Raw genomic sequence first — 112,038 nt, 5'->3', positions numbered from 1 at the left:
AGCGGCTTCACCGATGCCGGTAAGGATTGGCGCGGGCGCATCTATGATCCGCGCAACGGCAAGACGTATAAGTCGATCGTGTCGAAGAATGGCGACGGCACGCTGAAGGTGCAGGGGTGTATCGCGTTTCTGTGCCAGACGCAGACGTGGAAGCCGGTAGGGTAGGGGTTCGGTTACAGCGTGGCCAACATGAAAAGGCCGGGAAGGGGTGTCCCTTCCCGGCCTTTTTCTTGCGTCTGGATCTGGCGACGGCGAAGCCGCCGCCCGTCGGTCGGGTGCAGGCACCCGCCGGCCGGATCGACGTGCGTCCTGCGCGAGCCAGTGCTCGCGCAGGCCACGTTCGATCAGAAGTCCATGCCGCCCATGCCGCCCATGCCGCCGCCGGCGGGCATGGCCGGGGCCTTGTCCTCGGGCAGTTCCGAAACGGTCGCTTCGGTGGTGATGAGCAGGCCGGCGACCGAGGCCGCGTTCTGCAGCGCGGTGCGGACGACCTTGGTCGGGTCGATCACGCCGGCGGCGACGAGGTTCTCATACTGGTCGGTCGAGGCGTTGAAGCCGAACGACGTGTCGCTCTGGTCGAGCAGCTTGCCCGAGACGACCGCACCATCATGGCCGGCATTCTGCGCAATCTGACGCACCAGCGCGGTCAGCGACTTGCGGACGATGTCGACGCCGCGGGTCTGGTCGTCGTTCACGCCGGTCACGCCTTCGAGCGCCTTGGTCGCGTACAGCAGCGCGGTGCCGCCGCCCGGGACGATGCCTTCTTCGACGGCTGCGCGGGTCGCGTGCAGCGCGTCGTCGACGCGGTCCTTGCGCTCCTTCACCTCGACCTCGGTCGCACCGCCGACCTTGATGACCGCGACGCCACCGGCGAGCTTCGCCAGACGCTCCTGCAGCTTCTCACGGTCATAGTCCGACGAGGTGACTTCGATCTGCTGACGGATCGCGTCGGTGCGGCCCTTGATCGCATCGGCTTCACCCGCACCGTCGACGATGGTGGTGTTGTCCTTGTCGATCGTGACGCGCTTGGCGGTGCCGAGCATGCCGAGGGTGACGGTCTCGAGCTTGATGCCCAGGTCCTCGCTGATGACTTCGCCCTTGGTCAGGATCGCGATGTCTTCCAGCATCGCCTTGCGACGATCGCCGAAGCCCGGCGCCTTGACCGCTGCGACCTTCAGGCCGCCGCGCAGCTTGTTGACGACGAGGGTCGCCAGCGCTTCGCCTTCGATGTCCTCGGCGATGATCAGCAGCGGACGGCCCGACTGCACCACCGCTTCGAGGATCGGCAGCATCGCCTGCAGCGACGACAGCTTCTTCTCGTGGATCAGGATGTACGGGTCGTTGAGTTCGACCTGCATCTTTTCCGGGTTGGTGATGAAGTAGGGCGACAGATAGCCGCGGTCGAACTGCATGCCTTCGACGACGTCGAGTTCGAATTCGAGACCCTTGGCCTCCTCGACGGTGATGACACCTTCCTTGCCGACCTTTTCCATGGCTTCGGCGATCTTTTCGCCGACTTCACGGTCGCCGTTCGCCGAGATGATGCCGACCTGCGCGACTTCCGACGAACCCGAGACGGGCTTCGAACGGCTCTTCACGTCCTCGACCACCTTGGTCACGGCGATGTCGATGCCGCGCTTCAGGTCCATCGGGTTCATGCCGGCGGCGACCGACTTCATGCCTTCGCGCACGATCGCCTGCGCCAGCACGGTGGCGGTGGTGGTGCCGTCGCCTGCGATGTCGTTGGTCTTCGAGGCCACTTCGCGCACCATCTGCGCGCCCATGTTCTCGAACTTGTCCTTCAGTTCGATTTCCTTGGCGACCGACACACCGTCCTTGGTGATGCGGGGCGCGCCGAACGACTTGTCGATGACGACGTTGCGGCCCTTCGGCCCGAGCGTCACCTTCACCGCGTCGGCGAGGATGTCGACGCCGCGCAGGATGCGTTCGCGGGCGTCACGACCGAATTTTACGTCCTTGGCTGCCATGGTGGCTACCCTTTCCAGATGTCAAAGTTCACTAAGTTCACACTCGCGACGCAAGTGTGACGGGATCAGAACCGGTCGCTCAGCCAACGATGCCGAGAATGTCCGATTCCTTCATGATGAGCAGGTCTTCGCCGTTGACCTTGACCTCGGTGCCCGACCACTTGCCGAACAGGATGCGGTCGCCGGCCTTGACGTCGAGGGGAGCGACTTCGCCCTTGTCGTTCTTGGCACCGGCGCCGGCGGCGACGACTTCGCCTTCCTGCGGCTTTTCCTTGGCGGTGTCGGGGATGATGATCCCGCCGAGCGTCTTTTCCTCAGCCTCGACGCGGCGGACGAGCACGCGGTCGTGCAGCGGACGGAAGTTCATGCGCGGTTCCCTTTAGTATGTTGAACGGTCTTGGCACTCGCCGACCGGGAGTGCCAGCGCGCCGGATATGTGAAGCCGTTCATCCACCGTCAAGCGGGGCGGGAACAATTTTGATGGTGATACGTGGCCCCGATCAGACGGGCCGAACGAGGCCGAGCCGATCGCGCCGCCGCCACCGGTCGACCAGCAGCAGCGCGACGGCGAGCAACCCTAGCGCCAAGCCGATCCATACCCCGACCCCGGCCAGGTCGGTCCAGAAGCCGAGCGCGACCGAGGCGGTGAAGCCGATCCCCCAATAGCCGACAAAGGCGATCACCATCGGCACCCGCGTATCCTGGACGCCACGCAGGACGCCCGCTGCAACCGCCTGTGCGCCATCGGCCAGCTGGAAGATGGCGGCGATGGCAAGATATTGCAGCGCCAGCGCGACCATCGACGCATTGGCAGGCGCACTGGCGTCGATATAGACCGACAGGAAGGCGCGCGGTGCGATCCACAGCAGCAGCGCAGTGAACCCCATGAAGCCGGTGCCGACCGCCAGCGCCGCCCAGCCGGCCCGCCCGATCCACATCCGGTCGCGCGCGCCATAGGCGAGCCCCACACGGATCGTCGCCGCCTGCGCGATGCCGAACGGCACCTGGAACAGGAAGGCGGCGATCTGGAGCGCGATGGCGTGGGCCGCGACCTCGGTCACGCCGATCCGGCCCATCAGGAAACCGGCGGCGGAGAACAGCGCGCCCTCGAACGTCATAGTGGCCGCGATCGGCACGCCAAGGACGACGATCTGGCGCAGGCGCGCCCATTCGCCGCGCCACCAGTTGCCGAACAGACGGAAGCGCCGCAGCCGGCGATCGGCAACGAGGACGATCGCATAGGCAAGCATCATCGCGATCGCGGTGGAGAGGCTGGCGATCGCCGACCCTTCCAGCCCCAGCGCGGGTAAGCCGAGATTGCCGAACACCAGCAGCCAGTTGGCGAGGATCGAGACGACAAGGCCGAGCGCGGTGATCGCCATCGCCCAGCCCGCGCGTCCCAGTGCCGACGCGGTGATCCGCATCACATTGCCCGCCAGCGCCGGGATCATCGCCCAGAGCAGGATGTCGAGGAATGCATCGGCCCGCACCGCGACGCGCGGGTCCTGTCCAGCGAGCAGCAACAGGCTTTCACCATGCGCAAGGAGTGCCATGAACGGCAGGCTGCCCAGCACCGCGATCCATGCGCCCATCCGGAACGAGCGCCGCACTTCGCGCACCGCATGGCGGCTACGGCCGAGTTCGGCGGCGATGATCGGCGCGGCGGCCCCGACCAGCCCCGACATGGCGAACAGAATGACGCTGTAGATATAGACGCCGAGGGTGGCGGCGGCGAGCTCGACCTCGCCGAGCCGCGCGACGAACACGACGTCGACGGCATACACCGCCATCTGCAACAGGTTCGCGCCGACGAGCGGTGCCGCCAGCCGCAGCGTCGCAGCCAGTTCGGCGCGGGCGCTGGCAGGTGCGGAGGGGGCGGCGGCGTTGGTCATGGGCGCGCGTGTAACGGCTTCGGCGGGGGGAGGCCAGTTGAGGGGATTGGGTTAGCGCGCTCGTCATTCCTGCAAAGGCATGACCTCCGCAAACGTCCACCACACCGCGTCCCCGCGAAGGCGGGGACCCAGGGCCAAACTCGCCAACCTTTGTTCTGCTCGGCTCTGGACCCCCGCCTTCGCGGGGGTACGGTTGGGTTTCAGGAAGGCGGAAGACTTTTGCGGAGGTCTCGCGAGGGTGAGAGCCCTGACACGCTGATATCTTGGAAGGCTTCGCACCAGTAGCGTTTATGGACTCCCGCCTTCGCCGGAGCGACGAACGGAAGGTCCGATGACGACGCCTGCAAATCCCGGTAGGACAAGGCGATGAACGACAATGCCGGGCCACGGCCGAACCGCGCGCCGCGGCGCGATGCCGCGCTTCGGCGCGATGCGCTGATCGATGCGGCGGCGGCCTGTTTCGCCGAACAGGGTTACGGCGTGCCGCTGGAAACCGTGGCCGCAACGGCCGGGGTCGGGCGGGCGACGCTGTATCGCAATTTCGACGATCGCGAGGCGCTGGCGCTGGCGATCTTCTCGCGTGAGGTCGACCGGCTGGCGGCGATACTCGACCCCGATGCGCCGATCGCGCAGACGATCGCGACGATGGTCCGGACCGGGGCGGGGGCATTTTCGCTGTTCGCGCGGATTTCGGCCGAGCTGCATCTGGACGATGCCAACCGCGCCGCATTTCAGGCGCTGGGCGTCCGGATGGAAGCGATTTTGGCACCGGCGCTCGACGCGGCGCAACGGCGGGGCGAGGTGCGGGCCGACGCAACGTCGCGCGATCTGGTGATCGCGCTGCGCATGGCCGGCAGTCTCGTGCTGCCGGTGATGAACGATGACGAGGTCAGCGTGCAGATTGAGACGGGTCTGCGGCTGTTGTTCGCGGGCTTGCGGCCGCGCTGACCGCGTCGGTCCAGCCGAGGCCCAGCGCCTTGTTCACCGCGATATAGCTTTGCGTCAGCCCGGCGCGCGCCTGGGCGACGGCGCTGGCGGCCGAGACCTGCTGGCGTTCGACGTCGAGCTGGTCGATCAGCGTTGCGGTGCCGGCGGCGACCCGCTGGCGATTGAGCGCGGCGGCGCGGGCGGCGGTCGCCTCTACCTGGACCAGCTGGCCCAGTTGCCGGCGGCGGTTGCCGAACCGCGACAGCGCCGTTTCGGCATCCTGCAACGCGTCGAGCACGGTGCGGCGATAGGTCGCCTCCGCCTGATCGCGTTGCGCCTCCGACACGCGGGTCGCGGCCTTTGCACGGCCGAAATCGAGGAACGACCAGTTGAGCGACGGCACGGCGAGCGCCGCGAGATTGCCGAGGTCGAATATCTTTTCGGGCGAGCTGCCGCCGAGGCCTAGCAGCCCGAGGAAGCGGATGCCGGGCAGTTCGCGCGCCTTGGCCGTACCGATCGCGGCGGTGCCGGCGGCGAGCTGGCGTTCGGCGGCGCGGATGTCGGGGCGGCGGGCGATGAGCGCGGCGGGATCGCCGACCGCGACGCTTTGCGGCGGCAGGGGCACCGGGGCGGGCGGGGTCAGCGTCGCGTCGAGCGTGCCGGGGGTGCGGCCGGTCAGGACCGCCAGCTGGTTCAGATATTCGTCGCGTTGTGCGGCGAGCGGGATCGCCTCCGCCTGCGTATTCTCCAGCTGGGTCTGGAGCCGCTCGATCGCCAGTTTGGAGGCTGTGCCGGCGGCGAAGCGCTGACGGGTCAGGTCGAGCTGGCGCTGTTGCAGGCGGGCGTTGGTGTCGCTGAGCGCAATGCGCGCCTGGACGTCGCGCAGCGCGACATAGGCCTGCGCGACCGCGGCGGACAGCGATACCTGTGCATCGGCAAGGTCGGCGCGGCGAGCGCCGGCGGTGGCCTGCGCCTGTTCGACCGTGCGGCGGCCGCCGCCGAACAGATCGGCCTCCCACGACGCATTGAGGCCGAGATTGTAGAAGCTGGCGGTGGTGCTGCCCGATCCCGGTTCGAGCGGGGGGAGTTCGGCGAAGATGGCAGTGCCGTTGGCGCTGGCAGAGGGAAGCTGTCCGGCGCGTTGCTGGCCGAGGCGCGCCTCGGCTTCGCGTAGCCGGGCGGTGGCGAGGTCGATGGTCGGGCTATGGGTCAGCGCGTCGTCGACGAGGCGGGTGAGCAGTGGGTCGCTCAATCCTTCCCACCAGCGGGCGAGGCCGGGGGCGGGGGTGAGCGCCGCATCGGTCGCACGGACGAAGCGGGTCGCATCCGACGCGGTCGCGGGCGGGCCGGCATAGTTCGGGCCGACAGTGCAGGCACCGAGCAGCAACAGGGCGAGCAGGGGGGAAGATCGCGTCATCAATGCACCATTGCCGGTTCGGCGCCCGTGGGCAGCGGCCGCAGAAACAGGACCAAAGGCAGGACGGCGAAGGCGCCGACGCCCATGATCCAGAAGATGTCGTTATACGTCATGGTCAGCGCCTGCTGCGCGATCTGTTGCGACAGGAGGCGTAAACCGGCGCTCTGGTCGCCGACCGACTGGCCGAGACCGGTCACATAGGATTGGACCGACGGGCTGTTGGCGCTCAGCGTTTCCTCGATCCGGCGCGAATGGAAATACATGCGCTGGTCCTGCAGGATCGAGATGCCGGCGAGCGCGAAGCTGCCGCCGAGATTGCGCACCGCGTTGAACAGGCCCGATGCATCGCCGGCATCCTCGGGCGGGACCGAGCGGACGCAGGCCTGGCTGAGGAACAGCATCGCCAATATCTGGCCGACGCCGCGCAGCAGCTGCGACGCGGTGAAGTCGGGGCCCGACGACTGCGCGGTCAGATTCGCGTCGAGCAGCGCGGCGCTGCCCATGATGAGCAGCCCGGCCGATACGGCGATGCGGATGTCGACGCGTTTGAGCAGGATCGGAACCATCGTCATCAGGATCAGGCTGGGGATGCCCGACAGCAGCACGACCTTGCCCGCCTGCAACGCATTGTAATTGGCGAGCGCGGCGAGGAATTGCGGGATGGCGTAGCTGGTGCCGTAGAGGACGATGCCGAGGACGACGCCCATCAGCGCGACCGATCCAAATTGCCGGTCGAGCAGCAGTTTCAGCTTGATGATCGGGCGCGGCGACGTCGCCTGTCCATAGAAAAGCAGGCCGAAGCCGACGGCGCTGACGAACGCCATCCAGCGGATCAGTTCGGAATCGAACCATTGTTCGCGCTGCCCGTCCTCAAGCAACACGGTCAGGCCGCCGAGGCCGAGCGTGAGGCCGGCTATGCCGAACCAGTCGGCCTCGCGGAACAGTTCCAGCTTCGCCTTCTCATGCGGCAGACCGACCAGGAGCAGCGTGACGAGGATCGCGCAGATCGGGATGTTGAGGAAGAAGGCATAGTGCCAGCTGATATTCTCGGTCAGCCAGCCGCCGACCAGCGGCCCCAGCACCGGCCCCAGGATCGCGGTGACGCCGAACACGGCGATGCCGATCGGCTGCTGCGACCGCGGCAGGCGCTGGGCGATGATCGTCTGCGCGGTCGGGATCATCGCCCCGCCGGTGAACCCCTGTCCGACGCGGCCGATAATCATCATTGGCAGGGTGGTGGCGATGCCGCAGACGACCGAGAAGATCGTGAACAGCCCGGCGGCGATCAGCAGGAAGGTGCGCAGGCCCAGCATCCGCTGCAACCAGCCGGCCATCGGGATGATGACGATTTCGGCGACCAGATAGGCGGTGGCGATCCACGTCCCCTCGGTCCCGCTGGCGCCGATCTCGCCCTGGATAGTTGGCAGCGCCGAATTGACGATCGAGATATCGAGCGTCGCCATCAGCGCGCCGAGATTGCCGGCGATCACCGCCAGCCACGCGCCGAGATCGGCGCGCTGTGGCGGGGCGGCCGTCATCGCCGCGCTGGCCATGTCAGCGGCCCGCCTGCTCGCGGAGCTGTTCGATCTCTTGCCTAGCCGATCTGGTGTCGACGGTGACGGTCACCGACAGGCCGGGGACCAGCAGGCGGCGGGCGGCGGGCGTCGCCTCGATCGAGACGCGGACGGGAACACGTTGCGTGATCTTGGTGAAGTTGCCGGTCGCGTTCTGCGGCGGCAGCAGCGAGAATTGGGCACCGGTGCCCGGCGCAATGCTTTCGACCCGACCATTGACCGGCACATCGTCGAGCGCGTCGACATGGATGTCGACCGGCTGGCCCGGCCGCATCAGCGCGAGCTGCGTTTCCTTGAAATTGGCGGTGATATAAAGCCGGTCGAGCGGTACGATCGACATCAGCCGCGTGCCGGCCTGGACATATTGGCCGATCGTCACCGTCCGGTCGCCGACCCGCCCGCCGATCGGCGCGGTCAGTTGCGTCGCGCCGACATCGACGCTGGCGGCGGCAAGCTGGGCACGGGCGGCCTGTCCCTGTGCACGGCCCTGCGCGACCTGGGCGTCGAGCGAGCCGACGCGGCGCTGCTGCGCGGCGAGCGCGGCTTGCGCCGCGCGGACATTGTCGGCCGACTGGCGCGCGGTGACTTCGAGTTGGGCGAGCGTCTGGCGGGTTTCGGCGCCCGAGGCGGCGAGCGGGCGATAGCGGGCGACCTCGGCCGCGTCATAGGCGGCCTTGCTGCGCGCGGCGGCGAGTTGCGCGCGCGCCTGCTCGATCGCGGCATATTGTTCGGCGATCTGGGCGCGGGCGGCATCGGCCTGCGCGCCGGCGACGGCGATCTGCGCCTCGGCCTGCGCCGCCTGTGCGCGCGCGTCGCGCGGGTCGATGCGGACCAAAGGCTGGCCGGGGCGCACGTCCTGATTCTCGCGGACCAGCACCTCGGCGACATAGCCCGACACGCGCGGGGCGATCGTCACCATATCGGCCTGGACGGTCGCGTCATTGGTCTCCTGCATATATTTGCCGTGGTTCTGGTAGTTTACGTACCACCAGATGCCCGCGACCAGCGCGACGACGAGCAGGAGCAGCAGGATGACCTTTGCCCGGCCGTTCTTGCGGGTCCGGACGGGTTCGTCCTGCACGGTGGCAGACGCTTCAACGGGCTGCTGGTCGGTCATGGGTCGTCGTTCCGGAGAGTCGCGGAACGCCCTGTCGCCCGCTGCACCGCACAATAAGCGGACAAAGTGTCCGGTTCAAGGGCGAGCCCTTAGATTCTTTACGTCAGGATCGACGGGTCGGCGGTGCGCAGCGTCGCGAGGATCGTCGCGATCAGCAGCTGGTCGTCGTTGCGCAGGAAATGGCCGCCGGGGAGCCCCACGACCTGCGCACCGCTGCCGCGCAGGGTCGGGCACAGGCTGTCGGATTCATCCTTGCCATAGATGCAGATGACCGGCGCCCAGTGCAGCGCGCGCATCGCCGCCTCCGGATGCGCGTCGGGCGTGCCGTGATAGAGGATGCCGGTCGGGTCGGAGCGGAAGAAGACCGTCTGTGCCGGCACGACGACGTTGATCGCCGCGACCTTCGCGCGCAGGTCGGCGGGCAGGTCGGGGGCGATTGCCGAGACGATATCGGCGCCGAACGACTGGCCCATCAGGATCACCCGGCGCGCGCCGGTCTGCGCCAGCGCGGTGCGGATCGCGCCGGTGACGATGGCATCGGCCTGTTCCCGGCTGCGGGTCGTGCCGAAATTGACCGGCGAGCTGACCCCGATCACCGGTATGCCGTGCGCGGCGAGCGCGGGCACGACCTTGCTGCCCATGCCGAAGCGCAGCCCCATGTCGCCCGAGAAATAGACGGCGACGACGTCGGGATGCTTGCGCCCCTGAAAGAAGCGGATCGACTGGGTATCGATCAGGTGGAGCGCGGGCGCGGCCAAGGCGAGCAGCATCAGCAGCCCGGCAAGCAACGCGCCGATGCCGATCCGGCGGCGCAGGCGGTGGCGGCGGCGGGCGCGTGGCGACAGGGTCATGGATGGACTTTCGCTTCGTCCGAGGGGGCGCCGGACGCGGGGGCGGGGGGCAGATATTGGGCGGGCTGCGGCCGGCCGATCAGGCGGGACAGGTCGCGCAGCGCCTGCAACAACCCGATGCCGCCGGGGCCGGCGATGTAGCGCGGTTCCCAGCCCGGTGCGAACTTCTCCTTGTAGGTGCGCAGGCCCCGGAAGCCGTAGAAACGCTCGCCATGGCGGAAGATGAACGCCGCTGCCTTGGCCCAGGCGGGGGCGAGCCGGCGATCCTCGATCCCCGACAGCGGCGCCATGCCGAGCGAGAAGCGGGCATAGCCCTGTGCCTGCGCCCACAGCATCAGGTCGACGAGCAGGAAGTCCATCGTGCCCGGCGGCGCGTCGCTGCGATGGCGCATCAGGTCGACCGAGGCCTCGTTCTTCGACGCGGTCAGCCACAGATTGGCGAAGGCGACGATGCGGTCGTCGATCGTCACCACCGCGACGTCGAAATGGCTGAGATAGGCGCGGTCGAAATGGCCGAGGCTGAAGCCCTTTTCGCGCTGCGCCTTGGCCGCCAACCATTCGTCGGACACGCTTTCAAGTTCGTCGATGATGGTGCCGAGTTCGCTGGCGGCGACGATGTGCAGCGTCGCGCCCTTGCGTGCGACGGCGCGTTCGGACTTGCGCAGCGCGCGCAGCCGCGGGGTGTCGAGGGTGAAGGTCGTGAGGTCGACCACCGCATCCTCACCATATTTGACGATGTTGAGGCCCATGCCGATGGCGATGTCGAGGACCGGCGAGGAGACTTCGTAAAGCAGCAGCCGGCCCTGTTCGCGGTCGGCAAGGTCGCGCAGGTTCCAGAGCAGTTCGCCCCATGCCGCGCGGGGGCCGACCGGATCGCCCATCGCGATCCAGCTGGCACCGTGCACCTGATACATGACGAAGGCGTCGCCCGCCTGCGACAGCAGGAAGCGTTTGTCGCCGGTCAGCGCCAGCATCGCATCGGTGCGGTTGGCGGCGTTCAGGATGCGGCGGACGCTGGCGGCGTCGATGGCGGAGGGCGCGGCTCGCAGCGGGGCGGCGGTCGGTGCCATCAGCCGCCAGATACAGGCCCCGCCCAGCATGACGATCACGCCCAGCGACGCACGCAGGAAGCGGGGCGCATCGCTGTGCAGCGCGAATTTCCACCACAGATTTTCGGAATAGGGCACGTGGCGATAGGCGAAGAAGCCCGCCCAGATGGTCAGCGCGATGACCGCCGCGACCGACGCGATCCAGCCGGGGCCGATCGGCTGGCTGGTCAGCGTCGTGCGGCGGTAGAAGGCGCTGCGCGTCCATTGCAACAACGCGGCGACGGTCAGGCAGATCGTCGCTTCCTCATAATCCAGCCCCTTGCCGATCGAGAAGATCGCGCCGACGATCAGCAATCCACGGGCGGCGACGAACGCCCCGTCGAGCCGGCGATACAGAGCCGGGGCCAGCAGCAGCAGGCCGGTGCCGGTCAGGCTGGCGGCGATGCTGCTCGCCTCGATCATCGGCAGCGGCAGGATCGCGGCGAGGTCGCCCATGCGCGCGCGGACCGACGGAAGCGATCCCGACAGCAGCAGCATCGCGCCGGTGGTGAAGGTCGCGGCACTCAAGGCGAGCGGGGCGACGCCGGTGGCGACCGCGCGCACGCCCGACAGGAAACGGACCGAGCGCCGCCGCTGCCGTGCGCCCTCATGCCATGCCAGCACGAGGATGCCGAGCGCGAGCGGCAACAGGTAATAGAGCACGCGGTACGCGATCAACGCGGCGAACAGCGTCGCGCGACCGGCGGGGACGACCGCCAGCACCACCGCCTCGAACACGCCGATGCCGCCCGGGACATGGGTGACGACCGCCGCGACGATGCCGAGCGCATAGGCGAGGATGAAGGCGGGGAGCAGCGCCGGGGTCGCGCCGGGGATCAGCACGAACAGCGCGGCGCTGGCGCAGCTGATGTCGATCAGCGCAATGGCGATCTGTAAAAACAGTTGCGTCGGCGTCGGCAGCGGGATGGTGAAGCCGAACAGGCGGATCGGGCTGCGGACCAGTGCGCAGGCGGCGAGCGAGGCAATGGCGAGGATGGCGATCGTCCAGCCGGCGAGCGCGACCTGCATGGCGCTCAGCTTCAGTCCGACCAGATCGAGCGGGCCGTGGTGGAGCAACAGCGCCGCGCCGGTGACGCTGACGACCCCGGCCCAGAAGGTGCCGCTGGCGATGGCGACGACGCGCGCGACATCGGGGCCGTCGAGCCCGGCGCTGGTGTAGATGCGGTAGCGGGCCGATCCGCCGGTCAGGAGGGCAAGGCCGAGATTGTGGCTGAGCGTATAGCTGGTGAAGGAGGCGAGCGCGGCGGTGCGCCACGGCAGCGGGCGGCCGATGACGCGCAGCGCCAGCAGGTCGTAGAAGGTCAGCGCCAGGTAGCTGCCCGCCGTCGCGACCAGCGCCAGCACGATCCGGTGCGGCGACAGCGCGTGCATCGCCGCACGGACATCGGCGAAGCGCACCTCCTGCGTCAGATGTTCGAGCGCGGCGAAACCGAGCCCGATCAGCGCGAGGACGACCAGCACCCCGAGCGGGGTGCGATAGCGTTCGATCCAGCGGCGGAGCTCAGCCATGCGGCACCTGGGCGATGCGGGTCCAGCGCTGGGTCCGGCACAGCATGTCGCCGATCAGGCAGCCGCGGATCTGCAGGCGATCGGCGGTGGCGAGTTCGATGCGCGAGGAAAAGCGCCGGCCCATGTCGGGGACGAACACCGTGCCCGACCAGGTACCGCGCCCGTCGGCACGATAGTCTTCGAGCAGTTCGGTGCCGATCAGCCGGTCGGTGCCGCCAGCGCGGGCATCGGCCTCAGCAGTGGCGCTGGCCCACACGACCCAGCCGCACAACCGGTCTCCGCACGGCGCGGTGCGGACCGCCACGTCGTGATGCGGGCTGATCCACAGGCCGGCGGGTGCCTCCGCCGCCGAGGCCGGCACCGCCAGTGCCGCCGCCAGTATCGCCAACCACCGGCACGTCGCTCGTATCCCGTTCATGCTACGCCGTGTAGCCGCCGCATTCTTGCCGGGCGTTCAGCGCGCGCTGAACAATCGGTAATCTATTGGTTGAGCGAATAGGTGATGAGGAAACAGGCGGCGGTCAGCAGCAGCATCGCCGAGATGAACGTCGCATCGGCGATCCGCTCCAGCCAGTGCAGGCGGCGCACGCCCTGGACGCGCAACGCGAAATAGGAACTGAGCGTCGCGATCAGGAAGATCAGCGCGTCGATCGACAACAGGTCGTCGGCGATGGTCTGGCGCGCGCGGAAGGTGATGGTGACATGCAGCAGGCCGATGCCGGTCAGGCAGACGCCGACCATCGCCGCGGCGATCGGGCAGATCATCTGGCAGGTTCGCTCGTCGAGCGTGTCGCGACGGTTGCGCCGTCCGGCGCGCGGCGGATCGATGCGGTTGGTCATGACGGTGCTGCGGTGCGGCGAACCGGACAGCCACGTCAAGCAAAGAAAAGGGCGTGGCCGAGGGATCGGCCACGCCCGTCAGTTGGGGGAAGGGTAGGCGCGATCAGAAGCGACCGCGCACGCCGACCAGCAAGGTGCGGCCGGGATTGTATTCGTTGAAGGTCGCGTTCGGGAACTGGAAGTAGCTCGACTGCGCTTCCTTGGTGATGTTGATGACGTTGACGACGACGGTCGGCAGGTAATCGTTGCCGAGGATCTTGCCGAGGTCGAGATTGCCGGAGAAGTCGAGCTGCCCATAGCTGCGCCCGAAGATCGCGGCGGCGGGCAGGCCGTTCTGGTTCAGGCCCGAGCCCTGCGATCCTTCGTTATAGGTATAGGTTAGCCGCGCCGACAGGCCGTTGCCTTCATAATAGCCAGTCAGGGTATAGGTGGTCGGCGCGACGCCCAGCGCGATCGCCGGTGCGCCCTGACCCTCGCCGCGCTGGTCGATCAGCGTCAGATTGCCCTGCACGCCGAAGCCTTCGACGCCGATATAGCGGGTCAGGAAGTCGAGCGGTTGGGTGACCTGGAATTCCAGGCCATTGACCTTCAGCTTGCCGTCGGCGTTCACCTGCTGCTGGATCTGCACCGGCACCGCTTCGGGCGCGATCCCCGCCGGACGGGCGCGGTCGAGCAGCGCCTGTTGCTGTGCCTGGGTCAGCGAGGCGAAGGTGATGCCGAACGGTTCGAGCGTCGAGAAGGGCACGGTGGTGATGCCGTTGACGGTGAAGCCGGTGATCGATTTGCGGAACGCCGCGAACGCGATGACCCCTTCACCGCCGGTATAATATTCGAAGCCGAGATCGATATTGTCCGAGATGTACGGGCTGAGCGCATTGTTGCCGAGCGTACCGACATCGGCCGAGGGCGATGTGAACGACGCGCCGGGCAGCAGCTGGTTCGGATCGGGCCGGGTCATCGTCCGCGAGATCGAGCCGCGCGCCACCGCCTTGCGCCCAAAGCTGTAGGCGACGCTCGCCGAGGGCAGGAAGTTCGAATAGAGCCGGTTCGTCTCGGTGAAGTTGATGATCGCCGGATAGCACGACCCGTCGAGCGCGAAGTTGTTGGCGCTGCTGCCCGGGCAGGTCACGCCGCCCCGCGTATTGAGCGGGTTGGGGATGGTGGTGCGCCCGCCGACGATTTGTTCGGTACGGACATAGCGCACGCCGCCGTTGAGCCGCAGCGTGTCGTTGTCACCGATATCGATGACGTCGTTCATCTCGATGAAGGTGCCGGTGACCTTTTCGCGGATGAGGCCGCCATTCGCGCCGCTGCTGCCGGACCCGATTTCGGTCGCGCCGGCGAGCAGCTGGTCATAGCCGGTCGCCGCCTTCACCTTGGCCCAGTCGACGGTGATGAAGCCGTTGTCGCCGGGCAGCAGGAACGAGGGCACGGCAGCGGTCGGGATCAGCGACCCGCCATAGACCAGCGGCTGGCCGCCGGCGGTAAAGCCGGTGCCATAGCCCGGATAGGTCGGATAGCCGCTGGGCGCGACCGTTCCTGGCTGGTTTGCGCCGTCGCACAGCGGCTGGCGGTTCGGACCCGGCAGGATGACGTTCGGATTGTTGCCGCAGATCGCGGCCTGCCACGGATTGGTATTGTCGAACGGGGTGATACGACGCTGCGTATCGTCATAGGCGCCGCCGACGCGGACGCTGAAGCGCTGGTCGTCGCCGAACAACAGGCTCCCGCGCACGCCGCGCGTCTCGGTCCGGCGTTCCTCGCCATTCAGGTTGACACGACCGCCGCCGGCCCAGCCGAAGTTGCGCGGGTCGTTCAGGTCGATGTTGCTGGTGATCGAGGGGATGCCGCCATCATTCTGGTAGGTGACGGTCGTGCCGCTGCTGGCGGGGGTGATCACGAGGAAGGTCGGGCTTTCGCGGCGAAAATTGCTCTGCGTGTAGTTCGCCTGCAGGTCGCCCTTGATGAAATCATTGACGACGAATTCCACGCCGGGGTTCACGCCCCAATAGTCCTGCGTGTCCTTGTACGGGCGATATTCGAGGAAGAACTGGGCATTGGCATAGGTGCCGCCGGTGACGGTGCAGCCGGCCGCGCAGTCGGTCTTGTCATAGGTGGTGTTGAGCGGGATCGCGGCGCCGTTGCGCACTGCCCAGTTCATCGCGTTGCGCGTGAACTCCGTATCGCGCTTGGCATACATGCCGTCGACATAGAAATGCAGCGCGTCGCTCGGCCGCCATTCGAGGCTGACAAGACCGTTATAGCGGGTGCGCTCGCCGATTTCGGTGCGCGGGCGGCCAAGGCGCGGGAGCAGGCCGTTGTCGATCTGCTGGATCGTCGCACCCGGATTGTTGCGCAGCAAAAACGCTTCGTCGATGACGGTGCCGGGGATCAGCCCGTTGCCGGCATTGGCAGGCACCGTGCCGGGAATGGTGAAGTTGCCGCCGCCGGTCGCGTTGCGCGTCGCGCTGCTGCTCTGCGCCGCGGTCAGGTTCGGGTTGGTCCAGCCGATCGTCTCGAACCCGTCGACGCGGAACTGGTTGTGGACCGCCGCACCGCCGACGAGGATGCCGAAATCACCGAAGGTGGCGCTGGCCAGCACATGGCCGCGATAGCCCCATTTGTCGGCGCTGCTGACCTTCGACCCCTGCAGACCGTAGCTGATATAGGGCTTGGGATTGTCGAAGGGGCGCGCCGAGCGCAGGTTGACGGTGCCGGCCGCACCTCCTTCGATCTGGCTGGCGGTCGGCGACTTGCTGACGGTCAGCTGGGTGAACAGCTCGGTCGGGATCAGGTCGAGATCGACCTCGCGATTGGTGCTCTGCGCATCGAAGCGGACCGAGGCGATCGCGACCGGCGCGCCGTTCAGAAGCACGCGGGTGAAGTTGGTGCCGAGGCCGCGGATCGCGACGTTGGCGCCTTCGCCGGTGACTTCGCGGCTGATCGTCACGCCGGGGATGCGGTTGACCGATTCGGCGATGTTGGTGTCGGGGAACTTGCCGATATCCTCGGCAAAGATCGTGTCGGTGAAGCCGATCGAGTTGCGCTTGGCATTGGTCTGGCTGGCGAGCGACGCGCGATAGCCGGTGACGACGATTTCGTCGTTGCCGGTCAGCGACGGATCGGCCGGGGCCTGATCAGTCGAATCGATCGCGGTCGGCTGGGTCGCGCCGGCGCCGTCCTGCGTCTGCGTGGTCGGGGCCTCGTTGACGGTGGTGGTCGCGGTCTGGGCGAGCGCGGGCCAGGCGGTGCCGGCGAGCAAGAGCGCCGACACGGTACCGGCACGGCGCAACAGGGTGTTCGTCAACATCTCAACTCTCCCACACCAACGCCCCGAATTCGGGGTCGCGTCCATTCGATGCGAATGACTTGTTATGACTGGTAGCGCTATCACCATCAGTCCGTCAAGCCAGTCAGCTTAAATTGGTCGGGCCGGTCGGGCGGGTGCTATTGGCGTTGATTGGCTGGCTTCAGAATATTGGCTGGCAGAAGCGACCCCCCGGTCAAGGTCCGGGGTTTTGTCGAAGGTCGGCATGTCCGAAAAGGCATTCCGGTCAGGACACTGCGATAGATTGGAATGGCAAAATCGGTCCGGCATGGTTGACGAGGGGCGATCGGCCAAGGATGATACCGGTAACGAAAAGCGGCGGCCGGAGCAGTTTCGTCGCGAACCAGCGATCCCGGAGAGGCGATGCGGCATCTATTCAGCCCTGCGAACTGGCCCGTCGCGACCCTGTCGATCGGCATGGTCGTCGCCATGGTCGCGCCGGCCGTGGCACAGGCGCCGCGCGAACGCATCCGCATCGACAGCGACTGGCGGTTCCAGCGGGGTGATCCGGCGGGCAACCGCGTCGATCTGCGCTACGACGTGCGGCCGACGGTCGAACGCAGCGCCGATGGCAAGGTCGCGGACGCCGAACCCGAGGCGGCGGCGGCGGTCGCGGCCGGCGGCGCGCAGGTGCTCAAACCCTGGATCCTGCCGAGCGCCAACGCCTTCATCGCCGATCCGGCCAAGCGCCATGTCCGCCCGGCAGGCGACCCCGGCAGCGACGTCGCCTATGTCCGCGGCGATTATGACGACAGGGATTGGACGCGCGTCACGCTGCCGCATGACTGGGCGATCGCCGGGCCGTTCCTGAAGGATGGACCCTATGGCGGCATGGGGCGGCTGAAGAGTTGGGGGATCGGCTGGTATCGACGGACGCTCGACATTCCGGCGAAGGACAAGGGCAAGTCGATCTTCCTCGATGTCGATGGCGCCATGTCCTATGCGACGGTATGGCTGAACGGAAAGCTGATCGGCGGCTGGCCTTATGGCTATAATAGCTGGCGGCTCGACCTGACGCCGCATGTCGTGCCCGGCGGGCGCAACCAGTTGGCGATCCGGCTCGACAATCCGGGGGAATCGGCGCGCTGGTATCCGGGCGGGGGGCTGTACCGCGACCTGTGGCTGGTGAAGACCGCGCCGGTCCATGTCAGCCAATGGGGCAGCATCGTCCGAACGCCGACCGTCAGCGCAGAGCGCGCCGAGGTGACGCTGGCGCTGACCATCGACAATGACGGGACGACGCCGGCGCAGGTCGAAGTGGCGAGCGAGCTGTTCGCGCTCGATGCGGCGGGCAAGCGCACCGGCGGCGTCGTGGCGCGCGTCGCGCCGCTGCGGCAGACGGTCGCCGCGAAGGGTAGCGTGCGCTTCGATGGCAGCACAATGCTGACCAATCCCCGGCTGTGGGGACCGCCGCCGACCCAGACCCCCAACCGCTATGTCGCGTTGTCGACCGTGCGGGTGAACGGACGGGTGGTCGATCGCTACGAAACGCCGTTCGGGGTGCGCGACATCCGTTTTGCGGGGGCGCAGGGGGTGTTGGTGAATGGTCAGCCGGTGCGGCTGAACGGGGTCAACAACCATCATGACCTCGGCGCGATCGGCGCGGCGTTCAATGTCCGCGCCGCCGAGCGGCAGTTGGAGATATTGCGCGAGATGGGGGTGAATGCGATCCGCATGAGCCATAATCCGCCCGCGCCCGAACTGCTCGACCTGACCGATCGCATGGGTTTCCTGGTGATCGACGAGGTGTTCGATTCGTGGGAGCGCAAGAAGACGCCGCTCGATTTCCACCTGATCTTTCCCGACTGGCACGAGGCCGATCTGCGCGCGATGCTGCGCCGCGACCGCAATCACCCCTCGATCATGCTCTGGAGCGTCGGTAACGAGGTCGGCGAGCAATATACCGGCGAAGCAGGCGCGAAGATCGCGCGCGAACTGGTGTCGATCGTGCGGCAGGAGGATACGCGTCCGGCGACCAGCGCGATGAACTATGCCAAGCCGGACATGCCGTTGCCTGCCGAAATGGACGTCATCAACATCAACTATCAGGGCGGTGGCATCCGCACCCTGCCGGGGCAATATCCGGCGTTCCGCGCGAAATTCCCGACCAAGGTGTTGTTCCAGAGCGAGAGCGCGTCGGCGCTGAGCAGCCGCGGCGAATATCTGTTCCCGGTGTCGGGCAGCATCAGCGGGCCGGTCCGCCCCGGTTCGGGCGGCGATCCCGATACGCATCAGGTGAGCGCCTACGAACTGCACGCCGCCGATTTCGGATCGTCGCCCGACCGCGAATTTTCGGCGATCGACCAGAATCCGGGGGTGGCGGGCGAATTCGTGTGGACCGGCTTCGACTATATCGGCGAACCGACGCCCTATTATACCTCGCGCAGCAGCTATTCGGGGATCGTCGACCTAGCCGGTTTCCCGAAGGACCGGTTCTGGCTGTATCAGGCGCGCTGGCGGCCCGAGCTGAAATTCGCGCACATCCTGCCGCATTGGAGCTGGCCGGGGCGCGAGGGACAGGTGACGCCGGTGCATGTGTTCAGTTCGGCCGATGAGGCGGAGCTGTTCGTCAACGGCGTGTCGCAGGGGCGGCTGACCCGCGCGCCCTATGCCTATCGCTTCCGCTGGGATTTCGTCACCTATCAGCCGGGCGAGGTGAAGGTGGTGACGTACAAGGGCGGCCAGCCATGGGCGACCGAGCGCGTCGTCACGACCGGTCCGGCGAGCGCGCTGAAGGCGAGCGTCGATCGCGCACGGATCGCCGGCGACGGGCGCGACCTGGCCTATGTCACGGTCGATGTGGTCGATGCACAGGGGCGGATCGCTCCGCGCGCGAAAAACTCGGTGCGCTTCCGGATCGAGGGGGCGGGCGAACTGGTCGCGACCGACAATGGCGACCCGACCGACCTGACTGCGTTCCCTTCGGCTGTCCGCAACGCCTTTAACGGCAAGGCGCTGGCGATCGTGCGGGCGCGCTCGAGCGGGCCGATCACGCTGATTGCCGAGGCCGACGGCCTTGCCCCGACGCGCGTCGCGATCACCGCGCTGCGCTGAATTCATACGAAGGAACTGTCGATGCGTACCTGCCTGCTGGCCGCGACGATCGCGCTGCTTATCTCCACTCCCGCGCTGGCGTGCACCGGCAGCGTGGCGGTGTGCGAAACGGCGTCGAACGGCGCGCTGACGCTGATCGAGGGCGGGGTGCCGGCATGGGTCGTGACCGAGCCGATGGCCGATGCCGGGGTGCGCGATGCCGCCGAGGATCTGGCGCACGACCTGACCGGCCTTGCCGGCCGCAGCGGCTGGGCACAGGATCGGGCGGTGCTGATCGGCGTGCTGGGACAAAGCCCGGCGATCGATGCGCTGGTGGCAGCGGGCAAGCTGGACGTATCGACGCTGAAGGGGCGCTGGGAGGGTTATGTCCAGCAGGTGGTCGAGGCGCCGCTGCCGGGGGTCAAGCGGGCGCTGGTGATCGTCGGCGCCGACAAGCGCGGCGCGATCTTCGGCACCTATGACCTGTCGCGCCGCGCCGGCGTGTCGCCCTGGAGCTGGTGGGCCGATGTGCCGGTGCCGGTGCGCCCGAACCTGTATGTGACGGCGGGCCGGCGGATCGATGCGCCGCAAGTGCGCTATCGCGGCATTTTCCTGAACGACGAGGAACCGGCGCTGGGCGAATGGGCGCGCAGCAGTTTCGGCGGGGTCAATGCGCGCTTCTACCAGCGGGTGTTCGAACTGACGCTCAGGCTGAAGGGCAATTATCTGTGGCCGGCGATGTGGGGCAAGTCGCTGTGGCAGGACGATCCCGCGAGCGCAGCGCTGGCCCAGCGGATGGGGATCGTGCTCGGCACCTCGCACCACGAACCGATGCAGCGCGCGCATGTCGAATGGGCGCGGGGCAAGGGCGGGGCGTGGGATTACACGACCAATGCCGAGAAGCTGCGCGGTTTCTGGCGCGAAGGGATCGTGCGCAATGCCGGGCGCGACGCTGTGGTTACGGTCGGCATGCGCGGCGACGGCGACGAACCGATGACCAGTGGTACCGCGACCAAGCTGCTCGAACGCATCGTCGCCGACCAGCGCGGCATCATCGCCGAAGTGACGGGCAAGCCGGCCGCGCAGACGCCGCAGGTCTGGGCGCTCTACAAGGAAGTGCAGGATTATTACGATCAGGGCATGCGCGCACCCGACGACGTGACCCTGCTGTTCGCCGACGACAATTGGGGCAATATCCGTCGTTTGCCGAAGGCCGGGGAAACGCGGCCGGGCGGATACGGCGTCTATTATCATTTCGATTATGTCGGGGGCCCTCGCAATTACAAGTGGCTCAACACCAACCAGATTTCTCGAACCTGGGAACAGATGGCGCTGGCCGACGCGCATGGCGTCGAGCGGATGTGGATCGTCAATGTCGGCGACCTGAAGCCGATGGAGCTGCCGACCAGCTTCTTCCTCGACATGGCGTGGAATCCCAAGGCGATGACGATGGACGCGATGGCCTACTATCATCGCCGCTGGGCCGCCGAACAGTTCGGGGCGGGGCAGGCGGCGGCGATCGCATCGATCCTCGACCGCACGACCCGCTATCTGGCGCGGCAGAAGCCCGAACTATGGTCGCCCGACAGCTGGAGCCTGACCGACGGCACCGCCGATCGGGTGCTCGCCGAATGGGCGGCGCTCGATTGCGATGTCGCAGCGGTGCGGCCGAAGGTCGCCGCGCAGGATGCCTTTTACCAACTGGTCGCGCATCCGGTCGAGGCGGCGGGCAATCTCGCCCGGCTGTATGTGACGGTCGCGCGCAACCGCGCGGCGGCGGCGGCGGGCGATCCGGCAGCCAACCGCCTTGCGGATGAGGCAGAGCGGCTGTTCGCCAACGATCGTGCGATCCGTGTGCGCTATGAAGGGCTGAACGGCGGCAAGTGGCGGCACATGATGGCGCAGACGCATATCGGCTATACCAGCTGGCAACAGCCCGACACCGATGGGATGCCCGAGGTCCGCCGCGTGGCGCCCGGCACGCCGCGCACACCGGTCGCGGTCCAGCCCCCGGCGAAGGCGAAGGCGACCGAGATCGACGCGGCGGCGTTCACCGCCACCCGCCCCGCTGGGGCGGTGCGCTGGGTGACGGTCCCCGGCCTCGGCATTGCCGGTCGCGCGGTGATGCCCTGGCCGCAGACCGCGGCGGCGCAATCGCCCGGCAAGGGACCGGCGCTCGACTATCAGGTCACGCTCCCCGCCGGCACCGCGACGATCGAGGTGCTGGCGGCGCCGTCGCTCGACGTCACCGGCAGCGGGCGACGCTATGCCATCGCCATCGACGATGCCGCGCCGCAGGTGATCGACCTGTGGCAGGGGACCGGCGAGAAGGAATGGGCGGAGGCGGTCAGCAACGCGGTGCGCGCGACCCGGTCGCGCCATCCCGTGGCGAAGGCCGGGCGGCACCGCATCAGGTTGTGGATGATCGATCCGGGCGTGGTGATCGAACGGCTGCGCATCCTGCCCTGACCGGCATTTGGCGCGCATAGTGTGGCGGGCCGGTGACGCAGGCGTTCCGGAATCGTACGCATATGCGCGGCATATCGCCAAAGCATCTTCCATCCGCTATGGGCGCCTCGCCGATCGCGATGCCGACGCGGGGGCGGTGTGGAACTGTCACACTTCGCCAGTAGGGCGATTCGTCCATTCGGCAGGGGAATTTCGATGACGAGCGCAGCGCTGGAGCGGGATGGACGCCCCGGCCCGAAACTGGACGACGGCTTCGGCCGCGCCGGTACGTTTGGATTCGCCACGGCGATCGTCGCCGCACTGGGCTATGTCGTCTACAACGTATATCATGATGCGGCGGCGGCCAGTGTCGATCCGCTGACGCTGATGCCGTTCGCGCTGCTGGTGCTCGCGCTCATCATCGCGCTGGGCTTCGAATTCGTGAACGGCTTCCACGACACGGCCAATGCGGTCGCGACCGTGATCTACACCAATTCGATGCCTGCCCATGTCGCGGTGGTGTGGTCGGGTTTCTTCAATTTCCTAGGCGTGCTGCTGTCGACCGGCGCGGTCGCGTTCGGCATCATCTCGCTGCTGCCGATCGAACTGATCCTGCAGGTCGGGTCGTCGTCGGGCTTTGCGATGGTGTTCGCGCTGCTGATCGCGGCGATCGTGTGGAACCTCGCCACCTGGGCGCTGGGCATCCCGTCGTCGTCGTCGCACACGCTGATCGGATCGATCATCGGCGTCGGTGTCGCCAACGCGATCCTGCAGGGGCGCAACGGATCGGCCGGCGTTGATTGGGACAAGGCGACCGAGATCGGCAAGGCGCTGCTGATCTCGCCGCTGATCGGGTTCGGCGTCGCCGCTTTGCTGTTCCTCGCGATGAAGACGCTGGTGCGCAACCGCAAGCTGTACGAGGCTCCGGTCGGCGACACGCCGCCGCCGCTGTGGATCCGCGCGCTGCTGATCTTCACCTGCACCGGCGTCAGCTTCGCCCACGGGTCGAACGACGGGCAGAAGGGCATGGGCCTCATCATGCTGATCCTGATCGGCACCGTGCCGACCGCCTATGCACTCAACCGCGCGGTTCCTGCCGAATATGAGGCGCAGTTCGCGGCGCACAGCGCGGCGGCGGTACAGGTCCTCGCCCCGCGCGGCCCGCGCGTCGCGCTCGACGACACCGCCGCGCGCAACCAGACCCAGCGCTACATCACCGAGCGCAAGCTGGACGCCGGCACCGTGCCCGCCGTCACCGCACTGGTCGGCACGATCGACCGGCAGGTGCGCGAGTACGGCTCGCTGGCCAAGGTACCGGCGGCGGTCAGCGGCAATATGCGCAACGACATGTATCTCGCCTCCGAAGCGGTGAAGCGCATGGCGAAGGAAAAATCGCTGGGCCTGAACGATCGCGATCAGCAGGTGCTGACCGACTATCGCGGTTCGCTCGACGCCGGCACGCGCTTCATCCCGCTATGGGTCAAGGTCGCGGTCGCCTTCGCCCTCGGCCTCGGCACCATGGTCGGGTGGAAGCGGATCGTGGTCACCGTCGGTGAAAAGATCGGCAAGACCCATTTGACCTATGCGCAGGGCGCGTCGGCCGAGCTGGTGGCGATGGGCACGATCTTCGGCGCTGACAGCTTGGGGCTTCCGGTATCGACCACCCATGTCCTGTCGTCGGGCGTCGCCGGCACGATGGCGGCGAACCGGTCGGGGTTGCAGATGGGGACGGTGCGCAACCTGCTGATGGCATGGGTGCTGACGCTGCCGGTGTCGGTGCTGCTGTCCGGGTCGCTCTACCTGCTGCTCAACCGGGTCTTCTGATCGGATGACGGCGGTGCCGGTCGTACCGCTCCGCCGCGATCCCGTCGCGTGGCTGATCGCGCTGCTGGTCTGGTTTTCGTGCGCCTGGTTCGGATCATGGGAGTTCAATCCGAACAACGCCGTGCGCATGTTCGCCACCCTCTCGCTGGTCGAACAGGGGGACGCGACGATCGACGAATTCGCAGCCCTGACGATCGACAAGGCGCAGTTCGGCAACCATTATTATTCGGATAAGGCGCCGGGGATGACCGTGCTCGGCATCCCCGCCGTCGCCATTGCCGACCGGTTGTCGGGGCAGCGCGCTGACGACTTCGTCCCCGGCTTCGAGAATCGCGAGTTCAACCGGTTCCTGAAGATCCGCATCCGGCTGGTCGCGGTGACGATCTGCGCGGTGCTGAGCGCGCTGGCGGCGATGCTGCTCTACGATCTGGTCCGGCGGGCGACCGGCGATGGCGAGGCGGGCGCGGTCGCTGCGCTGGCCTATGGCCTTGGCACCACCATCTGGGGCTGGTCGACGACGATCTTCGGTCATGCTCCGGTCGCGGCGTTGCTGCTGATCGCCGCCTGGGCGGTGTGGCGGGGCACCGGGGCGGAGCGGTCGCCCGGTCATGCAGTCGTTGCCGGGCTGGCGCTCGGCTGGGCGGTGCTGATCGAGCATTCCGCGCTCATCGCCGGCTTGCCGGTCGCGGGCTTCGCCCTGTGGCGGCTGCGGACGGTCGCGCGGGGGGAAGCGGTGCGGACCGTCGCCATCGCGCTGGCGGCGGGGGCCAGCGCGCTGGTCGTGCTGCTCGCCTATAACCTGATCGCGTTCGGGACGGTGTTCCGGCTCGGCTATTCGGGGGTCACCGATTTCGCGGGGATGCAGGAGGGGCTGTTCGGGCTGACCTATCCCAAGCCCTATGTGCTCTACGAACTGATCCTCGGCGAGCGGCGCGGCATGTTGTGGGTGGCGCCGATCCTGGTCGTCGCGCCGTTCGGCCTGGCGATGCTGGTGCGCAATCCCGCGACCCGCGACCTCTGCTGGTTGGCGGTCGCGGGGGCGGTGGTGCCGTTCCTCATCAACGCCTCCTATTATTACTGGGACGGCGGCAATGCGACCGGACCGCGCCATGCGCTGCCGGCGGTCGGGTTCCTGTGCATCGGCATCGGCGCGTTCTGGGCACGCGCGACGCGCTGGTCGCGCCTTGCCGTCGCCGCGTTGCTGGCCGGATCGGTCACGCTCAATATGGCGATTGCGAGCGCCGAGATCACCGCGCCCCAGAACGAACCGCGCGCGCTGGCCGTGGCGGTGTTCGAGGCGCGGTTCGATCCGGGCTATCTGCGCACTGTTGCCGATGAATGGTTCGGCTATACGCCGTGGCAGGGGCTGGCGATATGGGCGGTCGTCGCCGGGGTGTTGACGGTTCTGCTGGCGGTATCGGTGCGGCGGGCGAAGGGTAGATAGGGTTTACGCGGAGGCGAGGAGGGGCTTAACCGCGAACGCAACCCCTCCGCGTCTCCGCGTCTCCGCGTGAACCTACTCCGCCGCCTGCGCCTGCGGTTCGGGGATCATGAAGCCGTAGCGCGCCTCGACCGCCGGATCGAGCCATGCATGGATATGGGCGAGATCGGCGTCGGATACGGGCGCATAGGCGGTCGGGGTAAAGGCGCGCCGGCCCTGGCCCTTATACGTATCCTGCGCGACGAACGGTTCGGCCATTGCCAGACCCGTGGCGGCGGCGAGATCGGCGATTACCCCCGCCGGATCGGCACAGAATGCTTCGTGGCTCAGCAGCGCCACATGGTGCGCCCGGTCGTGCAGTCCCGCCCAGTGGCGCAGCTTGGCAGTGCGCTTGGCGAGCGGGTTGGCGAAGCGCTCGCCGGTATCGGGGCAGCGTTCGTGCAGCATCTCACGCCCCAGCACCGGGTGATCGTCCTCGACCCCCCAGAATTCGCTGTCCCAATAGCTGTGCCACGGCGCGCGAATGAAGTCGGAGAAGCCTAGTTTCTTGAGTTCGGGATGGGCGTGCCATGGCTGGCGATGCAGGCTGCGCACCCAGTCGACGGGATCGCGCGCGACCGCCAGCACCATAACGTCGCGCGGGAACAGGACCTGTTCAGGCACGAACCAGTGTTTAAAACCATGTTGTTCGGTAAAGGCGGCGCGGCCGAGATTGGCCTCGATCGAACGGATCAGGACGTTGGTGCCCGAACAACGCTGGCCATAGACCTGGATCGCACGGATCGGCGCGTCGCCGCGGCGCAGGATCGTCAGGCCGGGGCGCGGATTGGACCAGCCGTCATGCGTCGTCATGCAGTGCATATTCCCATCTGAATCATCGGAAATCGTTGTGATTCCGAAATAATTTTCGTCATGCCGGTTACGCGGGGAGCCGGCAACGGTTCCCCTGCGTTGCTGCGCTTGCAGAAAATCGGGTTTCTCCGGGGGGGCAAATGACGACGACGCGGCCGATCACCTTCTTCATCCATCATCAGGGCCGCGGCCATGCCAATCGGGCGATGGCGATCATTCGCGAACTTCCCGCCGACCGGCCGGTTACGATCCTGTGCGCGCGGCCCGAATTGTTCGACGGCTTCGACCGACCGAGCGAGATCGTGGCGCTGCCCAACATGATCGGTGCGCCGGTGCCGACCCGGGCGCTGTTCGAGCAGCCGACGCCCGAGGTGCTGCACTGCGTACCGTTGGGCGTCGAGGCGACGCGGCGTACGATGCGGACGATCCTCGATCATCTCGACGATGCAGCACCCGCACTGTTCGTGGTCGACGTGTCGGCGGAGATCGCGCTGCTGTCGCGCATCGCCAGCGTGCCAGCGATCAAGATCCGCATGCATGGCGACCGCACCGATCCGGGGCATATGGGCGCCTATCAGGCGTGCGTCGGGCTGCTGGCACCGTTCGATCAGCGAATCGAGCAGGACGATTTCCCCGACTGGGGCCGGGCCAAGACCTGTTACACCGGCGGGCTGTGCACGACGACCGATGCCGTGCCGTCCAAGGCCGAGGCACGCGCGAAACTGGGCATCGATCCCGACAAGGAAGTCGTGCTGGTGCTGACCGGTGGCGGCGGGGCGGGGACGCCCTATGCCCCGTTGACCATGGCGGCGCGGGCGGTGCCGGACGCGCTGTGGCTGGTGATCGGGCCGGTCCACCGCGAAGGGCATGAGACCGATTTCGGCAATCTTGTCGAGCGCGGCTGGGTCGATGGGGTTACTGACCATATCGCCGCCGCCGACGTCGTCATCGCCTCGGCCGGCGACAATACGGTGCACGAGATCGCCCGCGTTGGCCGTCCCTATATCTGCGCGCCCGAATGGCGTTACTTCGCCGAACAGACGCGCAAGGCCGACCGGCTGGCCGAGGTCGGCGCGGCGGTGGCGCTGCACCAGTGGCCGGGGTCGCTCGGGCCGTGGCGTGGCTTGCTCGATCAGGCGAAGGCGCTCGACCCGGCGGCACTGGCGGCGCTGTACGACGGACAGGCGGCGGCGCGGGCGGCGGATTATATCGAAGGGCTGGCGGTGCGGCTCTGGGCCGATTGACGCGCGGCGCGGGCGAACAGCCAGGCGCTGGTCAGCCATAGCGTGCAGAAGATGCCGGTGCCCAACGTCACCTCATAGACCCCGGCCCTGCCCGGTGATGCCCAGCCGAGGCTGTAGCCGATGACCCCGGCGAGCGCCTGTGCGGCGGCGGCGACGGTCATCGCCTGCGCCATGCCGCATGCGGCGAAGCGGGCCAGCACCGCGCCGCCCAGCGCCACCAGCAGGACGATGCCGAACACCGCGTTGGCCGGATTGGCCTCGTTCCTCAGAAACCCGACCGCGGCGTTGACCCAGATCAGCAGGAAGGAGGTGACGACCGCGACCATCGTGCCGAGGCGATAGGCGATGTTCGATGATGCGAGCAGCCCGAGTTCGATCGCGCCCCCGGCGAGCGCGAACAGGATCGCCGCAAAACCGTAATCGGACAGCGTCCAAGGGGCGCCGAGCAGCGCGGGTAAGGTCAGCAACAACAGCACCCCGCCCCAGCCGAGCAGGTGCGGATTGATCGATCGGGGCATGGCGGTCCTTTCGCAGTCGTGTCGCCCGACCTTGTGCCGGCCCGATGTCGTCCGCGAATGGATGGCCTGTGCAGATCCGGTGAAGAATGATCCGCGCCTGCGGGGAAGTGGGGCGGCCGATGCCGCCCCACGACCTCATTTGATGTCGAGCATCACCACCGACTTCGCCGGCAGCGTCACCGTCAGCGTGCCGTTCGCGACCTGTGCGCCGGTGAAGGCGGTCGGGGTCACGGCGTTCGGATTGTCGAACGTGTTGTGCGCGGTGATCGTCGGCGCGGTCAGCACGCGGCCGGTGACGGTCGCGCCGTTGATCCCGGTCAGCGCCGCCGACACGGTGGTCGGACGGTTCGGATCGGCGTTCGACATCGCGACATGGACCACGCCGTCCTTGCCGCGCACGGCCGAAGCCGACACCGCCGGCATCACCCATTTGTCCCGCGAATAGTACGGGCTGTTGATCGTGATCGGCAGCACCGTGCCGTCCATGAACGGCTTGTACATTTCGAACACGTGATAGGTCGGCGTCAGGACCATCTTCGGCCCGTCGGTCAGGATCATCGCCTGCAGCACGTTCACCATCTGGGCGATGGCGGTCATCTTCACCCGGTCGGCATGCTTGGCGAAGATGTCGAGGTTGATCGCGGCGACCAGCGCGTCGCGCAGCGTGTTCTGCTGCCGCAGGAAGCCCGGCGTCGTGCCCGGATCCTGTGCATACCAGGTGCCCCATTCGTCGACGGCCAGCCAGACGCGCTTTTGCGGGTCGTACTTGTCCATCATCGCGGTGTGCTTGGTGATGTATTCGTCCATCCGCCACGTCAGCGCGAGCGTTTCGGCCCAGCCCGCTTCATCGAACTGCGTCGGCGACGCGCGCGGCGGCCAGCTGCCCGGCACCGTGTAATAATGGAGCGACACGGCATCGATCTGGCCGATCGCTTCGCGCATCATGACGTCGGTCCAGTTGTAATCGTCGTTGTTGGCGCCCGACGCGATCTTCAGAATGCGGCTGCCGGCCGGCGACTTGATGAAGGTCGCGAAACGGCGCGTCTCGTCGGCGGCATATTGCGGCCGCATGTTGCCGCCACAGCCCCACAGCTCGTTGCCGATGCCGAAATAGGGGACCTTCCAGGGCGCCTTGCGGCCGTTCTTCGCGCGTTCGTCGGCAAGGGTGCCCGCCTCCTGCGTCATATATTCGACCCATTCGGCCATTTCGCGCGGGGATCCGTTGCCGACATTGCCCGAGATATAGGCTTCGGCACCGACCTGTTCGGTCAGGTCCATGAATTCATGGGTGCCGACCGCATTGTCCTCGGTCACGCCGCCCCAATGGTTGTTGATCTTGACCGGGCGCTTGTTGCGGGGGCCGATCCCTTCGCGCCAGTGATATTCGTCAGCGAAGCAGCCGCCGGGCCAGCGGATGACCGGCACACCGAGGCGCTTCAGCGCGGCGACGACGTCGTTGCGGAAGCCGCGGGTGTTGGGGATGCGGCGATCGTTGCCAACCCACAGCCCGCCATAGATGCCGTTGCCGAGATGCTCGGCGAACTGGGTGAAGATGCGTCGGTCATAGGTCGGACCCTGCTGGTCGCCGCGGATTGCGATCTGTGCCGGCTCGCCTGGCTGTGGCGTCGGGGCTGGGGTCTGTGCCGATGCGGTCGCCGCGATCAGCAGCGAAGCGGTGCCGAGCACGAAATTGCGCGCGCGGGTCCGCATCGTGCAGCGCATAGTGGATTGATTACGCATGGGTTATCGCCCCCTCCTCTGTTCTTGTCGGACTATTGGGTAGCGGTCATGGACAGGGGGATCAAGCGCTGATCGACATGCGCAGCCGCTTTGCTTGCGTGGCGGCGGCGGGTAAGAGGGAGGCCATCCAATCATCCGTGAGGTTAGCTTTTGACGTCTTCCCCCCAGTCGTGCGGCCTTGTCGCGATCCTTGGCGCCCCCAATGCGGGCAAGTCGACGCTGGTCAATGCGCTGGTCGGACAGAAGGTCGCGATCACCAGTCCCAAGGCGCAGACGACGCGCACCCGGTTGATGGGCATCGCGATCGAAGGCGATACGCAGCTGCTGCTAGTCGATACGCCCGGCATTTTCGAACCCAAGCGGCGGCTCGACCGGGCGATGGTGTCGGCGGCATGGGAAGGGACGGCGGGCGCGGACGCGATCGCGGTGGTGGTCGACGGCAAGGGCGGGATCGGGCCGAAGGTCCGGGCGATCGTCGAGCCGCTCGCCGCGCGCAAGGAACCCAAGCTGCTGATCCTCAACAAGGTCGACATCGCCGACAAGCCGCGCCTGCTCGACCATGCCGCGCGGCTGCACGAGATGGCGGCGTTCGAGGAGACGTTCTTCGTCAGCGCGACGACCGGCGATGGCCTGGCCGAGATGAAGGCGGCGCTGGCCAAGCGGATGCCCGAGGGACCGTGGCATTTCCCCGAGGATCAGGTGAGCGACGCCACCGACCGCATGCTGGCGGCAGAGGTGACGCGCGAGCAGCTCTACCATCAGCTGCATGAGGAACTGCCCTATGCCAGCGCGGTCGACACCGAACGCTATCTCGAGCGCGAGGACGGGTCGGTCGAAATCCACCAGCAAATTTATGTCGCGCGCGACACGCAACGCGCGATCGTGCTGGGCAAGGGCGGGCAGCGCATCAAGGAAATCGGCGCGACCGCGCGCAAGGAATTGCAGGAACTGCTGGGCGTGCGCGTGCACCTCTACCTGCATGTGAAGGTCAAGCCGAACTGGGAAGAGGACCGGATGCTGTACCGCGATATCGGGCTGGACTGGGTGGAGTAGGAGGCTTTCCCCTGAAGGGGGGAAGCTTCAGAACAGCTTGCGCACCGACAGCTTCACGATCCGGCCATAGGCGTCGAGGAACGCCGGCTGGAAACGGAACGGCACCGCGCCGTTCCGGTCGCGGACGTCGGGGCGGTCGTTGAGCAGGTTCCGGACCTCGAACTGGAAGGTCATGCCCTTGGCCCAGGCGGCCTTGGGCGCCAGCTGCTGCCCCTCCAGCTGCGAATAGATGCCCATGGTCGTCGCCGGCGTGAAGCGCAGGTCGGATTCGGCGATGCTGCTGCGGATGCGGGTGGGTGCCCGCCAGAACAGATAGGTGCCGAGCCGCAACGGGCCGTAGGAGCCGCCGATATTGGCCTGCACTTCGTAACGCGACCGCCCGCTATTGCCGTCGAGCGATGCGCCGTCCAGCAGGTCGAGTTGCGGCTGGCCGGGGCGGAGCACGAGTTGGTCGTCGAGCCGCGCGGTGAAGGTCGTGAAGCTCCACAGCATCGGCCGTTGTCTGGGCGGTGGCGGCGGCGGGGCGTCCTTGGCCGGGGGCGTCGGCGCGGGTGGCTTGGGGCCGATCTGGCCGAAGAACGACCAGCTGGTCGTGATCTTGCGCTCGCGTTCCTGGAAGGCGTTGATCGGGCGCAGGTCGGCACGCAGCAACTGTCCGAGCGCATCGCGTTCAAACCGGTCGGGAAAGGCGGCCTGCAATTCGGCAGTGGCGCTGCCCGGATAGACCAGCTGATCGGTGATGCGCGTGTCGACATAGGCGAGGTTCAGGCGCAGTTCGCGGCCCTTGATCGGTTGCCAGTCGAGACCGAGCGTGCGGATTTGCCGTTCCTCGGGCGCAAGGTCGGTGTTGCCGCCGCTGGTCACCGCGATCAGCGCGCTGGCGCCGGTCACGAAGTCGAAGAACGGCGTGTTGGGAACGGTGACGATCGGGTTGGTCAGCGCGGCGATAGCCGGCGGAGTCTGAGCGGTGTTGATCGACGCGGTGATCTGGATCGGGCGCCACGGATTCCAGCGCAGCGCCAAGTTGCTGCTGGTCAGGTTGCCATAGTCCGACACGCCGGTCACGCCGAAGGTCGCGTTGGCCGAAACCGTCCCGATCGTGTCCAGCACGCCGCGATCGGCCGAGGCGATCGGCAGGTCGAGACTGGCGCTGCCGCCGGCGATCGTGCGGGTCAGCGCCGTCGCCGCTCCGGCATTGTCGGCTAGCCGGCCGTTGCTGTCGGAATAGGCGTAATCGGCGTTGAGGGTCAGCAATGCCTGACCGGCGGGCAGGCTTAGCAACGGCCCGTTGGCGGTCGCCTTGGCCTTGGCGGTGTTGGTCAGCGTGCGGCTGCGGACGATGGTTCGATCCGCGGTGGCGATCCGGTCGGACAGGTCGTACGGATCGGCACCGGCATCGACCGCCGCCTGCAACACCGCGGGATCGACGCCGCGATCGACCGCAGCACGCGCGCGGACGCGGTCATATTCGCCGCTCACCGTCCATATCCAGCGGCCGATCCCGCCCTGTACGGTCGATCCGGCATGCAGCGTCAGATTGTCGGTGCGCTGGATCAACGTGCCGGCTTCGTCGACATAGCGGTAGAGCAGCACGTCGTCGTCGAACGGGCTGGCCGGATTGGCGGCGGGCAGGCGCAGCGCGGCGCCCTGCAGCCCATTCCATTCATAGCCGCGCTGGGCGTCCATGATTAGGTTCAGCGACCCGGTCATGGTCTTGCCGATCGGGACGGCGTGAGTCAGGTCGACCTTCAACTGGTCGCGCGACGGCAGCGACAGGAAGGGCGACAGGTCGGTCGCACGGGTCGTGTCGGCGGCATATGCGCGCACGTCCGCGCGTACGGCCGGATCGGTCGGCACGGCAGCGGCGGTGACCGGCCGGCCGGCGAGCCGGTCGAGCGCCGGATCGATGCTGCCGCCATTCAACCCGCGCAGATTGCCGGTCCGATCGAACAGCGTGTCGTTGTCGACCTGATAGGGGCGTTCGGTGGCGAACAACTGGTTCTGCCGGTCGTAGGTGATCGCCAGCGTGGTGCGGCGATCGCCCTCGATCCGCGTCGCGCCGACTTCGGCGGCGAGCGTGCCGCCGCCGCCATCGGTCGTGGTGCCCGCCCCCTGTTCGATCGTCAGTGCGCGGAAGCGTTTCTTGGTCACGAAATTGACGACGCGCACCGTGGAGGGAAAGCCGAAGCGCGCCGAATCCTGTTCGTTCAGGATCTCGGTCCGCTCCAGCGCCTCGGGCGGGAGCGTCTGGATTTCGCGATAGCCCGAGATGCGCCGGCCGTTCAGCAGGAATACCGGTTCGCCGCCGCTGTTCGACGTGGTCAGCGGTTTGAGCAGATTGAGCAGTTCGTCGATGCTGGTCACGCCCATCGCGCGGATCGCCTCGGCATCGAGCACCGCGACCGGGGCGGCGTCGCCCAGCGCCGATCCCGGCGGACGCTTGCCGATGACGACGATCTCTTCCTTGGGCGTTTCCTCGCCCGGCTGCTCGGTGTCGTCCTGTGCCGGTGCCGCGACCGGGCTGACAAGGAGTGCCGCACCGGCCAGCGTCCGCCAGCCGTACCGCCCGTATCGCGCCATGCAAGCTACTCCGTCACCGTTGCGATGGCGGAATAAGCGCGGTTTCCGGCCGGATCGTGGCAGAAGGAGGCGATGGCGCGGCAGGCCGATTTACCGCGGTACCGCGTTAATATGTAGCGGTAGCGACAGCGCAGTACGGCGATAGGCCGCGCGCATATCGTCGAGCGCTGCCTCGACCGAAAGCGCGTTCAGTCTGTCGACAGCCGGGTCATAGGCGGCGGGCCAGATTTCCTGCCCGGTCAGCACCGCCGCCCAACTCGGCATCGCAAAGATATCGCCCGGCTGCGGGATCAGCCGGCCCTGCGCGCGCCATAGTTCGATGCGGTGCGCCAGGCTGTCGGGGACGGTCATCGCCTGCATCGCGCGCCAGAAGTCGCTGTCGTCGCGGGTCGTCGCCTTGTAATGCAGCACCACGAAATCGCGCACCGCTTCGAACGCGCGCGCCATGTCGGCATTATAGGCGCCGCGCTCGGCCGGATGGACCGCGGCCCCCGGAAACAGCGCGATCAGCCGTTGGATGCCATGCTGGATCAGGTGGATGCTGGTCGATTCGAGCGGCTCGACAAACCCTGCGGCCAGGCCCAGCGCGACGACATTGTGCGACCACGCTTGCCGCCGCATGCCGGTGGTGAAGGACAGCTGTCGGACATCGCCCAGCGGCTCGCCCGACGCATCGGCGCGCAACAAGCGTTCGGCATCGTCGGCGGTGGTGAAGCTGCTGGCGAAGACATGCCCGTTGCCGGTGCGATGCTGCAACGGAATCCGCCACTGCCACCCGGCGGCATGGGCGGTGGCGCGGGTATAGGGCGGCAGCGGGTCGAGCGCGGCGGTCGGCATGGCGAGCGCGCGGTCCATCGGCAACCAGTGGCGCCAGTCGTGATAGCCGGTCGCCAGCGCGCCCTCGATCAGCAGCCCGGCAAAACCGGAGCAATCGACGAACAGGTCGCCGGTGATGGTCCGGCCGTCCGCCAGCCGGACCGCGGTCAGGTCGCCGCCGGTGCCGTCGCGGTCGACGCGGACCACGCGTCCTTCGTGGCGGACGACGCCCTGTCCCTCGGCGACGCGGCGCAGCAGCGCGGCATAGAGCGTCGCGTCAAAGTGATAGGCATGGGCGATATGGGCGAGCGGGGTGCGGTCGCCATTGCCCGCGATGCCGAACCGCCCTTCGCGTGCCGCCACGGTGCACATCGAATAATCGGTCAGCCGCGTGGTGCCGCCCCGTGCGCGGTGGCGCAGCCAGAGCTGGTGGAACGGCACGCCGTGGAAATCCTGCCCCGCCGCGCCGAAGGGGTGGAAATAGCGCTGGCCGATCCGGCTCCAGTCGACGAATTCGATGCCGAGCTTGTAGCTGCCCATCGTCGCGCGCAGGAAATCGGCCTCGGCGATGTCGAGCATGGCGTTGAACGCGCGGATCGGCGGGATCGTCGCCTCGCCGACGCCGACTGTGCCGATCGCCTCTGATTCGATCAGCGTGACGGTGCGGCCGATGGGTGCGAGGAAGCGCGAGAGGGCGGCGGCGGCCATCCAGCCGGCGGTACCACCGCCGACGATAACGACTTGCCGTACTAATGGTTCTTCCGTCGTTATTCCGCTCACTGGCGCCTATTCCGCGATGTGCCGCTCAAATCCTACCCCCTTAGCAATATTCTTGCGTGCAATGCGATTATGGCGACTGGCTAGGCGCATCCGTATCAGCCATAGTCGTATACGAACAGGCGGTGCGCGCGGTTGATAGCGATATCAGCAATGCTCTAGCAACAAATACCCCTTGAAAGTACGACAAATACCGAATAGCAATTTGTCATACAGAACATAGAATACCAAATAAGGGGGGGTATCAATGCGTCGTTTCACGCTGCTGGCGTCGGTCGCCGTCGTGCCGTTCATGCTGGCTGCAACGCCGGGCCTTGCGCAGACATCGCCGATCGATAAACCCGCCGGCGCCGATGCCGGCGAAACGGTCGAGGTGCCGGACGCCACCAAGAAGGACGAGGAACAGTCCGAAATCCTGGTGCGCGGCCTACGCCGCAGCCTTGCCAGTTCGCAGGCGATCAAGCGCAATTCGGATTCGATCATCGACGTGATCGTCGCCGACGATATCGGCAAGCTGCCCGACTACACCGCCGCCGAAAGCCTTGCGCGCATTGCCGGTGTACAGGTGACCCGCTTCAGCGACGAAGTGAATGGCGTGCTCATCCGTGGTTTGCCCGATGTCGCCACCGCCTATAACGGCCGCGAACTGTTCACCGCCGAATTGCGCCGCGTGCAGCTACAGGATTTCCCGGCACAGGCGATCGCCAGCATGGAAGTCTATAAGTCGGGTACCGCCGATCTCGTCGAACCCGGCCTGGCCGGCCTTATCAACGTGCGGACCCGTCGTCCGCTCGACTTCAACGGGCGCGTCATTGCCGGGGGTTTCCGTGGCACCTACAACGACCAGAGCCGCAAATATGATCCGGGCGGCAACGTGCTGGTGTCGGACCGCTGGAAGGTCGGCGACGGTGAAATGGGCCTGCTGGTCAACGCGACCTTTGCGCAATCGCAATATTATAACGGCGTCCGTTACAATGCGAGTTACGTTCGTGACTCCTATTATTCCGATTACCTGACCCAGGGGCGCAAGGTTCGCGAGAATCTGCCGGGTGGACTGTTCTTCTTCCCGAACAATGTCGGCCTGTACAATGACGGCGGCAAGCGGTTCCGCCCATCGGGCAATTTCTCGCTGCAATACAAGCCGAACCCCGACACCGAACTCTATGTCGAGGGTATTTACCAGGGTTATCGCGGCCGCGGCTATGCCGACAATTTCGACGTGCCGCTGGAACAATGGGGTCCGAATTCGACTCCGCCGGTATTCACCAACGTCGTGCTGGAGGACGGCAAGTCGTACAGCGATATCAAGCTGCGAGCCGGTCAGAATCCGGCTTACGACGTGACCACCGTGCCACAGGCGGTGTCGCTGTCGAAGACGTCGGGTTCGGAGCCGCAAGGCTATCGCAACACGACCCAGGATCAGACCAACACCTATCAGATCGCAACGGGTGGCCGCTGGCAGACCGATCGTGCGGTGCTGTCGACCGACTTCGCCTATAGCTGGAGCCGGTACAACCGCGACAATTACAGCCTCGACTTCCGCACGGTCGGCGCCAAGACCGTCGACGTCGCGTTCAATCGCGACGGCGGCGTGGCGTTCAATTTCCCGAGCTGGGACCCGTTCAATCCGGCCAACTACATGTTCCGCGGCTATTACGAAGCTACGTACGACGTGAAGGGGGATGGCTGGCAGTGGCGCGGCGATCTTGCGCTCGACACCGACATCAGCTTCCTGCCCAAGCTGCAATTCGGGTTGCGGGCGACCGGGCATCACAGTGAAAAGACGACAGACGGGGCGCGCTATGCCGAATTGTCGGCGGCGATGATCCCCTATTCGTCGCTTCCGGTCGGCGAGTTGTCGAAGACGATCGATCCGTTCCGCGGCAGTGCACAGGGGTTCGTGTCGTATCTGCAGCCGCCGCGCGCCGGCATCTATGACAATCGTGCAGCGCTGCGCAAATTTACCTACGACACGCTCGTCCGGCTGGTGGCGCAATTCCCGAATGATCAGGGGTATAAGGACCGGCTGGCGGAATGGAGCACGGATAACGTGCGGCCGCCGACGACGTCGGGCTGGCAGGCCGACGAAAGCACCTACGCGGCCTATCTGCAAGGCAAGTATAATTTCGCGTTGGGACCGATCGAGGTCGATGGCGTCGCCGGCATCCGTGCAGTGATGACCAACGGCACCAGCTTCGGCGTTTCGAGCATCTGTACGCTGAACAATGGCGGTACGCCCAACGATCCGCGCGACGATACCTGTACCCGGTCGCTCACCGAACGGACCGAAAAACAGGACTATCTCGACCTGCTGCCCAACATCAGCGCGCGGATCAAATTCACGCCCGAATTGCAACTGCGCTTCGGCTATACCAAGACGCGGACGAAGCCGGATTTCGGTCTGCTCAATCCGGCGCTGAATATCCAGCCGATCATCTATCAACCCTGTCTCGAACCGACGGCGCCGAACTACAACCCGACCGATACGACGAGCTGCCGGATCCCGGGTCGGGTCTATGCCAATTACGCGGGCTCGCAGGGCAACCCGTCGCTGAAGCCGTTCACGTCGACGAACTACGACATCAGCCTCGAATGGTATTTTTCGAAGACTGGGTTCATCAGCGCGGCGGTGTTCCAGCGGGACATTTTCGGTTTCACCACCTGGGTCACGCGGTTCCGCAACGATCCGCAATTCGGCATCCTGTCACTGTCCAGCCCGATCAACGCGGGTGACGCCAACATCAAGGGCGCGGAAGTCAATTTCCAGACCTTCTTCGACTTCCTGCCCGGTGCGCTCAGTGGGTTCGGCGTGTCGGCGAATGCGAGCTATCTAACGGGAAAGAACCGGTATCCGAACGGCTATAATCCGCAGACCGATCAGTTCGAGGGGGAGGGCGAGTATCTGACCATCCCCGGCCTGTCGAAATGGACGTACAATGCGGCACTGTTCTACGAAAAGTCGGGTCTGATCGCACGTATCTCGTATAATCGCCGCTCCGATTGGGTGAACCGGTACAATACCGATCCGCTGAACGGTTTCCAATATTCGGGCGAATCGACCTATGCTCGCGATCGTCTCGACGCCGGCATCAGTTATGACCTCAACAAGAACCTGACCGTCAGTGCCGATATCGGCAACATCCTGGCTCGGCCGTTCCGCAACTATGTGAACTTCCAGCCGGGCCGGTCGTCGCCGATCGATGTCCGCGACGAGGGCCGCTATTACGGCGTCGGCCTGCGCTTCCGCTTCGGCGACTGAGCGCACTCAAAAGGCCGGCCCTTCCTGTCGGAAGGACCGGCCATTCCCGTAACCCCGTTACGCCACTGGGGGTCGGGAAAGCGTTAGCGGCGGCAGTAGCGCGGCGCGTCCGCCTTATCGATCGCGCGGCCGGCCAAGGCACCGACACCGCCACCCAGGATGGTGCCGAGCAGGCGGTTGCCGTTTCCGCCGACCTGGTTGCCGAGCAAGCCGCCGGCGATCGCGCCGATCACCGTGCCACCGTCGCCATTCTCGCAGCGCTCGCCGCGACGGTTGACGTAGCGGTTGTTGTAATAGCCGCGGTCGCCGCGATATTCGCGGTAGCTGCGGCCGTCGCGATAGTCCCGCTCATAGCGGTCCCCGCGCCAGCTCTGTGCCGAAGCGGCGGTAGGGGCGGCGGCAGTGGCGACCGTGGCAAGCGCGGCGGCAGCGAGCGTCAGCTTCTTGAACATCGTTCTTCTCCCTCAAATCTGGTGACGGTTCCCGTCGGGGAAGTCCGTCTGTGATTTGGGGTATGCCCTGATTCGCTTGAGCCGATACTGAATGCGCCTGTTAGCTGCCGTTCATTATCGGGCCGGAACGGTCGCGCCGCCGGTGCGGGTTTTGCTTTAGTTCCCGCCCGCAAAACCCTATATGCTCGCTATGGCAACGAACCCTAACCAGAACGACTACGGCGCAGATTCGATCAAGGTGCTCAAGGGGCTGGACGCCGTCCGCAAACGCCCCGGCATGTATATCGGCGATACCGACGACGGCTCGGGCCTGCACCATATGGTGTTCGAGGTCAGCGACAATGCGATCGACGAGGCGCTGGCCGGACATTGCGACCGCATCCTCATCACGCTGAACGCCGATGGTTCGGTCTCGGTCGAGGATAATGGCCGCGGCATCCCGACCGGCATCCACAGCGAGGAAGGCGTATCGGCGGCCGAGGTCATCATGACCCAGCTCCACGCGGGCGGCAAGTTCGAGAACACCAACGACGACAATGCGTACAAGGTGTCGGGCGGCCTGCACGGCGTCGGCGTGTCGGTGGTGAATGCGCTTTCCGACTTCCTCGACCTCACGATCTGGCGCGACGGGCAGGAGCATTACATGCGCTTCCGTCGCGGTGATGCCGAAGCGCCGCTCAAGGTAATGGGGCCGTCGGACAAGCGGGGCACGCGCGTCACCTTCCTGCCGTCGCCCGAGACGTTCAAGATCGTCGAATTCGATTTCGACAAGCTCGAACATCGCTTCCGCGAGCTGGCGTTCCTCAATTCTGGCGTGCGGCTGGTGCTGGTCGATGCCCGGCACGAGGAGCCGCGCGAGGTCGAATTGTTCTACGAAGGCGGGATCGCCGCGTTCGTGAAATATCTCGACCGGACCAAGACGCCGTTGATGCCTGATCCGATTGCGATCCACGGGTTCCGCGACGATGTAGGCATCGACGTCGCGCTGGAATGGAACGACAGCTATTACGAAAACGTCCTCGCCTTCACCAACAACATCCCGCAGCGCGACGGCGGCACGCATATGGCGGCGTTCCGCGCGGCGCTGACGCGGACGCTTAACAGCTATGCCGACAAATCGGGCATGCTGAAGAAGGAGAAGGTCAGCCTGACCGGCGATGACATGCGCGAAGGCCTGACCGCGATCGTCTCCGTCAAGCTGCCCGACCCGAAATTTAGCAGCCAGACCAAGGACAAGCTGGTGTCGTCGGAAGTGCGCCAGCCATTGGAAGCGCTGATGGCCGATAAGCTGGCCGATTATCTGGAGGAAAATCCGGGCAATGCGAAGGCGATCATCCAGAAGGTGATCGACGCCGCCGCCGCGCGCGAGGCCGCTAAGAAGGCACGCGAGCTGACCCGGCGCAAGGGCGCGATGGACATCGCCTCGCTGCCCGGCAAGCTCGCCGACTGCCAGGAACGCGACCCCGCCAAGTCCGAACTCTTCTTCGTCGAGGGTGACTCGGCCGGCGGTTCCGCCAAGCAGGGCCGCGACCGGCACTTCCAGGCGATCCTGCCCTTGCGCGGCAAGATCCTGAACGTCGAGCGTGCCCGCTTCGACCGCATGCTCGCCAGCCGCGAGATCGGCACGATCATCACCGCGCTCGGCACCGGCATCCGCGACGATTTCAACCTCGACAAGCTGCGCTATCACAAGATCGTCATCATGACCGACGCCGATGTCGACGGCGCGCATATCCGTACGCTGCTGCTGACCTTCTTCTACCGCCAGATGCCCGAGATCATCGAGGCGGGGCATCTCTATATCGCGCAGCCGCCATTGTATAAGGCCACCAAGGGCCGGTCCGAAGTGTATCTTAAGGACGACAACGCCCTCGACGAATATCTGGTCGAAGGCGGCGTCAGTGCGCAGGTGCTGGAAACGCCGGCGGGCGCGCGTAGCGGCGACGATCTGAAGGCGCTGCTCAGCCATGCGCGGCGGATGCGCACGCTGATGCGCTATGTCCCGCGCCGCTATGACATGGGCATCGTCGAGGTGCTGGCGCTGGCCGGCGTGCTCGATCCGGCGATCAACGACGCGGATCGCCAGACGCGGTTGCAGGATGCGGTGTCGCGGATCGGCCGGACCGATGTCGAGGCCGAATGGACCGCGCGCGTGACCGAAGACCATGGCCTGCAGTTCCAGCGGCGCTGGCGCGGGGTGACCGACACCCATAATATCGAACCGGCGTTCTTGCTGTCGGCGGAGGGGCGCAAGCTCCACAGCCTCGCCGCCGAGGAAGCGGCCAGCTATGCCGGCGTGTCGAAGCTGGTCAGCGCGCGCAGCGCCGCCGATCCGGTCGCCGAGAGCGAGGAAGAGGCACCGGCGGTCGCAGGCAAGGGCGAGACGCTGGTCGCGCGGCCCAGCCAGTTGCTCGACGCGATCCTCGCCGCCGGGCGCAAGGGGCTGTCGATCCAGCGTTACAAGGGGCTGGGTGAGATGAATGCCGAACAGCTGTGGGAAACCACGCTCGACCCGTCGAACCGGTCGATGCTGCGCGTGGCGATCGATCAGGCCGATGTGGCGGATGAGATCTTCACGCGGTTGATGGGCGATGTGGTGGAGCCGCGGCGGGACTTCATTCAGGAGAACGCGCTGAACGTGGCGAATTTGGACGTTTGAGGCGGGCCGTATCCCCGCGCAAGCGGGGATCCAGAGCCGCAGACGCTGTGCCACGTAACCCTGGACCCCCGCCTGCGCGGGGGCACGCGCGCCTGGGCCTCGGGGACGGTCAGAGATGAGCCTGGACCCCCGCCTGCGCGGGGGTACGCCTCTCATGATCCCGTTCGGTTCGAGCAGCTTCGAGCTTGCCGAGAAGCGTCTGTCGAGAACGCCCGCTTAGGGTAACTGCTTCTCGATTAAGGTTCTCGTCAGGTTCGAAGCGGACAGGAAAGGAAGAGCGGGCGGTAGGCCCCCCTCAATCCAGCGCCATCGCCTGCGCCGCCAACGCCTCTGCCTCGACCAACAGCGCATCGTCGGCCGACCCTTGCGTCACGCGCTCCCGCCCGATCAGCACCAGCACCGGCACCGCGAGCGGACTGACGCGCTCCAGCGTCACATGCCGCATCCGCGCCTGTGCCGTTTCCAGCAAGGTCGCCAGTCGTCCGACATCGGTCATCCGCGCGCGGGCATCTTCCCACGCCGCCTGCAACAGCAGATGGCCGGGTTCATATTTGCGCAGTACGTCGTAGATGAGATCGGTCGAGAAGGTGACCTGCTTGCCGGTCTTGCGCTTGCCCGGATGCTGGCGTTCGACAAGGCCGCCGATCACCGCCACCTCGCGAAAGGCGCGCTTGAGCAGCGCAGACCCCTGTACCCAGTCGACGAATTCATGTTCGAGAATGTCGGGCGAGAACAGCGCATGCGGGTCAGTGATCGGTTCGAGCGCGTAGCAGGCGAGCGCATAGTCGTTCGATACGAAACCGATCGGGTTCAGCCCCAGCGCCTCCATCCGCCGCGTGACGAGCATGCCGAGCGACTGGTGCGCGTTCCACCCTTCGAAGCTGTAGGCGACCATGTAATGCCGTCCGTCATGCGGGAAGGTTTCGACCAGCAGCTCGCCCGCGCGCGGCAGCACCGATCGCCGCGCCTGTATCTCCAGCCATTCGCGAACGTCGTCGGGAAAGCGGTGCCATTCGCCCGCATCGGCAAGGAAGCCGCGCACCCGGTCGGCGAGGTTGGTCGACAGTGCCATGCGCGTGCCGCCATATTTCGGGATGCGCGCCGGCTTGCTGGTCGCGCGGACGACCAGATCGGTCAGCTCGATCTTCTCGACCTCGAGGCTCAGCCCCGAGAAGAAGAAGGTATCGCCCGGCGACAGCGTCGAGGCGAAATATTCCTCGACCGTGCCCAGCCGCCGCCCGTTCTTGAACCGGACGTCGAGCGTCGGCGCATCGACGATGATCCCGGCGTTCAGCCGGTGCTGCGCGATGAAGCCCGGTTTGGTGACGGTCCAAAATCCGTCGGTGCCCAGGCGTAAACGTTTGAATTTATCGTACGCTTTCAGGGCATAGCCGCCCTCGGCGATGTAATGCAGGACGCGGTCGAACGTATCGCTGTCGAGCGCGGAATAGGGCAGGGCGCCGCGCACTTCGTCCAGCATCTCGGCGGCGTCGAACGGTTCGGCACAGGCGCAGCCCATCAAATGCTGGGCCAGCACGTCGAGCGTGCCGGGACGGAAGATGTCGCGGTCGAGTTCGCCCGCATCAACCGCGTCGAGGGCTGCCTGCGCCTCCAGAAATTCGAAGCGGTTGCCGGGCACCAGCAGCGCCTTCGACGACTCGTCCAGTCGGTGATTTGCCCGGCCGATCCGCTGGAGCAGGCGCGACGACCCCTTGGGCGCGCCCATCTGGATCACGCAATCGACATCGCCCCAGTCGACGCCCAGATCGAGGCTGGCAGTGGCGACCAGCGCGCGTAAGCGGCCATTGGCCATTGCCTGTTCGACCTTACGCCGCGCCTCGCGGTCGAGGCTGCCGTGATGGACGCCGATCGGCAGCTGGTCGTCATTCGCCTTCCACAAATCCTGAAAGATCAGCTCGGCCAAGCTGCGAGTGTTGCAGAAGACGATGGTGGTGCGGTGGGCACGAATTTCGCGCATCACCTGTTCGGCGGCATAGCGCCCCGAATGGCCCGACCATGGGATGCGTTCCTGCGGCAACAGGATGCGGATGTCCGGTTCGGCGCCGGGCTCGCCCTGTACCGCCGCCACGGCATCGATATCGCCGTCGGGCGCCAGCCACGCACGATAGCCATCGGGATCGGCGACCGTCGCCGACAGTGCGACGCGACGCAGGTCGGGTGCGAATTTCTGCAACCGGGTCAGGCATAGCGACAACAGGTCGCCACGCTTGTCGGTGGCAAAGGCGTGGACTTCATCGATGACGATCGTCGACAGCGATGCGAACAATTTGTCGCTGTCCGGATAGGACAGCAGCAGACTGAGCGATTCGGGCGTGGTCAGCAGGATGTGCGGCGGCTTGGCGCGCTGGCGGGCCTTGCGATCGGATGGCGTGTCGCCGGTGCGCGTCTCGACCCGGATCGGCAGACCCATTTCGGCGATCGGGGTAAGCAGGTTGCGCTGCACGTCGACCGCCAGCGCTTTGAGCGGCGAGATGTAGAGAGTGTGCAACCCGTCGCGGGGAGTTTCGATCAGGTCGACCAGCGTCGGCAGAAAACCCGACAGCGTCTTGCCTGCCCCGGTTGCAGCGACCAGCAGCGCGTGGCGTCCTGCACGCGCCTGTTCGAGCATGTCGAGCTGGTGACGGCGGGGCGTCCAGCCGCGTGCGGCGAACCAGTCGGACAGGGGAGCGGGAAGGTCGCGCACGAGGGGCGATGTAGGATCGCGGTGGCGCGACTGCAAAGAGGGGCGGGGCTACCCGAGCAGCCCCGTCCCGTTTCAAGCCGGACTTACTTCTTGTCCTGGCCCGATGCGCCTTCGATCGCCGATCCGGCCGACTTCAGATCCTTGCCGGCGCCGTTCACCGTGTTGCACGCACCCAGCGTAACGGTGGCGGCGAGGGCGACGATAAGACCGATCTTGCGGGTCATGATGTTTCTCCTTCCTAATGAAACGGGCCTGATGAAACGGGGTTGTGGCGGGCCGAGATACGCCGACCCGCCACCTACACTCAGCGCAACTTACGACGTGCCGCCGTGGTTGCACCGAAACCTGCCGCAGCCGCACCGATCAGCAGCGCGAGCACGAGGACGAACGAGGTGCCGGCTGCTGCGCCGGCGGCCTTGTCGGTGGCCGACTTGGCGGTCGCGACCGCTTCGTTCTTGGTCTGGACGAATTGCTGCTTGGCGCGCGTGACCTGTGCCTGCGCCTCGGGACGGCTGATCTTGCGCTGCGCGGCGACGATGTCGACGATGCGGCTCTCGCCACGCTGGCCGTCGGCGCCGCCGCGGGCGAGCGCGGGCAGCTGACGGGCGATTTCGGCCTGTGCCTGTTCGGGCGTCATCTGCGCCGGGTCGTTGGGCGCATCCGACAGATAGGCGGCGGCTTCGCTGCGCACGTCCTGCGCGGCGTCCTTCACGTCATTGGCATCGACGCCGGCGACCGCCGCTGCGGCCGGCGCTGCCGACGCGACCGTACCGACCGCGCTGCCCGCCGTACCGGCGACCGCACCGACCGTGCGGAACGCGCCGCCGATGATGCCGCCGACCGCCGAGGTCAGCAGATACAGCGTCAGGATCAGCGTGACGCCCCACACCACCAGCCCATGGACCAGCGCATCGAACCGTTCGGTCACGCCCGACACGCGCGCTGCGGCATAGCCGCCGGCCCCCAATGCGACGACGGTGGTGATGAGCCAGAACAGGCCCGCGCCGATGCCGAAGCCGGCGGCGCCGGGCGTCGTACCGTCGACCGGATCGACCATCGACAGGCCGATGCCGGCGCCGAGAATGCCGAGCACCAGTTGTACCGCGACCGCGATCACCACCCCGGCAAAGATCGCGCCCCACGAAATGCGGGTCGGCGTCTTGTCGACATAAGCGGGGTCGACCGGCCGGTAGCCGGTGTTCAGATTGGTCGCCATAGTTACTCCTGTTGTTACGGATCGCTTGCGGTTCAGGACCGCGAGGATTTGTCTTTGTCGGCCGCCTCACCCGCCGCCTTTTCGGCCGAACCGCGGGCACAGGCGGCGTCGTCGCCGATCAGCTTGCCGATCGCTTCATGGACCGATCCTTTGGCCGCGCGCACCGACGGCTTGTCGGCGGCGTCCCCGACATCGGCGTTGCGGTCGGGGTGATCGGACCTGCGATCGGCGGGTTTCCTGTCGTTCATTCGGCTGCCTCCCGATCGCCGGTTTTTAGCCTGGTGCCGTCGTCGAAGCCGCGGCTGCGCGCCCATGCCACGGCCGCGATCCGGCGATTGACGCCGATCTTGGAATAGATGCGGGCGACATGGTTGCGCACCGTATTAGCCGACACGTCCAAGGTCCGGGCGATCGTCTTGTCGTCCTGGCCCCGACAGATCAGTGCCAGCACGTCGCGTTCGCGCGCGGTCAGGTCGTTCAGCCCCGGACCGGTCTTGTCACCCTGCGGCGTGCGCAGCCGGGCCAGCTTGTCCATCACGGTCCGGCTGAACCAGCTGGTGTCCTTCATGACCGCTTCGATCGCCTCGACCAGTTCGACCTCGGTCGCCTTGCGCTGGGTGATGTCCTGCATCGCCCACAGGATGCAGGCACCGTCGCCCAGACGGATCGCCTCGGTCGATACGATGCAGTCGAGGATCGCGCCGTCCTTGGCATGGATGCGCACCTCCTCGTCGCGCAGGTCCTGCCCAGCATCGATCGCCGCTTCGACCCGGCGCCGGACCGCGGCGCTTTCCCACAGGCCGACGTCACCGAGGGGGCGGCCGATGATCTCGTCGGGGGCATAGCCGGTCATCTGCGTGAAGCTGGCATTGACCTCGCACAGCAGATGCCCGTCGCGCGCACCGATCGCCATCGGTACCGGCGCCATCTGGAACGTCCGGGTGAAGCGTTCCTCGCTGTGGCGCAGCGCCTCCTGCGCGCGGCGGCGGGGTTCGAGATCGGCGAAGGTGAACAGCAGGCACGGTTCGTCGGCCATCTCGATCGGTTGCCCGGCGACGATCACCAGCTTGGTCTCGCCGCCGGGCAAGTCGAGTTCGGCCTCCATCTGCGGAATGGTGCGCCCCTCGGCCAGCCGTTCCTTGGCCAGATCGCGGCGTTCGGCACGGCGCAGCACGTCGATATCGTACACCGTCCGGTCGAGCACCTGGTCCCTGGCGTATCCGGTCATGTCGAGAAATCCCTGATTGACCTTCACGAACCGCAGATCGCGCAGGCGACAGATGATCGCGGGCGCCGGGTTGGCGTTGAACGACTGTTCGAACCGGTCCTCGGCCTCGTACTGCGCGGTCACGTCCTGCACGATCAGCACCAGACAGGTCGGTTCGCCATCATCGGCATCGTTCAGCACCAGGCTGCGCACCTGATGCGTCCAGCGTGGCTTGTCCTCGCCGGCCACGGTCACCTCGACCACCACTTCCGAAAAGCTGTCGCCCGACACGACCCGGTCGATCGGATAGTCGTCGGCCGACAGCCGGTGGTTGTTGCGATAGTGGAGCTGGAAGCGCGACCGATATTCGTCGACGGTCGCGCCCAGTTCGGCAAGCTCGCGCACCCCGTGCATCGCGAGCGCGGCGTCGTTCGCCCATAACAGGCTCTGATCGGGATCGATCAGGATCACGCCTTCATCGAGACCGACGATGATCTGCCGCAAATGCCGCAGATCGGCCGTCTCGCGCAGCGATTTGAACGACGCCTTCGTCATGATGCGATCAGTCGTGCCGCCCGTGGATCAGCCAGCCCAAACCATAGCCGAGCGCGATCGCGCCCAGCGCCCAGACCAGCGGCTGTTCCTTCGCGGCGCGCGCGGTCGTCCTGCCGCCGCGTTGTGCGGCATCGGCGACCTGCCTGCCGGTCACCTCCAGCCGGTCGCGCGCGTCCTTGATGAGGCCGGGGGCGCTGTCGATCGCGTCGTTCAGGATCGACTTGGCGCGGCCATAGCTGTGCTGCGCACCGCCCGCGACCTGATCGATCACGCCATCGGCCTGCCAGTCGCGGCGGCCGGCGACATCGCCCACGGCCTTTTCGACCTTGCCGGTCGCATAGCGGACACCGCCTTCGAATTCATCGCTGTTCATCGAATTGCTCCTCTGGTTGCGAATGGGGACCGGTGCGTCACGGCAGGACGTTGCAGCCCGCCGCAGCCTTGCCGACCGCCAGCGGGATCGCCGGATCCTTCAGCTCGCCCGCGACCCGGATGAGGTCGCCGACGGTCAGGACGCCGGGATTGGGATCGTTCTTGCCATAGGCGGCGGCGGCGCGGCCGAGCTGCTGCAACTGCCCGAGCGACAAATCGCTCTGCAGGCGCGTGCCGACGCAATCGGCGCGTTGCGCATCGAGACCATAGCGCTGCAACCCGGTAGAAATACGGGTGGCGGGTGCAGCACAGGCCGATAGCGTGGCCGCACCGATCAAGATCAGCGCCAATGGTTTCATGGTCGGTTCCTCCGACCGGTGCGCGGGGGACGCGTCCGGTTCGGGCGCATCAACCGTCCGAAAGGACGAGCGTTCCTGGTATTTCTGCCAGAGGATATAGTGGTAAAGTACCAATAGTATCGGCATGCTTCGCGACGAGTCGTGACAATTTCGACGTCAGGCGAATTGCAAAACGATGATTACGCAATACTATCAGCCATTTGCCGTGCGCCGCCGACCGTTGCGCCGGCGGGTGGCCGGCCGGCTGGTGCTGCGGCGATCGTTGCGCACCCGGTCCGGGCGTACGGTATCGCACGCTCGGCCCCTACCACAGATCGGCGATCAGTTCGTCCAGACGCGCCTTGCATTCGCGGGTGAGCGCGATCCAGCTGCGGCGGCCGTCGGTCGGATCGGGCCGGCGGACGACCAGCCCGGCCTCCTCCATCAACGCCACCCAGCGCAGCCAAGTGGTTGAAGGAACCCGGATCATCGGCGCCACCGCCGATACCGACATCGGCCGCCCTTCCTCCTCGGCGATATAGAGGTGGAACAGCGCGTCATAGACCGGGTCGGTGACCTTTACCGGATAAAGACCGGCAATCCGGTCCTTCATCGCGATCAGGCGGCGGGCGCGGGCGGCGTTTTCCGGCGTCGCGTCCTCGACCAGGCCGGATCGTACCCGTCGCGGCGCAGCCGGTGCCGATGGCGCAGCGTCCCCGCCAGGATCAGCATCAGCGTCGGATAGGCGCTCATTGCGTGCAGGATCAGATAGACTTCCCGGTACGAGCGCGGAGCGTACCAGATCGCCAGTTGCAGCATCACGCCGACGATCAATATTGCGCTTAGCCATAACGGCCAGAACCTTTCCGCCAGCATCGCCAGCGTACAAATCACCAGGGTCAGGACGAGGTCGACCGCGAAGATGCCGATCTCGCGGCTGGTGAACACCTGGCTCGACGCGGCGGCGATGGTCGCGGCCACCGCGAACAGGATCGCGAGCATCGCGATCCGTTCGGGTGCGCCGCCCCGCCACAGCGTCCAGACCGAAACGGTCAGCAGCAGTGCCAGATAGAGCCAGGCGTTCACGCGGTCGCCCGATCGGTCAGGCCGCGAGCGGCAGCGGCGAGCGCGTCGTCTCGCCGGCGCCCGTCGTCGGAAAGACGTCGCCATGCGCATTCGGCGCGAACAGCGCGTGGTCGACGCCGATCTCGTGCATGCGCTTGTGGCAGCGGCCGAGATGGGCTCGCGCCTCGACCGCTAGCATCATCGCCTTGGCCGCATCGGTCAGCGGCGCCTGGATCGTGCCATATTGAAGTTGCAGCTGACCGCGATCGGCGACCAGCGCCTGGATCATCGCCGCCGCCGACACGATCGCATCGTCGTTCGATCGTTCGGCGGTCAGCAGCCCATGGGTAATGTCGGTGACCACCGGATGCAGTGGTGTGTGCATGGAATGCCCCCTTCGTCGCTCAAGGACGCAGGCTCGCAAAGATCGATACGAGGCCCACGGCGGCAACGACCGACATGGCAAGCGCGGTGCATAGCGCCACGACCAGCCCGACGATCATCAACGTGCGACCCCCCACCCCGAAACGATGCGGTTCGGTCGCCCGTTCGAGATGGAGCAGCCGGGACAACCATCCCCCCGGGCCCTTCTCGACCTGCGAGGCGGATGGTGGCGGGGCAGGCGGGGTCGGCTCAACCCGTTCGAACATACCCCTATCTTCGATGGGGGTGGCGGAAACCGCCGTTTCGGCGGGGGAAACCGGCGCGGCGCCCAGCATCCGCGCCGCTTCCTTGCGGTTGCGCGCCCCCAGTTTCTGACGGGCATCGGCCAGGTATCCGTTGACCGTCGCGACCGAAATGCCGAGCTCGGCGGCGATCTGTCCGGTGTCGTAATGCCGCGCCACCAGTTCGAGGCAGCGGCGTTCGCGCGGTGTCAGGCGGGCAAGGGCTTCCGATTCGGTCACAATCGGACCTTTACCGCCATGGCCGACCTTTCCAACGCCCCGGCATATCGATTGCTGGAAAAAGCCGGGGTCCGGTCCGTGCCGTGCCGGCGGCCGGGCACGATCCGGGGTCAGCCGCAGTACGCGGCGATCACCCTGCCGTCGTCATCGACCACGATCGTCAGCCGCCCGGGACGCAGGTCCATGGTCATCGCCTGCCCGCGCCGCACGATGCGGACCTGCCCGGGATGCGCCTGCGCCCGCGCCAGCAGCGCGTCGGGCACCGGCCGTCCGCGTTCGACCTGTTCCGCCCCGCATTTCATGGGGGCGATCGAGTTCGGCCGGGGATCGAAACGGGTCATGGTCGCTGCTCCATCGCGAGGGAGAGGCGCGACCGGTCGGCCCGGTCGTGCGCGCGCATCAGCCGTCGATATCCGCGACGTTCAGGACATAGACGTAGAAGCCACCCTCCATGCCGGCGAACTTGACGCCGACCGCGGGGTCGATGCCGTCTAGCACGACTTTGTCGCCACTGCTCGACCGGTCGAGGTTGAGCACCCCGTCCTTGCCGAAGGTGATGGTGCCATCGCCATTGCGGTCACGTAGCGCCGCGGTCAGCATCAGCTTGTCGCCCTTGCCAAAATCGGTGATGCGGTCGACGCCCGACCTGCTCCGGTTGTCGAAGAAGAAGACGTCGGCGCCGGCACCGCCGGTCAGGATGTCGTTGCCCTTGCCGCCATCGATCCAGTCATCGCCGGTGCCGCCATTGAGCAGATCGTTGCCTCCCAGCCCGAACAGCTTGTCGTCGCCGCGCATGCCGTACAGCTTGTTGGCGACGCTGCTGCCGGTCACGCGGTCGTCTCCGTCGCCGGTCACCGCATTCTCGATCACCGTGCCGCGCTGGATCATGAAGGCGCGGATACCGCCGAAGCTCGCACTGCCCGAGGTGCCGAGGTCGAGCACGACATCGTTCGCGACCGCTGCGGCATTGATCCAGTCGATGCCGCCATTCCTGTCGGTCAGCACCGCCCGGTCGGCTTCTCCGGCGATCGCCGCCATGGTGAAGAATTCGTTGGTGTAGCTATAGACGTCGTCGGCACTCGGCGCCGCGCCGTACAGGTCCATCTTCAGATCGTCGACGGTCAGGTCGCTGACCGCGATCGCGGCCTTCCCGTCGCGATTGATCGACTGGGCATAGGTCGCGACCTCGATGGTCCACGTCCCCTTGCTTTCGACCCCCTGGAAACTGGCGAAGCCGAAGGTGAATTCCTGCATGCCGTCCGCGCCCGCGCGGGTGCCGGGCTGGGCGGTGAAGGCGACGGTGCCGTCGGGCGCGATCAGCCGGATCTGCGCGCCGGTCATCGACGCGTCATAGGTTACGGGGTTGCCGCCATCGGCGTCGGTGACGGTCACCCTGTTGCGGAATCGCAGCGTCAGGTCGACATGCTCGAGATCGATCTGATCCCCGACCTCGAAGGTGTAGCGCACCGGAGTGCCGATGAAGCCGCCCTGCGCCTGACGGCTGACGCTGGCCGCGGCGGGATCGCCGAGTGCGGTGATGCCGACATCGGTTTCGACCGCGGCATGGACTTCGTTCGCCGAGGTCCTGGCCGCGCCGAACAGCGACCACACTTCGGCCATGCGCGCCGCGGCATAGGCATCGACCGCGCCATAGCCATAGTCGTTGCTGTAGTGCAGCGCCCCGCCATTGACGTTCGCCGCCTGGCCCGTCAGCGCGAACCGGCTTTCGTTCATCATGATCGTGCTGCCGTCGTCGCCACGGGTATAGGATACCGGACCGGTCTCGTACACGGTCGGCATTTTCGCCGACTGGGCGAGGATCGTGCGCACGTCGCGCCAGCCCAGCCCCGCATTGGCGTCGAGCATCAGCGACACGACGCCGGTTACCAGCGGCCCCGACGCCGACGTCCCGCCGAACCAGTTGGTATAGTCCGACTTGGCGGCATTGGGATTCTCGTCGTCGAGGCTGTCCCACCAGTTGAAGCCGTCATTGCCGGCGCCGAGAATGTCGGTGGTCACGAGCCCGGTGCCGCCGAGCAAGAAACGGTCGCTGGACGGGGCCGACACCAACAGATTGGGACCGGCGTTGCTGTAGCTGGTCGTGACGCCGTCGATCTGGCGATAGGCGCCGACGATGATGGTGTAACGCGTCGTATCCTCACCAGTATTCTGGTTGTCCTCCGCGGAGTTGCCTGCCGATTTGACGGTAACCGTGCCGAGTCCGTCGCGGCCCAGCTCGGCGAGCGCGGCCCAGCCCAGTGTGAAGCGCGACGCCCGGCTATCCGCAAACGAACGGGAATTCTCGGTCGAAATCGACGCGTTCTCGCCGCCCCAGCTGTTGTTGATGACGTCATACTGGTTGCCGGCCGCCTTCAGCGCCTTCCAGAAATCCCAGCCATTGACATAGGCGGGCGACCAGTCGCTGTAGATCGATCCGACCGCCGTGATCTTTGCGTCATAGGCGATACCGACGCCGCCCCGGTCGTTGCGTGCCGCCGCGATCAGGCCCGCGCCCGCCGTGCCGTGATACGGGCCCCACCAGCTGCCATCGACGGTATAGCCATCGACATTGAGATTGTTGGACGAGTCGTAGTTGGGGGCGAGGTCCCAATGCCAGCCCTGAATGCCGTCGTCGAACACGCCGACCCGCACGCCCTTGCCGGTATAATCGTCCCACACCGATGCGATGTCGCCGAAATATTCGAGATGCCATTGCGGACCATATTCGGCGTCGACGTTGCCGGGATCGTAGAGCGGCATGGCGAGCGCGACCGCCGCGCCGGTCTTCGTATCGAACGACGCGTCGATCGGTGTGGTGATCGCGGTCGGTTCGGCAGCAGCGGTCGGCGGCGCAGCCGGACCGGTGAACAGGGGTTCGATGTCAAACGTATCGAGGCTGATCGTGCGAATGCCATTGCGGTGCGGTACCACGTTGAACAGTCTCCCAAGGTCATTGGGCAGGAAGCATGGATGCAGGGTCGCCCGGTCGTGATCGCCCGCAATGCCGCCGGCGTCGTCGCGGCATCACCGACCGCAGCTGGTCGAGAAACGGGCCCGAATCGCTCCGGGCCCGCCGCCCTCAGCCGTGCACGTCGTTCAGGACATAGACGTAATAGCCGTCTTCCATGCCGGCGAACTTCAGGCCGGTCGCCGGATCGACGCCGTCCAGCGTCACCCGGTCGCCCCTGCCCGACGCATCGAGGTGCAGGATCCCGTTCGACGCGAAGGTGATGATGCCGTCGCGGTTGCCGTCGCGTAGCGCCGCGGTCAGCATCAGCTTATCGCCCTTGCCGAAGTCGGTGATGCGATCGACGCCCGACGTACCCTTGTTGTCGAAGAAGAAGACGTCGTCGCCGGCACCGCCGGTCAGGATGTCGTTGTTCTTGCCGCCGTCGAGCCAGTCGTTGCCGGCACCGCCGTCGAGCGTGTCGTTGCCGCCCAGCCCGAACAGCTTGTCGTCGCCGCGCATGCCGTACAGCTTGTTGGCGACGCTGCTGCCGGTGAGCATGTCCTTGCCATCGCCGGTGACCGCGTTCTCGACCGTGCTTCCGGCCTGCAGCGTGAACGCCTTCTTCCCGCCGAAGCTGGTGTCGGTGCCGGCCGTCAGGTTCAGCACGACGTCCTTCGACACGGCAGCGGCGTTGATCCAGTCGTTGCCGCCATTCTTGTCGACCAGCACCGCGCGGTCCGATTCACCCGCGATCGCCAGCATATTGAAAAATTCGTCGGTATAGGTGTGAACGTCGTTGGTGCTGGTCTTCGCGCCGAACAGGTCCATCTTCAGGTCGTGGATGGTCAGCTTGTTGATCGCTTCCCACGCACCATTCTCGTCGGCGCCGGTGTGGCCGAAGGTCGAGAACTGGAGCGTCCACGTACCCTTGCTATCGACACCGTGGAAACCGGCGAGCCCGAAGGTGAATTCTTCCTTTTCGTCCCCCCCGGCATAGCTACGGTTCGACGCCCAGAATGCTTCGGTGCCATCGGGTGCGATCAGCTTGATCTGCACGTTGCTCAGTGCGATGAAAAATTCATTGCTCGTGGTGCCCTGGGTGGCTTTCATGATCTCGGTGAACATTAGCGACAGGTCGACATGTTCGACATCGATCGATTCCTTGACGTCGAACTGGAAGCTGACCGGCGCCGCCTGGAAGCTGTTATAGACCTGGAGATGGCTGAGATCGCTGTTGCCGGTGCTGATCGCGGTAACACCGACCGCGGTCTCGACCGTGATATGCTCCTCGTTCGCCGACGTCTTTGGCCCACCGAACAGCGACCAGACTTCGGCCATGCGCGTTGCCGCATAGGCATCGACCGCACCATAGCCATAGTCGTTGCTGTAATGCATCGTGCCGCCGTTCCAGTTGGCGTTGGCACCGCCCAGCTTGAACTGGCTCTCGTTCAACGGAACGGTGATCTGGCGTCCATCGTTCGAGAGGGTGAACACGACCGGGCCGGTTTCGAAGGCGATCGGCATCTTTGCCGATGCGGCCAGAATGTCGCGGACGTCGCGCCAGCCAAGATTCTCGTTGGCATCGAGCATCAGCGCAACCACGCCGGATACCACCGGCGTCGCGGCAGAGGTCCCGCCGAAATCATCGGTATAGGCGGCAGGGTTGGCCGGATCGACGACTTGGTTGTAGCCACGCCAGCCGAGCAGGTCGGTGGTCGTCATCCCCGATCCGCCGATCGTCAGGTAATCGTTGGACGGTGCCGACACCAGTAGATAGGGGCCGAGGTTGCTGTAGAAGGATGCCGCGCCATCGGCCTGACGATAGGCGGCGACCGCAACGGCGTGGCGCGTCGTGTTCAGCCCATCGGTGGCATTGTCGACGCTGTCGTTGCCGACGGCCTTGACAAAGATCGAGCCGAGTCCGTCGCGCCCGGTTTCGGCAAGATCGGCGAGGACGTCCATGGCGGATTTGAAGCTATATTCGCTGGAGCGCGAGAAGCCCGAGGTCGCAGGCAAGAACGCCGGATAGCCCCAGCTGTTGCTCAGGACGTCGAAATGACCGCCCTTGGAGATTGCCCAATCGATATTGGCCGCCGGCGATTGATGGTCGAAGATATTTACGCCGGTCAGCCCGGCTTCATAGGCTATGCCGATGCCGCCCTGGCCGTTGCGCGCCGCGCCGATGAGGCCGGCGGCCGCCGTACCATGCGCACCGTCCGTCCGTTTTTCCGAAGAGTAATAGACTGGTTCGCCGCTCAGGACGTTGCCGTTATCATCCACCAGTTGCTTCGACGTGTCGATATTGGCGGCAAGATCCCAATGGGCGCTTTCGGTCCCCTCATCGTAAACGCCGACGCTCACGCCCTTGCCGGTATAATCTTTCCACACCTTGGCGATGTCGCCCAGATAGCGCAGATGCCACTGGCCATAGGCCTCGAAATTGCCGTTGCCGGGCGAATACAGATTCATGCTGAGCGTGATCGGCTTGCCGGTCGTCACATCGAATGCCATGCCGACCGGTGCGTTGGCGATATTCTGCTGGATTTCGGACAATGCCATGCCGCCGATGTCCATCGGTTCGGCGAAGGTCGAGACATAGGCGGTCTGCGGCTTCGCCGCGCCCATTTCCTTGGCCGCGACCATGGAGGTGAACGGCGTGGCGGTGATCGTTGGTTTCTGCAATGATGCCCCCTGTAGTCGGCGTTGAAACATTTCCGCGCCCGCTCGTCGTGAACAGGACGCATTCCCCCGGCCGATGCAGTCGCCCGCATCGGAAGATCCGTCCGAACTTTCCAGTCCCCGACCGCGCTACGAACCGATGCGCAAATATTGGCGCATCCATGCCTGACGTCCATTCTTCGCAATCAGGCTGAGAAAGCGGACGAGGCGAGCTTTCCCGACGCGCGGGAATTATGGTTCTGGCAGAAGGGGTTGCTAAATTATCCTTGCTTGGTTGCGAAAGGATTAAGTCACTAACGAAATCTTGTGTCAACGGATACGATTGTCGGATTTTGGAACAATGTGAACCGCATCACCATAAATTGGTGGGCGGAATCGAAAATTGTCGAAGGTTTCCAATGCTCGATAAACATTTAGTACGACATGTTTCTTCTTGCTCTAGCCGTTGCGGGGTTTGATCGGGACCGGCCCGTGGAACGTCGTTGCTGCTTGTGCACGAAATAATTAGCACAATTTTCAACGGTCGCGTTGCGCCATGGCCGTCCAGTTCGAACGGCGACGTCGCCCGCCGGCTGCCTCGATCGCGGTTGACCCGGTGCGTGCCGTGCCTAGTCTGTCGGAGTAGACGCGGTTCGGATCGGGCGCGGACGGGGGGAGGGCGCGATGATCGAACCGTGGCGAACGTTACTGATCGTCGTCCTGTCGATCGCTGCCGTGGTCGGGCTGGTCTTGCGGGTAAAGCTGCCTGCCTTCCTCGCGCTGCTGATCGTGGCGCTCGCCACCGGCCTCGCCTTCGGCGCCGAACCGGCCAAGGTGCTGGAGGCGGTGCGCAAGGGATCGGGCGAGGCGCTGGGTTTCGTCGCGGTGGTGATCGGGCTGGGGGCAATGCTCGGTGGACTGCTCGAGGCGTCGGGCGGGGTGGCGACGATCGCCAACCGCCTGCTCGACCGGTTCGGTGAGCGCCGCGCACCCTGGGCGCTGACCGCGATCGGCATCCTCGTCGGCATCCCGCTGTTCTTCGACGTGGCGTTCATCATCCTCGTGCCGCTGCTCGCCACGCTTTCCCAACGCGCCGGGCGGCGTGTGATCTATTTCGCGCTGCCGGTGCTGGCCGGACTGATGACGATGCATGCGCTGCTGCCGCCGCATCCCGGGCCGGTCGCGGTCGCCGAACTGCTCGGGGCCGATTACGGGTTACTCGCCGCCTACGGACTGGTGTGCGGCATCCCGGCCGCCATCCTTGCCGGGCCGGTCTTCGCCAAGGTGGCGCATGGCGCACCGGGCTTCGGTGCGTTCGCCGCGCCGCCCGCCTTCGACGAGGATGCGCCGCGCCTGTCGCCGCTCGGCTTCGGCTGGGCGTTGGTCGGCATGCTGGTGCCGCTGCTGCTGATCCTGACCGCAGCGGTCGCGGGTGTCGTGCTGCCCGACGGCACGGCGCGCGACGTCAGCGGTTTCATCGGCCATCCGTTCGTGGCGCTGGTTCTCGCCTGCCTGCTCGTCACCGCGGTGCTGGTGCGTGGAGGGACGGCGATGGTGGTCGCGTCCGACGTAATGACCCGCGCACTCGCGCCGGCCGGACTGATGGTGCTCGTGGTCGGGGCGGGGGCGGCGTACAAGGAGGTGCTGATCCAGTCGGGCGCGGGGCAGCAGGTGTCCGACGTCGTCGCCAGCGCGCAGTTGCCGGTGCTGTTCTTCGCTTTCCTGATCGCCGGCTTCGTGCGGCTGGCGCAGGGGTCGGCGACGGTGGCGATGGTGACTGCCGCCGGGCTGTGCGGGCCGATCGTGACCGCCGCCGCACTTTCCCCCGGTCGCATCGCGCTGGTGACGATCGCTGTCGGCGCGGGCGCGTCGATCGCCAGCCATGTCAACGACACCGGCTTCTGGCTGGTAAAGCAATATCTGGGGCTGACCGAGGCGCAGACCTTCCGCAGCTGGACCATCGCCTCGACCATCGCCGGCGTCACGATCTTCGCGGTCGCCGCCGGGCTGTGGCAGTTCGTCTGATCGGCGTCGCCCGAACTGCTAATAGGAATTTATCGCAACAAGATTGACACTGCGAGTAAGTCGCAATAGCTGGCCTCCGCACAAGGGGGACCAGAATGAACGATAAGATGCGTTTTCTCGCGATGGGCTGTGTCGGCTTCATCGCCACGGCACCAGCAATCGCTGCGCCCAAGACGAAACAGGACCGCGTCGACGACCGCGACGTGATCGTCGTCAACGGGCAGAAGCCAGCGGAAGCGAAGCTCGAAAGTCCGAAGGCGACTGCGCCGCTCGCCGATGTGCCGCAGACGATCATCGTTCTGAACGACCAGACGATCCGCAAACAGAACCTGCAGACGCTGCGCGATGCATTGCAGACCATCCCCGGCATCACCTTTGGCGCGGGCGAGGGTGGCGGCGGCTATGGCGATTCGATCAACCTGCGCGGCTATGCGGCGGCGAACGACATCACCGTCGATGGCGTGCGCGATTCGGCGCAATATAGCCGCACCGATCCGTTCAACCTGCAACAGATCGAGGTCTATAACGGCGCCAACACCGTCTTCAACGGATCGGGATCGGTCGGCGGCACCATCAATCTGGTGTCGAAGGTGCCGGGCATCCAGGACCTGTCGATCGCGCAACTCTCGGTCGGCACCGACGACTATCGCCGCGCCTCGATCGATGCCAACCGGCGCGTGTCCGATCTGGTCGCGGTGCGGCTGACCGGTGCCTATCACCATAACCGCGTGCCCGGACGCGATGTCGAGAAGTTCGAACGCTGGGGCATCGCCCCGTCGGTGACGATCGGCATCGGTGGCCCGACCAGCCTGACGCTCGCCTATGTTCATCAGGAGGACCGCAACGTCCCGCTTTATGGCGTGCCCTATTTCCAGAGCCCGATCGGCGGCGGCGTGCTGCCCGGTGTCGACCGCTCCGATTACTACGGCATCGCCAATCTCGACCGACAGGACCAGACGGTCGACCGGCTGACCGCCACCTTCCGCCATGCCGTCGACGATCGTCTGTCGGTGCGTAACCTGACCCGCTGGCAACGCGTCGCGCAGGACAGCATCACCAGCGCGCCGCAGGGCACCTATTGCCTCGCCACCACCGGGCTGCAACCGGTCGGCGCCAATGCCGCGGCAACGGTCGGCCTCGCCTGCCCGACCGGTCTCGCGCGCGGCAATTGGCGGCCGTCGGGGCCGCGCGGGCTGTCGCGCGATCAGGTAAACGACCTGCTCTACAACCAGGTCGATCTGCGCCACGAAGCGGGCAGCAAGGGCGGCCTGCACAATGTCGCCAATATCGGTGTGTCGGGCACGATCGAGACGTATCATATCACCAGCGGCAGCTTGTTGCGCACCCCGGCCGGGGTTGCGGTGACCGCGCCCGACCTGCCGATCGCGCAGCCCGACACGCGCTGGACCGGGCCGGTCAACCTGACCGTCACCGCCCAGGCGCGTTCGGAAACGCACAATGTCGCGATCTACGCCTTCGACACGTTGGAGATCGGCCGCTGGTTCGAACTGAACGGCGGGGTGCGCTGGGAGGTGCAGGACGCGCGCTTCCGCAACCTGCCGCTGGCGGTAGTGCCGCCGGGCACGACCGCGCTGACCGCGCTGCAACAGCAGGTGCAGCGGTCGAACGAACGGCTGTTTTCCTATCGTGGCGGCGTGGTGTTCCATCCGGTCGAAGCGGTCAGCCTCTATGCCGGCTATGGCAAGGCGAAGACGCCGTCGTCGCAGACGGTGCGGCTGGGCTGTGGCGTGCCGAGCGTCGTCGGCGGCGCCGACCCCTGCGCCGTCGCCCCCGAAACCGCGCAGAATATCGAGGCGGGGGTAAAGGCCGCGCTGTTCGGCCGCCGGCTGGAGGCGACCGCAGCGATCTTCCGCAACGAACGCACCAATTACCGCGTGCCCTCGAACGATCCGGCCCTGCCCGCCGGATTGCAGGTGCTCGACGGCCGGGCGCGGGTCGACGGCATCGCCCTCGGCCTTTCGGGATCGATCGTGCCGGCGTGGACGATCTTCGCCAACTACACCTATCTCGACGGACGGGTGCGGCAGTCGATCTCGAACCGCGACCAGGCGGCGGGCGTCCTCGATCCGCAGGCCGATGCGTGGCTGGTGCAGACGCCCGAACATTCGGGGTCGCTGTTCACCACCTACAAGCTGCCCTTCGGCCTGGAGGTCGGCTATGGCCTCACCTATCAGGGCAGCATCGCACTCAACGTGCCGACCGCGCTGCAACCGGTGCAGTTCCGCGCGGACGATTATCTGATCCACCGCGCCTATCTGGCCTATACCATCGCCGAACGGGCAACGGTGCAATTGAACGTGCAGAACTTTACCGACGAACGCTATCTGACCGGCGTGCGCAGCAACGTCAACGCCACGACCGGGGCGGTTTCCGGTGGCTGGGCGATGCCGGGCGACCGGCGGCAGGCGGTGCTCAGCCTGTTCTATAACTTCTGACCTGGGGGCGGCGGCGATGCTGATTGCGATACCGGAGGTTCTCGACGCCGCCGCCCTCGACCGGGTGCGCGCGCTGATGGCGGGCGGCGACTGGACCGACGGCAACGCGACGTCGGGGCCGCAGGCGGCGCTCGCCAAGCGCAACCGGCAATTGCCCGAGGATGGCGATGCGGCGCGCGCGGCGGGGGCGATCGTGCTCGACGCGCTCGGCCGGGCGCCGCTGTTCATCGCCGCCGCGCTGCCGCTGAAGGTCTTTCCGCCGCTGTTCAATCGCTATGCCGGCGGGGAGGCGTTCGGGCTGCACGTCGACAATGCCATCCGCATCAAGCGCGGCACCGATTTCCGCATCCGCTCCGACCTGTCGGCCACCCTGTTCCTCGAAGACCCGGCCAGTTACGATGGTGGCGAACTGGTGATCGAGGACCGGTTCGGGCCGCAGACGGTGAAGCTGCCCGCCGGGCATATGGTGCTCTATCCCGCGTCTAGCCTGCACCGGGTGACCCCGGTCACGCGCGGCGTGCGCACCGCCGCCTTCTTCTGGTTGCAGTCGATGGTCCGCGACGATGGCGCGCGCCGGATGCTGTTCGACCTCGACCAGTCGGTGCAGACGCTGGCCGCCGAGCGTGGGCAGGACGATGCGGTCGTCGTGCAGCTGACCGGCCTGTATCACAATCTGTTGCGGCGCTGGGCCGACGCCTGATCCCGATGAGTCAAAACCATGTCGGCGCGCGCTAAACCGAATGGCGGACATTGCGGGGCGGCGCGGGCGGTGCGACACAGTCGCCCTCCCTGTATCCCTGGAGCCGTCATGCGCCTGTTTCCCGTTACCGCCGCCGCCACGATCCTGATGCTGTCGACCACCGCCATCGCCGCGCCGCTGCCCGCGACCAACCCGTTCGCGCGCGCCAGCACCCTGCCGTTCCAGGCGCCGCCGTTCGACCGGATCAAGAGCAGCGATTACGGCCCGGCGATCCGTGCCGGCATGGCCGAACAGCGCGCCGAGATCGCCGCGATCACCCGCACCCGCAGCGCGCCGACCTTCGACAACACGATCGCGGCGATGGAGCGCTCGGGCCGGCTGCTCGAACGCGCCAGCCTCGCCTTTTACGGGGTGGTCGGCGCCAATACCGACGACACGCTGCAACGCACCCAGGCCGAACTCGCCCCCGAATTCGCCGCGCACCAGGACGCGATCAACCTCGACCCCGTCCTGTTCGCGCGGGTCCGGACGCTGTACGACCAGCGCCAGTCGCTGGGCCTTACCGCCGAACAGTTGCAGGTGCTGACGCTCACCTATCAGAACATGGTCCGCGCCGGGGCCTTGCTGTCGCCCGCCGACAAGAAGACGCTGAGCGGATATAATGCGCGGCTCTCGACGCTGGAGACCGCGTTCCAGCAGAAGCTGCTCGCTGCGGCGAAGGCCGGCGCGCTGGTGGTCGACGACCGCGCGAAGCTGGAAGGCCTGTCGGAGGGCGAGATCGCCGCCGCCGCCGATGCCGCGAAGGCGCGCGGGCTCGCCGGCAAATATGTCCTGACGTTGCAGAACACGACGCAGCAGCCCGAACTGGCGACGCTCAGGAACCGGGCGACGCGCGAGGCGCTGTTCAACGCCAGCTGGACCCGCGCGGCAAAGGGCGATGCCAACGACACCCGCGCGACGATCGTGCAGATCGCGGCACTGCGCGCGCAAAAGGCGAAGCTGCTCGGCTTCAAGACCTGGGCCGATTACGTGTTGCAGGACCAGATGGCGGAAAATCCGCAGACCGCGCTCGCCTTCATGCGGCAACTGGGCACGCCGGTCGCTGCCGAACAACGGCGCGAGGCGGCGGAATTGCAGGCGCGGATCGCCGCGACCGGCGGGGATTTCAAGCTGAAGCCGTGGGACTGGGACTTTTATTCCGAACAGGTCCGCAAGGCGCGCTACGACCTCAACCAGGACGAGCTGAAGCCCTATTTCGAAATCGACAAGGTGCTGACTGACGGCGTGTTCTATGCCGCCAACCAGCTCTACGGCGTGACGTTCAAACGGCGGACCGACATCCCGGTCTATCAGCCCGACGTCAGCGTCTACGAGGTGCTGGAGGCGGACGGCACGCCTGTCGGGCTGATGTATTTCGACCTGTGGAAGCGCGACAACAAGAATGGCGGCGCATGGATGTCGAACTTCGTCAACCAGTCGAAGCTGCTCGGCACGAAGCCGGTCATCTACAATGTCAGCAACTTCACCAAACCCGCCGCCGGCCAGCCCGCACTCATCAGCTTCGATGACGTGACGACCATGTTCCACGAATTCGGCCATGCGCTGCACGGCCTGTTCGCGAACCAGACCTATCCGAGCATTTCAGGCACCAACACCGCGCGCGATTTCGTCGAGTTTCCGTCGCAGTTCAACGAACATTGGGCGCTCGATCCCAAGATCCTGCCGCATTATGCCGTCCATTACCGCACCGGACAGGTCATTCCGCAGACGCTGATCGACAAGATCAAGCGCGCCGGCACGTTCAATTCGGGCTATTCGTTCGGCGAGGCGCTGGCCGCCGCCGAGATGGACATGAGCTGGCATTCGCTGACCGCGGCGCAAGGGGGGCAGGACGCCGATGCGTTCGAGGCGAAGGCACTGGCCGAGACCGGTCTCGACATCGCCGACGTGCCGCCGCGCTACCGCTCAACCTATTTCCTGCACATCTGGGGCAATGGCTATGCGGCAGGCTATTACGCCTATAGCTGGACCAAGATGCTGAGCGCGAACGCGTTCCAATGGTTCGAACGGCATGGCGGCCTGACCCGCGCCAACGGCCAGCGCTTCCGCAACCTGATCCTGTCCAAGGGCCATACCGAGGAGTATGCGACGATGTTCCGCAACTTCAACGGCGCCGACCCGCAGGTCGGCCCGCTGCTGCGCGACCTTGGCCTCAACGCCGACGGATCGCGCATCGCAGCCGACGGGGCGGCGGCGAAGTAGCCGCCCTGTGCCCGATCCGGTGCAGCTTCGCCGGATCGGGTGCCGATACCGGAGGGTGCCGGCGCGCAATCTCTATGGTCGGGAGGGTGATCCCTGCGGCCGGTATTCCGCGCGAAGTCCGCGGTGGTGGGCGCTGACGGGCTCGAACCGCCGACCCTCTCGGTGTAAACGAGATGCTCTACCAACTGAGCTAAGCGCCCCCGGGTGGGGAAGGCGGCGGAATACCGTGCTTTTTGCCAGATGCAATAGGGATTTCAGCGGCGACCATGTGAACGGAGGGGAAACGCGGTGACAACAGAGTCCCGAACTATCCCCGAACCGGCCATTGACCGAGTATGCAATCCCCTCCCGCGAAGGAGCCGAAATAATGAAACTGCAACCAATCGAGACCGCGCCGAAGGATGGGACGTGGGTGCTGCTTTTTGGCGGACGGACGAACGAGGAAGAAGGCGAGGTAGCGGACGCTGATATTACGCGCCCCGTCGTTGGTGCTTGGAACGAGGATGTATGGACCTTCGCTCATTGGGATAGCGGATGGGGCGGCTCGTATTACGACGATCCTACGCACTGGCTGTCGCTTGACGCGTTGCTTCCCCCGCCGATCACAAACCGGAATGAGGCAAACGAACAGGCCGCGCGGGATGCTTGGAAAATGCAAGGCATGTTCGGCAAAGAGGATGAGCCGGGCCTCGAAAGCGATCCTATTACCGAAGAGGAGGCCGAGCAGCTGCGCAAGGCGCGCGACTGGACCCCGCCGCGCACTGCTGACGACAAGATTCATTAACTTGCCCGCTTTTGCTCGCGAAGAGGCCAAGCCGTTGACCGGTTGGCACAATCGGGCACAGTGCCGGCCGCAACGGAGCACTGACCCATGACCGACCCCCATGCCGAAATCGCCCTGAACACCGCCATCGCGCGGCTACAGGACTTCATCGACACCTACCCGGACGGCGAGCAGATCGACGGCGACATGCCGCTGACGGTCGACGACGTGCGGATGGTGATCGAGGCGGCGAAGCGTGGGGCGGGCGTTGTTGAGGTTCCCGGAATCGATCTGACGAAGCCGGCCGTGGACGCCGCCGATCGCTGACGAAGCGCTGCGATGTCAACGAAACGCTGTAGCGCCATAACCACGCTTTTCCGTTGTTTCTGACCTCGCAAGGCAGCGAACGCGGTAGGCACAATCGGCCGGGAACGACAAGTTTTACCGCAATCTTACCGCACCTATTCCCGCCACGCGCCGGACTGGCGAAGCTGGTGCACGATCCCATTGAAGGCGGCTGTCACAGTCTGGGCGCGACCCAGTTCATGGTCGCCGCCAGCGCCTTCCCAATATGAAACCAGCGGCCATCGCTCCCGACAATGTGGCAGCAGGCAGCGCAGCGCGAGGCGGATTGCAGGCGTGTTAATCCGCTCTTCCCCGCATCGAGTGACCCCGTGACGAAGCACGGCGACTGCCAATTCGATGATGACTCGCTCGTGCCGCCCCATTCGCCTATGGAACGAAAAAGGAACATCAACGCAAGGATTCGATATGGCGTGCCGGCTTTGTACGACGAACGATCGCGAGGCGCTGGTCGAGCGCGTTGCGGAGAAGATGTGGTACAGCCGAATGGGAGAGTTCGAGGTTGCAACGCCGTGGGCGCAGGCGGGCGCTACATGGCAATCGAAGTTCCGTGAGATGGCTGTCGTGGCAATGATGGCGCTCGAACGTTAGATCATGTCGCGGCGTTGGATCCGGCCAGCAACCGCCGGCATTACTTCCGGTATCGAAGCGTCAGCGCTCCGATAAGACCGCTCGACATTCGTCAACAAATTCGGCAACCATCTGAGGTTACCTTCAAGGCGCGCTCACTCTGAAAAGTTAGTGTGCCGCACATTCGGATGGTCACTTGCGCGTAAGCGCTTTGAGTAAGGAGATTGGATGATTAGCTTGGTAGGTATAGCGCTCGTTGTCGGCAACCTGCTTATCAGTGTTGGCTTAGTTCTCGTAATGCGTGCCACGGATCCGGAGTTTGGAGGATCGAATGAACAGGCAGCATCGCGACGCGTTCCCGGCGCCGCAATTGCTTTAGCCGGAACAGTTTTGACTCTATCGCCTGTATTTTTCGCGTCACCGCTATGACGGACGTGACTCGGCACCGTCGTCAGTTGCCGCTAGAGCAGAAACTGATCAACGTTATAGCGAAGGTTAAGCTCCCATCTGCTGGCGCGGCAATGGACTTTGACGACGCGGTAGAGGTGGCGCGCTCAATCATGAGCCAATTGCAGTCGCTATCTTTAGATGACGACGATGCTCGCGACATTTTGCGGGACCAAATAAAACAATTTGGCGGACTGGTTAAGTGGGCGAACCTGAACGACATACCGATCAGTCGGGTGAGTGAATTTAATACTGGGCGTCGCTCCGCATCGCCGGCAATTTTGGTCGCGCTCGGATTGCAAAGAGTAATTGCTCCGTTAATCCATGGCTCTACGGATTCGGAAACTAATCCCGCAGCCTAACCCGTTCGTCGAGCCCTTGCGGGCGACCAAATTCCGCCCAAAGCGCGCGAATTTGGCGGTCATTTGCGCCATCCCAATTATTATGCACGAGCCCGCTTTCCTGGCTGCCTTCGGTGTACAGCAAATTGGTCGTGTTCTCACCGACTTTGACGTGTGTCGTGCCGGCGAGGCGAGCCATCCAGTAGAACCACGCATCGTCCGCGGTCGGCGCTAGCCGTTTAGCGGTGTCGATATCAATTGCCTGACTGTCCAGCGATCGCGGCGGATACAGCACTCCGCCGACGCCTGTCGGCATAAGGTCAGTGGAAGGCTGACACGCGTATTGGTCTAGTGCGTTAAATTTCCAAGACAAATACGGCAGCAAGTAGCCGTCATGGGAAAACGTAACCCTGTGGCCGCGCAGACAAGAGATTGAGTTGGGGTTGGCAAGTCGCCCTTTTACCAGTTGCTCCACCAAAGTCGCCGAATAGACGATATCGTCATCGACCGTGATAATGTAGGCATCCGGAAAGTCCGTTAAGGCATGTATGAGCTTATCGTACGAACGATTATCATCCCGCCACTCAATCAGGAACCTGTCCGACGCTAGTCTTTTTACCGCGTCCGGTAGTAAATGTTCTTCACCCTTTTTTAAGTATAAAACGACGCGATCAGCCTGAACCGACTGCCAGAGTAGGCTTTGGACAACCTGATGTAGCGTGCCAAAGCGCGGCGCAAACGACGTGAAGCTGATAACAATCTCGGCAGCTAACGGGTTTTGTTGCTGACCAGCGGTTTCCTTGGACGCCTCCAACATATGTCGGATGTTGAGACGTTTCTGAATCTTACGCTTTTGATCAATTAGCCACATCACGTACGATTCCATATGTTCGGCTGGCAGCGCATAGGCCTGCCGAAGCGGAATCGCTATAGGATTTTTATATTCAAGCGTGCCTGCTAGGTGGGGCGGTGAAATGGGTATGCGGGACTAAAAGGGGCCTCGATGATCGGTATACCAGGTAAAGGCGGTCAAGCAGGGCGGTCCGGTTCAAAGCCGATAATAGCTGGCGTAAGGTTGGTGCGTCACACCGTACTTATTCCACCTGATACCAAAATGGCTATGGTTACTGCCGGTCCGGAACAGGTCCGTAGTGTGTTGATGAAATCTTTTCAGCAACCTGAGGAATGATTCCGTAAATCGGAACCGGACCAACTGAGCGCGGATGCCGGCCGCGACGTCCAGAACGTCAAGCTGCGACCCTACCGCCGCTGCGCCGTCTTGCCCGCCGTCAGTGCTGCGCCGGGGCAGGGTCGCCAGTCGCGATAGCAGGCTCGACGGGTTCGAGGTTGCGACGCCGTGGGCCTAGGCGGGCGCGACCTGGCACAGAAGAATCTGCGAGATGGTCGTCGTGGCATCTACGGTGGTCGAGAGGGACTAGAAGGGCCGACGGGAGTACGCCGGCCCTTGGTTCAGCGCAGGCCGATATCGATCTGCACTGTAGCCGTAGCACCCGGCGGGAGGTCGCCAAGCGCGATCGTCACGTTGCTTGTTACGTCGCTCGTCTTTGCTGAGCCGACCGGCTGGGGCGCGTCATACGCCGCAGCGGCGAACGGATCGAGGTTCACGAACCCGTAGAAGGTCGCCACTGCGCCAGCCGTCGGCGAGGACAGGAGCGCCGTCGTACCGGCGCCCATGCCGCGCAGCCCAGCCAGCACAATACCACGCGACGGGATCGCGTTGTCCGTCGAGAAGCTGTTCGCCGCCGTGTAGCGGTTGTCGAGACTGTTCGTGTCGAAGTCCGCGGTGCGCATGTAGCGCAGACCAGTCATCGTTTTGGAGGTCGTGTTCGTCAGCGTCACGTTGAAGCGCAAATGGCTGTCGACCAGTTCGACATCCTGAACGATCGCAAGTCCAGTCGGCGTTGCGCCGGTCCAGCGCGCTCCGTCGTCGAACTTGCCGGGCATCTGATAATATCCGGTCAGCAGTTGGTTGCTGTACAACACCCGCGATCCGCCGATCGAATATCCGATGTTGAAACCCTCGATCGAGCGACCATTCAGGTTCGCTTCGATGTTGCTCGACGGCCGGTAAATGCCAGCGCGTAGGAAACCATAGGATTTCGCGGTCGATACGCCCGGCGGCGCATTGTACAGCGTGCCGATGCCACCGAAGTCGTTGAGGCCGAATACGATGTCCTTGCCGACGACGTAACGCTCGGTGCCCATCCGTACGACCTTGAAGATCGGATTGGGAGCGGGCGCCACGACGACAGGCGGTTGCACGACGACCGGTGGCGTCACCACCACGGGCGCGGTGTCCTCGGCGCACGCCTGCCGCACGCGATAGCTGAAGTCCGGCAGGCCGGGGCACGGACCATAGATGGTCGTTTTGCGCGGCAGCTTGGGGCTGACCTTCAGCGCCCATCCGTCGAGCTTGAGTATCCCGTCCTTGTTGCTGTCGGGGATCAGGATGGGACTGGTGACGATGCTGCCCGTGGTGGGCTGGGCATCAGCGACGGCCGGCATGATGTAGGTGCACAAAATTAGCAGCGCGGCCGAAAGCCGCGCCGGGAAGGCGATCTTCAACATTCGATTATCTCCGGGACAGGGGATCGCGACGCCGCACATGCGACGCCGATGGACCGCTATTCGCCATCATTGGGGGCGTTACGGTCGCATTGGTGGGACAGGCTTAGCGCGGTCGTTCCCCTTCAGGGCCGGCCGCGCAATTACCCTAGAGGTGGTATTTCCACTCCGTCTTCATATCGGCGCGGAATTGCGTGATCTCCGCATCCGACTGGGCGGCGGCAGACAGCAAGTCCTGCGCAATCTCGCCTGCATGGCCGGTCGATGGATAGCGGCTTGCAGAGTTGGTGGCGCCTTGCGCGTTACCGATCGAATACCGCGCGGTACCAGTCCATGCCGACACAGACGTATGAGCGGCGGCCGTGACTACGCGAGTATCGTCAACCCAGACATCGCTGGTCCCATCGCTGTTGTGTCGGGCTACGATCAAGTGCCAGACGCCTTCGGTCAGCCGACCGATATTAACGTCTGCGGTGCTGGCGGTGTTCGCGCCATAACGGAACGAGGAGTCGGACGTTGCGGGATCGCGCTTGACGATTGTCATGTTGCGCGTAGCCGTGCTGCTGACCTGTTCGGACAGGCCGCCGATGATACAGGTTCCTGACCCGACATCGAACCGGACCAGCCACGCTTTTGTGAAGGCGGTATTGCTTCCCGACAGGACCGCTGCTGCCGGCACAACGGCGCCGGGTGCGTTCTGGGCGGATTCCAACACAGTGGTGCCAGCACCATCGACGCCGTTCTTGGTGAAGCGAGCGACAGACTTGCCGTTGAGCGCGTTTGGCACCCGCGACGGGCTTGGCGTGACAGTTGGAGCTTTGGCGAGATCGCCACCGCCGGAAACTGCGTTCCCAAGCGCCGTAAAGTCGCCCGATGCCACCGCATACGAGGCGTCCCGGCTCATGTCGAAGTTCGCGACAAGTGCCGGCCACGACTCGAAGGCGTATTTCCCAGCGGGTGCTGGCGCGACAACCCGCAACGTACATTCTTTGGTGGCGCTCTGACCGACGCTGTTCGTGCCGGTGATCGTCAGTGTACGGTTGCCGGCCGCGCTGGGGGTCCCGTCGATCAGATAGGAGGTTCCACTATAGGGGAGATCAGACGGTAGCCCGGACACCGATACCTGCTTAGCCCGCTTGCCGTCATTCCCCGTTACCAGCACGCCGCAGTTCACCAGCGGGTACAGGTCCAGCTTGTACGGCTTTCCCTGCTCGATCGTGATTATGGAGGGGATGTTGATGACCGGCCCGACCTCGATCGCGATCCGATACGTCTTAAAGGCGCACCCCGACTTGATCCCGTACAGGCCAAGGTTCAGTCGGCCCGGTGTCGTGAGGTTGACCGTCAGTTCGCGCGTTGTTGCATTATAAGTCACGCCCGGTGGCAAATCGAGATAGAATTGCCCCGTCGTCGTGCCGCCCGGTTCGTTCGGCTCCACCATGCAGGCTTCGAACTTTTCGGTAAGGCCGGTTTCACCCCAAAGAGCCATTTGGCTCGGCAGGGCGACAGTCTTGCTTTCGCCGGACGCAACTTGGATCAGAGTCGGTAAAACCAGCGGCCGATAGAACTTACCGGGAATGTAATACTGAAAAAATTCATATTCCAACCGACTGACACCAGCGGGACGCGAAACATTGTACATGTGATGGCTGGCGACAGGATGCTTCGGCTGAGCGAGCACGTCGGCCGATCTCTTGCTGTACTGATACGACAGCACGCCTTCGAGGTAGAAGTTTACGACGCCCTGCGCATCAATGTGCATGGTATGGGTTTTCGGCGTCGACCAATCGACGGTAATGGGATCACTACCTGCCGAGTCCGTTTCGGACCGCTCCACGCCGTTCCACGCGTTTATGTTATGCTCAAGCTGGCGACCGTCGCCCGTACCGTTCTTTTTCGACGCAGCTTCGTAGTCAATTTCGATATCGCCGCGCGTGAAGCCCATGAAGGCCATCCACCACCACGTCGCATGGTCGCGATAATTGCAGAACCTTTGCTCGCGAGCCTTGGCTACAAACGGTGGGGTAATCATCACGTCGAACGCGCCATGGATCATGCTGCTCATGACGTTCTGGTTGTTGATGCCAACATGCGCGGCCTCGCCCGCCACCATGTCGCGCTGGCGTAGTGAAATCTTGCCGTTCTCTTGGACAATGATGTCCGACAGCGACGCGATTGGCTCGCCTCGATTACTGTCGAAATGCCCAGTCCAATAGGGGTCGGCATCCCATCCGCCGAGACCGGTCGACCCACGCGGCTGTTGGCCGGGGTCATAGATCAAATAATTGCCACGCGTGGTGGCGTAGCGACCGAACCGCTGCGACGGGGCCGGCCCCATGATGTCGAGCGGTCCGTCGAAGTCATCGCCATAGACCAGCGTCATGCCCGCTTCAGGGCCGGACGTGGCAACCGTGCCGATCGCTACGCCGCCGATCGTCGTCGGAAAAGGCGCCGGGGTCGGGGTGCCGCTAGACGCCCCCTTTGAGACCCCCTTGGCAACCGATGGTGCCACAGCGAGCGGCACGCCGACCGGCGCACCGGGAAGGTTCGGTAGAGAAACCATGATTTTCCTTTCAGGACGGAAGGGTCAGCGCGGCCACGCGTCAATCGCGAGGCGGCGTTTGTCGTCGCAGGCGGCCAGATCGAACCGGCCGTCGCGGATGGTGGCGTCGTCGTCGGCGGCCGTGGCGCTACCGTCCGCTTGCCGGTGCTGCGGCGTCGGCCGGCACGGCTCGGTCGCGGCGACCGGGGGCGGCGGCAGCTTCGGCAAGGCGGGCGTCGAGCAGATCGATTGCTTGCACCCGGTCAGCAGCGCGACAGCGCACGCGACCAGCATCAGTCTGGGCATATTCCCTCACGGTGTTCGTGCTTTCGAGTATGACCGGCGCGCGGTTGGCGAGCCGATCGGCGTAGGACATCGCCGCCGCAGCGACCCGATCGGCGGCGTCCCGCTCCGCCTTCAGCTTCGCCTGCTCGGCATCGGCCCGGTCCTGCGTCCAGACCTGCCGTTCGCGGGCGAGGGTCAACCGCACGTCGGCAAGCTGGCGATCGGTCCACCACCATCCGGCCGCCAGCGCCGCGATCGGCACCAGCCACCAGACGCGGCGGAACAGCGCGAGCGCGGCGGCCATCAGCGACACCCCACGCGGTGCCACAGCGCGATCAGCAGCGAGGCGACGACCATCATCACGATCAGCGCCAGCGCCGGCAGCCAGCCCAGCGCGATCATGAGCACGGTGCTGGTCGGCGTATCCGCAGAGCGGTCGTTGCGCAGCCATGCGAAGGCCGCGACCGCGACCAGCAGGTACAGGGCGGCCCAGACCATCACCGGTCGAGCTCGAAATGCGGGCTGTCGGTCTCGCCCCGCTCGCGCGGCTTGCCGTCGCGATCCCAATCCGCGCCCCAACGGATCGCCACGCCCTCGACCTTGGCCGCTTCCAGCATCAGCGCGGCGACCCGGTCGAACCGGGCGAGGTCGTTCCAGTCGATCGGGAACGGCGCGAGGTCGACGGCGTGGCTGTAACCGTCCGGGCGGGGATAATGCTTCGACGCCAGCGGGTTGCCGAGCCACGTCACCTTGGCCGTGCGCGGCGCGGCATAGTTCGCCGGCACCTTCGCCGCCTTGCACTCCGCCTCGGTCCGCCCCTTGCCGAAATTGGTGAAGCACTGTTCCTTCGTGCGGACGCCTTCCAGCACCGTGAAGTCGTCACGCGCGTCCGCCATGGCCGCCGCGCGCTCCACGACGCGCATCAGATCGGGATGCACGCGTTCGAGCCGCGACCGCGAACGCGGCCCCAGTACAATTGCCATTGCCTTACCTTTCAGGAATGCCGCGCGCGGCGGCGGAAGATCAGTTTTCCGGCGGGGTCGGCCCGCTCGACTGGCGCAGCCAAGCCTTGGCGATCGTCGTCAGCCCCGCGCCGATCGCGCCCGGCCGCTGCAACCACGACAGCGCGACCGAGATGATGCCGGCGCCCAGCGCTCCGATCCCCGTCCCGGTCATCAGCGCCCCCAATGGTTCCGGCCGCTGCGAGATGACCATGCCGGCGGTGAACAGCAGCGTCAGCGCCGATACTGGCACGTCGACCGTCCAGCGGTGCGCCTTGCGGTCGGTCTGAACGACGTAGAACCGCACAGCGAGGCACGCGCAGACGCCTGCGATCATGCTGCCCGCCTCGAACGGATAGCCGAGAAAATGCCAGACGGTCGGAACCGAAACAGCCACCGTCGCCCCCTTGTCTTGCCCCATCGCAGCCGCGACTGGCGCCAGCGCCGCAAGTGGCGCCACCACCTTGCCCATCATCGCGTCGCCACCACGCCCAGCGCCGCGAACAGGCTCAATCCGACGATCCAAGCCGGGCGCTTCAGCAGCGGCAAAGCGGTCCAGAAATCGACCGGGTGCGGCTTGCGACGAAGCTGCATCACCATGCCCGGCGCGGCCATGTAGGCGAGCGCCAGGCCGGAAAGGCCGAAGGCGACCGCGATCGGGTCCATCAGCCGCTGCAACAGCAGCAGCGTCCCCGTGCCGGCCGGGTTGAGCGGGTTCCAGCCCCACAGCACCATCGCCGCGCCACCGGATCGGATCGCGATACCGGTGGCAAAGCACAGCACCATGCCGCGCCATACCGTCACCGGGTGGCACAGCTTGTCGAGCGCCCGCCGTCGCCAGATATGACGGATCAGGTCGACCGCCATCATCGTCGCGAGCACCAGCGCGGCGGTCATCACCGCAAGGTTGACGACGACCAGCCAGCCTTGCCCGTCGAAGCTGGGCGGCGCGACCGTCGCCGGCCCGTCCGCCACGGCACGCGCGGCATAGCTTTTGGCGGAAGCGGCCGAAATCATGCGGACGCGCTCCAGCGCGCCCGTGCGAGCGTCATCATACGATCAGTCCTTTCGATGTCAGTTCAGACGCGGGGCGCTATTGCCACTTCACCGCCGCGTAGATCGCGCGCATCTCGGCAACGGTCTTTGCCGCGTTCAGCTTGTCGACGGTGAACTGCTCGATCGCCTCGATCCGGGCAGCTTCGGCGTTCGAGGCGTCCGCACCAACGGTGAACCGCTCGATCGCCTTGGAAATATCTGGTTCGCCACGAATGGCAGCGTCCGCAATGGCATACCGGAACTTGCGGGCGCGAACCGCCGATTCCAAACCCAGCAGCGCCGCCAACCGCCCGGTCAGCGAGGAGCCGAGCGCCCGGAACGCCTCGACCTCCGACTGCTTGTTCGAATAGACGGTTTTTTTCGATCCGCCAGGTGACATGACCCGCATCCGCCACCCCTCCGCCGCTGATTTGACACTGGCGACCAGATCAGCCCGCAGGTCGGCGGGTAGCGGTTCGGGGATTGGCAGCTTCGAAAACCCACCGCTTTTCCATTGCCAATCGTCCGGCACGACTGCTGGATCGGGGCAGGGAACCGGATCACACCCGGCCGGGCAGTTCATCATCAACGTGCTGATATCTTCAGCGCTGACGATGCTACGCACCAGCGCGTCGGACTGGCGGACGATGGCGTACCGCTTCACTTCTTGAACTCCGAAATCGCCATCAGGATCGAGGACAGGCGGAAGATGCGGTTGCCCGAGTCCGTGGAGATGACCAGATCGTAGACCAGCGGCCCGGAAGGCGGGGTGTCGAGGAAAAAGAACGACACAGGTTCGCCGGTCGACGCCTGCGGCTGCACGCCCAGAAAGCGACCAACGGTAACGTCGCCTCGACGGACGAAAACGCGAGCGGTCCCGGTGGTGCCCTGTGGGTTGACGCCCTGATCATATTGCAGGTCGACACGAACATATCCCAACCCCGACGGGTTGAATGCCACGCTACACGCGACCTTCGTTTCGCCGTTTGTCGCGGTCGTCAGGCCGGCGGTAACGGCCACGTTCGACGTGACCGCTTGGTTGGCGATCTTGATTGTCTCGACCTCAAGGTCACCGATCTTGGCGGAGACGACGGCGAGGTTGGCGATCTTTGCCGACCCGATCGCAGCATCAGCGATGTACGCTGTGTCGATAATATCGACCGCGGATACGGCGCCAAGGATCTGCTCCCAGAAACTGCCGTTCCATTTCTTCCAGATGCGCGGCGGGGTGCGGGTGACCCAAGTGTCGCCGACAACCTGTCCCGTAGGTTCCGCGTCCTGCTGGAAGACGATCGCGTCGCGGCCGGCAGCGCCGGGCGAACCGGCATCGCCCTTGTCGCCCTTGTCCCCTTTATCGCCGGTATTGCCCTTGTCGCCTTTGTCGCCCTTCTCACCGTCCGTACCGGCTTGTCCGGCTGCGGCGAAGCCGATCGAGTTCAGACGGACACCGGGGCCACCGGCAACGGCCGCGTCGAAATACATCAGCAGGTTATCGGCGACTGCGACCCTGTGATATTCAACGCCATTGTATAGCCATGCGACCGATTTATTGTCGTAGATGACTTGAAAGGTTCCGGTCCCAAAGCCGGGAATGTCCGCCGCGATATGTGACCCGTTCGAATAAATGTACGCGTGGCCGTTGGATGCCATGAACCAAGCGTAATCTATCGAGACGTAGTGGTTATCTGCTGACGGGTCGGTATTCAGCCCCGCCATAATATCGGTGCCCGCGACATCGCCGGAGACGAACGTGCATTGCGCGCCACCTCGAAAGCCTTCGGTCGAATAGCCCCCGCCGCTGCCCCAGCCACCAGCACCTTGCTTAACCAGCGAGTTGCCCGCGACGTAGGTATCACCACCGCCCGTCAGACCGAAAGCCGGCGGCCCCTTGTAGGGTACCCACGTATATTTCCTGTAATCGCCACTGTCGGCTTCTTCGAAGTCGGTATAGCTGCCCTGCCATGCCCGACCGCCGGGCACGCGGCCGGCATTGAAGTTGACTGACCCGTCCGGGCTGTCGGCATAGGCGAAATGGACATAGGACGTTTTACCGTCCGCGCCGTTCTGGCCCGGCGCACCGTCAGTCCCATCCTGCCCCGGCGCACCGTCACGCAGCCGGACAATGGAGACCGTGTCCCTGACCTCGGTCCCGTCGATCCGCACCAGATAGGTTAGGCTTTCGCCGCCGTGCGTGGCGAGGATATCGTGATACTTAGTCGCCTCGATCTCGACTGTGAAATCGTCGATGCGGCGCGTGGCAGCGCCGACGGCAGCAAGCGTCGCTGCATCCAGCCAGTTGGTCAGCGATCGGCCGTCACCAGCGTTCAAGCCCCATACCACGCCGGCAGCGCTGTTCTGAACCCGCGCAGTCAGGCGGATGGTCTTAGCGCGCGCCGCGCCGTTGGTGTCGAGGCTGAACGACTGATCGGACGCGGTCAGCGTCACCAAGGGCGGGCTGGTGCCGTCCGTACCCGCCTTCGATCGGGTCGCGGACAGCTGCTTGGCGATCGCCCGACCCTGAAACACGGCGATGATGAACGCGTAGCCGCTGTCGTTGCCGAGATACGTGGCGGAATAGTTGCCGGCGGCGTCGACCGTCAGGTCCAACCAAAACGGAATCTGCTTGGTGAACGTGCAAAGCGCGGTAACATCGCGGCTGCCAAGAAAGACCCGCATCTGCCCATCGCCGACGCCGCTGGTGATCGCGGTCGGCGCGCCGTTCGCGTCAGTTGGATGCGAGAAGGTTTCGTTGGTCAGATAGGCGGAAAGCGCTTCCTGACCATCCTGCCCGCTGATCCGAACCGGTGCCGACCACGCACCGGCAAGGCTGTCGTCGGCGTTCCGCTTCGCTCGCGACACAAAGAGCGGCGGCAGATTGTCGATCCGGTAATGGTAATCGATCTGGCCGAAGCCTTCCCCGGCGTCGATCTGCGCCCACGGCCGCATATAGGTCGCATAGGATGGAACGACGATGTAGCCGTCGATCGCGCCAGCTTGGCCCGCCGGGATCGATCCGGCTGCGTTCCACCCATAAGTCGCCCCATCGGCGGGATTGCCAGCGAAATTCAGGCCTAGGGCGCCAGCGGCGTTCGCCTGCGTTGCATTGAGGCCACCGACGATCCGATAGACCTCACCCGGCTGTACGCGGAGCCACTGATCGCCACTGATATAATCGTCGCGACTGGTCGACACCCGGCCGGCGATCTGCGTCACGGCGGGCGCATCATACCATTCAACGGGCGCCACACCGGCAGGCGTTGCGGGTACCGTCGAGCTATAGCGGAACCGACTGTCCTCATACCCGCCATCGGCACCGCGCACGCCGTCCTCGCCAACGCCGAGGATTGCCGGCCCCCACGTCGCACCGCCGTCGTTGGACTGCCGATAGTAGCGGTCGGCACCGAAGAAATAGTCGTGCCAGTTCGTCGCCCCGTCGATCGACCACTGCGTGCGGACAAGCGGTGCCGACAAACCGTCCCTTCCATCGCGACCGTCCTTGCCGTCCTTGCCGGGCTGGCCAGCGCCGAACGGCTCCACCTTGGCCGCTTTGGCCAACCCCTCGATTTGCAGCGACAGCTTGCTTGTGGTCTCTCCGACTTCGATCGAGAAATCCTTGAAATAGCCATAAGCGATCAGCGCATCAGTGCCATCGTCGCCAATCCACAGCGACGGCAAGGCACGGACCATAGCGATCCGCTCGAACACGAGGTCGAGCGCGTCGGTGCGGAACAGCGTTCGAGCCGACATGCGCTTCGCCCACGCCCGCTCGACGATCGTCACATCGCCGAAATCGTCGGTATCCTTGCGGCTATAGTCGGTGATCGCGGCGGTCGGGCTGGTCTCGGTCACGCCCAGTGCGACGATCCGGCCGAACAGCAGCGTGCCAACCGCGACCGTGCCGGTCCCGCCGATCGACACGACGATGTCGCCAGCGGGCAGACCATCAAAGAGCATGGTGCCGTCGACGGCCCGCTCTTGGTCATAGCCAGCGCCCTGAACCCGCACGGTCGCGCCAGTCACGTCGAGCAGCGCCAACGCGCTCGCACCGACCAACGACACGATCACGACGATTCCGTCCGCCGCCGTGGTCGCGCTACCAAGCGCCTGATCGAACATCGCGAACCGGTTGGTCGGCGCAACGTCCAGCCACTGCGTCGACGGCGGGGTGTTGCCGACATTGCCGTCGATCAGGCTTTCATAGACCCGGTGGTCGTCGACGACCCGTGCGCCCTTGGCATAGGTCGCACCGACCGCCCAAGCCGGCGCATCATCTTCCTCTACCGAACTGGCGCGCAGGACGGCATCGGTCACGGTGACGGGCTGCAACAGGCGGAAGGTCGACACTCCGCCGACGGCGGGGTCGGACCCATCGTCGGGATAGTCGAGCGTTTCAGCGAACCCGTCGATCGTCAGCGTGCAGAAGCTGCACGGCTGCGACACGACATCGATCGAGAAATCCTTGTAGAGTCCGGCGACCGACAGCGCCCGGAACCGGTCGTCGGCAATCCACGTCGCCTTCGTCGCGCGCAGGTCCGCCAGTCGCGATTGCAAGGCGTCGACCGCTTCGAAGGGCACCGCAAAGCGCAGCGACAGGCGGCGGGCAAACCCACGCTTCACGACGGTCGTGACGCCGAAATCATCGGTGACCCGCCGGCTATAGTCGGTGATGCTGACCGTGGGCGTCGTCTCGGTAATGCCAAGGTCGACGATCGGCAGGTTCGGGACGGCGACCCTCATGCGGCGTTCGCCACGTTGATCGCGTCACCGCCGCTGGCCGACGATACGTCTTCCAACACGCGTGCGGCCCGCGCGGCATGGCCCGCCGTGGCGGCATGACCGGCGGCATTCTCACTGCGCAACCCTGCAACCTCCTGTCGAAGCCGCTCGACCTGTTCGGCCAGCATGGTGGTAGTATCGTTCGCCGCCGGCTGACTGGCCGCCGCCGCCGTCCCCGACGCGGCGAAGATTGCGGCGTTGGTCGCGGCGGTGGAGCGGCCGGCAATCGCCGCCTGCACCTGTTCGAGGCTGCTCGCGGTCTGCGCTTCGATCCGCGCCAGTTCCTGCCGCGAGGTCGCCTGTTCGGCCGCTGCCTTCAGCAACGCCTGCGACAGCCCCGGCAGCGTCATCGCCCCTGCTCCTTGGCGAGAGCGGCGGCGCGGCCACGTAAGCGGCGTGCCTTGCGTTTGCTGATAGGATCGGGCGTCACGATGTGCGTGACCTCACCACGCAACACGTTGAACGCGGGCTTTCCGCTGCGCTTCGCTTTGCGCGAGCCGAGCCATGGTGAGCGGATGTGGTCGAGCAAGGGATCGATCATCACCATGCGAGCGACAAGCATTGGCTCGTCAGCACCGTGGTAGATTGTCAATCCATGGTCCCGTTCTGCGAACAGCCGCTCCATGACAGCAGCGTCCATAAGATGGTCGCTACCGATCACCACAACGTCCGCCTCGCTCAGCACCTGCGATACGGGCGCGGTCATGCGGGCGTCAGTTTCCATCACGGTTCTCCCGTTCGATCATCGCCCAGATGCGTTCGCGGCAATGCGCGTCACGCTGGGTCAGTCGGTCGTTGAGTTCGGCTTGGCTGACCGTGCGTTCAGCTTCGTAGGGAGCCGGATCGCGCCAGTAGGCTTGCAGGTTGGGGATCATGATTGCCGAGCCATCAATGAAAGTTACTTGCATTTCGCGGCTCCCCTTTTCCGGCGTTGATAGTTCCGAGCCGACACACGGCCGCACTCGCGGCAAATCCTGTTTCCACGGAGCATGTACAAATTGTCGCCAGAGAACGGATGCCCGGCGTTGCAATGAGTTTTCCGTGCGTTGACTGCGGACGCTCCGTCGCTGCGAAGTATGTTTTCGCGTGAAGTTACCGGCTCAAGATGATCTGGATTGACGCACGCCTTATTCTTGCAGAGATGATCAATCGTCAAATTGTCCGGTATCGGGCCCTTGAATGTTTCCCAGGAAAACCGGTGCGCTTTATAATCCCGGCCACGAACCTTCACGCGCCCATAACCTTGTCGACTGATGCCGCCCGTCCAAACCCAGCAGCGTGACGCAACATCAATTGCGATCGTGCACATCACTCGGTAATCGTCAGGCCATTCCCGCATTGTTTTGCGGCGGCCTCGGATCGAATACATTCCGATCAAGTTCGGATTGCCTCGGACGTGAATGTGGTTGCGGCCGCTCATCTCATTCCTCCGTCGTGCGGTCGGTGAGGGGGCGGGCAAGGACGGCTTTGACAGCGCGGTCCCATTCCTCGCGGGCGGTGATGCCGTCGAACATGCGGGTCGCTTCAAGATACCGCGCCTCGTTCGACAGGCCGCTGTAGCTATGGCTGACCGGCACCCGGACGATCGGACGCGGGCCACGCTCGGCTGCGACGATCATCGCGGCTTCGGCGTAGGTCAGCCGGTCGTTGGCGGCTTCGATGCGGGTGTGGATGCTCATGGCCGCACAACCGAAAACGGCTTTGTGACCTGCATCGCGATCTCGTCGACAAGCTCGTCGAGCCGATTGAGGACCGGTTCGAAATCGTCCTGATCCATGGTGCCGACGTTCCATGCCGACCACACACGGGTGCAGTCGTAGACATCGCCCAGCGACGCGAGCAACGCGTCTTGGATGCGGCAGCGGAGTTCGGATACGTCGACTGCGATCGGGACCGCGCCGGCATCAGTCGCCTCACTAAACCCGCGCCGCGACAGGATCGCCAGCACGTCGTCAATTGCAGCGACATAGCCGCGTTCGTGATCGGTGTTTGCCGTCCCACCCAGCGCATCGATTTCGCGGTACAGGGTCACCCCCGCCGCCCCGCCATCCGCCGGGGTCATGCGGAATGCTCCTCAAACCAAGCGTCGATCGCAGCAATCACGTCGTCGCGAGTGCGGCCATGAACGATGCGGTTGTCGTTTGCGTCGTCGGCACCGTCGTAATCGGGATGCGTCGCGGACCAGTCGAAGTCCCGGCACGGGATCGGCGGATAATCGAAGCTGATCGCCCAATCACGATAGCGATCGGCGACCGTCGCGGAATGGATGTGCGCCGACAGAATGCCGGCAAACACGGGATGCAGCGCGCTCATGCTGCCACCAGCGTGCCGTTGACAGCGCGGAACAGGTGCTCTGTGCCATCTTCTTGAATGATGTGGCCAAGTGCGGCCTGCTGGCCACGCGATGCACACCGGAAAGCGGCGCTGATCGCCTTGGCATAGTAGGTGTCGCCAACGAGGGTGCGGCCGGTCCGAGCGTTGCGGACGGTTACTTCGTTGGTTTTGCTAAGCTGTGCCATCTGCCTATCTCCCATCCCGCCGAAGCGGCGCCCTGCGTCGGTGCGGGGCCTGATGAAAGGAATATGCGCTTGATGCATAATGCAGTCAACGCATAAAATGCGCCTAGTGCATATTATTTTTGGCGCGACGAATCAGCGCCGGGCAAGCTGCCCGCTTACCCGGCTGTAGGAAACTGGTTTTCTTGCGAGCCTATTCGTTGGCGAGGAGGTAGCGGACGCCTCGGCCGATCACGAAGCAGATTAGCCCAAAAGCTAGCACCAAGAACGTGCCAGCAAAAGAAAACGTGTGGAGGTAAGGGGGGTACTCGGGCTGCCCCTCCATGATCAGAGCACCCGGCCATTCTCCGTCCTGTGCGTCGCCGATCGCTGCAAAAATCTGAGCATAGCTAGCCCCTTCTGGGCCGATGACCTCACGAACCTTGCCCTTGACCGTTACCTTGTAAAGCCTCTTGCCATCAGTGGTCGCTACGGAGGGCGCACGCTGTTCGTGCCACTCATTATATTCCCGCATGGAACGCTTGGTGGTATCGAACTCATCGACCAAACTGTAGGCGGCACCCGCAATTGATAGCGCGCCGACCGCAGCAAACAGCCAGTTCGCGACACGACCGAGCCGAACGGTGAACCGCGACCCATCAGCGGAGTTGGGCGGCACAAGGCGATGACGCAAGCTCATCCGTCAGTCCCGGTCCGTACCAGCGTTTTGGCGACTTCAACGATCTGTCGGCGCTGCCCCGGCTTAGCTTGGTCCCAGATAGACCAGATCGCATCCGGTTCAGTCGGGTTTCTCATCAATAGGTCAGCGACGGTGCAGCCGTACAAATCGGCCAAAGCTTCCAATAGGTCTTGATTGTAGGGCTGCTGGCCCTTTTCGATCCTCCCAAGCTGCGGTTGGCTGATGTGCAACTCAGCCGCGACCATTTCGAGCGTCCGACCCGGTTTCATCTTTCGCCATTCGCGAAGAAACGTTTTGTGTCGCGTAGGTGTAGCCATGACCGGAATATGCGCCGGTATACGAATGCGTTCGATGTGCGCAGACGCATAATTATGCTTGACGCGCATATGCATGTGGCACATATTCTGTGTCATGACGCTAGACAGCTACCTCGTCTCGAAGGGCATCACTGAACCCGCTTTCGCGGCGATGGTGGGGCTCAACCAGTCCACCGTGAACCGATTGCGGAAAGGATCGGTGCCATCACCGAACGTGATGCGCCGCATCCTCGACGCTACGAGCGGCGCGGTTACGCCAAACGACTTCTTCGGGCTTCAGCCGCAGCCTCGTCGTCGTGCGCAGGTGTCGGCATGACTCATTACGTCTACGGCCTGCGCAACGTCGGCAGCGCAGAAATCCGGTACGTCGGTCAGACCTCGAAGACCGGCGATTTCCGTCTTCAGTACGAACAAGCCCTCGCTCGCAAGCGTAGCGCGAAAAGTGGCTGGGACGTGTGGCTTCTCGGCGGCGATGGCGCGGTCGAGGCGGTGCCCATCGTCATTTGCGCTGATGAGGCCGAGGCGAGGAAACACGAACGCGCCGTCATTGGCGTTCTGACTGCGATCGGTCACAGGTTGTTCAACGTGCAGTGGCGTCCGAAGGCTATCGAGCCGTACCAGCCCCGCACCCCCGCCACTTCCCCTCGACGCGACCGCGGGGATGCGCGGCAGTGACGGACTTCGTCGACAAGCTGCGCCCGCTGCAACCCCAGCGCCCGCCCGTCATCACCCCAAGCGAGGTACAGTAGATGGACCCGTTCCTTATCGTCGCGGTCGCCGTCGGCACGATGCTGCTCGGCTTGCAGATTCTGTGCGACACGGCACCCGAGGGTTACGAAGATCAAGACGGCTTCCACCTTGGCACCCCCGTTTCCCGCAATTTGCGTAATATCCATGGCGACCGGGGTACGTCGCTGTGAGTGGCCCTGTCGTTCCCGCCGTATACGATGTGTCGGAAGCCGAGTTCCACGCGCGTGTCGTTCTGGGACTGGAACGCGCGGCCCGCAAGCTGGGTGGCGATCGTCCGGTAGCTGCTGCGATGGACCTCTCGACCAAGCAGATCGGCAACATCAAGCGCGGCGCTTCGACCGATCCCAAGCGTCTGTTCGACCTGAACCAGAAGTGCCCCGGCGTACTCGACGATGTGGCAGACGCCTATGGCGTCCGCATCGTGCCCAAGGATGCCGTCTGCACGTCGGACGTACGCACTTCGTCGGCGCTAGTCACTCTGCTGGCCAAGGTCATCGATGCCGAAGCTGACGGATCGATTGATCACGTCGAGCTGCTGGCCATGGAGCCGGAGCTTCGCACCGTCCGCGCCATTCTCGATCGCAAGCTGTCCCGCATCGGCGGACTGAAGGCGGTGGCGTGATGTCCGACCTCAACAACACCCTAGCCGAACGTGGCGACCGCTACGGTAGCTTTGCCGATCACGCAGCAATTGCGCAGAACCTGCAACTGGTCATGCGCGGCACCGACGATGCTCCAACCAAGTGGGCATACCTCGCGCCGGACATGGCGCAGGCTCTGACGACCATCGCCGACAAGATTGCGCGCATTCTCAACGGCGACCCGACCTATCTCGACAACTGGCACGACATCCAAGGGTACGCGCGCTTGGTCGAAAAGCGTTTGGAGGACGAGGCGTAATGGACCTCCGCTGCTCCGTCATCATGACCCGCAATCGCGGCAAGGAAACCGTCGCTGCCGATCCGTCTGCGATCGTCGTCGTTGGATCGCGTCGCTTCACCTATCACCCGGTGCTACCGTGCGAGCGGCCCGCTTTTCATCTGGTGCTGGCGTGAGCCGCGCCTTCGCACCCCGCGAATGGACCGAGGCCGAAGATGCCTTGCTGGCTGAGCTGTTCGCTGCCGGCACGCCGCTGTGGAAGATCGGGCAGAAGCTGCATGTCGCGCCGACGACCGCATCCATGCGTCTGCGGTCGCTGGGGCTCAAGAACGCCACCATAGAGCCCATCCGCACCGAGCGCTTCACCTGCGGCCACTGCGGCACGCGCTCCGACGCCGCGCTCGACTTCGGATGTGGGCATTGCCTGCCTTTGCGGAGGGCCGTGGCGTGAAGTCAGACCGCTACGCCCGCGTCCCGAAAGCGCGCACCCGCGAGGATAAGCGTCTCGATGTCGTGCGCTTTCTCGGGATGGCGCAGCCGCACATGATCGCTGCGGAAACGCCGGAGACGCTGGCGAAGCGCTATGACGTGACCGTCGACACCGCCCGCGCTGAGATGCGCAAGGCCGGCCTGCTGTGACCGCCTGGGCCGCCCTTGCGTGCGACGCATCGCCGGTGCCGCTGTTCCCGGTCGAACCAAAGGACAAGGCGCGTGAAAGCGAGGCAGCGCGCCAATCCGGTTTCCGCAAACTCCTGCGCTACCAGGGGCCTTCGGTCACTTCATGGGGCGTGCCGAACGCTGGCAAGCGCGGGCTGAAGGCGCAGGCGCAGTCGAAGCGCGAGGGTCTGACCGCCGGCGTGTTCGACGAGCACTACGCTTGGAACCACGGCATCGCCTTCCTCGAATGGAAGGACGGTAAGGGTGACCTGAGCGAAAACCAGATCGAATGGGGCAACGCCATGCTTGCCCGCGGATTCCGCGTCGCTTGCGTGCGGACGCCCGAGTTCGCGCTGTCGCTGTTCCTCGAATGGGGCGCGCCCGTCCGGGGGCTGCAATGAAGATCGTCCCGCCCGCCTTCACGATCCCCGAGCATCTGACCGCGCTGCAATCGCTGGTCGATCGCTGCCGGGATGCCGAAGCCCGCAAGGCGCTGATCGTGGCGGCGGGTGCTGCCGAGTGCATCTCGCGCGACGATGCCTGCCTGATGATAACCGCTAACCAGTTGGAAACGGCGTGAGCATGGCGATAGATTTCGATGCGATCCGCCGCGACTATCCGCTGGAAACGGTGGTCGCCAAGGTTGTGCAATTGCGTCGGTCGGGCGCGAACAAGGTGGCGTGCTGCCCGTTCCACGCGGACAAGACGCCTTCGCTGGTTCTGTACAAGGATCAGACCTACCATTGCTTCGGATGCAGCGCGCACGGCGACGTGCTTGACTTCGTGGCCGGCACCCAACGCACCAGCATTTCGTGCGCGATCCGTTATCTGACCGGTGGCAATGCCCCGGTGCTCGACGAGATCGACCAGCAACGCCGGGCGCAGGAGATGCGTCAGCGCGAAGCCGCCCAGGCCAAGCACGCGCAGGACGCGGTGCAGGGTGCCCGCAGCCGCTGGCAGCGTGCCTTGCCCGTCGACGGCACCGAGAACGGCTATCTGACGCGCAAGAACGTCGCGCCCTATGGCTGCCGTCGTGAAGGCGACAATCTTCTGGTCCCGATCTTCGACGAACAGGGGTTGATCGCTTCCGTTCAGTCGATCCCGCCAGAGGCTGGCGGCAAGAAGCTGTTCCATGCCGGCGCTCCGGTAAAGGGTGGCACCTTCACGATCGGCGATGCCAAGGACGGCCCGATCGTCATCGCCGAAGGCTTCGCGACAGGTGCTACCGTGCAAATGGCAACCGGGCATCTGGTCGTCATCGGGTTCAGCAAGGGTGCGCTCGTTCGTACCGCCGAACTGGCGGCGAAGCGCTATCCGGGGCGCGCGATCATCATTGCAGCCGATGTGAACGGGGTGGACGAGGCACAGGCCGCTTCCGATGCCGTGGGCGGGCGCGTCGCGCTGCCGGATCTGCAAGGTGCGGACGGCACCGACTTCAACGATCAAGCCGGCCATTACGGGTTGGACGACGTGGCGGCGGTGTTTGTCGATCGCGCGCCATTGCCGCTTGCCGTCCTTTCGCCGGCGGACTGGCAGGGCATTAAGCCGCCTGTCCGTGAGTGGAAGGTGGAGGGGCTGGTCCCGAACCATCAAGCCACGCTGCTGACCGGCGCAGGGGCCGCAGGGAAGTCGCTTCTGTCGCAGCTGCTATGCACTTGTGCTGGTATGGGCATGCCGTTCCTTGGCGTGAACGTCGATCGCTGCCCAACCCTTTACATCACCTGCGAGGACGACAACGATGAGTTGCATCGTCGTCAGCAAGCGATCTGCGACGGCCTCGAAATGCCGTTGGGCGCTACCCGGGGCCACGTCCATCTGCTCAGCCTCTACGGCGAGATGGGCAACGAGCTTTGCACATTCGACGACAAGCGCACGCTGGTGACGGCGAAGCGCTATCGAGAAATCGTTCAGACCGCCCAGGCATTGGGCGTCCGTCTGATCGTGCTGGATAACACCAGCCACATGTTCACCGGCAACGAGAACGCCCGTTCCGAGGTCGCCGCCTTCGTCAATCTCGCCAACGCCATGGCGCGCGATATCGACGGTGCGGTCATTCTCGTGGGCTTCCCGAACAAAGCCGGCGACTCCTACTCGGGTTCGACCGCGTGGGAAAATCAGGTGCGATCGCGCCTGTTCCTTGAAACCCCGAAGAACGAAGACGGTATCGTTATCGACCCCGACTATCGTGTGCTTCGCAACGAGAAAGCCAACTACGCCCGCAAGGGATCGGAGATCGGCTTCATGTGGCAAAACGGCACGTTCGTGCTCCCGCCAAAAGCGGAGGACGGCGCTCCCGCAGGTCCACAATTTACCGACGCCCATGCTTGGGCAGCGCTCCAGGAGATCGACGCACGGTGGCGGGCAAGCAACCCGTTCAGTGCCGCGTATAACTCGCCCGAGCGCTACCTCGGCAACTGGCTGCAATACCGTTTCAAACTGTCGGGCAAGGCCGCATCCGCGCAGATCAAGCGCTGGGGCGCGGCCGGAATTATCCAGACCGAGACGTACGATACGCGCAACGGAAAGCAGGGTCTTCGGGTCGTAAACTGGCCGGATCGCCCTTGCGGAAGTGCGGGAGAAGGCCTTTGAGCACTTCCGCAAAATCGCGCTATGTCATTGAAATTGCTTGCGGAAGTGCTCGCGGAAGTGATTTGCGGAAGTGCTGCGGAAGTGATTTTTGCGAAACAGCTAAACCATTGAAAAACCTTGCGGAAGTGCATGCGGAAGTGCGCGGAAGTGCTGCGGGGGTGTGTGTAGGTACTACGTACCATACCGGGGGCCGCCTTACGGCTGCCTCCCCCGGTAGGTCCGAGTACCGTTCTGCACCCGCGCTCAACCAGATTGGAGATTGAGTGTGGCGGGATCGATGAACCGGGTGACGTTGGTCGGCAACGTGGGGAAGGACCCCGAAAGCCGCAGCTTCGGCAATGGCGGCAAGGTCGTGAACCTTTCCATCGCCACGTCAGAAAGCTGGAAGGACAAGCAGTCCGGCGAGCGCAAGGAAAAGACCGAATGGCACACGGTGGCTGTGTTCACCGAGGGGCTAGTCGGTATCGTCGAGCGGTACGTGTCGAAGGGTTCGAAACTGCTGATCGAAGGCAAGCTGCAAACCCGCAAGTGGCAGGACCAGCAGGGCAACGATCGGTACTCGACCGAAGTCGTGTTGCAGGGACCGGATGCCCGGATCCTGCTGCTGGATGGCGGCAAGGGCAGCGATACCGGTCAGCAGCGTGGCTCAACGCAGCGTGACGCCGGCACTCGCCAGTCGTCGCCCAAATCCAATCAGGGCGGCGGGTTCAACTACGGTGATGACTTGAACGACGAGGTCCCGTTCTGATGGCACGCGCGCCGCTGACCGATTTCCTCATCGCGTTGATGAAGACGCCGCCAGCGGCGCTCGCCAAGGCCGATCCTGAGAAGCTGGCTGCCAAATATTCGATCCGGGCCGATTGGGCGCGGGATTACATCAACATGCGGAAAGGACTGTGATGTTCTCGGAAAAGCGACAGGCGTTGTTTTGGGAGAAGGTCGATCGGCGTGGTCCGGATGATTGCTGGATGTGGACTGCGTTCCGGAACTCGCAAGGTTATGGCCGCTTCTGGGCGCTTGGTCAGAACATCCAAGCGCATCGCTACAGCTTGGCGTTGAAGCTCGGGCGCACCATCCCACACCCGATGATGGCCTGCCATACCTGCGACAATCCTGGATGCGTAAATCCCAACCACCTCTGGGAGGGTACGCGATCTGAGAATGTACGTGACGCGATGCAGAAGGGGCGGATGGTTCCCGTGCCGCCAACGCCTGACACCTACGCTCGCGGTGTCCGCCACCACAGCGCAAAGCTCAACCCGGATATCGTTCGCATCATCCGGTCATCTACCGAAAGCGGGCCGATTTTGGCGAAGCGCTACGGAGTGACCAGGGAACTGATCAGCAGCGTCCGACGCCGGGAAATTTGGAAGGAAGTCGCATGACCGCCCGCGGCTACATCGACATGGCGAGGGGGTGGTGATGACCTCCACACGATTTTTGCGAAAGGGGTAGGCGTCGAGATCGTCAACTTGCCCAACCTGTTCATGACCATCCCCGATGCCGAGAAATGGTGGCTGACGGCGGACAGCGCCCGGCCTGAGACGATCAGCCATCTGCGAGGGCATGGCTTCCCGCGCATCCGGCCAGCTGCGAAGGGCGCGCGTTCGGTCGAGGAAGGCGTCGAATGGCTCAAGAGCTACGACATCGTGGTCCATCCGCGCTGCCAGCACCTGATCGATGAGTTGACCCATTACAGCTACAAGACCGATAGCCTGACGGGTCAGGTGCTGCCGATCCTCGAAGACAAGAACAACCACATGATCGACGCGCTGCGCTATGCCTGCGAAGGTGCCAGGCGGGCGCTCTCGGCCAAGCCAGCGGTGACCAGCATCGCTATCCCCTCCATGGCGACCGCATGGCGACGCTAGGCACCGCAACCCCCTAACAGCGTACCGCATCCGTAATCGCTACCGTGCGCCGCGATGGACACGGATACGGCGCTGGATCAGGACGCTGCACCCGCCAGCGACAAGCTGCGCGAGGTCCATAGCCGTGCCATCGCCCGGTTCGACGATACGGTCCTGCCGCAGCTTGAGATGCGCGCTGAAGCATTGATGGCCCGTCGCTTCGTCAGCATCCCCGGCGCGATGTGGGAAGGGCCGTGGGGCGAGCAGTTCGAGAACAGCATCAAGGTCGAGATTCCGAAGGTCAAGAATGGCATTCGCAAGATCGAGAACGACTATCGCCAAAACCGCATCGTGCCCGATTTCCGGCCGAGCGGTGGCGCCAGCGATCAGGACACCGGCGGTGGTAAGGCCATGCGCCAAGGCGACGCTGACAAGCTCGAAAAGCAGGTCAGCACCGTTACCGCGCTGCGCTCGGCGCTGTCCGGGTTCAAGGACGACTTCGGCGGCAATACGCTGACCGGTGAGACGGAAAACTGGCTGCAAGTCCTGACCGGGCTGGGGACCACTGGACAGCGGGATTGGTGGTCGAACTTCCGCGCGACGGACAACCTGATCCGGAATGAGTTGTTTGGCGCGTCGCTAACTGACGGCGAGAAGAAGGCGTACGACGCGACAACCGTCACTCCCCGGATGGCGCCAAGCGAAATTCGTCGCAACCTTCAACGCCGTGTGAGGATCGCGGAAACCGCTTTAGCGCGTCGGGTCGCCCGGCTGAAAGCCGCTGGCTTCAATTCAGATGAGATCGACGCAGCAACCGGCGGCGTTGCTGCTGGCGGCATTGCGACCGTTCGGACCAAGCAGGAGGCAATGCGCCTGGCTCCGGGCACGTTGTACCGTGCACCCGATGGGAAGGTCCGCCGCCGATGAGTGATTGGCCCGGCACCGTCATTGACGACGAAGCGGTTTTCGCTGCCCCGAAAGCCAAGGATGCCGCGCCAGCGCGTGCGCAAACCGCCGATGTATTCCCCGGTGAAGAACTGCCTACCGACGATCCGCGTCTTGTCGACGGCGGGTATGAGACGATCGGCGGGTTCGCCGACGAGCTGCCGCGTGAAGCGGTCAGCCGCATGTCGCCCGAGGACGAGGCGAAGGTGCGCGAGATGCTTTTGAGCGGCGCGGATGCCAGCGCAGTTCGCGAATTCGTTGCGTCGAAGGGGTTCCAGATGAACAATCTGGATTCTGTCTTAGCGGCACGGGACCAGACCGGGCAGGTTAATAAAAACTCGGTCTATGAGCTGAAGCCGGTCGCCTTACCCGAGGAAGATGGCACGGGCGCCGCCCTTCGTGGCTTCGGTGATACCGTGACGTTCGGCACATTGCCGAAGCTTGGCGCATTGGCGGGAGCGACGGCGGACTGGCTGAGCAGCGATACCGCCTTTGCGGATGCTTTTGCCCGCCATCTCGACGAGAATAACGGCATCATACAGGGCGACGAACGCGATAGTCCGTACCTGCGTATGGGGGGGCAGCTAGCTGGCGGCCTTGTGTTGCCGGCGGGCATCGAGGGCGTTGGTTTCCGCGCGGGTCAGCAAGCGCTCCGCGCCGGCGCCACGATCGGCGAGGCGCGCGCCGCTGCATCGATTGCGGTTCGCAACCGCCTCGCTGGTGTAGGCGGCGGGTACGGCGTTGCCCACGGCGCCGGTTCGGCAGACTCTTTTGGCGAAGCCGCTACTGGCGCGCTGACGGAGGGCGCAGTCGGTGCAGCGGGTGGCTTTTTGGCTGGCGCTGCTGGTCAGGTGCTCGCACCTCGATCAGCGGCTCGCGCCGCTACCGCGCGCGCGGCACCAATCCCGGATTCGACAAAGTTCGCGCAAGCAGCAGAGCGGCAGGGTATCGAATATCTGCCCGCCGACGTGCAGGGCAACCAGGGCAAGCAGATCGCCGCACGCATGGCGTCTGGCATTGCAAACGTCACGCTCGGCGGCATCCCGTTGTCCGAAGCGGCGCAGCGTATCGTCGGCACCGCGAAGGCGGCTCGCGATCGGATTGCGCAGGCGGTCGGCGTGGTGACAGATGGTGCAGGCGTGGGGCAGGCGGTCCAGCGTGGCGCTCGCCAGTTCATGACGGAATCGGAACGGCGTGGCGCGGCGCTATACGACGCGATCCCGATCCCGCCGGAACAGGATGCGGTTCTCAGCAGCACCCGGTCGGCGCTCACGGAACTGACCGCAGGTATGAAAAGCAACCCGCAGCTTTCAAAGCTGGTGGCCGAGAACCCACGACTGAAGGCGATGCTTGATGCCCTTACGCCGAAGGAGAAGGTTCAGCCGGCGACGCCGGAACAGCCGGGTGGCATGGGCTTTGGTGTTGATATCGAACCGATCCCCGGCACTCCCGCTCGTTCGACGGGCGTCATGGAAGGCGGCAAACTGTCGTGGCAGGACCTGAAGCGGTTCCGCACGATCATCGGCGAAATTACCGGACAGCCCACGCTAAGCCCCAGCCTGAGCAACAAAGCGCTACGACGCCTGTATTCGGCATTGTCCGACGACATGCGAGCGACTGCGCAGAAGTCCGGCGACCGCGCTCTGACCGCGTTTGACCGGGCGAACCAGTATTGGCGCGGGCGGCAGGGGCGTATCGACAACGTGCTGTCCGATGTTCTGGGCGACGATCTCCAAAAGGGCGCGGAAAACGCGGCGAAGCAGATCAACACGTGGGCAACACGCACAACCGCCGACAGCAACCGCCTCGGTCGCTTGATCCGCAGTCTGCCCACGGACGAAGCCGACACAGTGCGTGCGTCCATCATCAGCCGGTTGGGACGCGCCTCGTCAGGTCGGCAGGATCAGGGCGGCGAGGTGTTTTCCCCAGCTGAGTTCGCGACGCAATGGGACAAGCTGGACCCGCGCGCTAAGAACATCCTGTTCCAGGGCGAGCACCGCAAGGCGCTGGACGACGTAGCTCGCGTGATGAGCGGTATGAAGGCGTCGTCGCAGTTCGCCAACTCGTCGAAAACGTCGATAGGCACAAATGCCATTGCGTTGATCACGTGGGCCTTTGCGAACCCGCTTGCCGCAGGCGTTGCGGCCGGAACGCAGATCGGCTTTGGCAAGGTCTTGTCTTCAACGCGCTTCGCGAAGTGGCTCGCCGCTGCGCCGAAGAAGCCCAACGGGGCGGCGTTCGTCGATCACGTCGGGCGACTGTCTGGCATCGCCAAGGCGGAGCCCGCGCTCGCCAACGACATATTTGGCCTTCAGGCACGCCTTGGAGAAGCGTTCAGCGCCAACGCACCGGCACGTCTCGCAGCGCAGGAAGGTGGTGATGAAGCCGCTGTAGCTAACGGGCAGGACGGACACCGCCAGACCCCACCGGAAGGCACGCAGCCATGATCGCATCCACGGAAGCTACCCGCCATGACTAGGCTTGCCAACCCCACGCCGCTGTTCCTCGACCGCCGCGGCACGCTGCTGGACGCTGGCCAGATCTATGTCGGCGTGGCTGGCTCCGATCCTGAACTGTCGCCGATCGCGGTGTTCTGGGACAAGGAGCGCACGATCGAGGCGTTGCAGCCGCTGCGCACGCTGGGCGGGGTGATCGTCAATGGTCGCTCGCCGGCTTTCGTCTACACCGCCGCTGCCGACTATTCGATGCGGGTCCGCGATGCCGACAGCAATGAGGTGTCGTACGTCCCATCCTCGGTCGATGCCGCGGGCGACGACTTGTACCAGCCCAAGGACAGCGATCTGACGGCGATTGCCGCGCTGACGACGACCGAGTTCGGGCGGCAGTTGCTGACGCTCGCGAACGCCGCGGCGCTTCGGGACGCGACCGGCATACCGAACAGCCTGCCAATCGCTGGCGGCACGATGACGGGCAACGTCGGGCGGCAGGGCGCCGGCACGCACCTCTATCACATGAACCCGGCCTACACCTCGGGCCGCGTTTTCGGGCCGGAATACACCACCGACCCGACGACGCAGCCGGGCGATATCTGGTTCAAGCCCAATGGCTGAGTTCCGCACCGCCTCTGGCCTGACCAGCGCCACGCCGTTCCTGCGCACCGCGTCGGGACTAGTGAAGGCGACGGCGATCTTCTTCGGTACTGCCGGCCCGGTCGAAGGTGGCGGAGGTGAGGCGCCGGACGTGACGGCAGCGGCCAACCCGGCATCGGTGTTCGGCACTGGCCGCTTCCCGACGATCACCACTGCCTCGACGACGGTCAGCGCATCGGGCGGTAAGGCGCCCTTCGCGTTCGCATGGGCTTTGGTTGACGCCATCGGGTCGTGGGAAGCCACAAGCCCGGCAGCAGCAACCACGGCGTTCCGCTGCACGACGGCGATCGAAGACGAGCCGCAGGACGCGACCTTCCGCTGCACCGTGACCGACGCGAACGGCAAGACCGCTACCGTCGATGTGACCGCGCAAGCCTACCGATATGGATCGAACGATGGCACCATTCAGCGATAGCGTCCGCGACCAGTACAATCGCCCGGTGCTGGGGGCGACGATCCACGTCTTCACGCAAGCGGGTGCGCTGGCGGCACTGTACACGGAGTCGGGTGGTTCGCTGGACAATCCGGTGCTGGTCGATGCGCTCGGCAATTACAGCTTCTACGCCGACGACGCCAAGTATCGCCGCGAGATCCGGCTTGGCTCGCTGCTGCTGGAAGCGTCGGACATCATCGTCGGCAGCCCGCCAGAGTTCCGGGGCGATCCCGGCGCGGCGGACAACACCTATTCCAGTTATGCCGACATGCAGGCGTCGGACCCGACGCGCCTTTCCGCCCGACTGGTCGGGGACACCGATAACCCGCCACACCCCGACGGCCCCTACAGCAACCCGACGCAGACGATCGGTGGCTGGGTGCCGCAGCCCGCGTCCGGTATCGTATTCGATGACCGCACCGTGGATTCCAAACTACGCGATGTGGCCATTACCCCCGACGACTTCCCGCTACTCGCCAACGACACGTTGCGCGTGCAGGCGGCACTCGACGCGCGCGGCCTGATCCAGCTGAACCGCGCGTACGAGATCATGGCCCCGCTGACCATTCGGGGCGGTACGCAGCTTGTCGGTAAGCCCGGCGCAAAACTCGTCTGGTCCGGCACCCCCGCCGACTGCATCTTGCAGGACAGTAGCGCGGCACAGAAGCGCGCGGGACAGACGCCCAGCGACATCAACCTGAACATCCTGCTGGAGAACTTCGAAGTCGTCGGCGGTGGCTTCACCAGCGGCGGCGCATATCAGGTCGGCATCGACTTCTACCGCACCGGAGCCGTGACGATCCGCGGTGTGACGGTGCACGGCATCGGCGGCTCGGGCATCCGCTGGGGCTTCAGCATGGCGGACACGATCGGCGTGCTGGTCGAGAACTGCCGCGTGTACGACTGCCGCTACGGCGATGCGATCCAGGGCGTCGGGCGCAACATCGTCGTGCGCAACAACACGGTCGGTGTCGAAGGCAGCACGAGCGGCAATTTCGGCGATACCGGCATCGCGTTGTTGCACGACTTCAGCAGCGTGACCAACCCGAACGTGGCCTATTCGAACGACGTGTCGATCGAGGGCAACACGATCATCGGCAATTACAACGACAGCGGCACCTATGTCGGGACCGGTCAGCAGATTCAGACGGGTATCGCGTTCGGCCCGTTCAAGATCGGTGCGCGGGCCAATATCCGCGTCGTCGGCAACGTCCTGTCGCGCTGCTACCTGAACCTCTGGGGCATCGTCATGGACGATGTGTTCGTGGCGCAGAATACGTTCGGTCCGCACGCAGCGACCGCGACCGGCAACGTTCGCATGGATGGCGTAACCAACCTTCGCATCGTCGACAATGCGATCGGACTGGCGTTCGCCGGCACGGGGCCGGACTATGCGGGCGTCCTGCTTGTCGCGCAGCGCAATACCTTCGGCGCGTCGGTGTTCGACGCCGATGTGAGCCGGTACGAGGTGTCGCGCAATACGATCACGGCCAGCGCTACAGTACAGGGCGTGCGGGCGACGTTCGAACAGGCCGCCAGCAGCCCGTCCTATGTGTCGCGACTGACGGACGGCAAGGTTGAGGACAACACGTTCAACGGGGTGACGACGCCGATCGCGCTGGCTCCGCAGACGGGCGCGACGGTGAATGTGTGCAGCTCGCTCGTCATGCGCGGCAACCGTCCAGACACGTCGGCTTCCTCGCTCGTCATGGTCGGTGGCAATGGCCCGCAGTACAACGCGGTGCGCCTGCTGGATAACCCGGCGCCCGCCAACGTGCCGCCATGGTCGGGCACCGGCGCGGGGCGGCTGATCGTCCAGCACAAGGCGTTCTCGTCGGTATCGGCCACCAGCGGGACCGCGACGCCGGTTCTGGTGCTGCCGTCACGCTCGGTGCGCGTCGACGTGCATGCCTATGTCGACAACGGTAACGCGGACTTCTCCGCCACTGCCACGATCGCCGTCAATAACGGGGTCGCGTCCTTCAAGCAGCAGGCGGATGGCGCAAAGCTGATGCTGACGCTCGATGGCTTGACGGTGCGCGCCACGCAGACCGCCGGCGGTACCGCACCGATCGACATTACCGCGACCTATTCGTGAGGACCGCATGAACCAGCGTTCGATGAATCTGGCACAGGAAGTGGTCGAGAAGACCACCGACGAAGCCGAGCGCGCCCGCATGGAGGCGCTGCTTGCCGAGACGCCCGAGCCGATCGGCCCGCCGCTCGTGATGCCTGAAGCGCCATGACCACTTTCGCCACCGCCATCACCGCCAGCTTCGAGCGCGCGCCTTGGGGCTGGGCGCTGGCTGGCTCCGTCATTCTCGCAATCATTAAAGGGTGGCCCGCGATCGTAGACGCAAGCCTGCGCGCGAAGATGGCGTTGGGGGACAGGCGCGTGTCGCGTATCGAGAAACTGGAAGCCAAGATCGACGAGCAAAGAGTGTCGTATGAAGCCGAGATCGGCATTCTGCGGCACGAACTGAACAACGTCACGACGGCCTTCGAAGCACTGTTGATGATGATTGAAGCTAAGCCCGAAGCGGCGGCGGAGCATGTCGCACGCATTCGGGCCATGCGGGCGCAGCAAAAAACGGACACGGCGGTGGAGAAGGCGACCATCCGCGCGGCACGGATCGTGGCCGCGTCGCCTAGCCCGGTCACGCCTGCCACGCCGGTCAAGGAGGGCGGGGAAGCATGATGGCGCCACACGAATTCGCGAAAGCCTTCATCCTACGCTGGGAGGACGGCGGCTCGACGGACCCAGCCAAGACGCATTCGCTGGACCGGATCGACACCGGCAATTGGGTCGGCGATCGACTGATCGGAAGCAATCACGGTGTGACCGCACCCGCACTGGCCGCGCATCGCCGTGTGCCGGTGTCCTCGATTACGCAGACCGTCATGCGTGCGCTGACGCTGGACGAGGCGGCGGATATCGCGCTGGGCCTGTATTACCGGCATCCCAAGCTAGACCTGCTGCCGTGGAACCGGGTGACGGCTTCGATCTTCGACATGGGCTGGGGCACTGGACCGAAGCAGGCGATCAAGCTGCTTCAGCGCATGGTCGGCACGGCTGACGACGGGATCATGGGGCCTGCGACGGCCGGAGCCTACAAGGCAATGATCGACCGCTACGGCGAGGCATTCGTGTCGGCGCTGTGGTGGATGCGGCGCAACGACTTCTACGACCAGATCATTAAGACCCGACCGGCGAACGCAAGGTACGAGCGCGGGTGGAAGAACCGCAGCCATTATTTCGTGCCGGGGGACGGTGAGGGCTGGTGGGAAAGGTTCGCGGCATGAACGCCCGCGAACAGCTCATCGCCTACCTCGCCACGCTGGGCGCGCTGGTCATCGTCTTCATCGCCGCACTTGTCGCTGCCGGCCGCGGCGTGACGGTCGGAGAAGCCTTCGGGCTGGGCACCATCACCGGTGGCCTGATCGGTCTGATGCGCATCCCGTCGTCGTCGCGGCCTGCCGGCACACCCAATGACCCTGTTTCTGTTGAGGACGCAAAGCCATGAAAATCAACGTCGGTAAAATCCTGAAGCCCGTCGTCCGTGCCGCCAAGGAGAACCCGGAAACGGCGCTGGCGATCGCAAGCCTGCTGGCACCGGGCCTGTTCCGCAAGCTGGCGCCGAAGGTCGTGCCGATCATCGTCGCGGCGGCGGGAAGAAATGACGGCAGGCACCCGGCCGGGGTGCGTCGGATGGTGACGTGATATTCTCGCCTGCCGTCTGCCCAATCCATGCGACCGGGTGCGGGGAGTATGCCTGATCGCGAATCGCTTGCCAACCCGTTCCCGATCCGTTCTCTGGCAGCATGTCCCGCCATGAACGAGTCGTCATTGAGCTTGCCGTAGCGATCCTGCGCAAAGGCGTGGAGGAATCAGGCAATGCGAAAGTCGACACGATCGCGGTCCGCCTGGCGCTTCGGTGCCTGCTGCCACACTGCCGCGAGACGTGGCCGCTGACGACGTATTGGGAATCTGCGGGCCAAGATAATGAGATAGGCCGGTCGCAGGGCGTCACCGCCGCGTTCAACGGGATTGTCCGGCAGTTGCGGCTTACCGGGGCTTGGCGTGATTAGGTCATCATCGCGATGACGATCGCTAGGCTGGCTAGGGCGAACACGACACCCGCCCAATACTGCCAGCTTGCGAGGATGGGTTTCATTAAGGCTTTCGGTCGAATAGTAACGCAGCGCGAGCAAGTCTGCGCCAGTATGCGCGGCTATCGGAATCGAATGCAGGATCATAGCCTGGGCCGGGTTCCGAGACTTTCTCCCAGCGTACGCCAGCAGCCACCGCAAGCTGCTCTGCCATGGCATCTAATTCGTCGCCCCTTGGAACTACAGAAAACTGCTCGCAGATCGCACGAGCAATTTGCTCTGCGTCGCCGAAATCTACAGGCGTAAGCTCATCACGGCGACACTCACTCAAGATAACTTCGGTCAGCGCCTCTACAGTAGTGGTGGGCGTCATGCCTCGATCCCCTTCACCTCGACAACCTTAGCCCCACGCTTAGCTGCTTCGATGATCATCATTACATCGTCCTTGGTCAGCGGCATGTCGCCGTCGATCTGCTCGCCGTCCGGGTAGGTGTCGATGAAGTCCTGTAGCCGCGCGATGGCGGTGTTCAGAGCGATTTCGGCGTTGGGGTCGGTCATGGGGTATAGGCCTTCTGCTCTTGCGGGCCTTGCTGTTGCCGCTGTCCGCATTTGATGCACACCCGCGTATGGCGGTAAGGCACTGTGGACGAACCGCGATGATACCGCCAGTCCGTCCAATCATGTAGACAGACGATGCCGCTCACCCCTCCACCTTCGCGGGCGGGGATTGCGCTTCCCGTTGCTGCTCAATTTTGCTCCATTCTCGCATTTGCCGAACCATCCGCTTATGGACAGCCTTGTACCGTTTGCGATCTTCCGCCGTCACCGCCACTGCTGATACCGCGAGCATGGCATCGGCGGCGGCTTTCATTGCCTCCTGCGATTTACGGAAGTCATCAAGAAACCGGTAAGCAGTGGGGTGGCTGTCGCCGACGTTGCAGACAATACACATGATCTATTCCTTCGCGGGCGGGGATTGCAGGATCATCATCCATATTGCCGGTGATGCATTGCGCCACTGTGTATATCGGCGATCGAAGCCCAATGAGTTGGCGCTTTGTATTCCTCCCACTGATCGTCATAGAAATACACAGCCCAATAGCCCGGTTCACCGTCGTACGGACAGATGTTCCATGCTCCGATGACTGGCCGTGTTACCGTTGATTCCAAGTGCTCGTGATCTTCGAACCGTTCACGTGTCCGCCCACCAAACAGCATCACCCACGTCCCGTCTTTCGGCGCGGTTTCGATCGGTTGCAGTTCCATTATTCCGCCACCTTCGCGGGCCATGACGTTCCGGCAATTATTTTGAGAATATCGTCTTCGGTTGGCAGGCGAGGTGGATTGTCCACGTCTAACAGCCACATCGACGGAAAGCCTCTATCCTTATACCACGTCATCCAAAAGGTAGACGGATTGAACCCGTCACAGTCATATTCGAAACATGGGTTATCACTGATATCGATAACGACGATGTAATAGTCACCGTCCCTGAAAGTCTTAATATCGGGGTGATCTGTTCTTCCGTAATCGTCCTGTGCGTCCTCTACTGCCTCGCGCAACATTTCCAAGGTTGCGCATCCTCGACCGGGCGGTGTGAACGGTTTACCATCTGGAAACGCGCAAGCGGCATTGGGCCAGCGCAGTTCCGTCGCTGGTATGGCAGCACATGCTTTGCATACTTTGGTCATGTCGCTTCCTTACACCTTCGCGGGCGGGGATTGCAGGGCGGCATCCTCGACATAGCCCCATTCCCGCAGGCACGTCAGGATCGTTTCAGGCTCGAACCCGACCAGTTCGCGCGCTTCCTCTTCGGTCAGACGGCGCGACCGGCTTTGCTCCCCCACCGCTGCGCGCGGGCGGGCGAGGGCTGCTTCTGGCTCTGCATGGACCGGCCCGTAGGTCCCAGCGCCACGCTCTGCGGCTTTAGGTGCCACAAGATCAACAAACTCTCGCATTTTTTCGCGATAGCCTTCCGGCTCGGAAGCCGCCTTGTTGCGGTCGTGCTGTGGCGTTAGCGATTCACGCACAATTTCGAACGCCAAATTGCGAATAGGTGCCTCCATCCCATCCCCGGCAGGCGCGGAGGCGAGGGCGGCAAGGCGGTGGCGGGCGAACCAAAGCACGTTCCGCGTCTGATCCCATTCGCCAGCCCGGATGCGGGCTGCGTCACCCTCGTTGATACGTCCGACCATCAATTCAAAATCGGCGCAACCGTCCCGGTCGCATTGCTCCACCGTCACCGGCGCGTCGTTCGTGGGGGTCATGCGGGGGGCGGTCATGCCTCCACCTCCTCATAAGTAGCTGCGAAGATGTCCGGCTTGCACGGGTAACGCTCACCCTTCACGCCGGTAATGATAAAATCGCCGGGGCAAACAATGTGCCCGCCTTCCAGCGTGTCGATCCAACCATGGTTGTGCATGGTCGTACCGCAATGATCGCACGGCTTTTCGCCCGATACGTCGGGGTGCCGGAAGTAACGAACGACCTCGCCTTCGCGAATAACCTGCGGCCTCTGACCGTTCGGGTAATCGAACATCTCAGTTGCGTTGTCGTGCGGATGGTCGCCGTTCTTATGCCACTGCGACGCTTCAACAACGACTGGCTTCTTACGAAACTTGCTCACTTCGCATTCTCCTGTTTCAGGTGCTGGGCGACGCGGAGGCCGAGGTCGGTGAGGCGGTAATGGCTGCCGAACACGGGGTGATGGATGCTTCCCCGCTCGATTAAGCCGGGGCATCCGCAGTCAGCGCCGTATCCGCCCATGCGCCACTCCCCGGGTACATATCTGGCTAGGTGCCCGCGCTGCTGGTCCGTCAGCCCGGCCGCAATCGCCGCGACCTCTGCGTCAGTCTGCATGTCAGCGTTCTCCGAGGGCTTGGAGGGCGGCGCGGATTTGACGAGCGGCTTGCTCGATCTGTTCGATCGTGCCGTTGAGGCTGGAATGATGCAGCACCATCTCGATAGCGTGATCCACCCGATCCACGTCCGCATCCCGGCCTTCGATCGGCGGGGTGGGGGTGGGAACAGCGGAGAGCATTGCGGACCAGATAACGCCGACATCGACATTATAGCTGTGCGCCGGCAACGCCCAGATACCGTCATCTCGCATCGCCTCTGTCGGCTCGATGGGCACCAGCACCCAGCCCGCAGGCACACCCCCGCTCATGCCGAGGGGCCTGATAGGCGGTAGGCGATGATGCGCCAGAAGGTCGTTCCGCCGCGCCACCAATTGAGGCTTTCGAACCACGACGCGGGTTCTCTACCCGGCCGATTACGAACTTCGCCGTCTCGATGTTGTAGCTGGATCTCGACCAGCACGTCGCCAGCAACGGGCATCTGCCCGCCGTCATGCTCAATCCACGCATTCTCGCTCATGCTGCGGCTCCTTCGGTGAGGGTGGTGATCTCCGCTTCAATCTCGGGCGCAGGCGAGAACCATTCGCCATGCAGGCGGTGGGCGGCGAACCTTTCATGGTACGCGCCTTCTTCCATCGCTGCGCAGCGCTTGATGCAGGCGATCGACAGCTTGTACGGCGAACTGGTTTGCAGCCCTTTCAGCCGTTTACGGACATCGTTGGAAACGCCGATCTTGATCGGGCCAGCCTCGCTGCGGATGAAATAGAGGTCGGCGGAGAACGATGACTCTTCTATCTCCGGGGCAGCCGCCTGCGCCTTTTCAGCCTGCCGCTCTTCCCAAACCTCACGCATTACATCAGGTCTTATTCCTTCGCCCGCCCATGGCGGCCTAGGTTGACCCGGCACGTTCTGAAACCAGCGCGCCACCTTGTATGGTGTATTCGGGATCATGCCGGGATGTTTGGGCCACCCTTCCGGGGTCACCAAATCCTCGACATGGTGCCGCAGGCACAGCGGCACGCAATCGATGTTGCCGGTATCGTCACGGCACCAAACATCGACCCACCCGCCCCAATCGGATTGAGGCGGAAAGTCAGGCCAATTGGCGTCCGCACCGCTCGCGACAGTGGTCCGCGTCTGGTCAGCAGAGTCTTGAGAAGTTCTCATATGTTGCCGCTCCGTTCTTTCGGAAATGCGGCGTTACGAGAGGGCGTTTTGGGACGTTAGCTCGGTGTAAACGAGATGCTCTACCAACTGAGCTAAGCGCCCCCGATCGGGGAGCGGCTGGCATACCGTGGTTTCGGCCAAGTGCAACAGGGTTTTCGTGTGCCTGCTCGGTCAGCGGGTGGCGAAGGGCAGTTGGGGCCGCATGCGTTCGATCATCAGCCGCGATCCGCGCGCGGTCAGATGGCCATAGTCGAACTGGATCGGATTGCCGTCATCGGTCCACAAGGTGCAGCGATCCGCCGGGCACAGCGCCCGATAGGTCGAGACATAGGTCGCGCCGGTCGCCGGCACGCGCACGGCCAACACCGTGTCCAGTCGCCGGCGCGCGGCGACGCGGTGGCGGTCGACGATCGCGGGATCGCGGCGGTACAGCGCCTCGGCCAGGATGCGGGGCAGGGCGCGGTCATATTCGGCGATCGGGCCGAAGACGACGACATGGTCGGTATGACGTCGCAGCAGCGCGATCTGCCGTTGCAGCGCCGGCCAATCGTCGTCGCGCCACAGCGCCGACAGGATCACCGTGTCGACGCGGTGCCTCGGCAGGAAATCGTCGGTCACATAGCGCATCAGCGCGGTGCAGCGCGCCTCGCCCACCGGATCGGCGACCGGACGGCAGCCCGAGGCATTGGCCTGTAGCACGTTGATGCCGGGCAGGGCGGCAAGGCCGCGATAGAAATGCGCGGCATGGCTGTCGCCGAGCAGCAGGACGTTGGGCCTGTCCGGCGACAGGCGCAGGCAGCGGGCTTGGTCGAACGTGCCGAAGCTGTCATGCGTCGTCAGGAAACACTGGCCGGCGCGCGAATTAGGCGCGGCGCGGTAGCGGACGAACTGCCCGACCCGTTCGATCTGCGCCGGCACCTGCCAATAGGCGCGCGCGGCGAACGGGATCGCGAGGACGAACGCCAGCGTCGCCAGCATCGCCCCGACCCCGATCAGGACGGCGCGGCGGGGCGGGATCGCCGGATCGCGCCGGCGGAAAGGCTGTTCGATCCACCGCCATGAGATCGCCGCGACCAGCAGTGACAGCAGCAGGAACGCCGCCGATCCGGTCAGCGACTTGATCTCGCGCACCTGCCCGCCCAGCACCCAGAGCGGCCAGTGCCAGAGGTAGAGTGAATAGGAAATCCGCCCGACGAACCGCGCCGGCGCCAGTCCGAGCACCCGCCCGACCATCGTCGGCCCGGCGATACCCGACCAGATCAGACAGGCCGCACCCAGACAGGCCGGGGCGGCGGCCAGCCCCGGAAAGACGCTGTCGCCGGTCAGCAGCAGGGCGCTGCCGCCGATCAGCACCACCCCGACCAGCGCGACCAGTTCCGCGACGCCGCGATGCCGCACCGCCGGCACCATGCCGAGCGCCAGCGCCGCGCCGATCATCAGTTCCCATGCACGATACTGGACGAGGTAGAAGGCGGCGGACGCATCGTCGGTGACCCGCCACTGCGCCAATGCCAGCGACGCGACCAGCACCACCGCGATCAGCGGCTTCAAGCCGGCACGGAACCGGCGATCGGCGAGCGCCAGCAGCGGCGGGAAGACGAGATAATATTGCTCCTCGACCGAGATCGACCAAGTATGAAGCAGCGCGTTAAAGCGTGATGCCGAGTCGAAATAATCGGTGCCGAGGTAGAAATAGACGTTCGAGACGAACAGGATCGACGCGGTCGCGTTCTTCGCCTGCTGCGCGGTCTCGGCCGGAAACAGCAGCACGAACGACGCCAGCAGCACCGCGACATAGACGGCGATCAGCGCGGGGAAGATGCGCCGGACCCGCCGTTCGTAAAATTGCCAGAGCGAGAAGTGCCCGGCCTGCACCTCGCCGTGCACGATGCCGGTGATGAGATAGCCCGAAATGACGAAGAAGATATCGACCCCGACGAACCCGCCGGGGACGAATTTCGCAAAGCCGCAGTGGAAGGCGACGACCAGCAGCGCGGCGACCGCGCGCAGCCCGTCGATGTCGTCGCGATACCGGATCATCCGGTGCGGCTAGCACGCATCCGGCATCGCCGCATCCCGGCACAATGCGGGGCGGTTGACATGAACCGTCCCGCGTTGCGACCGCGTTAGCGCTGTTCCTTCCACACGTCGACGCCCGCCGCCTTCGGCTCGCCGATTGCGGCTTCGCCGGCGAGGCTGTGGTCGACCTCGTCCTTCAGCGTGTCGAGGTGCATCCACCGCTTCACGATCGGGGAGAGCAGCAGCACGACCACGCCGATGCCGATCGTCCACAGGCCGATGGTGGTATAGACGGCGAGCGTGCCTTCCTTGGTCATCTCGCCGTCATGGCCGCCGGTCGCCTCGCCGATCTTGCCGGCGACGAAATTGCCGACCGCGGTCATGTAGAACCACGCACCCATGATCAGCGAGGCGAGGTGCTTCGGGGCCAGCCGGTTCATCGCCGACAGGCCGACCGGCGACAGGCACAGTTCGCCGGTGGTCTGGAAGAAATAGAACAGGAAGACGAACGCGACCGGCGTCGCGACTTCCGGCCCGACGCTGTTCGCGCCCCAGACGAAGGCGAGGAAGGCAAGGCCGACCTGCATCAGCGCCAGCGCGAACTTGGCCGGTGCCGACGGCTCGCGCCCACGCTTGGCGAGGAGCGCCCAGATACCGGCGAAGATCGCGCCCAAGAGGATGATGTAGATCGAGTTGATCGACTGGAACAGCGCCGCCGGCACCCCGCCGCGATCAACATAGCGGTCGGTATAGAGGTTGAAGCTGCCACCGGCCTGTTCGAACAGGCCCCAGAAGATCGGGTTGAGGGCGATCAGGAACAGGATGGCGAACATCCGGTCGCGGGCATGCGGTTCGAGCTTGAACGCCTCGAACAGGACATAGCCGAGCAATCCGACGCCCGAGATGATGAGCAGCGTCTGGATGACGTCCTGATACTGGATCAGCCCCCACATCACCGCGACTGCGACGATGCCGGTGCCGTAGAGCAGCCATTCGAACGGCATGCCGGCCACGCGCCGCCGGAGTGCGGCCGGATCGGGCGCCTCGCCCTTGCCGCCGAGCAGCCCCTTGCCGACCACGAAGACTAGCAAGCCGGCGACCATACCGATGCCGGCGAGGCCGAAGCCGAACGCCCAGCCAATCGTCTGCCCCAGATAGCCGACAAGGATCGAACCCGCTGCCCCGCCGAGGTTAATGCCGATATAGAAGACAGTGTAGGCCGAATCGCGGCGGATGTCGGTCAGCTTGTAGAGCTGTCCGACCATCACCGAGATATTGGCCTTCAGAAAGCCCGACCCGACGATGATGAGCGCGAGCGCCAGCCAGAAGACGTTGATCGCGGGATCGGCCTGTTTGACCGCGGCGTCGGTGACGCCATCCATCCCCTCGAACGCCATGAACAGATGGCCGAAGGCGAGCAGCACGCCGCCGAACAGCACGGCTTTACGCTGTCCCAGATACCGGTCGGCGAGATAGCCGCCGAGCACCGGCGTGATGTACACGAGCGCGGTATAGCCGCCATAGATCAGGTTCGCCTTGCCGTCGCTGAACAGCCAATGCTGCGTCAGGTAAAAGATCAGGATGGCGCGCATCCCGTAATAGGAAAACCGCTCCCACATCTCCGCAAAGAACAGCATGTAGAGGCCGCGCGGATGGCCGGCGAATTCAGGTTTGCGGCTGAACCCCACCGCCAGTCCGCCCGCGAGGAACGCGGCGAGGATGAAGGTCGCGATCGCCGCGATCCAGTCGGCCTCGTTCCATAGTGCAAAAGCCTTGAATTCAGGCACGCTGTTGTCCCTTGTCTTGGGGTATCGTGACCGGGTCGCGCTGCGCCCGTCTCCTGTCGCCAATTCGTAACGCAAGAAACGGCAATGCCAAGCGCATTGTGCGGAGGCGGGCGGCGCCCTACGTCCCGGCGATGACCTTCAACGACCGTTCGACGCTGCTCAGCCACCTCAAAACCCGCCGTTCGGGCAAGCCGCGCGACATGGTCGCGCCGGGGCCGAGCGACGCCGAGATCGACGAGATGATCGCCATCGCCGCGCGTACGCCCGATCATGGCAAGCTGTCGCCGTGGCGGTTCGTGGTGATCCCGCGCAAACGTCGCGGGGCGTTCGCGGCACTGCTGCGCGACGCCTTTGCCGCGGATAATCCGGGCGCGACCGAAGCGCAACTCGACGCCTGCGACCGCTTCGCGCACGAGGGGGAGGCGTTGATCGTCGTCCTGTCCGCGCCGGTCGACAGCCATATCCCGCTATGGGAGCAGTTGATGTCCACGGGTGCGGCGACGATGAACCTGCTCCATGCTGCGCATGCCATGGGCTATGTCGCGAGCTGGCTGACCGGATGGGCGGCGTTCAGCCGCCAAGTCCGCGACGCCTTCGGATCGTCGGACGAAGCGATTGCCGGCTTCGTCTATATCGGGTCGCCGGGGCGGCCGCTCGACGAACGGCCGCGTCCCGACCTGACGCGCATCCGTACGGTTTGGGCCGGGTGAGCGGTGGACTTTCCCGGCCGTTGCTGTATTAAGTCAGCATGACAGCGATCGACCATGAGGACACGCCCGTCTATCTTCGCCTGCGCGCGCTGATCGCGGCGGCGATCCTGCGCGGCGAATATCGGGCGGGCGACCAGCTACCCTCGGTCCGGGCCTTCGCGGCCGAACATGGTGCCAATCCGCTGACCGTGGCCAAGGCGTACCAGACATTTCAGGACGATGGCTATGTCGAGGTGCGGCGCGGCGTCGGCATGTTCGTGCTGCCCGGTGCGGTCGAGCGGCTGCGCGTGGCGGAGCGCGAGCGGTTCTTGACCGGGCATTGGCCCCGGATTCGCGCGCATATCGCGCTGCTGGGACTTGACGCGCAAAGCCTGCTGGACGAACGGACGCCCGCGTAACCGGAAGTGCGGCGGGCCGGTTCGCGTAACCGTCCAACCGTGGCACAGTGTTCGGAACCTTTGGTGGCTTCGTCTATTTTTCAGCGGCTTCGGCACGGAACTGCGAAGCGGTGGTGGCGTTCCCTTTTCGACAGGGAGAATGCCATGGAACGATCCGTCCAATTCCATACGCGGGTGCCGCTCTACGCGCTGCACGGGCGCAACAACTGCCCAAGCTGCGGCGCCTCGCAATGGTTTGTCGGACGGATCATCGCCGAATGCGCCTGTTGCGGCGATACGCTGCCGATCAACGCCGCCGTCCGCCCGCTGCAGACCCAGGCGTTCGGCATCATCGCCGCCTGATTCATTCCCCCTTCAGCGCCATCGCCCGCGCATAGAGTTCGCGCCGGTCCATCCCCAGCGCCTTGGCGACTTCACCCGCCGCTTTCGATGCGGGCAGCCGGGTCAGCGCCTCGCGCAGCGCCGTATCCGCGTCGGCCTCGGTCGCAGGGGGCGGCGCGCCGGGCGGGGCGACCACGATCACGATCTCGCCCTTGGGCGGGGCATCGGCATAGCGCTCCGCCAGCGTCGACAGCGTGCCGGTCACGCATTCCTCGAACTTCTTGGTGATCTCGCGCGCGACGCCCGCGTCCCGGTCGCCCAGCCCCTCGGCCAGCGCCGCCAGCGTCGCCGACAGGCGGGGCCCGCTTTCGTAAAAGATCAGGGTCGCGCGGATGGCGGCGATCTCGGCGATCGATTCGGCGCGGGCATGCGCCTTGGGCGGCAGGAAACCGGCGAACAGGAACCGGTCGGTCGGCAGCCCGGCGAGCGTCAGCGCCGCCACCGCCGCGCATGGCCCGGGAATCGTCACCACCGCATGGCCCGCCGCGCGGGCATCGCGGACCAACTTGTATCCCGGATCGGAAATCAGCGGCGTGCCCGCGTCCGACACCAATGCCACCGCTTCGGACGCCATCCGCGCGATCAGGCCGGGGCGCATCCCCTCGGCATTATGGTCGTGATAGGGGATCATCGGCCGCTTGACGCCGATATGGCGCAGCAGCCCGGCGGTCACCCGGCTGTCCTCCACCGCGATAATGTCGGCGCGCGATAAAATATCGGCAGCGCGCGGACTTAGGTCTGCGAGATTGCCGATCGGGGTCGCGACGATGTAGAGGCCGGGCTCAAGTTTTTCGGTCATCAGGGATAGGGTCATGGCAGAGACGATAGCGCCCCGGCAATGGCGGCACCATTTCGCGCGCGCCACGGCGCTGCTGGGCGCGGCATTGCTGGCGGGGTGCGCCACGCTCGTGCCCAAGGGGCCGGTCGAACAGGCGCCGCCCGCGACCACCCGTCCGCAACCGACCCGCCCCGCGCCGGTGACCGGCGGCATTCCCGAAGATACGCAGCGCCACCGCGTCGCGCTGCTGGTGCCGATGACCGGTCCCAATGGCGGCGTCGGCCGATCGATCGCCAATGCGACGCAGCTCGCGCTGCTCGACACCCGCAGCGAACGGGTGCGAATCACCACCTATGACACCGCCACCGGTGCCGCCGCCGCCGCGCAGCGCGCGATCGCGGAAGGCAATCGCCTGATCCTCGGCCCGCTGCTCGCCGACGATGTCCGTGCGGTCGCGCCGATCGCGCGCGGTGCGAAGGTGCCGGTCATCAGCTATTCGAACGACGTGTCGGTCGCGGGCAACGGCGCCTATCTGCTCGGCTATACCCCGGCGCAATCGATCGAGCGGGTGGTCGGCTTCGCGCGCACCAGCGGGATCAGCAAGTTCGCCGGGCTGGTGCCGGCGGGCGTCTATGGCCAGCGCGCCTCGACCAGCTTCCTGCGCGCGGTCGAACAGGCCGGCGGACAGGTCGTGTCGATCCAGACCTATGACCGCGGCAGCGGACAGGTGGCGGCCGCCGTCACCCGCCTGTCGCGCACCTCGCCCTATGAAGCGGTGCTGATCGCCGATCAGGCCGGCACGGCGGCGCTGGCGGTACCCGCGATCCGCAAGTCGCCCAGTCGCAGCGCGAAAGTGCTCGGCACCGAACTGTGGAATACCGAAACCGGCCTCGGATCGATGCCGGCGCTCAACGGCGCATGGTATGCGAGCGTGTCGAACACCCTCTATCGCCAGTTCGCGACTAAATATCGCGCGCGCTTCAACGCCGCGCCGTACCGCCTGTCGAGTCTCGGCTATGATTCGGTGCTGCTGACGGTGCGCATCGCCCGCGACTGGCCGATCGGCCGCGACTTCCCCGAAAGCCGGTTGCGCGGGGAGGACGGCTTTGCCGGGCTCGATGGCGCCTTCCGCTTCGGCCGCGACGGCATCGCCGAACGCGCGTTGGAGGTACAGGAAGTACGCACTGGCGGCGCGGTGACGGTCAGCCCCGCCCCGCGGACGTTCGGGCAGTAGGTTGGCCTTGTAAGGCATGTTCTGTTGTCATACATCAAAACATACAACTCCCCCGATCGGCCTCGGCCGTCGGGCGCACGGCGGGCCAAAAGCCCGCCGTTGCTCTTTGCGGGGCTGATGGCTTGAAGACCCATGTCTATATTGACGGGTTCAACCTTTACTACGGCCTGCTAAGGGGTACGCCCTACAAGTGGCTTGATCTGGAGCGTTGGTGCGATCAGTTGCTGCCGCGCAACGACGTCGCCAAGATCCATTATTTCACCGCACAGGTGGATGCCCGGCCGCAGGACCCGGACCAGCCGACTCGTCAATTCGCCTATCTGCAGGCGCTGCGCTCGCTATCGCGGGTCGAAGTGCATCTCGGCACGTTCATGAGTTCGGTCGTCAGCCAGGTCGTCGTGGAGACTGATCCCGCGACCGGACGCTATCTACGGGCACGCGGGCAGCCCGTCCTGAAGTTCGATGCGGCAGGCGAGCCGATCAAAGCATGGACGTTCAAGAGCGAGGAGAAGGGTTCGGACGTCAACCTCGCCGCGCATCTGCTGCGCGACGCCTATCTCGACCACTGCCAATGCGCAGTCATCATCTCGAACGATTCTGACCTGCTCACCCCGATCCGCATGGCGAAGGCCGATTGCGGCATGGTGATCGGTCTGGTGCCGCCCCGGCCAAAGGGCAGCGTCGAACTCAAGGCGCTTGCGGACTTCAAGATCGACCCGCGCCTGCATCTGCTGGCTGGGTCGCAACTCCCCGATCCTGTCGTGAGCCCGACCGATAGGATCCACAAGCCGACAAACTGGTAATCCCTCACGCCACCCCGAACGGCACCACCATGTTGTCGGCATAATGGCCGACCTTCGCGCGTCCCAGATAGGGCACGCCCATCGCGCCGGCCCAGCGGGTGACGATCTGCTCCTCGGTCTCGCCAAAGCCGGTGTCGTCGGGGCTCCGGTCGGTCACCGCGCCGAGGCGGATGCCGGCAATGCCCTTCAGCTGCGTCGCCTCGCGCAACTGCCAGAACAGGCGGTCGATCCGGTACAGGTCCTCGCCGACCTCCTCGACGATCACGACATGGTCGGTCAGGTCGGGCAGCCATGGCGTGCCGATCAGCGCGCACAGGATAACAAGGTTGAAGGCGACGGTCGGCCGTCCGTCGAGTTCGGGTGCCAGTACCGACCGGTCGCGGTTGACCAGCCATGCGAGCGAGCGCGCCGCGCTGTTGGTGCCGCCGGCCTTGCCGACCTGTGCCGCCATCGGGCCGTGGACCGGCCGTCCGATCCGCCGGGCGTAGAGCGCGCCGAGCAGGAACCCCATGTCGGAGAAGCCCACATAGCTTTTCGCCGCCGCCGCGCGGTTTAGCTGCGGCATGACCCGGTCGAGGATGCGGTTCGATCCATAGCCGCCGCGCGCGAACCAGATCGCGTCGAAGCCGGGATCGTTGGCGAATTCCAGAAACGCCGCCGCGCGCTGTTCGTCGGTGCCGGCGAAATGCCCGGCGTCGAGGAAACATTGCGGATGCACGACCAGATCGACCGCGGGATAGGTCAGCGCGGCATAGCCCTGTGTCCGCGCCATCTGTTCCTCGTCCACGCGCCGCGCCGGTGCCACCACCCCGATCCGCATCCTGCAACCCCGCTTGCCACTGAAGGCCAAGGTCGATAGCCCCGCGCAATGCTGTACGGCAAATCCTTCTTCCTCGTCGGGATCGGCGGTTCGGGCATGTTGCCGCTCGCCATGATCCTCGCCGGGCGCGGTGCGACCGTGGCCGGATCGGACCGTTCGCTCGACCAGGCGAGCCTGCCGGCCATGTTCGACGCGCTGCGCGCCGCCGGAATCGCGCTGTTTCCTCAGGATGGCAGCGGCATCGTATCGGCCGACCAAATCGTGGTCGCCTCGGCGGCGATCGAGCCGACCGTTGCCGACATCGTTGCAGCGGACAGGGTCGGGGCGACGCGGATGGGCCGCGCCGAACTGCTCGCGCAACTGTTCAATGCCGCGCCGCTGTCGATCGGGGTGGCGGGGACCAGCGGCAAGTCGACCGTCACCGGCATGATCGGTTATGTGCTGCACGCGCTCGGCCGCGACCCGACGGTCATGAACGGCGCGGTGATGAAGGATTTCGTCGCCGCCGACCGCCCCTTCGCCAGCGCGCTGGTCGGACAGGGCGATGCCTTCGTCAGCGAGGTCGACGAAAGCGACGGGTCGATCGCCCTTTATCGCCCGCAGGTCGCGGTGCTCAACAATATCAGCCTCGACCACAAGACGCTGGAGGAATTGCGCGCGCTGTTCGGCGGCTTTGCCGATCGCGCCGGCCATGTCGTCGTCAATGTCGGCGATGGCGAGGCGGCGGCGCTGGCGGCGGCGGTGCCGGCGGCCAAGCGCACGACCTTTGCGGTCGAGGGCGAGGCCGATCTGGTCGCCCGCGCGCTGGTGCTCGACCCCTTTGCCAGCCGGTTCGACCTGGTCGCGGACGGGCAGGTCCATGCGGTGCGGCTGACGGTGCCGGGGCGGCACAATGTCGCCAACGCGCTGGCGGCGATCGGAGCGGTTGCCGCCGCCGGGGTGCCGATCGCCGATGCGGTCGCGGCGATCGCCGGTTTCTCCGGACTGAAGCGGCGCTTCGAACTGGTGGGCACCGCGCGCGATGTCAGCGTCATCGACGATTTCGGGCACAATCCCGACAAGATCGCCGCGACCATCGCCACGCTGCGTACCCAGCCGGGGCGGTTGCTGCTGTTCTTTCAACCGCACGGCTATGGTCCGCTGAAGGTCATGCGCCGCGAACTGGTGACGATGTTCGCCGGCGCGCTGGAGGCCGACGATCTGCTGGTGCTGCCCGATCCGGTCTATCGCGGGGGCACGGTGACGCGCGAAGTGACCAGCGCCGACATCGTCAACGACCTGACCGTGCAGGGCGCCCCCGCCCGGCATATCCCCGACCGGCTGGCGGCGGCAGCGCATCTGGTGGCGCAGGCGCGCGATGGCGACCGGATTGTGGTGATGGGCGCGCGTGATGATACGCTGTCCGAACTGGCGGCGCAGATGCTGGCGATGCTGGGGTAGGAGCGTTCCGTCACCCCGGATTTACCCGAGACCTTTTCGAAAGCCGCAAGCTTGGCCGGAAACTCGCCGTGCCCCCGCGCAGGCGGGGGTCCAGAGCCAAACAGAACAACGGCTTGCGTTTGGGGCCCTGGACCCCCGCCTGCGCGGGGGTACGGCAAGGGGGCTAGAATCGGTATTTTCCCGCAAGACTCGCTCAAGGTCGAATGACGAGGGGGACTGGTCCGGGACTGGCACATCGCAGCCACCCCGCCTTGACATTCCCCCCGCCCTCGGCGAGCGCTATCAATACCATAAACAAATAGTCGAATTAGTCCGACTAAGGGGAGCGCCGCATTGGCCGACAAACAGGCGGGTTCCGCCACCACCGGGCTGGCATTTGCTGCCGTCACCACCCTGTTCTTCGCCTGGGGGTTCATCACCTCGCTGATCGACCCGCTGGTCGCGGCGGTGAAGGGTATCTTCACCCTGACCGATTTCGAGGCGCAGTTGGCGGCGTCCGCCTTCTTCCTGGCTTACGGCCTGATCTCGATGCCGGCTGCGATCCTGCTCGGTCGGTTGCGCGCGGTGCCGTCGATCCTGTTCGCGCTGGTGACGATGATTATCGGCTGCCTGACGATGCTGGTCGCGGCGAACCTCGCGGTGTTTCCGCTGGTGCTGCTCGGCCTGTTCATCCTCGCGGCGGGCATCACCGTGCTGCAGGTCGCGGCGAACCCGCTGGCGGCGGCGCTCGGTGATCCGAAGCTCAGCCATTTCCGCCTGACGCTCAGCCAGACGTTCAACTCGTTCGGTACCTTTCTCGGGCCGCTACTCGGCGCCAGCCTGTTCCTCGAAGGGGTCGAGGTAAAGGACGGCACGGTGTTGACGGACGCGGTGCGCGCCGGTGCGCTGGCCGGGATCGACCGCGCCTATTTCTGGATCGCCGGGCTGATCGCGGCGCTGGCGGTATTCTTCTTCCTCAGCCGCCGGGTCGTGTCGGCGGCGGTGCCCGCCGCGCCGGCCAAGGTGCCGGGGCCCGGGGCATTGCTTGCCGATGCGTTTTCGTCGCGCTGGGCACTGCTCGGGGCGAGCGCGATCTTCGTCTATGTCGGGGCCGAGGTCGCGATCGGGACGCAGATGGCGCTGTTCCTCAATGCCGACAGCGTCTGGGGCGCGTCGGACGCGCCGTTCGGCGTGCCGCTGCTCGGCTTCGCGATGGGCAGCGACGGCGTGCCCGGCGTGTCGTTGCAGGAAGCGGGCAAGGCCGTCGCCTTCTATTGGGGCGGGGCAATGGTCGGTCGCGCGATCGGATCGGTGCTGCTGTCGAAGGTGAAGGCGTGGAAGCTGATGGCGCTGTTCACCGCGATCGCGGTCGGCATGTGCCTGTATGTCGCGGGCGTGGGCGGGGTCACCGCCGGGTTCGTCGCGCTGTCGATGGGGCTGTTCAACTCGATCATGTTCC

At 65.2% G+C, this 112,038-nt stretch carries 117 protein-coding genes and 1 tRNA gene (2 of these 118 cut by a window edge); 51 read left to right on the top strand and 67 right to left on the bottom strand.

What is annotated here, in order from left to right; translation table 11 throughout:
* Window positions 1-165: the 3' end of a DUF2147 domain-containing protein gene (locus ACTHQV_RS13750; protein ID WP_440491021.1), read on the top strand. The gene continues 243 nt to the left of window position 1, outside the view; the window shows 165 of its 408 coding nt (coding positions 244-408); its start codon lies off the left edge, out of view; its stop codon occupies window positions 163-165.
* A 179-nt stretch (window positions 166-344) separates the two neighbouring features.
* On the opposite strand, the gene groL is transcribed toward ACTHQV_RS13750, so the two are convergent.
* The 3 genes from groL to ACTHQV_RS13735 form a co-directional block, all read right to left on the bottom strand.
* The gene (gene groL, locus ACTHQV_RS13745; protein ID WP_242120857.1) at window positions 345-1,988 is read right to left on the bottom strand and encodes a chaperonin GroEL; all 1,644 of its coding nucleotides are present in this window, start codon (window positions 1,986-1,988) and stop codon (window positions 345-347) included.
* A 79-nt stretch (window positions 1,989-2,067) separates the two neighbouring features.
* Window positions 2,068-2,355 (bottom strand): co-chaperone GroES, encoded by a 288-nt coding sequence (gene groES, locus ACTHQV_RS13740; RefSeq protein WP_066692772.1) that lies wholly within the window; start codon window positions 2,353-2,355, stop codon window positions 2,068-2,070.
* Window positions 2,356-2,488: 133 nt separating this feature from the next.
* Window positions 2,489-3,880: an MATE family efflux transporter gene (locus ACTHQV_RS13735; RefSeq protein WP_440491019.1), complete on the bottom strand. Its 1,392-nt coding sequence runs from the start codon at window positions 3,878-3,880 to the stop codon at window positions 2,489-2,491.
* Window positions 3,881-4,246: 366 nt separating this feature from the next.
* Between ACTHQV_RS13735 and ACTHQV_RS13730 the strand changes: the two genes are divergently transcribed.
* Window positions 4,247-4,828, top strand: a complete 582-nt coding sequence (locus ACTHQV_RS13730; protein ID WP_440491017.1) for a TetR/AcrR family transcriptional regulator — start codon at window positions 4,247-4,249, stop codon at window positions 4,826-4,828.
* On the opposite strand, the gene ACTHQV_RS13725 is transcribed toward ACTHQV_RS13730, so the two are convergent.
* The 8 genes from ACTHQV_RS13725 to ACTHQV_RS13690 form a co-directional block, all read right to left on the bottom strand.
* Window positions 4,770-6,224, bottom strand: coding sequence for an efflux transporter outer membrane subunit (locus ACTHQV_RS13725; protein ID WP_440491015.1), 1,455 nt, complete (start codon window positions 6,222-6,224; stop codon window positions 4,770-4,772). The two genes, ACTHQV_RS13730 and ACTHQV_RS13725, sit on opposite strands and share 59 nt — an antisense overlap.
* Window positions 6,224-7,777 carry an MDR family MFS transporter gene (locus ACTHQV_RS13720; protein ID WP_440491014.1) on the bottom strand — a complete coding sequence of 518 codons (1,554 nt, stop codon included), beginning with the start codon at window positions 7,775-7,777 and terminating at the stop codon, window positions 6,224-6,226. Before ACTHQV_RS13720 ends, ACTHQV_RS13725 begins: the two co-directional genes overlap by 1 nt.
* 1 nt (window position 7,778) lies before the next feature.
* The gene (locus tag ACTHQV_RS13715) at window positions 7,779-8,915 is read right to left on the bottom strand and encodes an HlyD family secretion protein (RefSeq protein WP_440491012.1); all 1,137 of its coding nucleotides are present in this window, start codon (window positions 8,913-8,915) and stop codon (window positions 7,779-7,781) included.
* 98 nt (window positions 8,916-9,013) lie between these two features.
* Complete coding sequence (locus tag ACTHQV_RS13710) at window positions 9,014-9,766, bottom strand: AcvB/VirJ family lysyl-phosphatidylglycerol hydrolase (protein WP_440491011.1); 753 nt, start codon at window positions 9,764-9,766, stop codon at window positions 9,014-9,016.
* Window positions 9,763-12,384, bottom strand: coding sequence for a bifunctional lysylphosphatidylglycerol flippase/synthetase MprF (mprF, locus tag ACTHQV_RS13705; RefSeq protein WP_440491010.1), 2,622 nt, complete (start codon window positions 12,382-12,384; stop codon window positions 9,763-9,765). The genes ACTHQV_RS13710 and mprF overlap by 4 nt, the downstream gene beginning before the upstream one ends.
* Window positions 12,377-12,802 carry a DUF2147 domain-containing protein gene (locus tag ACTHQV_RS13700; protein ID WP_440491009.1) on the bottom strand — a complete coding sequence of 142 codons (426 nt, stop codon included), beginning with the start codon at window positions 12,800-12,802 and terminating at the stop codon, window positions 12,377-12,379. Before ACTHQV_RS13700 ends, mprF begins: the two co-directional genes overlap by 8 nt.
* A 62-nt stretch (window positions 12,803-12,864) precedes the next feature.
* Window positions 12,865-13,224 carry a hypothetical protein gene (locus ACTHQV_RS13695; protein WP_440491008.1) on the bottom strand — a complete coding sequence of 120 codons (360 nt, stop codon included), beginning with the start codon at window positions 13,222-13,224 and terminating at the stop codon, window positions 12,865-12,867.
* Window positions 13,225-13,327: 103 nt separating this feature from the next.
* The gene (locus ACTHQV_RS13690; RefSeq protein WP_440491006.1) at window positions 13,328-16,534 is read right to left on the bottom strand and encodes a TonB-dependent receptor; all 3,207 of its coding nucleotides are present in this window, start codon (window positions 16,532-16,534) and stop codon (window positions 13,328-13,330) included.
* Window positions 16,535-16,915: 381 nt separating this feature from the next.
* Between ACTHQV_RS13690 and galB the strand changes: the two genes are divergently transcribed.
* From galB to ACTHQV_RS13670, 4 genes are all read left to right on the top strand, one after another.
* On the top strand, window positions 16,916-19,606 hold the full coding sequence (gene galB / locus ACTHQV_RS13685) for a beta-galactosidase GalB (protein ID WP_440491005.1): 2,691 nt from the start codon (window positions 16,916-16,918) through the stop codon (window positions 19,604-19,606).
* A gap of 21 nt (window positions 19,607-19,627) precedes the next feature.
* Window positions 19,628-22,054 carry a glycosyl hydrolase 115 family protein gene (locus ACTHQV_RS13680; RefSeq protein ID WP_440491004.1) on the top strand — a complete coding sequence of 809 codons (2,427 nt, stop codon included), beginning with the start codon at window positions 19,628-19,630 and terminating at the stop codon, window positions 22,052-22,054.
* A 195-nt stretch (window positions 22,055-22,249) separates the two neighbouring features.
* On the top strand, window positions 22,250-23,857 hold the full coding sequence (locus ACTHQV_RS13675) for an inorganic phosphate transporter (RefSeq protein ID WP_440491002.1): 1,608 nt from the start codon (window positions 22,250-22,252) through the stop codon (window positions 23,855-23,857).
* Between the two features lie 13 nt (window positions 23,858-23,870).
* Entirely contained in the window at window positions 23,871-25,301 is a 1,431-nt protein-coding gene (locus ACTHQV_RS13670) for a hypothetical protein (protein WP_440491001.1), read from the top strand.
* 72 nt (window positions 25,302-25,373) lie between these two features.
* On the opposite strand, the gene ACTHQV_RS13665 is transcribed toward ACTHQV_RS13670, so the two are convergent.
* The gene (locus ACTHQV_RS13665; protein WP_440490999.1) at window positions 25,374-26,150 is read right to left on the bottom strand and encodes a hypothetical protein; all 777 of its coding nucleotides are present in this window, start codon (window positions 26,148-26,150) and stop codon (window positions 25,374-25,376) included.
* Between the two features lie 140 nt (window positions 26,151-26,290).
* Here ACTHQV_RS13665 and ACTHQV_RS13660 point away from each other — a divergent pair, with 140 nt between their 5' ends.
* Window positions 26,291-27,394: a glycosyltransferase gene (locus tag ACTHQV_RS13660; protein WP_440490998.1), complete on the top strand. Its 1,104-nt coding sequence runs from the start codon at window positions 26,291-26,293 to the stop codon at window positions 27,392-27,394.
* Here ACTHQV_RS13660 and ACTHQV_RS13655 read toward each other — a convergent pair.
* Entirely contained in the window at window positions 27,355-27,912 is a 558-nt protein-coding gene (locus tag ACTHQV_RS13655; RefSeq protein WP_440490997.1) for a hypothetical protein, read from the bottom strand. The two genes, ACTHQV_RS13660 and ACTHQV_RS13655, sit on opposite strands and share 40 nt — an antisense overlap.
* Before the next feature lie 135 nt (window positions 27,913-28,047).
* Window positions 28,048-29,622: an alpha-N-arabinofuranosidase gene (locus tag ACTHQV_RS13650; RefSeq protein ID WP_440490996.1), complete on the bottom strand. Its 1,575-nt coding sequence runs from the start codon at window positions 29,620-29,622 to the stop codon at window positions 28,048-28,050.
* A gap of 180 nt (window positions 29,623-29,802) precedes the next feature.
* Between ACTHQV_RS13650 and era the strand changes: the two genes are divergently transcribed.
* Window positions 29,803-30,705, top strand: coding sequence for a GTPase Era (gene era / locus ACTHQV_RS13645; protein ID WP_440490995.1), 903 nt, complete (start codon window positions 29,803-29,805; stop codon window positions 30,703-30,705).
* A gap of 27 nt (window positions 30,706-30,732) precedes the next feature.
* Here era and ACTHQV_RS13640 read toward each other — a convergent pair whose 3' ends face one another.
* Complete coding sequence (locus ACTHQV_RS13640; RefSeq protein WP_440490994.1) at window positions 30,733-33,285, bottom strand: TonB-dependent receptor domain-containing protein; 2,553 nt, start codon at window positions 33,283-33,285, stop codon at window positions 30,733-30,735.
* A 90-nt stretch (window positions 33,286-33,375) separates the two neighbouring features.
* Window positions 33,376-34,809: a tryptophan halogenase family protein gene (locus ACTHQV_RS13635; RefSeq protein ID WP_440490993.1), complete on the bottom strand. Its 1,434-nt coding sequence runs from the start codon at window positions 34,807-34,809 to the stop codon at window positions 33,376-33,378.
* A gap of 316 nt (window positions 34,810-35,125) precedes the next feature.
* Here ACTHQV_RS13635 and ACTHQV_RS13630 point away from each other — a divergent pair, with 316 nt between their 5' ends.
* Entirely contained in the window at window positions 35,126-38,137 is a 3,012-nt protein-coding gene (locus ACTHQV_RS13630; protein WP_440490992.1) for a TonB-dependent receptor, read from the top strand.
* 83 nt (window positions 38,138-38,220) lie between these two features.
* On the opposite strand, the gene ACTHQV_RS13625 is transcribed toward ACTHQV_RS13630, so the two are convergent.
* Entirely contained in the window at window positions 38,221-38,589 is a 369-nt protein-coding gene (locus ACTHQV_RS13625) for a glycine zipper 2TM domain-containing protein (RefSeq protein WP_056459912.1), read from the bottom strand.
* A gap of 190 nt (window positions 38,590-38,779) precedes the next feature.
* On the opposite strand from ACTHQV_RS13625, the gene gyrB reads away from it, so the two are divergent.
* Window positions 38,780-41,248 (top strand): DNA topoisomerase (ATP-hydrolyzing) subunit B, encoded by a 2,469-nt coding sequence (gene gyrB, locus ACTHQV_RS13620; protein WP_440490991.1) that lies wholly within the window; start codon window positions 38,780-38,782, stop codon window positions 41,246-41,248.
* Window positions 41,249-41,543: 295 nt separating this feature from the next.
* Here gyrB and ACTHQV_RS13615 read toward each other — a convergent pair whose 3' ends face one another.
* The 14 genes from ACTHQV_RS13615 to ACTHQV_RS13550 all read right to left on the bottom strand — a co-directional run bounded on the left by ACTHQV_RS13615 (window position 41,544) and on the right by ACTHQV_RS13550 (window position 55,242).
* The gene (locus tag ACTHQV_RS13615) at window positions 41,544-43,952 is read right to left on the bottom strand and encodes a ligase-associated DNA damage response DEXH box helicase (RefSeq protein ID WP_440490990.1); all 2,409 of its coding nucleotides are present in this window, start codon (window positions 43,950-43,952) and stop codon (window positions 41,544-41,546) included.
* An 83-nt stretch (window positions 43,953-44,035) separates the two neighbouring features.
* On the bottom strand, window positions 44,036-44,176 hold the full coding sequence (locus ACTHQV_RS13610; protein ID WP_440490989.1) for an entericidin A/B family lipoprotein: 141 nt from the start codon (window positions 44,174-44,176) through the stop codon (window positions 44,036-44,038).
* Between the two features lie 80 nt (window positions 44,177-44,256).
* The gene (locus tag ACTHQV_RS13605) at window positions 44,257-45,168 is read right to left on the bottom strand and encodes a hypothetical protein (RefSeq protein ID WP_440490988.1); all 912 of its coding nucleotides are present in this window, start codon (window positions 45,166-45,168) and stop codon (window positions 44,257-44,259) included.
* 32 nt (window positions 45,169-45,200) lie between these two features.
* A complete protein-coding gene (locus tag ACTHQV_RS13600) occupies window positions 45,201-45,416 on the bottom strand; it encodes a hypothetical protein (RefSeq protein ID WP_440490987.1) in 216 nt (71 codons plus the stop codon).
* Complete coding sequence (locus ACTHQV_RS13595) at window positions 45,413-46,930, bottom strand: helix-turn-helix transcriptional regulator (RefSeq protein WP_440490986.1); 1,518 nt, start codon at window positions 46,928-46,930, stop codon at window positions 45,413-45,415. The genes ACTHQV_RS13600 and ACTHQV_RS13595 overlap by 4 nt, the downstream gene beginning before the upstream one ends.
* Before the next feature lie 7 nt (window positions 46,931-46,937).
* Window positions 46,938-47,303, bottom strand: a complete 366-nt coding sequence (locus tag ACTHQV_RS13590; protein WP_440490985.1) for a CsbD family protein — start codon at window positions 47,301-47,303, stop codon at window positions 46,938-46,940.
* Between the two features lie 37 nt (window positions 47,304-47,340).
* Window positions 47,341-47,661 (bottom strand): hypothetical protein, encoded by a 321-nt coding sequence (locus ACTHQV_RS13585; protein ID WP_440490984.1) that lies wholly within the window; start codon window positions 47,659-47,661, stop codon window positions 47,341-47,343.
* 304 nt (window positions 47,662-47,965) lie between these two features.
* Window positions 47,966-48,253 carry a MarR family transcriptional regulator gene (locus ACTHQV_RS13580; RefSeq protein ID WP_440490983.1) on the bottom strand — a complete coding sequence of 96 codons (288 nt, stop codon included), beginning with the start codon at window positions 48,251-48,253 and terminating at the stop codon, window positions 47,966-47,968.
* A gap of 5 nt (window positions 48,254-48,258) precedes the next feature.
* The gene (locus ACTHQV_RS13575) at window positions 48,259-48,726 is read right to left on the bottom strand and encodes a hypothetical protein (RefSeq protein ID WP_440490982.1); all 468 of its coding nucleotides are present in this window, start codon (window positions 48,724-48,726) and stop codon (window positions 48,259-48,261) included.
* Between the two features lie 16 nt (window positions 48,727-48,742).
* Complete coding sequence (locus ACTHQV_RS13570) at window positions 48,743-49,090, bottom strand: hypothetical protein (protein ID WP_440490981.1); 348 nt, start codon at window positions 49,088-49,090, stop codon at window positions 48,743-48,745.
* A gap of 19 nt (window positions 49,091-49,109) precedes the next feature.
* Window positions 49,110-49,610, bottom strand: a complete 501-nt coding sequence (locus ACTHQV_RS13565) for a helix-turn-helix domain-containing protein (protein WP_440490980.1) — start codon at window positions 49,608-49,610, stop codon at window positions 49,110-49,112.
* Between the two features lie 110 nt (window positions 49,611-49,720).
* Complete coding sequence (locus tag ACTHQV_RS13560; protein ID WP_440490979.1) at window positions 49,721-49,951, bottom strand: I78 family peptidase inhibitor; 231 nt, start codon at window positions 49,949-49,951, stop codon at window positions 49,721-49,723.
* 58 nt (window positions 49,952-50,009) lie between these two features.
* The gene (locus ACTHQV_RS13555; RefSeq protein WP_440490978.1) at window positions 50,010-52,541 is read right to left on the bottom strand and encodes a S8 family serine peptidase; all 2,532 of its coding nucleotides are present in this window, start codon (window positions 52,539-52,541) and stop codon (window positions 50,010-50,012) included.
* A 148-nt stretch (window positions 52,542-52,689) separates the two neighbouring features.
* Window positions 52,690-55,242 carry a S8 family serine peptidase gene (locus ACTHQV_RS13550; protein ID WP_440490977.1) on the bottom strand — a complete coding sequence of 851 codons (2,553 nt, stop codon included), beginning with the start codon at window positions 55,240-55,242 and terminating at the stop codon, window positions 52,690-52,692.
* A gap of 660 nt (window positions 55,243-55,902) precedes the next feature.
* Between ACTHQV_RS13550 and ACTHQV_RS13545 the strand changes: the two genes are divergently transcribed.
* The 4 genes from ACTHQV_RS13545 (at window position 55,903) to ACTHQV_RS13530 (ending at window position 62,661) form a co-directional block, all read left to right on the top strand.
* On the top strand, window positions 55,903-57,243 hold the full coding sequence (locus ACTHQV_RS13545; RefSeq protein ID WP_440490976.1) for a GntP family permease: 1,341 nt from the start codon (window positions 55,903-55,905) through the stop codon (window positions 57,241-57,243).
* 95 nt (window positions 57,244-57,338) lie between these two features.
* Window positions 57,339-59,699, top strand: a complete 2,361-nt coding sequence (locus ACTHQV_RS13540; protein ID WP_440490975.1) for a TonB-dependent receptor — start codon at window positions 57,339-57,341, stop codon at window positions 59,697-59,699.
* 16 nt (window positions 59,700-59,715) lie between these two features.
* The gene (locus ACTHQV_RS13535; RefSeq protein ID WP_440490973.1) at window positions 59,716-60,399 is read left to right on the top strand and encodes a Fe2+-dependent dioxygenase; all 684 of its coding nucleotides are present in this window, start codon (window positions 59,716-59,718) and stop codon (window positions 60,397-60,399) included.
* A gap of 108 nt (window positions 60,400-60,507) precedes the next feature.
* Window positions 60,508-62,661 (top strand): M3 family metallopeptidase, encoded by a 2,154-nt coding sequence (locus ACTHQV_RS13530; RefSeq protein WP_440490971.1) that lies wholly within the window; start codon window positions 60,508-60,510, stop codon window positions 62,659-62,661.
* 124 nt (window positions 62,662-62,785) lie between these two features.
* Here ACTHQV_RS13530 and ACTHQV_RS13525 read toward each other — a convergent pair.
* Window positions 62,786-62,861 (bottom strand) — tRNA-Val (locus ACTHQV_RS13525).
* Between the two features lie 167 nt (window positions 62,862-63,028).
* On the opposite strand from ACTHQV_RS13525, the gene ACTHQV_RS13520 reads away from it, so the two are divergent.
* The 4 genes from ACTHQV_RS13520 to ACTHQV_RS13505 all read left to right on the top strand — a co-directional run bounded on the left by ACTHQV_RS13520 (window position 63,029) and on the right by ACTHQV_RS13505 (window position 65,166).
* Complete coding sequence (locus ACTHQV_RS13520) at window positions 63,029-63,445, top strand: hypothetical protein (protein ID WP_440490969.1); 417 nt, start codon at window positions 63,029-63,031, stop codon at window positions 63,443-63,445.
* Between the two features lie 87 nt (window positions 63,446-63,532).
* The gene (locus ACTHQV_RS13515) at window positions 63,533-63,751 is read left to right on the top strand and encodes a hypothetical protein (protein WP_440490967.1); all 219 of its coding nucleotides are present in this window, start codon (window positions 63,533-63,535) and stop codon (window positions 63,749-63,751) included.
* A 375-nt stretch (window positions 63,752-64,126) separates the two neighbouring features.
* Entirely contained in the window at window positions 64,127-64,378 is a 252-nt protein-coding gene (locus ACTHQV_RS13510) for a hypothetical protein (RefSeq protein WP_440490965.1), read from the top strand.
* Window positions 64,379-64,782: 404 nt separating this feature from the next.
* Window positions 64,783-65,166 (top strand): hypothetical protein, encoded by a 384-nt coding sequence (locus ACTHQV_RS13505; protein ID WP_440490964.1) that lies wholly within the window; start codon window positions 64,783-64,785, stop codon window positions 65,164-65,166.
* Here the strand turns inward: ACTHQV_RS13505 and ACTHQV_RS13500 are convergent.
* From ACTHQV_RS13500 to ACTHQV_RS13405, 20 genes are all read right to left on the bottom strand, one after another.
* The gene (locus ACTHQV_RS13500) at window positions 65,150-66,019 is read right to left on the bottom strand and encodes a hypothetical protein (RefSeq protein ID WP_440490962.1); all 870 of its coding nucleotides are present in this window, start codon (window positions 66,017-66,019) and stop codon (window positions 65,150-65,152) included. The two genes, ACTHQV_RS13505 and ACTHQV_RS13500, sit on opposite strands and share 17 nt — an antisense overlap.
* Window positions 66,020-66,615: 596 nt before the next feature.
* Window positions 66,616-67,734: a hypothetical protein gene (locus ACTHQV_RS13495; protein ID WP_440490961.1), complete on the bottom strand. Its 1,119-nt coding sequence runs from the start codon at window positions 67,732-67,734 to the stop codon at window positions 66,616-66,618.
* Between the two features lie 145 nt (window positions 67,735-67,879).
* Window positions 67,880-70,294, bottom strand: a complete 2,415-nt coding sequence (locus ACTHQV_RS13490) for a hypothetical protein (RefSeq protein WP_440490959.1) — start codon at window positions 70,292-70,294, stop codon at window positions 67,880-67,882.
* A 127-nt stretch (window positions 70,295-70,421) separates the two neighbouring features.
* Window positions 70,422-70,862 carry a hypothetical protein gene (locus ACTHQV_RS13485; RefSeq protein WP_440490957.1) on the bottom strand — a complete coding sequence of 147 codons (441 nt, stop codon included), beginning with the start codon at window positions 70,860-70,862 and terminating at the stop codon, window positions 70,422-70,424.
* Window positions 70,862-71,056: a hypothetical protein gene (locus ACTHQV_RS13480; protein ID WP_440490956.1), complete on the bottom strand. Its 195-nt coding sequence runs from the start codon at window positions 71,054-71,056 to the stop codon at window positions 70,862-70,864. Before ACTHQV_RS13480 ends, ACTHQV_RS13485 begins: the two co-directional genes overlap by 1 nt.
* On the bottom strand, window positions 71,056-71,541 hold the full coding sequence (locus ACTHQV_RS13475; protein ID WP_440490954.1) for a hypothetical protein: 486 nt from the start codon (window positions 71,539-71,541) through the stop codon (window positions 71,056-71,058). Before ACTHQV_RS13475 ends, ACTHQV_RS13480 begins: the two co-directional genes overlap by 1 nt.
* Before the next feature lie 40 nt (window positions 71,542-71,581).
* Complete coding sequence (locus tag ACTHQV_RS13470; protein WP_440490952.1) at window positions 71,582-72,034, bottom strand: hypothetical protein; 453 nt, start codon at window positions 72,032-72,034, stop codon at window positions 71,582-71,584.
* The gene (locus tag ACTHQV_RS13465; RefSeq protein WP_440490950.1) at window positions 72,031-72,576 is read right to left on the bottom strand and encodes a hypothetical protein; all 546 of its coding nucleotides are present in this window, start codon (window positions 72,574-72,576) and stop codon (window positions 72,031-72,033) included. The genes ACTHQV_RS13470 and ACTHQV_RS13465 overlap by 4 nt, the downstream gene beginning before the upstream one ends.
* Before the next feature lie 76 nt (window positions 72,577-72,652).
* Window positions 72,653-73,258, bottom strand: a complete 606-nt coding sequence (locus ACTHQV_RS13460) for a hypothetical protein (protein WP_440490949.1) — start codon at window positions 73,256-73,258, stop codon at window positions 72,653-72,655.
* Entirely contained in the window at window positions 73,255-77,331 is a 4,077-nt protein-coding gene (locus ACTHQV_RS13455) for a hypothetical protein (protein ID WP_440490947.1), read from the bottom strand. The genes ACTHQV_RS13460 and ACTHQV_RS13455 overlap by 4 nt, the downstream gene beginning before the upstream one ends.
* Window positions 77,328-77,720, bottom strand: a complete 393-nt coding sequence (locus ACTHQV_RS13450; protein WP_440490946.1) for a hypothetical protein — start codon at window positions 77,718-77,720, stop codon at window positions 77,328-77,330. The genes ACTHQV_RS13455 and ACTHQV_RS13450 overlap by 4 nt, the downstream gene beginning before the upstream one ends.
* Entirely contained in the window at window positions 77,717-78,094 is a 378-nt protein-coding gene (locus ACTHQV_RS13445) for a hypothetical protein (protein WP_440490945.1), read from the bottom strand. Before ACTHQV_RS13445 ends, ACTHQV_RS13450 begins: the two co-directional genes overlap by 4 nt.
* The gene (locus ACTHQV_RS13440) at window positions 78,084-78,245 is read right to left on the bottom strand and encodes a hypothetical protein (RefSeq protein ID WP_440490943.1); all 162 of its coding nucleotides are present in this window, start codon (window positions 78,243-78,245) and stop codon (window positions 78,084-78,086) included. The genes ACTHQV_RS13445 and ACTHQV_RS13440 overlap by 11 nt, the downstream gene beginning before the upstream one ends.
* A gap of 23 nt (window positions 78,246-78,268) precedes the next feature.
* Window positions 78,269-78,679, bottom strand: a complete 411-nt coding sequence (locus tag ACTHQV_RS13435) for an HNH endonuclease signature motif containing protein (protein ID WP_440491125.1) — start codon at window positions 78,677-78,679, stop codon at window positions 78,269-78,271.
* A gap of 112 nt (window positions 78,680-78,791) precedes the next feature.
* Window positions 78,792-79,049, bottom strand: a complete 258-nt coding sequence (locus ACTHQV_RS13430) for a hypothetical protein (RefSeq protein ID WP_440490942.1) — start codon at window positions 79,047-79,049, stop codon at window positions 78,792-78,794.
* Window positions 79,046-79,432, bottom strand: a complete 387-nt coding sequence (locus tag ACTHQV_RS13425) for a hypothetical protein (protein ID WP_440490941.1) — start codon at window positions 79,430-79,432, stop codon at window positions 79,046-79,048. The genes ACTHQV_RS13430 and ACTHQV_RS13425 overlap by 4 nt, the downstream gene beginning before the upstream one ends.
* Entirely contained in the window at window positions 79,429-79,683 is a 255-nt protein-coding gene (locus tag ACTHQV_RS13420) for a hypothetical protein (protein ID WP_440490940.1), read from the bottom strand. The genes ACTHQV_RS13425 and ACTHQV_RS13420 overlap by 4 nt, the downstream gene beginning before the upstream one ends.
* Window positions 79,680-79,889: a hypothetical protein gene (locus tag ACTHQV_RS13415; protein ID WP_440490938.1), complete on the bottom strand. Its 210-nt coding sequence runs from the start codon at window positions 79,887-79,889 to the stop codon at window positions 79,680-79,682. The genes ACTHQV_RS13420 and ACTHQV_RS13415 overlap by 4 nt, the downstream gene beginning before the upstream one ends.
* 190 nt (window positions 79,890-80,079) lie before the next feature.
* On the bottom strand, window positions 80,080-80,565 hold the full coding sequence (locus tag ACTHQV_RS13410) for a hypothetical protein (RefSeq protein WP_440490937.1): 486 nt from the start codon (window positions 80,563-80,565) through the stop codon (window positions 80,080-80,082).
* A complete protein-coding gene (locus ACTHQV_RS13405; protein ID WP_440490935.1) occupies window positions 80,562-80,957 on the bottom strand; it encodes a helix-turn-helix domain-containing protein in 396 nt (131 codons plus the stop codon). The genes ACTHQV_RS13410 and ACTHQV_RS13405 overlap by 4 nt, the downstream gene beginning before the upstream one ends.
* A gap of 19 nt (window positions 80,958-80,976) precedes the next feature.
* Here ACTHQV_RS13405 and ACTHQV_RS13400 point away from each other — a divergent pair, with 19 nt between their 5' ends.
* From ACTHQV_RS13400 to ACTHQV_RS13275, 26 genes are all read left to right on the top strand, one after another.
* A complete protein-coding gene (locus ACTHQV_RS13400) occupies window positions 80,977-81,198 on the top strand; it encodes a helix-turn-helix domain-containing protein (protein WP_440490934.1) in 222 nt (73 codons plus the stop codon).
* On the top strand, window positions 81,195-81,557 hold the full coding sequence (locus tag ACTHQV_RS13395; protein ID WP_440490933.1) for a hypothetical protein: 363 nt from the start codon (window positions 81,195-81,197) through the stop codon (window positions 81,555-81,557). The genes ACTHQV_RS13400 and ACTHQV_RS13395 overlap by 4 nt, the downstream gene beginning before the upstream one ends.
* A 74-nt stretch (window positions 81,558-81,631) precedes the next feature.
* A complete protein-coding gene (locus tag ACTHQV_RS13390; RefSeq protein ID WP_440490931.1) occupies window positions 81,632-81,802 on the top strand; it encodes a hypothetical protein in 171 nt (56 codons plus the stop codon).
* Window positions 81,803-81,831: 29 nt separating this feature from the next.
* The gene (locus tag ACTHQV_RS13385; RefSeq protein ID WP_440490930.1) at window positions 81,832-82,254 is read left to right on the top strand and encodes a hypothetical protein; all 423 of its coding nucleotides are present in this window, start codon (window positions 81,832-81,834) and stop codon (window positions 82,252-82,254) included.
* Window positions 82,254-82,532, top strand: a complete 279-nt coding sequence (locus ACTHQV_RS13380) for a DUF6378 domain-containing protein (RefSeq protein WP_440490928.1) — start codon at window positions 82,254-82,256, stop codon at window positions 82,530-82,532. Before ACTHQV_RS13385 ends, ACTHQV_RS13380 begins: the two co-directional genes overlap by 1 nt.
* Complete coding sequence (locus tag ACTHQV_RS13375) at window positions 82,532-82,687, top strand: hypothetical protein (RefSeq protein ID WP_440490926.1); 156 nt, start codon at window positions 82,532-82,534, stop codon at window positions 82,685-82,687. The genes ACTHQV_RS13380 and ACTHQV_RS13375 overlap by 1 nt, the downstream gene beginning before the upstream one ends.
* Entirely contained in the window at window positions 82,684-82,962 is a 279-nt protein-coding gene (locus tag ACTHQV_RS13370) for a hypothetical protein (RefSeq protein ID WP_440490925.1), read from the top strand. The genes ACTHQV_RS13375 and ACTHQV_RS13370 overlap by 4 nt, the downstream gene beginning before the upstream one ends.
* A complete protein-coding gene (locus ACTHQV_RS13365; RefSeq protein ID WP_440490924.1) occupies window positions 82,959-83,150 on the top strand; it encodes a hypothetical protein in 192 nt (63 codons plus the stop codon). Before ACTHQV_RS13370 ends, ACTHQV_RS13365 begins: the two co-directional genes overlap by 4 nt.
* On the top strand, window positions 83,147-83,569 hold the full coding sequence (locus ACTHQV_RS13360) for a hypothetical protein (RefSeq protein ID WP_440490923.1): 423 nt from the start codon (window positions 83,147-83,149) through the stop codon (window positions 83,567-83,569). The genes ACTHQV_RS13365 and ACTHQV_RS13360 overlap by 4 nt, the downstream gene beginning before the upstream one ends.
* Window positions 83,566-83,748, top strand: coding sequence for a hypothetical protein (locus ACTHQV_RS13355; RefSeq protein WP_440490921.1), 183 nt, complete (start codon window positions 83,566-83,568; stop codon window positions 83,746-83,748). The genes ACTHQV_RS13360 and ACTHQV_RS13355 overlap by 4 nt, the downstream gene beginning before the upstream one ends.
* A gap of 2 nt (window positions 83,749-83,750) precedes the next feature.
* On the top strand, window positions 83,751-85,757 hold the full coding sequence (locus ACTHQV_RS13350; RefSeq protein ID WP_440490919.1) for an AAA family ATPase: 2,007 nt from the start codon (window positions 83,751-83,753) through the stop codon (window positions 85,755-85,757).
* Between the two features lie 265 nt (window positions 85,758-86,022).
* Window positions 86,023-86,505 carry a single-stranded DNA-binding protein gene (gene ssb, locus ACTHQV_RS13345; RefSeq protein WP_440490917.1) on the top strand — a complete coding sequence of 161 codons (483 nt, stop codon included), beginning with the start codon at window positions 86,023-86,025 and terminating at the stop codon, window positions 86,503-86,505.
* Window positions 86,505-86,657 (top strand): hypothetical protein, encoded by a 153-nt coding sequence (locus tag ACTHQV_RS13340; RefSeq protein ID WP_440490915.1) that lies wholly within the window; start codon window positions 86,505-86,507, stop codon window positions 86,655-86,657. The genes ssb and ACTHQV_RS13340 overlap by 1 nt, the downstream gene beginning before the upstream one ends.
* Complete coding sequence (locus ACTHQV_RS13335; protein ID WP_440490914.1) at window positions 86,657-87,142, top strand: HNH endonuclease; 486 nt, start codon at window positions 86,657-86,659, stop codon at window positions 87,140-87,142. Before ACTHQV_RS13340 ends, ACTHQV_RS13335 begins: the two co-directional genes overlap by 1 nt.
* Window positions 87,143-87,229: 87 nt before the next feature.
* Complete coding sequence (locus tag ACTHQV_RS13330; RefSeq protein WP_440490913.1) at window positions 87,230-87,628, top strand: terminase large subunit; 399 nt, start codon at window positions 87,230-87,232, stop codon at window positions 87,626-87,628.
* A 54-nt stretch (window positions 87,629-87,682) separates the two neighbouring features.
* Window positions 87,683-88,534 carry a portal protein gene (locus tag ACTHQV_RS13325; RefSeq protein ID WP_440490912.1) on the top strand — a complete coding sequence of 284 codons (852 nt, stop codon included), beginning with the start codon at window positions 87,683-87,685 and terminating at the stop codon, window positions 88,532-88,534.
* Window positions 88,531-90,999 (top strand): hypothetical protein, encoded by a 2,469-nt coding sequence (locus tag ACTHQV_RS13320; protein WP_440490911.1) that lies wholly within the window; start codon window positions 88,531-88,533, stop codon window positions 90,997-90,999. The genes ACTHQV_RS13325 and ACTHQV_RS13320 overlap by 4 nt, the downstream gene beginning before the upstream one ends.
* A gap of 24 nt (window positions 91,000-91,023) precedes the next feature.
* Window positions 91,024-91,623: a hypothetical protein gene (locus ACTHQV_RS13315; protein WP_440490910.1), complete on the top strand. Its 600-nt coding sequence runs from the start codon at window positions 91,024-91,026 to the stop codon at window positions 91,621-91,623.
* Entirely contained in the window at window positions 91,616-92,077 is a 462-nt protein-coding gene (locus tag ACTHQV_RS13310) for a hypothetical protein (RefSeq protein WP_440490909.1), read from the top strand. The genes ACTHQV_RS13315 and ACTHQV_RS13310 overlap by 8 nt, the downstream gene beginning before the upstream one ends.
* Window positions 92,058-94,193, top strand: coding sequence for a hypothetical protein (locus ACTHQV_RS13305; protein ID WP_440490907.1), 2,136 nt, complete (start codon window positions 92,058-92,060; stop codon window positions 94,191-94,193). The genes ACTHQV_RS13310 and ACTHQV_RS13305 overlap by 20 nt, the downstream gene beginning before the upstream one ends.
* A 7-nt stretch (window positions 94,194-94,200) precedes the next feature.
* Window positions 94,201-94,341 carry a hypothetical protein gene (locus tag ACTHQV_RS13300; RefSeq protein ID WP_440490906.1) on the top strand — a complete coding sequence of 47 codons (141 nt, stop codon included), beginning with the start codon at window positions 94,201-94,203 and terminating at the stop codon, window positions 94,339-94,341.
* Window positions 94,338-94,793, top strand: coding sequence for a hypothetical protein (locus tag ACTHQV_RS13295; protein WP_440490905.1), 456 nt, complete (start codon window positions 94,338-94,340; stop codon window positions 94,791-94,793). Before ACTHQV_RS13300 ends, ACTHQV_RS13295 begins: the two co-directional genes overlap by 4 nt.
* The gene (locus ACTHQV_RS13290; RefSeq protein ID WP_440490904.1) at window positions 94,790-95,398 is read left to right on the top strand and encodes a putative peptidoglycan-binding domain-containing protein; all 609 of its coding nucleotides are present in this window, start codon (window positions 94,790-94,792) and stop codon (window positions 95,396-95,398) included. Before ACTHQV_RS13295 ends, ACTHQV_RS13290 begins: the two co-directional genes overlap by 4 nt.
* Window positions 95,395-95,619 carry a hypothetical protein gene (locus ACTHQV_RS13285; protein WP_440490903.1) on the top strand — a complete coding sequence of 75 codons (225 nt, stop codon included), beginning with the start codon at window positions 95,395-95,397 and terminating at the stop codon, window positions 95,617-95,619. The genes ACTHQV_RS13290 and ACTHQV_RS13285 overlap by 4 nt, the downstream gene beginning before the upstream one ends.
* Window positions 95,616-95,816, top strand: a complete 201-nt coding sequence (locus tag ACTHQV_RS13280; protein WP_440490902.1) for a hypothetical protein — start codon at window positions 95,616-95,618, stop codon at window positions 95,814-95,816. The genes ACTHQV_RS13285 and ACTHQV_RS13280 overlap by 4 nt, the downstream gene beginning before the upstream one ends.
* A gap of 101 nt (window positions 95,817-95,917) precedes the next feature.
* Window positions 95,918-96,184, top strand: coding sequence for a hypothetical protein (locus ACTHQV_RS13275; protein ID WP_440490901.1), 267 nt, complete (start codon window positions 95,918-95,920; stop codon window positions 96,182-96,184).
* 85 nt (window positions 96,185-96,269) lie between these two features.
* On the opposite strand, the gene ACTHQV_RS13270 is transcribed toward ACTHQV_RS13275, so the two are convergent.
* The 13 genes from ACTHQV_RS13270 to ACTHQV_RS13210 form a co-directional block, all read right to left on the bottom strand.
* The gene (locus ACTHQV_RS13270) at window positions 96,270-96,578 is read right to left on the bottom strand and encodes a hypothetical protein (RefSeq protein ID WP_440490899.1); all 309 of its coding nucleotides are present in this window, start codon (window positions 96,576-96,578) and stop codon (window positions 96,270-96,272) included.
* Complete coding sequence (locus tag ACTHQV_RS13265; protein WP_440490898.1) at window positions 96,575-96,763, bottom strand: hypothetical protein; 189 nt, start codon at window positions 96,761-96,763, stop codon at window positions 96,575-96,577. The genes ACTHQV_RS13270 and ACTHQV_RS13265 overlap by 4 nt, the downstream gene beginning before the upstream one ends.
* 142 nt (window positions 96,764-96,905) lie before the next feature.
* The gene (locus tag ACTHQV_RS13260; RefSeq protein WP_440490897.1) at window positions 96,906-97,157 is read right to left on the bottom strand and encodes a hypothetical protein; all 252 of its coding nucleotides are present in this window, start codon (window positions 97,155-97,157) and stop codon (window positions 96,906-96,908) included.
* 35 nt (window positions 97,158-97,192) lie between these two features.
* On the bottom strand, window positions 97,193-97,471 hold the full coding sequence (locus tag ACTHQV_RS13255) for a hypothetical protein (RefSeq protein ID WP_440490895.1): 279 nt from the start codon (window positions 97,469-97,471) through the stop codon (window positions 97,193-97,195).
* Entirely contained in the window at window positions 97,471-97,896 is a 426-nt protein-coding gene (locus ACTHQV_RS13250) for a hypothetical protein (RefSeq protein WP_440490894.1), read from the bottom strand. Before ACTHQV_RS13250 ends, ACTHQV_RS13255 begins: the two co-directional genes overlap by 1 nt.
* Window positions 97,897-97,905: 9 nt before the next feature.
* Window positions 97,906-98,487 carry a hypothetical protein gene (locus ACTHQV_RS13245; protein ID WP_440490893.1) on the bottom strand — a complete coding sequence of 194 codons (582 nt, stop codon included), beginning with the start codon at window positions 98,485-98,487 and terminating at the stop codon, window positions 97,906-97,908.
* Window positions 98,484-98,831, bottom strand: a complete 348-nt coding sequence (locus ACTHQV_RS13240; RefSeq protein WP_440490892.1) for a hypothetical protein — start codon at window positions 98,829-98,831, stop codon at window positions 98,484-98,486. Before ACTHQV_RS13240 ends, ACTHQV_RS13245 begins: the two co-directional genes overlap by 4 nt.
* A complete protein-coding gene (locus tag ACTHQV_RS13235) occupies window positions 98,828-99,064 on the bottom strand; it encodes a hypothetical protein (RefSeq protein ID WP_440490890.1) in 237 nt (78 codons plus the stop codon). The genes ACTHQV_RS13240 and ACTHQV_RS13235 overlap by 4 nt, the downstream gene beginning before the upstream one ends.
* Window position 99,065: 1 nt before the next feature.
* Entirely contained in the window at window positions 99,066-99,374 is a 309-nt protein-coding gene (locus ACTHQV_RS13230; protein ID WP_440490889.1) for a hypothetical protein, read from the bottom strand.
* Entirely contained in the window at window positions 99,371-99,583 is a 213-nt protein-coding gene (locus ACTHQV_RS13225) for a hypothetical protein (RefSeq protein ID WP_440490887.1), read from the bottom strand. Before ACTHQV_RS13225 ends, ACTHQV_RS13230 begins: the two co-directional genes overlap by 4 nt.
* Entirely contained in the window at window positions 99,580-100,230 is a 651-nt protein-coding gene (locus tag ACTHQV_RS13220) for a GIY-YIG nuclease family protein (RefSeq protein WP_440490885.1), read from the bottom strand. Before ACTHQV_RS13220 ends, ACTHQV_RS13225 begins: the two co-directional genes overlap by 4 nt.
* 171 nt (window positions 100,231-100,401) lie before the next feature.
* Complete coding sequence (locus ACTHQV_RS13215) at window positions 100,402-102,270, bottom strand: acyltransferase family protein (protein ID WP_440490884.1); 1,869 nt, start codon at window positions 102,268-102,270, stop codon at window positions 100,402-100,404.
* Window positions 102,271-102,356: 86 nt separating this feature from the next.
* Window positions 102,357-104,036 (bottom strand): peptide MFS transporter, encoded by a 1,680-nt coding sequence (locus ACTHQV_RS13210; RefSeq protein WP_440490882.1) that lies wholly within the window; start codon window positions 104,034-104,036, stop codon window positions 102,357-102,359.
* 131 nt (window positions 104,037-104,167) lie between these two features.
* Between ACTHQV_RS13210 and ACTHQV_RS13205 the strand changes: the two genes are divergently transcribed.
* The 3 genes from ACTHQV_RS13205 to ACTHQV_RS13195 all read left to right on the top strand — a co-directional run bounded on the left by ACTHQV_RS13205 (window position 104,168) and on the right by ACTHQV_RS13195 (window position 105,486).
* A complete protein-coding gene (locus ACTHQV_RS13205; RefSeq protein WP_440490880.1) occupies window positions 104,168-104,746 on the top strand; it encodes a nitroreductase family protein in 579 nt (192 codons plus the stop codon).
* 38 nt (window positions 104,747-104,784) lie between these two features.
* Complete coding sequence (locus ACTHQV_RS13200; RefSeq protein WP_242119073.1) at window positions 104,785-105,144, top strand: GntR family transcriptional regulator; 360 nt, start codon at window positions 104,785-104,787, stop codon at window positions 105,142-105,144.
* 144 nt (window positions 105,145-105,288) lie between these two features.
* A complete protein-coding gene (locus ACTHQV_RS13195; RefSeq protein ID WP_242119075.1) occupies window positions 105,289-105,486 on the top strand; it encodes a hypothetical protein in 198 nt (65 codons plus the stop codon).
* Window position 105,487: 1 nt separating this feature from the next.
* Here the strand turns inward: ACTHQV_RS13195 and rsmI are convergent, their stop codons facing one another.
* Window positions 105,488-106,324: a 16S rRNA (cytidine(1402)-2'-O)-methyltransferase gene (rsmI, locus tag ACTHQV_RS13190; protein ID WP_440491124.1), complete on the bottom strand. Its 837-nt coding sequence runs from the start codon at window positions 106,322-106,324 to the stop codon at window positions 105,488-105,490.
* Window positions 106,325-106,337: 13 nt separating this feature from the next.
* Here rsmI and ACTHQV_RS13185 point away from each other — a divergent pair, with 13 nt between their 5' ends.
* Complete coding sequence (locus tag ACTHQV_RS13185) at window positions 106,338-107,537, top strand: penicillin-binding protein activator (protein WP_440490878.1); 1,200 nt, start codon at window positions 106,338-106,340, stop codon at window positions 107,535-107,537.
* A 122-nt stretch (window positions 107,538-107,659) separates the two neighbouring features.
* Complete coding sequence (locus tag ACTHQV_RS13180; protein ID WP_440490876.1) at window positions 107,660-108,340, top strand: NYN domain-containing protein; 681 nt, start codon at window positions 107,660-107,662, stop codon at window positions 108,338-108,340.
* Between the two features lie 4 nt (window positions 108,341-108,344).
* On the opposite strand, the gene ACTHQV_RS13175 is transcribed toward ACTHQV_RS13180, so the two are convergent.
* A complete protein-coding gene (locus tag ACTHQV_RS13175; protein ID WP_440490875.1) occupies window positions 108,345-109,160 on the bottom strand; it encodes an LD-carboxypeptidase in 816 nt (271 codons plus the stop codon).
* A gap of 48 nt (window positions 109,161-109,208) precedes the next feature.
* Between ACTHQV_RS13175 and ACTHQV_RS13170 the strand changes: the two genes are divergently transcribed.
* The gene (locus tag ACTHQV_RS13170; protein ID WP_440490873.1) at window positions 109,209-110,600 is read left to right on the top strand and encodes a glutamate ligase domain-containing protein; all 1,392 of its coding nucleotides are present in this window, start codon (window positions 109,209-109,211) and stop codon (window positions 110,598-110,600) included.
* A 333-nt stretch (window positions 110,601-110,933) separates the two neighbouring features.
* Window positions 110,934-112,038 carry the 5' portion of an MFS transporter gene (locus ACTHQV_RS13165; protein WP_440490872.1) on the top strand. 245 nt of this gene lie beyond the right edge of the window, so 1,105 of the gene's 1,350 nt are visible here — the first part of the coding sequence; its start codon is at window positions 110,934-110,936; its stop codon lies off the right edge, out of view.

This window comes from Sphingomonas sp. SAFR-052 (genome assembly GCF_051965015.1).
GTDB lineage: Bacteria > Pseudomonadota > Alphaproteobacteria > Sphingomonadales > Sphingomonadaceae > Sphingomonas.
This window is presented reverse-complemented; position numbering and strand designations above follow the sequence as displayed.

Coding starts and splice junctions, on each gene's coding strand:
- ACTHQV_RS13350 (WP_440490919.1), top strand. CDS start 83,751: ATGGCGATAGATTTCGATGCGATCCGCCGCGACTATCCGCTGGAAACG.
- ACTHQV_RS13430 (WP_440490942.1), bottom strand. CDS start 79,049: ATGAGCATCCACACCCGCATCGAAGCCGCCAACGACCGGCTGACCTAC.
- ACTHQV_RS13255 (WP_440490895.1), bottom strand. CDS start 97,471: ATGGAACTGCAACCGATCGAAACCGCGCCGAAAGACGGGACGTGGGTG.
- ACTHQV_RS13450 (WP_440490946.1), bottom strand. CDS start 77,720: ATGACGCTGCCGGGGCTGTCGCAGGCGTTGCTGAAGGCAGCGGCCGAA.
- ACTHQV_RS13660 (WP_440490998.1), top strand. CDS start 26,291: ATGACGACGACGCGGCCGATCACCTTCTTCATCCATCATCAGGGCCGC.
- ACTHQV_RS13175 (WP_440490875.1), bottom strand. CDS start 109,160: ATGCGGATCGGGGTGGTGGCACCGGCGCGGCGCGTGGACGAGGAACAG.
- ACTHQV_RS13265 (WP_440490898.1), bottom strand. CDS start 96,763: ATGACCGACCCCAACGCCGAAATCGCTCTGAACACCGCCATCGCGCGG.
- ACTHQV_RS13420 (WP_440490940.1), bottom strand. CDS start 79,683: ATGAGCGCGCTGCATCCCGTGTTTGCCGGCATTCTGTCGGCGCACATC.
- ACTHQV_RS13700 (WP_440491009.1), bottom strand. CDS start 12,802: ATGAACGGGATACGAGCGACGTGCCGGTGGTTGGCGATACTGGCGGCG.
- ACTHQV_RS13655 (WP_440490997.1), bottom strand. CDS start 27,912: ATGCCCCGATCGATCAATCCGCACCTGCTCGGCTGGGGCGGGGTGCTG.
- ACTHQV_RS13410 (WP_440490937.1), bottom strand. CDS start 80,565: ATGAGCTTGCGTCATCGCCTTGTGCCGCCCAACTCCGCTGATGGGTCG.
- ACTHQV_RS13510 (WP_440490965.1), top strand. CDS start 64,127: ATGATGACTCGCTCGTGCCGCCCCATTCGCCTATGGAACGAAAAAGGA.
- ACTHQV_RS13445 (WP_440490945.1), bottom strand. CDS start 78,094: ATGGAAACTGACGCCCGCATGACCGCGCCCGTATCGCAGGTGCTGAGC.
- ACTHQV_RS13540 (WP_440490975.1), top strand. CDS start 57,339: ATGAACGATAAGATGCGTTTTCTCGCGATGGGCTGTGTCGGCTTCATC.
- ACTHQV_RS13310 (WP_440490909.1), top strand. CDS start 91,616: ATGGCTGAGTTCCGCACCGCCTCTGGCCTGACCAGCGCCACGCCGTTC.
- ACTHQV_RS13690 (WP_440491006.1), bottom strand. CDS start 16,534: ATGTTGACGAACACCCTGTTGCGCCGTGCCGGTACCGTGTCGGCGCTC.
- ACTHQV_RS13250 (WP_440490894.1), bottom strand. CDS start 97,896: ATGACCAAAGTATGCAAAGCATGTGCTGCCATACCAGCGACGGAACTG.
- ACTHQV_RS13245 (WP_440490893.1), bottom strand. CDS start 98,487: ATGACCGCCCCCCGCATGACCCCCACGAACGACGCGCCGGTGACGGTG.
- ACTHQV_RS13730 (WP_440491017.1), top strand. CDS start 4,247: ATGAACGACAATGCCGGGCCACGGCCGAACCGCGCGCCGCGGCGCGAT.
- ACTHQV_RS13230 (WP_440490889.1), bottom strand. CDS start 99,374: ATGAGCGGGGGTGTGCCTGCGGGCTGGGTGCTGGTGCCCATCGAGCCG.
- ACTHQV_RS13625 (WP_056459912.1), bottom strand. CDS start 38,589: ATGTTCAAGAAGCTGACGCTCGCTGCCGCCGCGCTTGCCACGGTCGCC.
- ACTHQV_RS13720 (WP_440491014.1), bottom strand. CDS start 7,777: ATGGCCAGCGCGGCGATGACGGCCGCCCCGCCACAGCGCGCCGATCTC.
- ACTHQV_RS13570 (WP_440490981.1), bottom strand. CDS start 49,090: ATGCACACACCACTGCATCCGGTGGTCACCGACATTACCCATGGGCTG.
- ACTHQV_RS13485 (WP_440490957.1), bottom strand. CDS start 70,862: ATGGCCGCCGCGCTCGCGCTGTTCCGCCGCGTCTGGTGGCTGGTGCCG.
- ACTHQV_RS13605 (WP_440490988.1), bottom strand. CDS start 45,168: ATGGCGACCAATCTGAACACCGGCTACCGGCCGGTCGACCCCGCTTAT.
- ACTHQV_RS13395 (WP_440490933.1), top strand. CDS start 81,195: ATGACTCATTACGTCTACGGCCTGCGCAACGTCGGCAGCGCAGAAATC.
- ACTHQV_RS13375 (WP_440490926.1), top strand. CDS start 82,532: ATGGACCTCCGCTGCTCCGTCATCATGACCCGCAATCGCGGCAAGGAA.
- ACTHQV_RS13300 (WP_440490906.1), top strand. CDS start 94,201: ATGAACCAGCGTTCGATGAATCTGGCACAGGAAGTGGTCGAGAAGACC.
- ACTHQV_RS13630 (WP_440490992.1), top strand. CDS start 35,126: ATGCGTCGTTTCACGCTGCTGGCGTCGGTCGCCGTCGTGCCGTTCATG.
- ACTHQV_RS13530 (WP_440490971.1), top strand. CDS start 60,508: ATGCGCCTGTTTCCCGTTACCGCCGCCGCCACGATCCTGATGCTGTCG.
- ACTHQV_RS13415 (WP_440490938.1), bottom strand. CDS start 79,889: ATGGCACAGCTTAGCAAAACCAACGAAGTAACCGTCCGCAACGCTCGG.
- ACTHQV_RS13320 (WP_440490911.1), top strand. CDS start 88,531: ATGAGTGATTGGCCCGGCACCGTCATTGACGACGAAGCGGTTTTCGCT.
- ACTHQV_RS13535 (WP_440490973.1), top strand. CDS start 59,716: ATGCTGATTGCGATACCGGAGGTTCTCGACGCCGCCGCCCTCGACCGG.
- ACTHQV_RS13285 (WP_440490903.1), top strand. CDS start 95,395: ATGAACGCCCGCGAACAGCTCATCGCCTACCTCGCCACGCTGGGCGCG.
- ACTHQV_RS13405 (WP_440490935.1), bottom strand. CDS start 80,957: ATGCATATGCGCGTCAAGCATAATTATGCGTCTGCGCACATCGAACGC.
- ACTHQV_RS13270 (WP_440490899.1), bottom strand. CDS start 96,578: ATGACGCCCACCACTACTGTAGAGGCGCTGACCGAAGTTATCTTGAGT.
- ACTHQV_RS13225 (WP_440490887.1), bottom strand. CDS start 99,583: ATGAGCGAGAATGCGTGGATTGAGCATGACGGCGGGCAGATGCCCGTT.
- ACTHQV_RS13640 (WP_440490994.1), bottom strand. CDS start 33,285: ATGGCGCGATACGGGCGGTACGGCTGGCGGACGCTGGCCGGTGCGGCA.
- ACTHQV_RS13650 (WP_440490996.1), bottom strand. CDS start 29,622: ATGCGGACCCGCGCGCGCAATTTCGTGCTCGGCACCGCTTCGCTGCTG.
- ACTHQV_RS13305 (WP_440490907.1), top strand. CDS start 92,058: ATGGCACCATTCAGCGATAGCGTCCGCGACCAGTACAATCGCCCGGTG.
- ACTHQV_RS13215 (WP_440490884.1), bottom strand. CDS start 102,270: ATGATCCGGTATCGCGACGACATCGACGGGCTGCGCGCGGTCGCCGCG.
- ACTHQV_RS13520 (WP_440490969.1), top strand. CDS start 63,029: ATGAAACTGCAACCAATCGAGACCGCGCCGAAGGATGGGACGTGGGTG.
- ACTHQV_RS13195 (WP_242119075.1), top strand. CDS start 105,289: ATGGAACGATCCGTCCAATTCCATACGCGGGTGCCGCTCTACGCGCTG.
- ACTHQV_RS13490 (WP_440490959.1), bottom strand. CDS start 70,294: ATGGTTTCTCTACCGAACCTTCCCGGTGCGCCGGTCGGCGTGCCGCTC.
- ACTHQV_RS13680 (WP_440491004.1), top strand. CDS start 19,628: ATGCGTACCTGCCTGCTGGCCGCGACGATCGCGCTGCTTATCTCCACT.
- ACTHQV_RS13335 (WP_440490914.1), top strand. CDS start 86,657: ATGTTCTCGGAAAAGCGACAGGCGTTGTTTTGGGAGAAGGTCGATCGG.
- ACTHQV_RS13470 (WP_440490952.1), bottom strand. CDS start 72,034: ATGATGGGCAAGGTGGTGGCGCCACTTGCGGCGCTGGCGCCAGTCGCG.
- ACTHQV_RS13295 (WP_440490905.1), top strand. CDS start 94,338: ATGACCACTTTCGCCACCGCCATCACCGCCAGCTTCGAGCGCGCGCCT.
- ACTHQV_RS13495 (WP_440490961.1), bottom strand. CDS start 67,734: ATGTTGAAGATCGCCTTCCCGGCGCGGCTTTCGGCCGCGCTGCTAATT.
- ACTHQV_RS13595 (WP_440490986.1), bottom strand. CDS start 46,930: ATGACGAAGGCGTCGTTCAAATCGCTGCGCGAGACGGCCGATCTGCGG.
- galB (WP_440491005.1), top strand. CDS start 16,916: ATGCGGCATCTATTCAGCCCTGCGAACTGGCCCGTCGCGACCCTGTCG.
- ACTHQV_RS13665 (WP_440490999.1), bottom strand. CDS start 26,150: ATGACGACGCATGACGGCTGGTCCAATCCGCGCCCCGGCCTGACGATC.
- ACTHQV_RS13725 (WP_440491015.1), bottom strand. CDS start 6,224: ATGACGCGATCTTCCCCCCTGCTCGCCCTGTTGCTGCTCGGTGCCTGC.
- ACTHQV_RS13560 (WP_440490979.1), bottom strand. CDS start 49,951: ATGACCCGTTTCGATCCCCGGCCGAACTCGATCGCCCCCATGAAATGC.
- gyrB (WP_440490991.1), top strand. CDS start 38,780: ATGGCAACGAACCCTAACCAGAACGACTACGGCGCAGATTCGATCAAG.
- mprF (WP_440491010.1), bottom strand. CDS start 12,384: ATGGCTGAGCTCCGCCGCTGGATCGAACGCTATCGCACCCCGCTCGGG.
- ACTHQV_RS13475 (WP_440490954.1), bottom strand. CDS start 71,541: ATGGCAATTGTACTGGGGCCGCGTTCGCGGTCGCGGCTCGAACGCGTG.
- ACTHQV_RS13400 (WP_440490934.1), top strand. CDS start 80,977: ATGACGCTAGACAGCTACCTCGTCTCGAAGGGCATCACTGAACCCGCT.
- ACTHQV_RS13275 (WP_440490901.1), top strand. CDS start 95,918: ATGTCCCGCCATGAACGAGTCGTCATTGAGCTTGCCGTAGCGATCCTG.
- ACTHQV_RS13465 (WP_440490950.1), bottom strand. CDS start 72,576: ATGATTTCGGCCGCTTCCGCCAAAAGCTATGCCGCGCGTGCCGTGGCG.
- ACTHQV_RS13675 (WP_440491002.1), top strand. CDS start 22,250: ATGACGAGCGCAGCGCTGGAGCGGGATGGACGCCCCGGCCCGAAACTG.
- ACTHQV_RS13580 (WP_440490983.1), bottom strand. CDS start 48,253: ATGAAGGACCGGATTGCCGGTCTTTATCCGGTAAAGGTCACCGACCCG.
- ACTHQV_RS13185 (WP_440490878.1), top strand. CDS start 106,338: ATGGCAGAGACGATAGCGCCCCGGCAATGGCGGCACCATTTCGCGCGC.
- ACTHQV_RS13315 (WP_440490910.1), top strand. CDS start 91,024: ATGACTAGGCTTGCCAACCCCACGCCGCTGTTCCTCGACCGCCGCGGC.
- rsmI (WP_440491124.1), bottom strand. CDS start 106,324: ATGACCGAAAAACTTGAGCCCGGCCTCTACATCGTCGCGACCCCGATC.
- ACTHQV_RS13205 (WP_440490880.1), top strand. CDS start 104,168: ATGACCTTCAACGACCGTTCGACGCTGCTCAGCCACCTCAAAACCCGC.
- ACTHQV_RS13715 (WP_440491012.1), bottom strand. CDS start 8,915: ATGACCGACCAGCAGCCCGTTGAAGCGTCTGCCACCGTGCAGGACGAA.
- ACTHQV_RS13440 (WP_440490943.1), bottom strand. CDS start 78,245: ATGATCCCCAACCTGCAAGCCTACTGGCGCGATCCGGCTCCCTACGAA.
- ACTHQV_RS13695 (WP_440491008.1), bottom strand. CDS start 13,224: ATGACCAACCGCATCGATCCGCCGCGCGCCGGACGGCGCAACCGTCGC.
- ACTHQV_RS13325 (WP_440490912.1), top strand. CDS start 87,683: ATGGACACGGATACGGCGCTGGATCAGGACGCTGCACCCGCCAGCGAC.
- ACTHQV_RS13455 (WP_440490947.1), bottom strand. CDS start 77,331: ATGAGGGTCGCCGTCCCGAACCTGCCGATCGTCGACCTTGGCATTACC.
- ACTHQV_RS13545 (WP_440490976.1), top strand. CDS start 55,903: ATGATCGAACCGTGGCGAACGTTACTGATCGTCGTCCTGTCGATCGCT.
- ACTHQV_RS13600 (WP_440490987.1), bottom strand. CDS start 45,416: ATGAACGACAGGAAACCCGCCGATCGCAGGTCCGATCACCCCGACCGC.
- ACTHQV_RS13355 (WP_440490921.1), top strand. CDS start 83,566: ATGAAGATCGTCCCGCCCGCCTTCACGATCCCCGAGCATCTGACCGCG.
- ACTHQV_RS13610 (WP_440490989.1), bottom strand. CDS start 44,176: ATGACCCGCAAGATCGGTCTTATCGTCGCCCTCGCCGCCACCGTTACG.
- ACTHQV_RS13735 (WP_440491019.1), bottom strand. CDS start 3,880: ATGACCAACGCCGCCGCCCCCTCCGCACCTGCCAGCGCCCGCGCCGAA.
- ACTHQV_RS13480 (WP_440490956.1), bottom strand. CDS start 71,056: ATGGTCTGGGCCGCCCTGTACCTGCTGGTCGCGGTCGCGGCCTTCGCA.
- ACTHQV_RS13235 (WP_440490890.1), bottom strand. CDS start 99,064: ATGCAGACTGACGCAGAGGTCGCGGCGATTGCGGCCGGGCTGACGGAC.
- ACTHQV_RS13425 (WP_440490941.1), bottom strand. CDS start 79,432: ATGACCCCGGCGGATGGCGGGGCGGCGGGGGTGACCCTGTACCGCGAA.
- ACTHQV_RS13505 (WP_440490964.1), top strand. CDS start 64,783: ATGACGGACGTGACTCGGCACCGTCGTCAGTTGCCGCTAGAGCAGAAA.
- ACTHQV_RS13290 (WP_440490904.1), top strand. CDS start 94,790: ATGATGGCGCCACACGAATTCGCGAAAGCCTTCATCCTACGCTGGGAG.
- ACTHQV_RS13435 (WP_440491125.1), bottom strand. CDS start 78,679: ATGTGCACGATCGCAATTGATGTTGCGTCACGCTGCTGGGTTTGGACG.
- groL (WP_242120857.1), bottom strand. CDS start 1,988: ATGGCAGCCAAGGACGTAAAATTCGGTCGTGACGCCCGCGAACGCATC.
- ACTHQV_RS13260 (WP_440490897.1), bottom strand. CDS start 97,157: ATGTGTATTGTCTGCAACGTCGGCGACAGCCACCCCACTGCTTACCGG.
- groES (WP_066692772.1), bottom strand. CDS start 2,355: ATGAACTTCCGTCCGCTGCACGACCGCGTGCTCGTCCGCCGCGTCGAG.
- ACTHQV_RS13710 (WP_440491011.1), bottom strand. CDS start 9,766: ATGACCCTGTCGCCACGCGCCCGCCGCCGCCACCGCCTGCGCCGCCGG.
- ACTHQV_RS13220 (WP_440490885.1), bottom strand. CDS start 100,230: ATGAGAACTTCTCAAGACTCTGCTGACCAGACGCGGACCACTGTCGCG.
- ACTHQV_RS13390 (WP_440490931.1), top strand. CDS start 81,632: ATGGACCCGTTCCTTATCGTCGCGGTCGCCGTCGGCACGATGCTGCTC.
- ACTHQV_RS13635 (WP_440490993.1), bottom strand. CDS start 34,809: ATGGCCGCCGCCGCCCTCTCGCGCTTCCTCGCACCCATCGGCCGCACC.
- ACTHQV_RS13200 (WP_242119073.1), top strand. CDS start 104,785: ATGACAGCGATCGACCATGAGGACACGCCCGTCTATCTTCGCCTGCGC.
- ACTHQV_RS13515 (WP_440490967.1), top strand. CDS start 63,533: ATGACCGACCCCCATGCCGAAATCGCCCTGAACACCGCCATCGCGCGG.
- ACTHQV_RS13590 (WP_440490985.1), bottom strand. CDS start 47,303: ATGAACAGCGATGAATTCGAAGGCGGTGTCCGCTATGCGACCGGCAAG.
- ACTHQV_RS13170 (WP_440490873.1), top strand. CDS start 109,209: ATGCTGTACGGCAAATCCTTCTTCCTCGTCGGGATCGGCGGTTCGGGC.
- ACTHQV_RS13280 (WP_440490902.1), top strand. CDS start 95,616: ATGAAAATCAACGTCGGTAAAATCCTGAAGCCCGTCGTCCGTGCCGCC.
- ACTHQV_RS13380 (WP_440490928.1), top strand. CDS start 82,254: ATGTCCGACCTCAACAACACCCTAGCCGAACGTGGCGACCGCTACGGT.
- ACTHQV_RS13585 (WP_440490984.1), bottom strand. CDS start 47,661: ATGAAACCATTGGCGCTGATCTTGATCGGTGCGGCCACGCTATCGGCC.
- ACTHQV_RS13340 (WP_440490915.1), top strand. CDS start 86,505: ATGGCACGCGCGCCGCTGACCGATTTCCTCATCGCGTTGATGAAGACG.